Origin of the sequence: Pandoraea capi (assembly GCF_902459735.1) — a bacterium.
In the GTDB taxonomy this organism is placed as follows: domain Bacteria; phylum Pseudomonadota; class Gammaproteobacteria; order Burkholderiales; family Burkholderiaceae; genus Pandoraea; species Pandoraea capi.
This window is the reverse complement of record NZ_CABPRV010000006.1, coordinates 1-115,343: the sequence shown is the minus strand read 5'-3', so window position 1 is coordinate 115,343 and position 115,343 is coordinate 1. Positions and strand designations below refer to the sequence as shown.

At 63.1% G+C, this 115,343-nt stretch carries 91 protein-coding genes, 1 tRNA gene and 1 pseudogene (1 of these 93 running past the window's edge); 28 read left to right on the top strand and 65 right to left on the bottom strand.

What is annotated here, in order from left to right:
• The 5 genes from PCA20602_RS14305 to PCA20602_RS14285 all read right to left on the bottom strand — a co-directional run.
• Positions 1 to 4,027 carry the start of a non-ribosomal peptide synthase/polyketide synthase gene (locus tag PCA20602_RS14305; RefSeq protein ID WP_174981122.1) on the bottom strand. 24,326 nt of this gene lie to the left of the window's left edge, so only the first 4,027 of its 28,353 coding nucleotides appear in the window; it begins with the start codon at positions 4,025 to 4,027; its stop codon lies beyond the left edge, outside the window.
• Positions 4,028 to 4,149: 122 nt separating this feature from the next.
• Positions 4,150 to 5,274 carry a YqcI/YcgG family protein gene (locus tag PCA20602_RS14300; protein ID WP_150721797.1) on the bottom strand — a complete coding sequence of 375 codons (1,125 nt, stop codon included), beginning with the start codon at positions 5,272 to 5,274 and terminating at the stop codon, positions 4,150 to 4,152.
• Between the two features lie 212 nt (positions 5,275 to 5,486).
• Positions 5,487 to 6,938, bottom strand: a complete 1,452-nt coding sequence (locus PCA20602_RS14295; protein ID WP_150721796.1) for a cupin domain-containing protein — start codon at positions 6,936 to 6,938, stop codon at positions 5,487 to 5,489.
• A gap of 13 nt (positions 6,939 to 6,951) precedes the next feature.
• Positions 6,952 to 7,713, bottom strand: a complete 762-nt coding sequence (locus tag PCA20602_RS14290; RefSeq protein WP_150721795.1) for a thioesterase II family protein — start codon at positions 7,711 to 7,713, stop codon at positions 6,952 to 6,954.
• 51 nt (positions 7,714 to 7,764) lie between these two features.
• Positions 7,765 to 8,013, bottom strand: coding sequence for an MbtH family protein (locus PCA20602_RS14285; protein ID WP_150721794.1), 249 nt, complete (start codon positions 8,011 to 8,013; stop codon positions 7,765 to 7,767).
• A 380-nt stretch (positions 8,014 to 8,393) separates the two neighbouring features.
• Here PCA20602_RS14285 and PCA20602_RS14280 point away from each other — a divergent pair, with 380 nt between their 5' ends.
• The 3 genes from PCA20602_RS14280 to PCA20602_RS14270 are packed head-to-tail and all read left to right on the top strand — an operon-like array spanning position 8,394 to position 13,101.
• A complete protein-coding gene (locus PCA20602_RS14280; protein ID WP_150721793.1) occupies positions 8,394 to 9,587 on the top strand; it encodes an efflux RND transporter periplasmic adaptor subunit in 1,194 nt (397 codons plus the stop codon).
• Positions 9,581 to 11,647 carry a MacB family efflux pump subunit gene (locus tag PCA20602_RS14275; RefSeq protein ID WP_150721792.1) on the top strand — a complete coding sequence of 689 codons (2,067 nt, stop codon included), beginning with the start codon at positions 9,581 to 9,583 and terminating at the stop codon, positions 11,645 to 11,647. The genes PCA20602_RS14280 and PCA20602_RS14275 overlap by 7 nt, the downstream gene beginning before the upstream one ends.
• A gap of 5 nt (positions 11,648 to 11,652) precedes the next feature.
• Positions 11,653 to 13,101 (top strand): efflux transporter outer membrane subunit, encoded by a 1,449-nt coding sequence (locus tag PCA20602_RS14270; protein ID WP_246182162.1) that lies wholly within the window; start codon positions 11,653 to 11,655, stop codon positions 13,099 to 13,101.
• A gap of 122 nt (positions 13,102 to 13,223) precedes the next feature.
• On the opposite strand, the gene PCA20602_RS14265 is transcribed toward PCA20602_RS14270, so the two are convergent.
• The 12 genes from PCA20602_RS14265 to fdnG form a co-directional block, all read right to left on the bottom strand.
• The gene (locus PCA20602_RS14265; protein ID WP_150721791.1) at positions 13,224 to 13,460 is read right to left on the bottom strand and encodes a hypothetical protein; all 237 of its coding nucleotides are present in this window, start codon (positions 13,458 to 13,460) and stop codon (positions 13,224 to 13,226) included.
• Between the two features lie 533 nt (positions 13,461 to 13,993).
• Entirely contained in the window at positions 13,994 to 14,830 is an 837-nt protein-coding gene (locus tag PCA20602_RS14260; RefSeq protein ID WP_150721790.1) for a DUF4435 domain-containing protein, read from the bottom strand.
• Positions 14,823 to 16,076 carry an AAA family ATPase gene (locus PCA20602_RS14255; protein WP_150721789.1) on the bottom strand — a complete coding sequence of 418 codons (1,254 nt, stop codon included), beginning with the start codon at positions 16,074 to 16,076 and terminating at the stop codon, positions 14,823 to 14,825. Before PCA20602_RS14255 ends, PCA20602_RS14260 begins: the two co-directional genes overlap by 8 nt.
• Before the next feature lie 335 nt (positions 16,077 to 16,411).
• Positions 16,412 to 16,975, bottom strand: coding sequence for a Swt1 family HEPN domain-containing protein (locus PCA20602_RS14250; RefSeq protein ID WP_150721788.1), 564 nt, complete (start codon positions 16,973 to 16,975; stop codon positions 16,412 to 16,414).
• Entirely contained in the window at positions 16,972 to 17,613 is a 642-nt protein-coding gene (locus PCA20602_RS14245; RefSeq protein WP_150721787.1) for a DUF5343 domain-containing protein, read from the bottom strand. The genes PCA20602_RS14250 and PCA20602_RS14245 overlap by 4 nt, the downstream gene beginning before the upstream one ends.
• 268 nt (positions 17,614 to 17,881) lie before the next feature.
• A tRNA-Sec gene (locus PCA20602_RS14240) sits at positions 17,882 to 17,977 on the bottom strand.
• 97 nt (positions 17,978 to 18,074) lie between these two features.
• The gene (selB, locus tag PCA20602_RS14235) at positions 18,075 to 20,021 is read right to left on the bottom strand and encodes a selenocysteine-specific translation elongation factor (protein ID WP_150721786.1); all 1,947 of its coding nucleotides are present in this window, start codon (positions 20,019 to 20,021) and stop codon (positions 18,075 to 18,077) included.
• Positions 20,018 to 21,448 carry an L-seryl-tRNA(Sec) selenium transferase gene (gene selA / locus PCA20602_RS14230; protein ID WP_150721785.1) on the bottom strand — a complete coding sequence of 477 codons (1,431 nt, stop codon included), beginning with the start codon at positions 21,446 to 21,448 and terminating at the stop codon, positions 20,018 to 20,020. Before selA ends, selB begins: the two co-directional genes overlap by 4 nt.
• 28 nt (positions 21,449 to 21,476) lie before the next feature.
• Positions 21,477 to 22,499: a formate dehydrogenase accessory protein FdhE gene (gene fdhE, locus PCA20602_RS14225; RefSeq protein WP_281354661.1), complete on the bottom strand. Its 1,023-nt coding sequence runs from the start codon at positions 22,497 to 22,499 to the stop codon at positions 21,477 to 21,479.
• A gap of 55 nt (positions 22,500 to 22,554) precedes the next feature.
• On the bottom strand, positions 22,555 to 23,196 hold the full coding sequence (locus PCA20602_RS14220; RefSeq protein ID WP_150721783.1) for a formate dehydrogenase subunit gamma: 642 nt from the start codon (positions 23,194 to 23,196) through the stop codon (positions 22,555 to 22,557).
• A 2-nt stretch (positions 23,197 to 23,198) separates the two neighbouring features.
• Positions 23,199 to 24,143 carry a formate dehydrogenase subunit beta gene (fdxH, locus tag PCA20602_RS14215; protein WP_069344079.1) on the bottom strand — a complete coding sequence of 315 codons (945 nt, stop codon included), beginning with the start codon at positions 24,141 to 24,143 and terminating at the stop codon, positions 23,199 to 23,201.
• A gap of 9 nt (positions 24,144 to 24,152) precedes the next feature.
• Positions 24,153 to 27,221, bottom strand: a complete 3,069-nt coding sequence (gene fdnG, locus PCA20602_RS14210; protein WP_150721782.1) for a formate dehydrogenase-N subunit alpha — start codon at positions 27,219 to 27,221, stop codon at positions 24,153 to 24,155.
• 217 nt (positions 27,222 to 27,438) lie between these two features.
• Between fdnG and PCA20602_RS14205 the strand changes: the two genes are divergently transcribed.
• From PCA20602_RS14205 to PCA20602_RS14185, 5 genes are all read left to right on the top strand, one after another.
• On the top strand, positions 27,439 to 28,140 hold the full coding sequence (locus PCA20602_RS14205; RefSeq protein WP_343032097.1) for a paraquat-inducible protein A: 702 nt from the start codon (positions 27,439 to 27,441) through the stop codon (positions 28,138 to 28,140).
• Positions 28,137 to 28,781, top strand: a complete 645-nt coding sequence (locus PCA20602_RS14200; protein WP_150721781.1) for a paraquat-inducible protein A — start codon at positions 28,137 to 28,139, stop codon at positions 28,779 to 28,781. Before PCA20602_RS14205 ends, PCA20602_RS14200 begins: the two co-directional genes overlap by 4 nt.
• Entirely contained in the window at positions 28,774 to 30,456 is a 1,683-nt protein-coding gene (locus PCA20602_RS14195) for a PqiB family protein (protein ID WP_150721780.1), read from the top strand. The genes PCA20602_RS14200 and PCA20602_RS14195 overlap by 8 nt, the downstream gene beginning before the upstream one ends.
• Entirely contained in the window at positions 30,453 to 31,166 is a 714-nt protein-coding gene (locus PCA20602_RS14190) for a PqiC family protein (protein WP_150721779.1), read from the top strand. The genes PCA20602_RS14195 and PCA20602_RS14190 overlap by 4 nt, the downstream gene beginning before the upstream one ends.
• A 202-nt stretch (positions 31,167 to 31,368) precedes the next feature.
• Positions 31,369 to 32,637, top strand: coding sequence for an ABC transporter substrate-binding protein (locus PCA20602_RS14185; protein WP_150721778.1), 1,269 nt, complete (start codon positions 31,369 to 31,371; stop codon positions 32,635 to 32,637).
• Positions 32,638 to 32,721: 84 nt separating this feature from the next.
• Here the strand turns inward: PCA20602_RS14185 and mdtD are convergent, their stop codons facing one another.
• The 5 genes from mdtD to PCA20602_RS14160 all read right to left on the bottom strand — a co-directional run bounded on the left by mdtD (position 32,722) and on the right by PCA20602_RS14160 (position 39,299).
• Positions 32,722 to 34,167 carry a multidrug transporter subunit MdtD gene (mdtD, locus tag PCA20602_RS14180; RefSeq protein ID WP_150721777.1) on the bottom strand — a complete coding sequence of 482 codons (1,446 nt, stop codon included), beginning with the start codon at positions 34,165 to 34,167 and terminating at the stop codon, positions 32,722 to 32,724.
• A 197-nt stretch (positions 34,168 to 34,364) separates the two neighbouring features.
• The gene (locus tag PCA20602_RS14175; RefSeq protein WP_150721776.1) at positions 34,365 to 34,940 is read right to left on the bottom strand and encodes a hypothetical protein; all 576 of its coding nucleotides are present in this window, start codon (positions 34,938 to 34,940) and stop codon (positions 34,365 to 34,367) included.
• A gap of 94 nt (positions 34,941 to 35,034) precedes the next feature.
• Positions 35,035 to 36,915 (bottom strand): glycoside hydrolase family 15 protein, encoded by a 1,881-nt coding sequence (locus PCA20602_RS14170; RefSeq protein WP_150721775.1) that lies wholly within the window; start codon positions 36,913 to 36,915, stop codon positions 35,035 to 35,037.
• 343 nt (positions 36,916 to 37,258) lie between these two features.
• Positions 37,259 to 38,518, bottom strand: a complete 1,260-nt coding sequence (locus PCA20602_RS14165; RefSeq protein ID WP_150721774.1) for a CaiB/BaiF CoA transferase family protein — start codon at positions 38,516 to 38,518, stop codon at positions 37,259 to 37,261.
• A 1-nt stretch (position 38,519) separates the two neighbouring features.
• Positions 38,520 to 39,299, bottom strand: coding sequence for an enoyl-CoA hydratase/isomerase family protein (locus PCA20602_RS14160; protein ID WP_150721773.1), 780 nt, complete (start codon positions 39,297 to 39,299; stop codon positions 38,520 to 38,522).
• A gap of 210 nt (positions 39,300 to 39,509) precedes the next feature.
• Between PCA20602_RS14160 and PCA20602_RS14155 the strand changes: the two genes are divergently transcribed.
• On the top strand, positions 39,510 to 40,184 hold the full coding sequence (locus tag PCA20602_RS14155) for a GntR family transcriptional regulator (RefSeq protein WP_150721772.1): 675 nt from the start codon (positions 39,510 to 39,512) through the stop codon (positions 40,182 to 40,184).
• Between the two features lie 51 nt (positions 40,185 to 40,235).
• On the opposite strand, the gene PCA20602_RS14150 is transcribed toward PCA20602_RS14155, so the two are convergent.
• Positions 40,236 to 40,955: a GntR family transcriptional regulator gene (locus tag PCA20602_RS14150; RefSeq protein WP_150721771.1), complete on the bottom strand. Its 720-nt coding sequence runs from the start codon at positions 40,953 to 40,955 to the stop codon at positions 40,236 to 40,238.
• 323 nt (positions 40,956 to 41,278) lie between these two features.
• Here PCA20602_RS14150 and PCA20602_RS14145 point away from each other — a divergent pair, with 323 nt between their 5' ends.
• Positions 41,279 to 42,037 carry a 2-keto-4-pentenoate hydratase gene (locus PCA20602_RS14145; RefSeq protein ID WP_150721770.1) on the top strand — a complete coding sequence of 253 codons (759 nt, stop codon included), beginning with the start codon at positions 41,279 to 41,281 and terminating at the stop codon, positions 42,035 to 42,037.
• Positions 42,038 to 42,077: 40 nt separating this feature from the next.
• On the opposite strand, the gene PCA20602_RS14140 is transcribed toward PCA20602_RS14145, so the two are convergent.
• The 6 genes from PCA20602_RS14140 to PCA20602_RS14115 form a co-directional block, all read right to left on the bottom strand.
• Complete coding sequence (locus PCA20602_RS14140; protein ID WP_150721769.1) at positions 42,078 to 43,340, bottom strand: MFS transporter; 1,263 nt, start codon at positions 43,338 to 43,340, stop codon at positions 42,078 to 42,080.
• A 497-nt stretch (positions 43,341 to 43,837) separates the two neighbouring features.
• Positions 43,838 to 44,788: a LysR family transcriptional regulator gene (locus tag PCA20602_RS14135; RefSeq protein WP_069344064.1), complete on the bottom strand. Its 951-nt coding sequence runs from the start codon at positions 44,786 to 44,788 to the stop codon at positions 43,838 to 43,840.
• A gap of 85 nt (positions 44,789 to 44,873) precedes the next feature.
• Entirely contained in the window at positions 44,874 to 46,313 is a 1,440-nt protein-coding gene (locus tag PCA20602_RS14130; protein WP_150721768.1) for an NAD(P)(+) transhydrogenase (Re/Si-specific) subunit beta, read from the bottom strand.
• A 1-nt stretch (position 46,314) separates the two neighbouring features.
• The gene (locus PCA20602_RS14125) at positions 46,315 to 46,653 is read right to left on the bottom strand and encodes an NAD(P) transhydrogenase subunit alpha part 2 (RefSeq protein WP_150721767.1); all 339 of its coding nucleotides are present in this window, start codon (positions 46,651 to 46,653) and stop codon (positions 46,315 to 46,317) included.
• A gap of 15 nt (positions 46,654 to 46,668) precedes the next feature.
• Entirely contained in the window at positions 46,669 to 47,799 is a 1,131-nt protein-coding gene (locus tag PCA20602_RS14120; RefSeq protein ID WP_150721766.1) for a Re/Si-specific NAD(P)(+) transhydrogenase subunit alpha, read from the bottom strand.
• 42 nt (positions 47,800 to 47,841) lie between these two features.
• Entirely contained in the window at positions 47,842 to 48,216 is a 375-nt protein-coding gene (locus PCA20602_RS14115; protein WP_069343417.1) for an HAD family hydrolase, read from the bottom strand.
• Between the two features lie 316 nt (positions 48,217 to 48,532).
• Here PCA20602_RS14115 and PCA20602_RS14110 point away from each other — a divergent pair, with 316 nt between their 5' ends.
• Complete coding sequence (locus PCA20602_RS14110; RefSeq protein ID WP_150721765.1) at positions 48,533 to 49,489, top strand: LysR family transcriptional regulator; 957 nt, start codon at positions 48,533 to 48,535, stop codon at positions 49,487 to 49,489.
• 160 nt (positions 49,490 to 49,649) lie between these two features.
• Here PCA20602_RS14110 and PCA20602_RS14105 read toward each other — a convergent pair whose 3' ends face one another.
• From PCA20602_RS14105 to oxlT, 6 genes are all read right to left on the bottom strand, one after another.
• The gene (locus tag PCA20602_RS14105) at positions 49,650 to 50,423 is read right to left on the bottom strand and encodes a fumarylacetoacetate hydrolase family protein (RefSeq protein ID WP_150721764.1); all 774 of its coding nucleotides are present in this window, start codon (positions 50,421 to 50,423) and stop codon (positions 49,650 to 49,652) included.
• Positions 50,424 to 50,658: 235 nt separating this feature from the next.
• Positions 50,659 to 51,906, bottom strand: coding sequence for a formyl-CoA transferase (frc, locus tag PCA20602_RS14100; RefSeq protein ID WP_150721763.1), 1,248 nt, complete (start codon positions 51,904 to 51,906; stop codon positions 50,659 to 50,661).
• 589 nt (positions 51,907 to 52,495) lie between these two features.
• Positions 52,496 to 52,936, bottom strand: a complete 441-nt coding sequence (locus PCA20602_RS14095; protein ID WP_069343421.1) for a PAS domain-containing protein — start codon at positions 52,934 to 52,936, stop codon at positions 52,496 to 52,498.
• Positions 52,937 to 53,179: 243 nt separating this feature from the next.
• Positions 53,180 to 54,430, bottom strand: a complete 1,251-nt coding sequence (frc, locus tag PCA20602_RS14090; RefSeq protein WP_069343422.1) for a formyl-CoA transferase — start codon at positions 54,428 to 54,430, stop codon at positions 53,180 to 53,182.
• Positions 54,431 to 54,457: 27 nt separating this feature from the next.
• Positions 54,458 to 56,236, bottom strand: coding sequence for an oxalyl-CoA decarboxylase (gene oxc / locus PCA20602_RS14085; protein ID WP_240493619.1), 1,779 nt, complete (start codon positions 56,234 to 56,236; stop codon positions 54,458 to 54,460).
• Between the two features lie 223 nt (positions 56,237 to 56,459).
• On the bottom strand, positions 56,460 to 57,791 hold the full coding sequence (oxlT, locus tag PCA20602_RS14080; RefSeq protein ID WP_069343423.1) for an oxalate/formate MFS antiporter: 1,332 nt from the start codon (positions 57,789 to 57,791) through the stop codon (positions 56,460 to 56,462).
• 764 nt (positions 57,792 to 58,555) lie between these two features.
• Here oxlT and PCA20602_RS14075 point away from each other — a divergent pair.
• The 7 genes from PCA20602_RS14075 (at position 58,556) to PCA20602_RS14045 (ending at position 67,157) form a co-directional block, all read left to right on the top strand.
• On the top strand, positions 58,556 to 59,569 hold the full coding sequence (locus tag PCA20602_RS14075; protein ID WP_069343424.1) for a 2-dehydropantoate 2-reductase: 1,014 nt from the start codon (positions 58,556 to 58,558) through the stop codon (positions 59,567 to 59,569).
• Between the two features lie 712 nt (positions 59,570 to 60,281).
• Positions 60,282 to 60,500, top strand: coding sequence for a hypothetical protein (locus PCA20602_RS14070; protein WP_069343425.1), 219 nt, complete (start codon positions 60,282 to 60,284; stop codon positions 60,498 to 60,500).
• A gap of 29 nt (positions 60,501 to 60,529) precedes the next feature.
• Positions 60,530 to 61,243 carry a GntR family transcriptional regulator gene (locus PCA20602_RS14065; protein WP_150721762.1) on the top strand — a complete coding sequence of 238 codons (714 nt, stop codon included), beginning with the start codon at positions 60,530 to 60,532 and terminating at the stop codon, positions 61,241 to 61,243.
• Between the two features lie 492 nt (positions 61,244 to 61,735).
• The gene (locus PCA20602_RS14060; RefSeq protein WP_150721761.1) at positions 61,736 to 62,203 is read left to right on the top strand and encodes a formate dehydrogenase subunit gamma; all 468 of its coding nucleotides are present in this window, start codon (positions 61,736 to 61,738) and stop codon (positions 62,201 to 62,203) included.
• Positions 62,200 to 63,786, top strand: a complete 1,587-nt coding sequence (locus PCA20602_RS14055) for a formate dehydrogenase beta subunit (protein ID WP_150721760.1) — start codon at positions 62,200 to 62,202, stop codon at positions 63,784 to 63,786. Before PCA20602_RS14060 ends, PCA20602_RS14055 begins: the two co-directional genes overlap by 4 nt.
• Before the next feature lie 13 nt (positions 63,787 to 63,799).
• Entirely contained in the window at positions 63,800 to 66,658 is a 2,859-nt protein-coding gene (gene fdhF / locus PCA20602_RS14050; protein WP_150721759.1) for a formate dehydrogenase subunit alpha, read from the top strand.
• A 265-nt stretch (positions 66,659 to 66,923) separates the two neighbouring features.
• On the top strand, positions 66,924 to 67,157 hold the full coding sequence (locus tag PCA20602_RS14045) for a formate dehydrogenase subunit delta (protein WP_069343430.1): 234 nt from the start codon (positions 66,924 to 66,926) through the stop codon (positions 67,155 to 67,157).
• Between the two features lies 1 nt (position 67,158).
• On the opposite strand, the gene PCA20602_RS14040 is transcribed toward PCA20602_RS14045, so the two are convergent.
• The gene (locus tag PCA20602_RS14040) at positions 67,159 to 68,007 is read right to left on the bottom strand and encodes an EamA family transporter (RefSeq protein ID WP_150721758.1); all 849 of its coding nucleotides are present in this window, start codon (positions 68,005 to 68,007) and stop codon (positions 67,159 to 67,161) included.
• Positions 68,008 to 68,363: 356 nt separating this feature from the next.
• A complete protein-coding gene (locus PCA20602_RS14035; protein WP_150721757.1) occupies positions 68,364 to 68,813 on the bottom strand; it encodes a hypothetical protein in 450 nt (149 codons plus the stop codon).
• 338 nt (positions 68,814 to 69,151) lie between these two features.
• Between PCA20602_RS14035 and PCA20602_RS14030 the strand changes: the two genes are divergently transcribed.
• Complete coding sequence (locus tag PCA20602_RS14030; RefSeq protein ID WP_246182161.1) at positions 69,152 to 69,688, top strand: SLOG cluster 4 domain-containing protein; 537 nt, start codon at positions 69,152 to 69,154, stop codon at positions 69,686 to 69,688.
• On the opposite strand, the gene PCA20602_RS14025 is transcribed toward PCA20602_RS14030, so the two are convergent.
• The 5 genes from PCA20602_RS14025 to PCA20602_RS14005 form a co-directional block, all read right to left on the bottom strand.
• Complete coding sequence (locus PCA20602_RS14025; RefSeq protein ID WP_150721756.1) at positions 69,672 to 70,814, bottom strand: ShlB/FhaC/HecB family hemolysin secretion/activation protein; 1,143 nt, start codon at positions 70,812 to 70,814, stop codon at positions 69,672 to 69,674. The genes PCA20602_RS14030 and PCA20602_RS14025 overlap by 17 nt on opposite strands.
• 637 nt (positions 70,815 to 71,451) lie before the next feature.
• Positions 71,452 to 73,065 carry a bifunctional aspartate transaminase/aspartate 4-decarboxylase gene (locus PCA20602_RS14020; RefSeq protein WP_150721755.1) on the bottom strand — a complete coding sequence of 538 codons (1,614 nt, stop codon included), beginning with the start codon at positions 73,063 to 73,065 and terminating at the stop codon, positions 71,452 to 71,454.
• 113 nt (positions 73,066 to 73,178) lie between these two features.
• A complete protein-coding gene (gene aspT, locus PCA20602_RS14015) occupies positions 73,179 to 74,864 on the bottom strand; it encodes an aspartate-alanine antiporter (RefSeq protein ID WP_150721754.1) in 1,686 nt (561 codons plus the stop codon).
• Positions 74,865 to 74,971: 107 nt separating this feature from the next.
• Positions 74,972 to 76,660, bottom strand: coding sequence for an aspartate-alanine antiporter (gene aspT / locus PCA20602_RS14010; RefSeq protein WP_150721753.1), 1,689 nt, complete (start codon positions 76,658 to 76,660; stop codon positions 74,972 to 74,974).
• A gap of 660 nt (positions 76,661 to 77,320) precedes the next feature.
• On the bottom strand, positions 77,321 to 77,638 hold the full coding sequence (locus tag PCA20602_RS14005; protein WP_174981119.1) for a YXWGXW repeat-containing protein: 318 nt from the start codon (positions 77,636 to 77,638) through the stop codon (positions 77,321 to 77,323).
• A gap of 397 nt (positions 77,639 to 78,035) precedes the next feature.
• On the opposite strand from PCA20602_RS14005, the gene PCA20602_RS14000 reads away from it, so the two are divergent.
• The gene (locus PCA20602_RS14000) at positions 78,036 to 79,367 is read left to right on the top strand and encodes an MATE family efflux transporter (RefSeq protein ID WP_150721751.1); all 1,332 of its coding nucleotides are present in this window, start codon (positions 78,036 to 78,038) and stop codon (positions 79,365 to 79,367) included.
• A 40-nt stretch (positions 79,368 to 79,407) separates the two neighbouring features.
• Here the strand turns inward: PCA20602_RS14000 and hisN are convergent, their stop codons facing one another.
• Entirely contained in the window at positions 79,408 to 80,220 is an 813-nt protein-coding gene (gene hisN / locus PCA20602_RS13995) for a histidinol-phosphatase (protein WP_150721750.1), read from the bottom strand.
• 289 nt (positions 80,221 to 80,509) lie between these two features.
• Here hisN and rarD point away from each other — a divergent pair, with 289 nt between their 5' ends.
• The 3 genes from rarD (at position 80,510) to PCA20602_RS13980 (ending at position 82,414) form a co-directional block, all read left to right on the top strand.
• Complete coding sequence (gene rarD / locus PCA20602_RS13990; protein ID WP_150721749.1) at positions 80,510 to 81,421, top strand: EamA family transporter RarD; 912 nt, start codon at positions 80,510 to 80,512, stop codon at positions 81,419 to 81,421.
• Between the two features lie 10 nt (positions 81,422 to 81,431).
• Positions 81,432 to 81,686 carry a lipoprotein gene (locus tag PCA20602_RS13985; protein WP_150721748.1) on the top strand — a complete coding sequence of 85 codons (255 nt, stop codon included), beginning with the start codon at positions 81,432 to 81,434 and terminating at the stop codon, positions 81,684 to 81,686.
• Between the two features lie 266 nt (positions 81,687 to 81,952).
• Complete coding sequence (locus tag PCA20602_RS13980; protein WP_150721747.1) at positions 81,953 to 82,414, top strand: universal stress protein; 462 nt, start codon at positions 81,953 to 81,955, stop codon at positions 82,412 to 82,414.
• 156 nt (positions 82,415 to 82,570) lie between these two features.
• Here PCA20602_RS13980 and PCA20602_RS13975 read toward each other — a convergent pair whose 3' ends face one another.
• From PCA20602_RS13975 to PCA20602_RS13910, 14 genes and pseudogenes are all read right to left on the bottom strand, one after another.
• Positions 82,571 to 83,470, bottom strand: coding sequence for a carbohydrate ABC transporter permease (locus PCA20602_RS13975; protein WP_246182160.1), 900 nt, complete (start codon positions 83,468 to 83,470; stop codon positions 82,571 to 82,573).
• On the bottom strand, positions 83,467 to 84,342 hold the full coding sequence (locus PCA20602_RS13970; protein ID WP_150721746.1) for a carbohydrate ABC transporter permease: 876 nt from the start codon (positions 84,340 to 84,342) through the stop codon (positions 83,467 to 83,469). The genes PCA20602_RS13975 and PCA20602_RS13970 overlap by 4 nt, the downstream gene beginning before the upstream one ends.
• Before the next feature lie 121 nt (positions 84,343 to 84,463).
• Positions 84,464 to 85,777, bottom strand: coding sequence for an ABC transporter substrate-binding protein (locus tag PCA20602_RS13965; protein ID WP_150721745.1), 1,314 nt, complete (start codon positions 85,775 to 85,777; stop codon positions 84,464 to 84,466).
• On the bottom strand, positions 85,671 to 86,903 hold the full coding sequence (locus PCA20602_RS13960; RefSeq protein WP_150721744.1) for an ABC transporter ATP-binding protein: 1,233 nt from the start codon (positions 86,901 to 86,903) through the stop codon (positions 85,671 to 85,673). Before PCA20602_RS13960 ends, PCA20602_RS13965 begins: the two co-directional genes overlap by 107 nt.
• A 307-nt stretch (positions 86,904 to 87,210) precedes the next feature.
• On the bottom strand, positions 87,211 to 88,080 hold the full coding sequence (locus PCA20602_RS13955) for an alpha/beta hydrolase (RefSeq protein WP_150721743.1): 870 nt from the start codon (positions 88,078 to 88,080) through the stop codon (positions 87,211 to 87,213).
• A gap of 2 nt (positions 88,081 to 88,082) precedes the next feature.
• Positions 88,083 to 89,006: a DUF4118 domain-containing protein gene (locus PCA20602_RS13950; protein WP_150721742.1), complete on the bottom strand. Its 924-nt coding sequence runs from the start codon at positions 89,004 to 89,006 to the stop codon at positions 88,083 to 88,085.
• A 363-nt stretch (positions 89,007 to 89,369) separates the two neighbouring features.
• Positions 89,370 to 90,188, bottom strand: coding sequence for a M55 family metallopeptidase (locus tag PCA20602_RS13945; RefSeq protein WP_150721741.1), 819 nt, complete (start codon positions 90,186 to 90,188; stop codon positions 89,370 to 89,372).
• 97 nt (positions 90,189 to 90,285) lie between these two features.
• Complete coding sequence (locus PCA20602_RS13940) at positions 90,286 to 91,416, bottom strand: DmpA family aminopeptidase (RefSeq protein WP_150721740.1); 1,131 nt, start codon at positions 91,414 to 91,416, stop codon at positions 90,286 to 90,288.
• Positions 91,417 to 91,436: 20 nt separating this feature from the next.
• On the bottom strand, positions 91,437 to 92,351 hold the full coding sequence (gene gsiD, locus PCA20602_RS13935) for a glutathione ABC transporter permease GsiD (protein ID WP_083254064.1): 915 nt from the start codon (positions 92,349 to 92,351) through the stop codon (positions 91,437 to 91,439).
• Positions 92,352 to 92,361: 10 nt separating this feature from the next.
• Positions 92,362 to 93,282: a glutathione ABC transporter permease GsiC gene (gene gsiC / locus PCA20602_RS13930; protein WP_069343448.1), complete on the bottom strand. Its 921-nt coding sequence runs from the start codon at positions 93,280 to 93,282 to the stop codon at positions 92,362 to 92,364.
• Positions 93,283 to 93,423: 141 nt separating this feature from the next.
• A complete protein-coding gene (gene gsiB, locus PCA20602_RS13925; RefSeq protein WP_150721739.1) occupies positions 93,424 to 94,983 on the bottom strand; it encodes a glutathione ABC transporter substrate-binding protein GsiB in 1,560 nt (519 codons plus the stop codon).
• 183 nt (positions 94,984 to 95,166) lie between these two features.
• The gene (locus tag PCA20602_RS13920) at positions 95,167 to 97,053 is read right to left on the bottom strand and encodes a dipeptide ABC transporter ATP-binding protein (RefSeq protein ID WP_150721738.1); all 1,887 of its coding nucleotides are present in this window, start codon (positions 97,051 to 97,053) and stop codon (positions 95,167 to 95,169) included.
• Positions 97,054 to 97,153: 100 nt separating this feature from the next.
• Complete coding sequence (locus tag PCA20602_RS13915) at positions 97,154 to 98,110, bottom strand: isoaspartyl peptidase/L-asparaginase family protein (protein WP_069343451.1); 957 nt, start codon at positions 98,108 to 98,110, stop codon at positions 97,154 to 97,156.
• Positions 98,111 to 98,469: 359 nt separating this feature from the next.
• Positions 98,470 to 99,423 (bottom strand): annotated as a pseudogene (locus PCA20602_RS13910) (MurR/RpiR family transcriptional regulator); the annotation flags it as partial.
• A gap of 471 nt (positions 99,424 to 99,894) precedes the next feature.
• Here PCA20602_RS13910 and PCA20602_RS25645 point away from each other — a divergent pair.
• On the top strand, positions 99,895 to 100,368 hold the full coding sequence (locus PCA20602_RS25645; protein WP_174981117.1) for a hypothetical protein: 474 nt from the start codon (positions 99,895 to 99,897) through the stop codon (positions 100,366 to 100,368).
• On the opposite strand, the gene PCA20602_RS13900 is transcribed toward PCA20602_RS25645, so the two are convergent.
• The 3 genes from PCA20602_RS13900 to PCA20602_RS13890 form a co-directional block, all read right to left on the bottom strand.
• Positions 100,342 to 100,899 carry a YggT family protein gene (locus tag PCA20602_RS13900; protein WP_069343453.1) on the bottom strand — a complete coding sequence of 186 codons (558 nt, stop codon included), beginning with the start codon at positions 100,897 to 100,899 and terminating at the stop codon, positions 100,342 to 100,344. The two genes, PCA20602_RS25645 and PCA20602_RS13900, sit on opposite strands and share 27 nt — an antisense overlap.
• 91 nt (positions 100,900 to 100,990) lie before the next feature.
• Positions 100,991 to 102,244, bottom strand: coding sequence for an enoyl-CoA hydratase/isomerase family protein (locus PCA20602_RS13895; protein ID WP_246182159.1), 1,254 nt, complete (start codon positions 102,242 to 102,244; stop codon positions 100,991 to 100,993).
• Between the two features lie 55 nt (positions 102,245 to 102,299).
• A complete protein-coding gene (locus PCA20602_RS13890) occupies positions 102,300 to 103,433 on the bottom strand; it encodes an acyl-CoA dehydrogenase (protein WP_150721736.1) in 1,134 nt (377 codons plus the stop codon).
• A 516-nt stretch (positions 103,434 to 103,949) separates the two neighbouring features.
• Here PCA20602_RS13890 and PCA20602_RS13885 point away from each other — a divergent pair.
• The 3 genes from PCA20602_RS13885 (at position 103,950) to PCA20602_RS13875 (ending at position 107,627) form a co-directional block, all read left to right on the top strand.
• Entirely contained in the window at positions 103,950 to 105,611 is a 1,662-nt protein-coding gene (locus PCA20602_RS13885) for an acyl-CoA synthetase (RefSeq protein WP_150721735.1), read from the top strand.
• A 41-nt stretch (positions 105,612 to 105,652) separates the two neighbouring features.
• Complete coding sequence (locus PCA20602_RS13880; RefSeq protein ID WP_150721734.1) at positions 105,653 to 106,420, top strand: SDR family NAD(P)-dependent oxidoreductase; 768 nt, start codon at positions 105,653 to 105,655, stop codon at positions 106,418 to 106,420.
• Between the two features lie 196 nt (positions 106,421 to 106,616).
• On the top strand, positions 106,617 to 107,627 hold the full coding sequence (locus PCA20602_RS13875; RefSeq protein ID WP_150721733.1) for an AraC family transcriptional regulator: 1,011 nt from the start codon (positions 106,617 to 106,619) through the stop codon (positions 107,625 to 107,627).
• A 59-nt stretch (positions 107,628 to 107,686) separates the two neighbouring features.
• On the opposite strand, the gene PCA20602_RS13870 is transcribed toward PCA20602_RS13875, so the two are convergent.
• From PCA20602_RS13870 to PCA20602_RS13860, 3 genes are all read right to left on the bottom strand, one after another.
• Positions 107,687 to 109,051 carry an MFS transporter gene (locus PCA20602_RS13870; RefSeq protein WP_150721732.1) on the bottom strand — a complete coding sequence of 455 codons (1,365 nt, stop codon included), beginning with the start codon at positions 109,049 to 109,051 and terminating at the stop codon, positions 107,687 to 107,689.
• A gap of 106 nt (positions 109,052 to 109,157) precedes the next feature.
• Entirely contained in the window at positions 109,158 to 110,258 is a 1,101-nt protein-coding gene (locus PCA20602_RS13865) for a porin (RefSeq protein ID WP_174981114.1), read from the bottom strand.
• Positions 110,259 to 110,908: 650 nt separating this feature from the next.
• A complete protein-coding gene (locus tag PCA20602_RS13860) occupies positions 110,909 to 111,712 on the bottom strand; it encodes an IclR family transcriptional regulator (protein ID WP_150721730.1) in 804 nt (267 codons plus the stop codon).
• Positions 111,713 to 112,495: 783 nt separating this feature from the next.
• Here PCA20602_RS13860 and PCA20602_RS25640 point away from each other — a divergent pair.
• On the top strand, positions 112,496 to 112,891 hold the full coding sequence (locus tag PCA20602_RS25640) for a transposase (protein ID WP_069343458.1): 396 nt from the start codon (positions 112,496 to 112,498) through the stop codon (positions 112,889 to 112,891).
• Positions 112,892 to 113,120: 229 nt separating this feature from the next.
• On the opposite strand, the gene PCA20602_RS13850 is transcribed toward PCA20602_RS25640, so the two are convergent.
• Positions 113,121 to 114,227, bottom strand: coding sequence for an NAD(P)/FAD-dependent oxidoreductase (locus PCA20602_RS13850; protein WP_150721728.1), 1,107 nt, complete (start codon positions 114,225 to 114,227; stop codon positions 113,121 to 113,123).
• Between the two features lie 174 nt (positions 114,228 to 114,401).
• The gene (locus PCA20602_RS13845; RefSeq protein ID WP_150721895.1) at positions 114,402 to 115,337 is read right to left on the bottom strand and encodes an electron transfer flavoprotein subunit alpha/FixB family protein; all 936 of its coding nucleotides are present in this window, start codon (positions 115,335 to 115,337) and stop codon (positions 114,402 to 114,404) included.
• Positions 115,338 to 115,343: the final 6 nt, after the last annotated feature.

The window sequence follows — 115,343 nt, the reverse complement described above, 5'->3', positions numbered from 1 at the left end:
CGAACGCATAGGAGTGGAACAGCGTCCACACGTCCTGCGCGCCGAAACGGAAGTCGGCATCCGTGGCGTCGAGCAAACGCCCGACATTCGCATGCGTGACGAGCGCGCCCTTCGGCTTGCCGGTCGAACCGGAGGTGTAAATGATGTAGGCCAGATGCGATGGCAGCACCGGCACGTCCGGATTGCCCGGCGACGTCTCGTCCGAATCCCCGGCCGCGCTTGCGTGCTCATGATCGTGATGATCGAGCAGCAGCGTCTGCACGCCGTCAGGCACCGGAAGTTGCTCACGCAGACTTTCGCGCGTGAGCAGCAACGCCATGCCGCTATCGGACATCAGGAAACTCAGGCGATCCGCCGGATATTGCGGGTCGAGCGGGACATAGGCGCCGCCCGCCTTGAGTACGGCCAGAATCGCGACGACCATGTCCGGCGAACGCTCCAGCGCAACGCCCACGCGCGATTCGCGCCTCACGCCGCGCGCAATGAGCACGTGAGCCAGCCGGTTCGCACGCGCGTTCAGCTCACGGTACGTCATACCGACGTCCTCAAACGTCACGGCGATCGCGTCCGGTGTTTGCGCGGCGTGCGCTTCGATGCGCCGATGCAACGGCAAGCCCGGCGACACCGGTTGGCTCGCGCTCCACTGCATCAGCCGGTCCTGCTCGTTCCTGTCGATCAGCGCCACGTCCCGCACCGCCGTCGCGGCATGGTCGATGAACGCTTGCACCGCGTTACACAGGTGATCGGCCAGACGCGCGATGGTCGAGGCGTCGAACGTGTCGGCGTCGTAACGGAATCGGGGGGTGAGACGGCCATCGGCGAACGCCTGCACGTCCAGCGTGAGATCGAATTGCGCAGCACTCGCGTCGATGCCATGCAGCGTAGCGGCCATGTCCGGCCAGCGTGTGAGCGAACGCTCGTCTTGCTGAACATGGTTGTACATGACCTGGAACAGCGGCGTCTGGCCCATGCTGCGATGCGGCGCCAGGGCGTCGAGCAACACGTCGAACGGCAGGTCCTGATGCCGCTGCGCTTCAAGCGCCGTGTCGCGCACCTGCGCGAGCAGCGCCGCCAGCGTGCCGGCCGGTTGCACGTCGAGCTTCATCACCACGGTATTGACGAACAGCCCCATGAGCGGTGCGGTGCCCGCATGCTGGCGATTCGCCACGGGCATGCCGATACGCACGTCGTGGCTCGCGGTGTGACGGCGCAGCACGAGGCCCAACGCCGCCAGAATCAGCATGGACGGCGTCACGCCGTGCGTCGCCGCCGCGCCCGTCAGTGCCGCGTGAACCTGCGGCGGGAAGTCGAACGCGTGGGCGGCGGCGCGTCGCGGCGCATTCCCCGCACGCGTGCGGTCGCCAAGGATGGCCGGCGCAGGCTCGTCGCCCAGATGGGTGCACCAGTAGGCCAGTTCCTGCTGTCGTGATTCGTGCTCGCGTTGATCGCGCTGCCAGACGGCAAAATCGGTATATCTGAGCGCGGCAGGATCGTCGGTCGTCGGCGTCGGCTGGCCGTTCAGGCAAGCCAGATAGTCGTCTGCCAGCGCGTCGACGAAGCCCTGCATCGACCAGGCGTCGCAGACGATGTGATGCAATGCCACGACCAGATGCGCGCGACGATCCGGTGTCGTGAACAGCGCGGCGCGCATCAGGGGGCCATCGCGAAGATCGAACGGCGCATCGATCCACGCCTGCGCCGCTGCGTCGAGCAAGGCCACGTCATCGAGTCGCGTCTGCGTTATCGTGAAGCGCGACGCCGTGTCGATGCCCGCAACCCGCTGCACCGGTTCGCCCTGCGCATCGGTATCGAACGTGGTGCGCAAGGCGGCGTGACGGGCCACGCTGGCGCGCAACGCCCCTTCCAATGCCGACGCATCAGGCGATACGCCGAACGTCAGCCGGCCGCCCACGTGATACGCGGTATCCAAGGCGTCGAGATTCCACAGGAACCAGAGACGGCGCTGCGCGTGCGTGAGCGGTGCAACGGTGTCATACGCGGCATTGCGCGCAATCAGCGGAACGGCCCCGGCCGTTCCCTTCTGCGCGACCTCGCCCTGACGTTGCGTCACGAGCCGCGCAGCATCGCGCAGGGCGGCCTGTTCGAAGACGTCGCGAACGTCGAACGGCACATTGAACGCGGCCTGCACGCGCGCGGCCAGTTGCACCGCCTGAATCGAATTGCCGCCGAGACGGAAGAAGTGGGCGCTGCCCACATCGACGGCATCGGTAGCGTGGCCCAGAACATCCGCCCAGATCACCGCCAGACGTCCGGACACGGTGTCCGGCGACGCTTCACCTGCCACAGGTTTCGCTTCCACGCCCTCGTTATGCGACGCACCGTATGCCTCGTCGAACGTCCCGTCGGCGTACACCGCCCAGGCGTCGAGCGTGCGCTCGCGCCAGCCGCGCGCCGCTGCGGAACGTTGCAGCTTGCCGCTCGATGTCTTCGGCAGACCGCCCGGATTGAGCAGGACCACGACACCGAGCGCTTCGCCGAAGCGGGGGGCGATCACGGCGTCGAGTTCGTCGACGATCTGTGCTGGCGTCAGCAGCTTCTGCGTGCGGCGCGAGATTTCAGCGGCGAGACCGATGCTCTCGCGACCGTTGATTTCCACCGCGAATGCCGACACGCGGCCCGACCGAACGATGTCCAGTTCCGCTTCGACGACCTGTTCGACATCCTGCGGATACACGTTCTGGCCGCGCACGATGATCAGGTCCTTCACGCGACCGGTCACGTAGAGGTGATCGCCTCGCGTCATGCCCAGATCGCCGGTGCGCAGCCAGCGACGGCCTTCGCCCTCGACGAACGTCTCGGCGCTGGCCTCCGGATTGCGCCAGTACCCCGCCGTCACGCTCGGGCCGTTGAAGCGAATTTCGCCGATCTCGCCGTCGCCGAGCGTCTTGCCGCGGGTCGGGTCGACAATGCGCACCTCGTGTCCCTGCGGCACCTTGCCGCAACTCACGAGCCACTTGGTCTCACCGTCGGCACCGTCCACTGACAGCGACGACATCCCGCTTGAACGCGTCACCCCGGTCACGAGCAATGTCGCTTCGGCCAGACCGTAGCAGGGATAGACCGCGCCCGGCTGGAAGCCCCACGCGCCGAAGCGCTCGACGAACTCGCACAGCGTGTCGTGGCGCACCGGCTCCGAGCCGGAAAACGCGACACGCCAGCTCGACAGGTCGATGCCGTCCATCTGCGCATCGCGCACACGCTCAGTGAGCAAACGGTACGAAAAGTCAGGCCCCCCCGAGATCGTGCCCCCGTGCCGGGCAATCGCTTCGAGCCAACGGATCGGCTGCTCCAGGAAGTGATTCGGCGACATCAGCACGAGCGGGATACCCGTGTAGACCGGCTGGAGCATCGTGCCGATCATGCCCATATCGTGCGGCAGCGGCAGCCAGCTCACGAACACGTCCGACGGCGTGACGCCCAGACGCTCCTGAATCGCCACCTCATTGGCGATCAGGTTACCGTGCGTGACCATCACGCCCTTGGGGGCCGAAGTCGACCCCGACGTGTATTGCAGGAACGCGATGTCTTCCGACGTGAGATCGATGGCGATGCGCGAGGTGGACGCCGGGGCGCCCGAATCGTCGATGACGATCAGCTCCGCCGTCTCCCCGTATAGGTCCAGCAGCGAGCGAGCGATCTGCGCGTGCTCCGGGGTCACCAGCACCCAGCGGGCCTGCGCGTCCGCGAGCATCACGCGCAGGCGCTCCGCGTACGCGTCTCGCGTGCGCCCGGGCGCGAAGGCGGGCACGGCGAGCACGCCCGCGTAAAGGCAGCCGAAGAATGCAGTGAAATACGACAGGCCGCTGTCCATGAGCAGAATGGCGCGCTCGCCCTTGAGCGCGCCCCCACCGAGCCGGTGCGCGAGCGCGTTGGCACGCTGGTCGAGCTCGGCGTAGCCGTGCGACGTCTCGCCGCCAGCCTGCACGCAGATCAGTGCGGTGTCGTTCGGACGTTCGATTGCGAGCGATTGCAGTCGCTCAACCATGTGCTTGGGAGTCTGGGACATCGGAGTGCCTGAAGTTCGTTGCATTCTTTGCGATTCATTGCGTTCGTGGCATGCGTGTCATCCAAGGCGAACGGCGCGACCGAAGGGCCGCGCCTCGCTGGCATGCCGACAGGGGGCGCCGACTACTCGGGATGCTCGCCGTCGTTGCGCACGGGTGCCTGCGCATGCGGCCCGGAATGCGATTTATGGCTGCCCGGCATGTCGCTCGTTTCGCCGTCGCCCTGCTCGATCAGCCGTCCGTGCCCCGCATCGGCATGCATCTGACGCGCCAGATGCGCGTCATGACCGGTGTGACCCGCATGAGCGACGTGCGCGGGGGAAACGGATGGCGTCGGGTGCGGTTTGGGATGGACGGCAATCTTTCCGAGCATCGGCGCCGACGTGCCTGCGTCGGCCTGCACCGTCGGCGCTGTGGCGACTTCCGTGGCGCGACGCATGCGTTTGAGGAACGGGCATTGATCGGCTGCGGCAACGTTCTCGTCCTCAAGGAAGTACTGCTTCCATTCGAGGTTGCCCGGATCGCCGTAGAAGCCCAGGTCCGGGTGGGGGCCGACGGCGTCCCACTTGCGCAGTCTCTCGCGCACCTGCTCGCGCGCCTGACGCCCGATCACCTTGTTCGTGATGGTGTCGACGAACACCGCGCGCGGCTGGAACAGCAGCACCATGCCCGGCCCGAGGTTGCGACTGTGGCGCAACGAGAACGACGGGCAGGCGCAGACGACGAACATCTGAAGCCCGCCGTAGCCGAACTCCCAGTCCTCGTGCGAGGGCGGCACCTGATGATCCGCCTCCGGATCGGGGTCAACGTTGTGCAGATACTGCAACGTGTTCCAGAACAGGTCGTGATATTCGGCGTGCGTGAGCGGCGTGGCGTCCGGCTCGTAGAAGATCGCGATGTTGTTGCGTCGGAATTCCGGCTGCGACGCGAGACGCGCGAACGTGAGCATCGTGGCGGGCAGCGACGCATTGTCCTTGCCGTTGACGAAGGTGTAGAACATCTCGCCGCGCCGCTCGGCGATCGTGCCGAAGAAGCACGGATACTCCGGGTGCATGACCTGCGTGCGCAGCGTCTCGTACGAGGTCTCCAGCCAGTCAGGCAATTCGATATCCCCGACCTGATCGCCGAGAATGACGCGCGAGCGCCAGTCGCTGGCCGTGGTGCGCTTGGGCGCAGGGGAATTCCCGGAAGCATCGGGGGCAGAGGTAGAGCGTTGGGAACCCAGGGTATCGGGGGGATCGAGCTGCATGAGCTTCTCCGTCGAAACTGCGCGCGCCGGCCCGAGCCGGCTGTCATTGCGTCACGCATCGACCGTCGCCGGACAGCCGGCGGCGGGATGTGTGAACGTGCCTAGAATTTAGTAGTACTAACAGGCTATTCGAGTCGATAGCCTTGAGTCTCTGGTCGCCGGCGCTAGGTGGGCGCGCCGGCGTCGCCGCGCATGGGCATGAGGTGCACTCGTCAGGCGAGTGCAGCGGAGGACTGCGGCGCCGGCATGGTGCCCGCATGGAGTGCCGCGATCCATTCGTCGGGGATGATCGGCTGATGGTAGGTGCATTCGTGCGACACCACGGTCGAGCCATGCAGACGGCCATCCGGAATCAGCACGCTGTCGCCCTGCTTCATCTTGAGCTGCATCCCCAGGTTGCCCCAGAAGATCATGTCGCCCGACTCGATGACGACCAGACGGTGGTCGTTGTGCACGTGCGTGGTCGAACACATCTCGCGAGGCTCGACGAACGTCTCCCGGTCGATGCCCGGGCATTCGACTTCGATACGTCCCTCGACTTGCTTCGCAAACGCGACGTAACGCTCGATGGCCGACAGCCAGCGCAATTGCTCGCCGAGGTCCCAACGGCCCCGTGCGGCCATGAGTTCGGCAGCGCCGAGCCCCTGACTGACGCGATACAGGCCCTGCTGGGCGTACTTGTCGTCGATTTGCGCCGTCGCAGCCGAGGCACGGCGAAGCAGCTCCGCCACGGCGTCTTCCAGCGTCGGCTGCTGAATCGGCAACCCATGGAGCATGTGCGGGCAGGCGGCAGCGGCGGCCTGACAGAACGCCAGCATTTCGGCCTCGGCAACGAACGCCGCGCCCAGCAACGCAAAAGCCCGGTCCGGACGTGCGCCCAGCGCGTACAGCAGGTTGCACTTGGCAAGGCTCGTCGGCAGATAGAACTGCCAGTACGAATGCTCGCGGCGCGTCAGGTCGAGTGCCGCGGCGACGCGGGTAAGCAAGGCGTCCTGCGCGGCATCGACCATGACAGGACGGGCATCCGGTGAGACGGCGTCGAAATACCCGGAGGCCACCGCACGTGCAACGGCAGCACGACGCGACGGCGCGAGGCTCCAGCGCTGGATCATGATGAAGCGCAGGCCCTCGGGCAGATACTCGTTGCGCTGGAGCAGCGCGAACATCTCGCTCCACCACGCATGTTCGGTCTGCACGATGGCACGCAGGGCTTCGGTCAGCGACGCCGGCGTGGTGTCGGCCTTGCCCTCATTGCCGAGGAACGTGTAGGCATAGTTCTCGAGATACGGCCGGATGCGTGCACCGAGCACCTGATTGCGCTCGCTGTAGAACGCATCGGCGCTGGCGAAACCCTCGGCATCGCCGGGGCGCGGCATACGGGCGATACCGACCTCGTTGATGCACATGAGCAGACGCTGGGACGCGAGCATCGGCAAACGGCTGACCGTCTCGGCGCGCACCGCCTTTTTGAACTGGAGGAATTCGAGATCCTCGGGACGCAGCGGTCGGCGATAGAAGTCTTCGTCCAGCTCCAACTCCTCGACGACGGCACTACGAAACGCCATATGCGACGCGAATTCCCGAATCAGGGGCAACGTTTCGTCGCGCACTTCGAGATAGGGGGCGAAATCGAACAGCGGGGGGAGGCCTTGCACGATGTCCATCTCCGTATTGACGTCAGGCGAGCGCCCGGACAGGCGTTTCGCTCACACCGACAGCGTCGCGCAGATGCGCGATCACCTGCGCCAGCAGCGCATCTCGGTGGGTATTGATGAAGAAATGCCCCGCAGGCACGCGCGCCGAGGCAAATGGCCCCGTCGTCTCGCCTGCCCACGCGGGGTCGTTTGCGGGAACGATGCAACGCGCGTCGTCCTCACCGTTGATCGCCAGCAGCGGACACGCCAGCGGCGCGCGTGCCGGCGGATCGTAAGTGCCGCACAGGTGAAAGTCGGCACGCAGGGCGGGCATGACCAGCGCCATGAACTCGTCGTTCTCCAGCAGGCTGTCCGGCATGCCGCCAAGACGCCGGACTTCGGCCTTGAACGTCATGTCGTCGCACGTCAGCCAGTGTGTCTCACGCTCACGCAGGCTCGGCGCCAGACTCGCCGACGCACCGAACCAGCAAGGCGTCACGCCCAGCCGGGCCCGCAGCACATGCGCGAGTTCCAGACCCACCAGCGCCCCCATGCTGTGACCGAAGATGGCGAACGGTAACGGCGCCTGCCCCGGCACGACAAGGGACGTCAGTGCCTGTTTCGCCATGTCGTCGACGAATGCCGGCCAGCGATGGACCGGCGTATCGCCATGACGTACACCGCGACCGGCCGGATGCAGCGTCACCACACGAATCCAGTCGGGCAGCGAACGCTGCCAGTCGCGGAAAATCGCCGCGCTGCCTCCCGCATAGGGAAGACAGAACAGGAGGATCGGGGGGCGCATTGTGTCGGAAGGCGTCGGCGCGATAGGGTGCAGGCGAGGGTGCCGGCCCAATCAGTGCACCGACGCAGAGGCGTCGACAGCGGCCGACTGCCCGGCCTGCTCGCTCATCGCCTTTTGCAGGCTGAGCGGTCGCATGTCGGTCCAGTGCTCTTCGATGTACGCGAGACAAGCCGCCTTGTTGCCTTTCATGCCCACGGCGCGCCAGCCACCGGGGATTGCCTTGTAACTCGGCCAGATCGAATACTGCGCCTCGTGGTTCACGACAACTTCAAATTCCGCGTTTTCGTCATCCCAGCTCATTGAATAACTCCCTTGATGGTTCGTATTCCTTACAACTTATTTCTCCGTCGAACGCCCGATGTATGCGAGGGTCGTTACGAGGATTCTTAGCAAGTTAATGAGAATCATTCTTCATTAGTGAGGTGGAATCTACAAAAGACACATCGCCTCTGTCAACCGAATTTTGCTCATTTACTTCTAAATATTGGTCATCTTTGTAATATCTATATGACAGGCTTCTCGAATTTATCGGCTCGACGGATACGATAGGATTTCTCTGTAAATGAGAATCGTTCTATACTATGCGCCGCGTCAGTGACGGCTTTCGCCAACCACCCGTTCGTTCACCAAACGACGTGCCGAGACCTGATGAGGCTCGGCCGTGCACGCCATCGAAGCAGATGCCACTCAAACCGAAGCGAATTCGTAGCGCCCTGTTCCTCCTTGTCGTTGCACTTCTGGCATTCGTGCTGTGGTTCACGATATTTCGACACGTCGAGCATGTGGAAACCGCGACCGTCAACCGGGGCAACCTGGAGCTGAGCGTCACGGCGCTGGGCAATCTTCGTCCGCGAAACTACGTGGACGTTGGTGCACAGGCGTCCGGCGCGATTCGCCGTCTGCATGTTCAGGCGGGGGCCCGGGTCAATAAGGGCGATCTGCTCGTCGAGATCGATCCGGCGGTGCAACAAGCCAAAGTCGATGCGGACCGGGCCAGCCTCGCCAGCCTGCACGCCCAGTTGGCGCAGGCCCATGCCGAGCGTGTGCTGGCGGCCCAGCGCGCAGCCCGTCAGCAGCAGATGATGAGCGACGGCGCGACGCGACTCGAAGACGTGCAGACTGCGCAAGCCAATCTGGACGTGGCGGTGGCCAGGATCAACGACCTGCATGCCCAGATCAACGGGGCGACGTCAACGCTCAAGGGCGACGAAGCGCAGTTGGGCTACACGCGCATCTATGCGCCGATTACCGGCACCGTGGTCTCCCTCGACGCACGCGAAGGTCAGACCCTGAACGCCACCTATCAGACCCCGCTCATCATGCGCATCGCGGACTTGTCTCACATGACCGTGTGGACGCAAGTCTCCGAGGCCGACATCGGGCACGTGAAAGCGGGCATGCCCGTGTACTTCACCACCCTCGGCGGGCAGACCGACACCGGCCCGCGACGCTGGCACGGCACGGTGCGTCAGGTACTGCCCGCGCCGCCCACGCCACTGGACAAGAGCGGCGCCGATACTTCACAGCAGAGTCCGACAGGCAGCACGGGCAAAGTCGTGCTTTACACCGTGCTGGTCGACGTCGACAACGACGACGGCGTGCTCATGCCGGAGATGACCGCGCAGGTGTTCTTCATCATCGCCTCGGCGAAGAATGTGCTGCTCGCCCCGATGACGCCGCTCGTGCCCGTCAACGCGCAGGCGGGGGTCTTCACGGCCAACGTGCTGGTCGACGGCAAGCCCGTCGAGCGCAAGGTGCGCATCGGCCTGCGCGATCGTCTCGACGGCGAGGTTCTCGACGGCCTGAAACAGGGCGACGCGCTGATTACCTCGGTGAGCACCGTTCGCGCCGGGGCCGGGAGGTTCCAGTGGTAACCGACACCCATGCTGCGCCGACATCCGGCGAGCCGCCTGCGCCTGCCTCGCAGGCGATCCCGCTGATTGAACTGGTCGACATCTGCCGCAGCTATGGTGGCGAAGGCGGCACGCCGGCGACGCAGGTACTGCGCGGCGTCTCGATGCGCATCGATGCCGGGGAATTCGTCGCCATCGTCGGCGCTTCCGGCTCCGGCAAGTCGACGTTGATGAACCTGCTCGGCTGTCTGGACCGCCCCACCTCCGGGCAATACCGGTTCGCCGGTCAGGACATTGCGTCGTTCCGTGCCGATGAACTCGCGTGGCTGCGCCGTGAAGCGTTCGGCTTCGTGTTCCAGAACTATCACCTGATCCGTACCCTCGACGCACTGCACAACGTCGAGGTGCCCGCCGTCTACGCGGGCATGTCGCGCGCGGACCGGCACCACCGGGCGACGGAACTGCTCACCCGGCTGGGACTGGATGGACGGATTCACCACCGTCCGCACCAGCTCTCGGGCGGTCAGCAGCAACGGGTGTCCATCGCCCGGGCGCTGATGAACGGCGGGCGCATCATTCTTGCCGACGAACCGACCGGCGCGCTCGACACGCGAAGCGGCGCCGAAGTCATGGCGTTGCTGCGCGAGCTTGCCGACGCGGGTCACACCGTCATTCTGATTACCCACGACCGTGGGGTCGCCGCACAGGCGCGCCGCGTCATCGAAATTCGCGACGGGCTGATCGTTTCGGATAGCGGCGAGGCGCAGCACGACGGTAGCGCGGGCGATCTGCCACCGTCCCCCGACACCTCAGCGCCGCCGGACAGCGCCGGTTGGACGCTGAACGCGCAAAACTTCGCGACCACAATGGCGCACGGGCTCTCGCGCTCGGCGTCTCCGTGGGCAGACATCTACGAGGCAGTGCAGGCAGCGTGGCAGGTCCTGCTCGTGAATCGCTTCCGAACGCTGCTCACGCTACTGGGCATCATCATCGGGGTCGCGTCGGTCATCGTGATGCTCGCCATCGGGACCGGCACACAACGCACTGTCATGGCCAAGATTGCGAGTTTCGGCACCAACCGGATGTATGTGACGCCGGGCGGCGATACCGAGCGCGGCCCCGGCGGCACGCTATCGGAAGCGGACGCCGCGCTCGTCGCGCAGGTGCCCAACGTCGATATCGCGATGCCCTTCTTCGCGGGCAAGACCATCGTGCGCGCTGCCAATGTGGATGTCGGCACGCGCCTGTGGGCCGTCACCGAACAAGCCCCCCACGTGCTGAACTGGAACGTGTCGCGGGGCACCTTCTTCACGCCGCAGGACGTGCGCTCGCTGGCGACGGTCGCGGTCCTCGGCAAGCGCATCAGCACCAAGCTGTTCGGACCCGTCGACCCGCTGGGACAATACGTGCTGGTGAACAATGTGCCGTTCCAGGTCATCGGCGTGCTGGCGGAAAAGGGGGCGACGTCCGGTCAGTCGAATGACGACGACGTGGTGCTCGTGCCGTCCAGCACCGGTAGCCGACGGGTTTTCGGCACCGCCAACCTGTCGTGGATTTCCGTGCTCGTGCACGACCTCGACAAGGTCGACGAGACGGCGGCAGACATCACGCGCGTGCTCACCGAAGCCCATCATGTGAAGGACTTCCAGGTCTACAATCAGGCGGCTTCGCTCAAGGCGCAGAGCGAAGCCCAGCAAACACTGACGCTCACGCTCGGACTGATTGCGGCCATTTCGCTCATCGTCGGCGGGATCGGCGTGATGAACATCATGCTCATGACCGTGCGCGAACGCACGCGCGAGATCGGCATCCGCATGGCGACGGGCGCGCGGCAGACCGACATCCTGCGACAGTTCCTGACGGAGTCCGTCATGGTCTCGACCGTCGGCGGTGTGCTGGGCCTCGTTTCCGGTCTGGCCGTCGGACTGGTGCTCATTTTCTGGGGCGTCGATCTGGTGTTCTCCGTGCGGGCCATGCTCGCCGCGTTCGGATGCGCCCTCGCGACCGGCCTCGTGTTCGGCTACATGCCAGCACGTCAGGCGGCTCGCCTCGATCCCATCGTTGCTCTCGCGAGCGACTGACCGCCATGCGCTGCAAGCCCACCTCCCTCCCCGTACTGCGCAAGGCGATGGCCTCGCTGCCGCTGCGTTCCCTGACGCTCGTTTGTGCTGCGGTCGTCGTCAGCGGGTGCGCACTGCACGAGCCGCCCGCGTCCCGCGACGTCGCCACGCCGAGCGCGTTCCAAAGCGGCGCAGGCGCGTCTACGCCCTTGCCCGATCACGCCGTCGATCAGGCGTGGTGGCAGGCTTTCGGCAGCGCATCGCTTGATCGGGTGATCGCCATGACGGCGCGCGACAGTCTGGATGTCGCGGCGGCTTACGCCCGGGTGCGGCAAGCGCAGGCGCTCGCGCGCATTGCGGGCGCATCGCTGCTGCCGTCGCTCGACGGCAACGCCTCGGCATCACGGCAGGGCCGCATCGGCGGGAATGCCGACGTGTCGGGCACTGCGCTGACGTTAGGCGTATCGGCCACTTACGAGCTGGATTTCTGGGGAGCGAATCGCGCCGCACGCGACAGTGCGCTGGCGCAATTACGCGCGAGCGCGTTTGACCGCGATACGGTGCGGCTCACGGCGACGGCGGGCGCGGCCAATCTCTGGCTGGCGCTGGCCGCAGCCCGCGAGCGTGCGTCCATCGCCACACAGCAGCGCGATATTGCGGCGGAGGTCCTGCGTCTGGTTCGTGCTCAGGCACGCGCGGGTCAGGCAAGTCCGCTGGATCTGGCGCAACAGGAGGGACTGTACGATGCGCAACTGCGCAACCTCGCGGCGCGCCGTCAGGACGCGACGGACAGTGAAAATACCCTGGCGGTGCTGACGGGACACCATCTGGGCGACGTGCCGCTGGACACGCCGATGCTCGACGCGCTCACCGCACCGGCGGCCGTCGCGTCGTTGCCCAGCGACCTGCTCACGCGTCGCCCCGACATCGCGCGCGCCGAAGCGGTGCTCGCCGCCAGCGATGCCGACGTGCTCGAAGCCCGCGCACGCATGCTGCCATCGATCTCGCTCACGGGCGGCGTGGGGTTTTCGGGTGGGCGTCTGAATACGGTGCTGGAGAATCCGATCTACAGTGTCGCGGCGAGCCTGAGCGCCCCCATCTTTCATGGCGGTGCGCTCGCGGGCGCGCGCGATCTGCGCGTCGCGCAACGCGAAGCGGCACTTGCGGATTACCGGAAGACGATCGTTGCCGCGTTCGGCGACGTGGAAGCCTCGCTCAACGCCATTGACGGCATCGAGCGTCAGCAGGACGCACAGCAACGCGAACTGACGCAAGCGCGCACGGCATTCACCCTCGCCCAATCGCGTTACCGCGCCGGAGCGGATACCTTGCTGACGCTGCTCGACACGCAGCGCACGCTGTTCACCGCGCTGGATCTGCAAGTGCAGTTACGGCTCGCGCGGCTGCAAGCGTCGGTGGCGCTTTACAAGGCACTCGGCGGTGGATGGCAAATGCCGGGCAGCCAGAGTTCCTGAGACGCCCGGCCTGGTCCACTTCGTCCCGCCGTGTCCGCCACAGGTCACGATCGCCACCGGCTGATGACGCCACGCATGGCAAGGGACACCGTACGCGTCACTTCCGAGCGCCCGACATCGCGTCAGTGCCAACCGCGATGCCAGCCATAGCGCGGATGCCACCATCCCCAGCCATAGTGCGCGTGATAGCGCCACGAATAACCGGGACCCGGCACGACGCCGACGGGTGCGACGTAGACGACACCGGCAGGCGCGACCGTCGCGGGCTCCACCGGGGCGACCGGCGCGACCACGCAGCCGGACAGCGAAGCGCCCAACAGCAGCGACGCGGCTAATGTGTAAAAGGTTTGAGATTTCATGGTGAATCGTCCGGGCATTTGAGGGCAGATGCGTGGCATCTACCGTCGTAAACGCATGCGCAGCGACGCATGTTGACGTTGCGCCGTCGCGAATGTGTAAGCGCGTATTACCCGGTATTACGTCGCCGAGCCGCGAGCGACAATGTGTGGCCAACGGCGTGACGATTGCGGAACACCGCCACGGAAAAGACCGACTGGCGGTTCAGATGTCTCCCCCGATTTGAGTAGCGCGGCGATTTAGAGTCCAATCACGTAGTCAGGAGATTGGACATGAAAAAGACGATTCACTGAAAAACAATTCATCGGCCTCTCGCAGGAAGCCAATGATCTGCCCTTCGGTGCATCGCTTTTTCATTGCCGCTCCTCTCTGGAACGGACCCTACACCGCCACCGTACTATGCGCGGGGAGCAGGTCACCGGCGATCGTACCTTCTGATCCCCTTCCCTCCAAACGCCGCGGGAAGCGCCGTTAAGACGCTTCGACCGTAGATTCATTATTGAAGTCCGCTTCTGCTTACCACGGTTGGTTCGACCTACGACACCGCCGACCTCGCGGCAGTCTCATAGTATTCGAAGTGAGGGTGTCCCTTTTTGAAGGTTGCCTCGAACTGCTGCAAGGCACTTACATATAGCGCATTGTACGAGATCTTCCCTGCAAGCCCCGCCTGCTTTATCTGCGCGCTGACAAACTGAAGTATCGCGGATGTAAGAAAATGACCTCTTAGCCAGTCAGATCGTTGACGGACATTAGCGGCCAGTTTATTCTCCGCAGCACTCAGCATCGCAATAGAGATAGTTTGGGCGCAAAATTTCAAATGCTTCTGAACCTGCGTCACATTGAGCTCATGCGGATTGGCTTTATCCGAAAACTTTGAAATACTATCGCCGACCACAGAAACGCCGCAATCGTGCAAATCATTGGCAAAATCATACACAATCATATCATTCAAAATCGAATAGAAACGATCAAGCCATTCATTGGCAATTTTACCAATAGATTTATTTTTCCCTTTAGTCCAAAGACGTGCTATTTGAGCAACCGCCAACGAATTATATAGCGTATTTTCTATAGAATACCCATAAGTATATAAAATTCGTGGATCTTGGATGTTTCTACCACTGATCAAACCATAGTCGGCATCACGTGCAGCAAGAACATCTAGGTCGTCCTCGATGATCCGAGAAATTCTCTTATCTAACTCCTCCGAACCTCCAAGCGATTCCGCAACAACTTTAACTCCAGTACACGCCTCAAAAATAGCAGCCCAAAATAATTCGTCGTCATCCCCCTCAACATACAATATCTTATCGCACCGATAAAATGCGCTTAACGCATTGAACGCATCGCGTGAATATTCAAGTTCATGCATGAAGGATATCCTCCATAGCAATGATAAATTTCTTGAATTTTCCGGCAATTTCCGGCGAATGCGTTGCAACAATCACTTGGGCATTAGGATTTAGCTTGATGATTGCCGAAATTACTTGCCGCTGCCACGAGATATGAAGAGATAGCTCAGGTTCATCGGCTAGGAAGATATACGGCTGTTGTCTTTGCAGCAGCGCTTCGATAAACAGAATGAGAAGCTGCTTCTCGCCCGATGAGAGTTTCGGAAGGGGAATGGGACCGGACCCGGATGCTGTGAGCTCGGCGCCTTGGAAGCTGAAGGTTTTATCGGGGATGAATGTTTTTAGTATCTCAAGGAACTGAGTGACCTGAGAATAAACTGCCTTCGTCTGTTTTTCTGCTTCCAGGGACAATTCAATGACATGTCCAGTGCGAACGCGGGCATCGAGCGGCGCGAAATCAATATTATTCACGCCATCCTTAATGTCCTTGATAGTTTTCCCAACGGCAGAAATGTGTTTTTGAATTCTCCCGGTAATGTCGTTCCCACTTAACCCCAAATGTCTGTATGCCGCAATGAGATTTTGCCGCTCCACGTCCTCAGTGAAATTGATATTGTACGTGTTTCCATCCTTGCGTTCCTGGTTATACAGCAACGAAATCAACACATCTTTCTGAAGATCGGACGATATCTTCTGAGCCGAGATAGAAAGCTCAAATTGATACTGAGTAAGCCTTTGGCGCAGCTCTTGTAGCCTCGAGTCAACAGGAGATAACACAGAGGCTGATTGACGGCCAGCCTCACGCCTATCAGCATCGGGATCGAGTCGATATCGATAGACGGAGAGCGATGCAAGTCGAACCAAACCCGATAGTATCTCGCGAATTTTAGCTGACTCTTCGAGCGAGCGCCTTCTAAAACTAAGCGGATATGAACGAATTTCGTCCATATTTACAATTGGAAGATTAAACTTTTGATTCGAAATATAGTAGTCAACGACTGGAAATGGAGTAGTTTCCGATTCGTATTTTACAGCCCTAATGGTCTTGGTTTTCCCCCCATCATTTAATTTTATTTTTACTTCAGAGAATTCATTTTGATAAAGACCATCTGGATCAACACTTAAAACAGCATCCAAAATATTCATGAACGTTGTTTTGCCCGTCCCATTTTTCCCAATGATAATGTTGACATTATCATTAAAATCAGACTCAACCCTGAATTTACCCCAAAATCCGCTTATATCGATTGTAGATATTTTGAACATATTTTTTTAGTCTCTCTTGAACGCGGTGAGTTTATCATGATCAGTCCGTGCCTCGTATTCCGCACAGCCATTTGGTCGAGAAACTCTTGCTTGGGAGATCGTTTAGTCGATGGCGACCATGTACGCCCCTCTACTCGCTCATGGATGCGATTTGAACTAGGGGGCGGGGGGGGGGGGGGGGGAAAGAATGACGTTTTTTGATCATCAGACACCTCTTCATGGCGAGCATTTTCGCCTAAATTAGTGTCCGGATCGATTAGATCCACTATAGTTACTTGCGACCGTGCGGTTGTTGTCGATCGTAGCAAGCCCGACTGAGTGATTACTGCTCGGAATCAAGGCGCGATTCGACGAAACCAATCCCTCATTACCTGGCGCACTCGCGCAACCTCCTCCTCAGGTATCGACGACATATGACAGATGGCATTTCGAAGGTGTCCGGCCATCCGCGCCTCTTGGATCAGCGCCTTATCGCGAACCAATTCTTCAAAATCGCTTTTCCAACAGCTCTCTATCACTCGGAGAACCTGCGGATATGTCATTAGCGAAAACTTGTCTCGAGACCCAAGAGCCATCCAACTCTTCGCCTCCTCCGTCTCCTCCAACTTTTCGATTTCCTCCTGAACGTCTCTGGGCACTTTAGGCCACCAATCAACCTGACCATCGCCGGACAACACTTCTAAGGCGAAGTCACGCAAGTAGTTCTCGAAGACAAAAAAAAGCTTATACACTTCTGCCGCATCGATGGCTTGGCGTACTGTTTCTGGCATGGTGACGGCCAAATCATGCGAACCAGAAACACGCAACGGATCCGGAGGGACAAGCCCGGGCAACTTTTTCATTTCCCGGGATGCCGTTTGTCCGAGCATAAGGAAAAGTGCGAGGCGCTGATCGTTCACGATTCAAATGACTTTCGAAGAGCATTGAAGATGTTGAGATACGTCTCTTCAAGTGCATTTGCGGGCAGGTGAATTTGGATGTTGTAATGGAACTCAGGTCTAAGCTTGGAACCTATGCTAACTCGTTCCGCAGTGCCGCCGGTGGATTCGCTGCTTCCGTCCTTTGACTCCTTCGCAAACGGCACACTGGATGAATCAAGCGGGGCGCCAGCATTTCCGCTAAAGTCGGCGAGCTTAATTAGGGAGGAATATGTACCTTGAATCTTCGACGTAATCCCGGTATCTGAGCCCGCCACTTGAGAGATGAGCCCCTTCAGTTCCGAATTTGACAACTCGTGGGCCGCTTCGTTTGCGGCATATAGCGGCTCATAGGCTCGACGAATAGCCGCAGCAATAGCTTTCGGAGCTCGACTGGAATTTTTCAACTGATCGTAATCTGGGGTCGGTCGGCCGGCGCTATCAAGAAAACCGAGCGTCTTTAACATGGTAATGAGTTGCCGATCAGTTGCACTTTTAAGCCCAATCGTCTCAGCAAGATATCTTGTCGTAAAAGACTCAGGCTTTTTCGCAGCCAAAATTCTTTGAAAAAGCTCAGCAACGTTCTTATAGCTGGCCAGATACGGAAGTTCAGCAGCCATTCTTTTCCCCGTTAGTTATCAATCAGGAATAACGTCCAGAAGCAAAGTATAGCTCAACCATTTTGGAATCCAATGCGACAAAACAAAGAATTGCGCTAACTCGAAGCTTGAACGTAGCCCAGAGGCGCTACCTTTCAGCTTGTTCATGAATCCTTGAGTAAAAGTGCAAGCTTTTACCTAACTAGCGCAGATCTGTCGGTTCTCCCATCGTTTGGCAAACCGATGGGTGAACCGACAGCATCAACCGAAAACCGCTGAAAGTCTGAGATGGCGGAAGGCAGCCGGAGTCGAACCGACCTGGGAGCGTCTGACGCCCCCAACCGGGTTTGAAGCCCGGCCGCATCACCGGATACGGATGCCTTCCTTAAGAGGGTGCAATGAGAGTGCTGTGTGATGACAACGCCCGCGCACCGCGCGAAGCCCTGCCGTAATGCCTTGATGCCGTAATGCTGTAATTTGAACTACGCACCGCCCCACGTCACGCCGGGACGCTGCACATGCCAGTCACCAACGCGGCGAGTATATCCCGCACGATCGAAGAACTCCAGAATCTGAATCGCGCGCTTGCGCCCCAGACCCGTCGCATCCCGAAACGCGCCCGCCTCCACCCGGCCACCAGCACCGGAAACGATGTCCGCCAACGCCTGCACGCACGCGTCGTCGTAAAACAGATCCTTGACGATCTGATGCACCCGCCCCTGCCGCGCCAGCTTGCGCAGCACCGCACGCACACGATCCTCGGGCACGTTCAACTCACGCCCCATATCGCGCACCCACGGCGGATCGAAGCGCCCCTGCGCCACCTTCGGCAACAATGCCTCGGCCAGTGCATTCTCCTCGTCCGTCATCTCGACGCGATGCGTCGGCAGATGCCACCACGCGCCCGTACGCGCCACCGTGCCGTCGCTCAGCAACGAATGCACGATCACCCGCCAACGCCCGGCATCCAGCGCGGGCCACGCCATGCGGCCCAGACGCCCCGCGTCCAGCCCCGGATCATCCGGCACTCGCGCGTGATAGTCGCCCAGCGACGTCACCACGCGCGCGCGCATCGCCTCCCACGCCTGCGGCGCGAAGGCCAGTGACTCACCTTCCGCACCGGGCAGCACGACGGCATGCTGCGGCCACGTCCATTGGCCCGTCGCGGGATCGGCATTTCGTCGGCCAGCGCCCTCCGCCGACAACCCCGTGAGCGCCACCACCTGTGAGCTCGTCAGACCGAACGGCGATTGCGCCAGCAGCGCATCGAGCCCGTTGCCGTCGAGATAGTCGGCCACGGCGTCGAGCCACGCCAGCCGCGCCGCCGAGCGACGCTTGCGCTCAGGCGCCGCCGGATCGAGCACGCGCCCGCCCCCGACAGTCGCCGTCGCCTGCGGATTACGCACGATGAAGCGGTCGCCCGGCATCGTGCAAACAGGGGTATCGAAAACCAGTTGCACACGCATCGACTGCCCCGGTGCAAGCGTGTCGCCGCCCAGCAGCACCGTGCGCGCCTGCACGTGTGTCGTGCCCAGATGCACGTGCAACGGAAACCATTGCGTGAGCGGTGCGCTGCCGTCCAGCCAGTGCAGCTCGACGTCCACATGCGTCGACGGCGCCGACAGCCCCGGCGCGACGATCCAGTCACCCCGGCCGAGCTGGTCCCGTTCGATGCCCGCCAGATTCAACGCGCAGCGCTCGCCGGCCCTACCGGCATCCACCGCCCGATTCTGCGCATGAATGCTGCGCACCCGCACAGGCAATCCCTGCGGCATCACCGTAAGCGTATCGCCCACACGCACGGTGCCCGCAAACGCCGTGCCGGTGACGACCGTGCCATGCCCGGCCAGCGTGAATACCCGATCGACGGCCAGACGGAACAGCGCGTCGTCACGACGCGCGGCATTGCCGGACGCCAACAACGCTTGCGCCGCACGCGTCAGATACTCGCGCAACGCGCTCACACCGGCGTCACCGGGCGTCGTCGCCGACACCGGTATCACGTCGGCCTGCGCGAGCGGTGTGTCCGCGAGCCACTGCGAAATTTCCTGCGTCACCGCCGCGAGACGCGCGGCATCCACGCGATCCGCCTTCGACAACGCGACAACGCCATGCTTCACACCCAGCATCGTCAGGATGGCGAGATGCTCACGCGTCTGCGGCATGATGCCGTCGTCTGCCGCGATCACCAGCAGCGCGAAGTCGATGCCGACCGCACCGGCCGCCATCGTGTGAATCAGCTTCTCGTGCCCGGGCACATCAATGAAACCCAGCACCTCGCCGTCGGGCAACGGCGTGTAGGCATAGCCCAGTTCGATGGAAATACCGCGCGCCTTTTCTTCCTTGAGACGATCGGTATCGACGCCCGTCAGCGCACGCACCAGACTCGTCTTGCCGTGGTCGATGTGACCCGCGGTGCCGACGATCATGCGCGAAGCTCCGCGAACTGCAACGCCAGACGCGGCTCGTCATCCGCTTCAAGACAGCGCAGGTCGAGCCAGAGGGTCTGATCGGCAATGCGTCCGATGACAGGATACGGCAGCTCGCGCAACGCCGTTTCGAGTCTGGCGAGCGCGCGACCGCCCCCTCGCCTGACACCGCCGGCCGGTGCAATCGCCAGCCCGTAGCTTGGCAGTTGCTCGACCGGCAACGCGCCGCTGCCGATCTGGCTGACCATCGGGGCGGCCATTACGGTATATGCATCACCAAGCGACTTCGCCAGCACCGGCACCAGCCGCTCGGCCTGCGCCGCCATTTCTGCGCGCGTGCGCGTGAGCAGACGCAGCGTCGTCAACCGCTCGGTGAGATGGTCCGGATCGCGATACAGACGCAACACCGGCTCCAATGCCGCCAGCGTCAGTTTGCCCACGCGAAGCGCGCGTTTGAGCGGATGCTTCTTGATCTTCGCGATGAGATCCTTGCGCCCGACGATCATGCCCGCCTGCGGTCCGCCGAGCAGTTTATCGCCCGAGAACGTGACGAGGTCGGCGCCTGCCGCGATCGTCTCTTGCACGGTCGTCTCGTGCGGCAATCCCCAGCGCTCCATCGGCGTGAGCGTACCGCTGCCCAGATCCACCGCCACAGGCACACCGTGCGGTTTCGCGATCTCGACGACTTCCGAGACGTCGACACTCTTGGTGAAGCCCGTCACTTCGTAATTACTGCAATGCACCTTCATCAGCAGCGCCGTCTTGTCGCCGATGGCATTGCGATAGTCGGCCGGGTGCGTGCGGTTGGTCGTGCCGATCTCGACGAGCGTCGCGCCCGCATGCGTCATGATGTCCGGAATGCGAAACGCGCCGCCGATCTCGACCAGCTCGCCGCGCGAGACCACGACTTCGCGACGCTTGGCGAGCGTTGCCAGCATCAGCAGCACGGCCGCCGCATTGTTGTTGACGACGGTCGCCGCCTCGCCACCGGTCAGCTCACACAGCAATGGGGCGATGAGATCGTCGCGGTCGCCACGTCCGCCCGTCGCCAGATCGAATTCAAGGTTAGCGGGCGCGGTGAGCGCCTGGATGACCGATTCGATGGCCACTTCGGGCAACAACGCACGCCCGAGGTTCGTGTGCAGCACGGTGCCGGTGAGATTGAAGACGGGACGCAGCGTCGGCCGGTTGCGCGCGCTCAGCTCGCCGACGATGCGGGCACCGAACGCCGCCGGCGTCAGCAGGTCATGCGTGAGCGTGCCGGCCAGCGCCGACGCCCGGCACGCGTCCAGATCGCGACGCAACGCGCCCGTGACCTGTGTGCGACCGAAGTCGACCAGCGCCGCCTGAAGCTCGGGCATGCCGAGCAACCGGTCGAGCGACGGCAAATCAGCCGCGCCCGCCCGCATGTCATCCTGTTTGACCATCGGCATTCCCGTCATCCCTGTCATCCTCTCAGGCCTCTTCGGCGTTTTGCCAGAGCAACGGATTCCCGTTGGCGCGTGCATACCCGGCTTCGCCCATCAGCACATCGAGCGCGAGACTGGCGAGGTCGTCGGCGACCGGCTCCACGAACGGGTCCTTGTCCTGATAGAAAATCTTGCGATAGCTGTGACAGTCGTCGCATGACTCGGCACGGATGGGCGCCGATGCGACGCGCTTGGCCGCCTCGTCGAGCTTGGGGCGTCCGTCCTCCCCCTTGAGCAGGCCGCCGTCCGCTGCCGCGATCTCGGCGCCGGAGGCCGCCGCATCGCCCGACGTGTCGACCACGTGATACGCGACATGCTCGCTCGCTTCGCAATGCGTGCACTTCACGCGAACCATATGCCATTCGGTCGAACACAGACCGCAGCAGAGATAGCGGTAGCCCTCGTGCGCGCCGCCGATACGCACGACGCTTGCCACCGGCAGCGTGCCGCACATGGGACAGACATTAGGGACGTCGAGCATCGGTACGTCACCCGCCTCGAACGTGCTGGCCACGCCCGTCCAGAGCACTTGCAGCGCCGCCATCAGAAACGGCGCACTCGCGGCGTCGACACCCTTGCCGTGGCCGGCGAGCAGCGCCTGCGCGCCCGCTTCGAGCGCCGCCGGATCGGCCGCACGCACGCGGTCGATAACGCCCCTGACCGCCGCCGGCAGATCGGCTTGCGCGGCAACGGCGTCGAGCAGCGGGGTCAGCAACGGTTGCCAGCGGCCAATGTCGTAGCCGCCGGTCGCAGGCACGAGCGGCATGCAGTGCTGCTGCGCCTGTTCAATCGATTCGGGGGACGGACGCTCAGGCTGAAAGTTGTCGAGCACGCGCTGCTGCGCATCGACGAGTGCGGCCATCAGTCGCAGGTAGTCGCCGAGCGGATGCCCGTCGGCCAGCTGACGCAAACGCGCCGCGCGCGCCGAAAAGACTTCGGAACGTTGCGGCATGCGCAGGCGGGGAATGGAGGTGCGATCGAGAGATTCGATCTGCCCGGGTTCGAGAATGCGTTGCAAGGTGGCCGGCCTCGTAAGAGCGTCCGGCCACCAGCAAAGGCCGGACTTATTTGTTGAGCTGCTTGTACCAGGCGCGATGGTGCTTCCACGCCCAGCCGCGGGTGACGGTACCGCGCGTCATGGCGCGCACGGAACCCTTGATCCAGATCGCCGCGTAGATGTGCGTAATGATGCCGCAAATCAACACGAATGCACACACCGCGTGCACGTCGGACGCCAGACGAATCACCCAGATCGGGAAGTAGAACGCGAAGTACGCGCGCCAGATCACGATCCCCGAGAGCAACAACCCGATCATGCACAACACCATCACGTAGAAAAGCAGCTTCTGTCCGGCGTTGTAACGCCCGACTTCCGGCAGATTCTCTTCACGATTGTTGAGCACGTCGCCGATCTTCTTCATCCACTCGGTGTCGCGCTGCTCGAACTTGTTATAGCGGGCGAGCCGCATGGCGAGCCAGACGAAAGCGACGAACATTACGAGACCGACGAACGGATGCAGCACCCGCGTCCACGGCCCGCCACCGAACAGATTGGTAAGCCAGAACATCGACGGATGGAACAGCGCCAGCCCGGAGAGCGCGAGCAGGATGAACGTGCCCGCGACAATCCAGTGGTTGATGCGCTCCGCAGCGTTGTAGCGCTCGATCAGATCGTCTTTCTTGTGTTCGCTGTGTTCTTGCGACATGGTCAGACCTCCTCGTGCGTGACAACGCCCTTCGAGCCGTCGGGCCCCTTGCGAGACGCATCGTACCGGCGGGCTTCCTCTTCATCTTCCTCGGTCGTTTCGTTCGGACCGGTCTTGATGTAGTGGAAGAAGCCGGCGATCGCCGTGAGCGCCATGGCGGCGACCCCCAGCGGTTTGGCGATGCCCTTCCAGAACGTCACCATCGGACTGATGCGCGGATTGTCCGGCAGGCCGTGATACAGCGACGGCTTGTCGGCATGATGCAGCACATACATCACGTGCGTGCCGCCCACGCCCGCCGGATCGTACAGCCCTGCGTTGTCGAAGCCCCGCGACTTCAGGTCTTCGATACGCTCGGCCGCCTGATCCTTCATGGCGTCCTTGGTGCCGAACATGATCGCGCCGGTCGGGCACGTCTTCACGCAGGCCGGCTCCAGCCCCACGGACACGCGATCGGAACACAGCGTGCACTTATATGCCTTGTGATCCTTCTGCGAGATACGCGGGATGTTGAACGGGCACCCGGTAATGCAGTACCCGCAGCCGATACACGCTTCCTCGTGGAAGTCGACGATGCCGTTCGCGTACTGCACGATGGCGCCCGGCGACGGACAGGCCTTCAGGCAGCCCGGATCCTCGCAATGCATGCAGCCATCCTTGCGGATGAGCCACTCGAGGTCGCCCTTCGGATTTTCGTACTCGGTGAAACGCATGAGCGTCCACGAGTCCGCCGTCAGGTCGGCCGGGTTGTCGTACACGCCGACGTTGGTACCGACTTCGTCGCGCAGATCGTTCCACTCCATGCAGGCGGTCTGACACGCCTTGCAGCCGATGCACTTCGAAACGTCGATGAGTTTGGCGACGTCGCCCGTGTGCGCTTCACGCACCGAGGGCGACGGCAAGGTCGTTGCCGAGCGCCGTTTGATATCCAGTGATTGCAATGCCATGGCGCCCCCTTATGCCTTCTCGACCTTCACCAGGAACGACTTGAACTCAGGTGTCTGCGAATTACCGTCGCCTACGATCGGCGTCAGCGTGTTCGCGAGGAACCCGGGTTTGGTCAATCCCTTGAAGCCCCAGTGAATCGGAATGCCCACGTGGTGAATCGTCTTGCCGTCCACCTTGAGCGCCCGCAGACGCTTGGTGACGACCGCCTTGGCCTTGATATAGCCGCGGTTGGACGACACCTTGACCGTGTCACCCGCCACGATCCCGATCTCCTTGGCCAGCGCCTCGCCAATTTCGACGAACTGCTCCGGCTGGATGATCGAGTTCAGCAGCGCATGCTTGGTCCAGTAGTGGAAATGCTCGGTCAGACGATAGGTCGTCGCCACATACGGGAACTTGTCCGCCTTGCCCATCGTGGCCAGATCGTCCGGGAACACGCGGGCGCCCGGGTTGCTCGTGGCCTTCGGTTGCTTCGGATGCAGCGGGTTGTAGCCCAGCGGCGTCTCGAACGGCTCGTAGTGCTCGGGGAACGGCCCTTCGGCCATACCCGCCTTGGCGAAGAAGCGCGCCACGCCTTCCGGGTTCATGATGAACGGACTCATGCCACCGGCCGGGTCTTCGTCCACCTTGAAGTCCGGCACGTCGGCACCGGTCCAGGCCTTGCCGTTCCACCACACCAGCTTGTGCTTCGGATTGAACGGCTTGCCCGCGAGGTCGGCAGACGCACGGTTGTACAGAATGCGACGGTTCGCCGGCCACGCCCACGCCCAGTTCAACGTCTGACCGATACCGGTCGGATCGCTGTTGTCGCGACGTGCCATCTGGTTACCCGCCTGCGTCCACGAACCCGCGAAGATCCAGCAGCCCGACGACGTACTGCCGTCGTCCTTCAGCTCCGCAAAGCCAGCCAGTTGCTCACCGGCCTTGCGCGTGACCTTGGTCGGATCCTTCGGATCGACGATGTCCTTGAGCGCGCGGCCGTTGTACTCCTTGGCAAGCTCCTCGGGCGACGGGCTCTCCGGCTGGGCGTATGGCCATGCCAGATTCACGATCGGATCGGGATACTTGCCGCCCTGCGTCTTGTACATCTCGCGAATGCGCAGGAACAGGCCCGACATGATCTCGATGTCGGTGCGCGCCTCGCCCGGCGGCTCGGCACCCTTCCAGTGCCATTGCAGCCAGCGGCCGGAGTTGACCAGCGCGCCGTCTTCCTCGGCGAAACAGGTCGTCGGCAGGCGGAACACTTCCGTCTGGATCTTGCTGGAGTCGACGTTGTTGTGCTCGCCGAAGTTCTTCCAGAACTCCGACGTCTCGGTCGCCAGCGGGTCCATGATCACGAGGAACTTGAGCTTGGCAAGCGCCTGATCCCACTTGAACTTGGCCGGGGCCGCCGCGAGCGGGTTGAAGCCCTGCGCGATGTAACCGGTCATCTTGCCCTGGTTCATCAGCTCAAGCACTTGCAGCAGGTCGTACGGCTTGTCGAGCTTGGGCAGATAGTCGTAGCCCCAGTTGTTCTCGGCGGTCGCCGCATCGCCCCACCACGCCTTCATCAGGCTGACGTAGAACTTCGGATAGTTCTGCCAGTAGCTCAACTGATTCGGACGCAACGGCTTTTGCGTGCGCGCCGTCAGATACTGCTCGACGGTCTGCTCGGCCTGCTTGGGCAAGGACATGTAGCCCGGCAGCAGATCGGTCATCAGGCCCAGATCGGTCAGGCCCTGAATGTTCGAGTGACCGCGCAGCGCGTTCATGCCGCCGCCCGCCACACCGATGTTGCCCAGCAGAAGCTGCACCATGGCGCCGGTACGGATCATCTGCGAGCCGATCGAGTGCTGCGTCCAGCCCAGCGCGTACATGATGGTCATGGTGCGCGTGGGGGTGGAACACTCGGCGATCTGCTTGTAGATGTACTCGACCTTGTCGGCCGGTGTACCGCACACCCGTTCGACCATGTCGACGGTGTAGCGCGAGTAATGCTGCTTCATCAACTGGAACACCGTACGCGGATGTTGCAGCGTCGGGTCGGTGATGACGTAACCGTCCGCGCCCTTCTGGTAGTCCCAGGAGCTCCTGTCGTACGTACGCTTCTCGGCGTTATAACCCGAGTAGATGCCGTCTTCGAACGCGAACTCGTCTTTCACCAGGAAGGTGAAGTCGGTGTAGTTCTTGACGTATTCGTGCTGGATCTTGTCGTTCGTGAGCAGGTAGTTGATCAACCCGCCGAGGAAGACGATATCCGTGCCGGTACGGATCGGGGCGTAATAATCCGCGACCGATGCCGAACGGTTGAAGCGCGGGTCGACGACGATCAGGCGCGCCTTGTTGTGCGCCTTCGCCTCGGTCACCCATTTGAAACCGCACGGGTGTGCCTCGGCCGCGTTGCCGCCCATGATGAGTACCAGATCCGCGTTCTTGATGTCGACCCAATGGTTCGTCATCGCTCCACGGCCAAACGTCGGGGCAAGACCTGCCACCGTCGGGCCGTGTCAGACACGTGCCTGGTTATCGAATCCCAGCATCCCGGTACTGCGGATGACTTTGTGCGTGATGTACCCGACTTCGTTGCTCGATGCCGACGCGGCCAGCATGCCGGTCGTCACCCAACGGTTGACCGTCATGCCGTCGTCCGTCTTTTCGACGAAGTTGGCATCGCGGTCGGCCTTCATCAGCTTGGCGATGCGATCGAGCGCGTCGTCCCACGAAATCCGTTCCCACTTGTCGGAACCCGGCTTGCGGTATTCCGGATAGGTGAGGCGGTTCGGGCTGTGGATGAAGTCGATGAGGCTGGCGCCCTTCGGGCACAACGTGCCGCGATTGACCGGGTGATCGGGGTCGCCTTCGATGTGGAAAACGCTCTTCTTCGCGTTTTTCGCACCGTCGCCGTAGCTGTACATGAGCAGCCCGCAGGCCACGGAACAGTACGGACAGGTATTACGGGTCTCGGTCGCTCGCGCCAGCTTGAACTGACGGACTTCCGCCAGCGCCGCGTCGGGCGCGAACCCGAGCATTGCCAGGCTGGACCCGGCCAGCGTTGCGCCACTCACTTTGAGGAACTGGCGCCTGGACATATTAAGCATGGGGGAATTCTCCTCAAATTTTGAGAAACTTTGCGGGAGTGTGTTGAGTATAGAGCAAAGAAGTAATGATTTCCGTGACTTAGCACAAACCATGCCGTATGTTGCGTTGAGCTTTAGTTGCGGGGGATTACATGGGAACTTCCTTGACATTTTGGTATTCTGAGCGTCACTTTGGTCACGGTCCCCGGTAATGGATACATTGCCCCCAGAAGATGACGTGACGAGCCTGATCGCCTGTCCGAACTGCGACACCCTGCACCGTCGCACGGACCTGCCGCCGCACGAGACTGCTCGCTGCGTTCGTTGTCACTCAGTGCTTTACCGCTCTCCCGACCTGCGCCTGTCGCGTGTGCTCGCGCTCACCCTGACGTGTCTGATCGTGTTCGCCATCGCGAACGCGTTTCCTATCGTCGAGATCGAGGTACAGGGCATCTACACCGAGACGACGCTCGTGGGCGCCGCCTGGGCACTGTATCGGGAAGGCATGTGGCTCGTCGCGCTGCTCGTGTTCGCCACGACCGTGCTGTTCCCCCTGTCGCAACTGCTCGCGCTGATTCATCTGATTACGCCGCTCTCGCTGGGTCGACGCCCGTATGGCGTGTTCCACGTGATGCGCGCCATCGAGTTCTGCCGCCCGTGGGGCATGATCGAGGTCTTCATGCTCGGCGTACTGGTTTCGCTGGTCAAACTCTCGGCCATGGCCAGCGTGCTGCCCGGCATTGCCCTCTGGGCGTTCGGCGCGCTGACCATGCTGCTCGCGCTGATGCTCTCCTACGACCTGCGCAATCTCTGGATCGTGATCGACCGCACGCCCGACCCGGCCGTGGAAGCGTTGAAGGCGGCGAAGGCTGCCGATCCATCCACGACGAATGCCGCAAATGCCACGAAAGCGATGCCGTCGCGCCCGGTGACACGATGAAATATCTCTCCGCCAAAGCGGCAGGACTCGTTGCGTGCCATGTTTGCGGGCGCCTTTCGCGCGAGGTCAAGACACTGGAGAAGGCGCGTTGCCCGCGCTGCAACGCGGTGCTGCACCAGCGCAAGGTCGACAGCCTCACCCGCACCTGGGCCTTGCTGATTGCGGCGGCGATCCTGTACATTCCCGCCAACGTGCTGCCCATGATGCAGACCCGTTCGCTGCTCGGAAACTCCAGCGACACCATCATGAGCGGCGTGATCTATTTCTGGACCAGTGGCGAGTACGATCTGGCCATCGTGGTCTTCACCGCGAGCATTCTCGTCCCGATGCTCAAGCTCTTTGCGCTGTCGCTGCTGTGCTTTACCGCGCAGCGCGGCGTGCGCTGGAAACCGCGCCAACGCACAAAGCTGTATCACATGGTCGAGTTCATTGGCCGCTGGTCGATGCTCGATGTCTTCGTCGTGGCGCTGATGGTGGCGCTCGTGAACATTCAGTCGCTGGCCGTGATTCAGGCCGGCCCCGGCATCGTAGCCTTCGGCTCCGTGGTCGTGCTCACCATGCTGGCCTCCATGCAGTTCGACCCTCGCCTGATCTGGGATCAGATCCGCGACGACGACACCGAACAGGACGATCATGACTGATCCGAAAGACCCGAAAGACACCCAAGATCCGCAACCGTCGAAAGGCGCGCCGCCCGGCGGCACCGGCACCCTGCCCACACCGGCCATCGAGCCGCGCAAGCGCTGGGCGCCGTCGCTCGTCTGGCTGATCCCGCTGGTCGCCGCGGTGATCGGACTCTCGCTCGTGGCAAAGGTGCTCATCGAGCGCGGCCCCAGCGTGACCATCGACTTCAAGACGGCGGAAGGCCTCGAAGCGGGCAAGACCAAGGTCAAGTACAAGGAAGTCGACATCGGCACGGTCAAGAGCATCGAGCTGTCCGACGACCTCTCGCACGTGCGCGTGACGGTCGACCTCACCAAGAACGCCAAGAACTTCGCAGTCAAGGATTCGCGCTGGTGGGTCGTGCGCCCGCGCGTGGCCGGCGGCAGCGTCTCGGGTTTGTCGACGCTGCTCTCCGGCGCCTACATCGGCGCGGACGCCGGCAAGTCGAAGGAAAGCGTCAGTCATTTCACCGGACTGGAAGTGCCGCCCGTCGTCTCCAGCGGGCAGCCGGGCAAGCCGTTCGTGCTGCATGCCGCCGACATCGGCTCGCTCGACATCGGCTCCCCCATTTACTACCGGCGTATTCAGGTCGGTCAGGTCGAGGCGTATTCGCTCGATCCCGACGGCAAGGGTGTCACGCTGCGTGTCTTCGTTCAGGCGCCTTACGACCAGTATGTCGGCACCAACACGCGCTTCTGGCATGCCAGCGGCATCGATCTGCGACTCGATTCGAGCGGCTTCCAGGTCAATACGCAATCGCTGGCGTCGGTGGTCATCGGCGGCATCGCCTTCCAGGCGCCGAGCGACTCGGGCGCGGGCGTAATCGCCAAGCCGGGACAGGAATTCCGTCTGGCGCCGGACGAAGCGACCGCCATGAAGGCGCCCGACACGCATCCGGTACGCGTGGTGTTCCGCTTCCAGCAGTCGCTGCGCGGGCTGGTTGTCGGCGCGCCCGTGGACTTCCGGGGTATCACGCTGGGTGAAGTCACGTCGATCGGCGTGGAATTCGATCAGGCCACCAAGCAGATCAATATGCCGGTGACGGTGGACATCTACCCGGATCGCCTGCGCCGTCGCGATCCGAAAAACAGTGTGCCGCCCACGGAGCTGAACAGTCACAAGATTCTCGACGCCCTCGTGCAGCGCGGCCTGCGCGGCCAGTTGCGCACCGGCAACCTGCTGACCGGTCAGTTGTACGTGGCGCTCGACTTCTTCCCGAGCGCGAAGCCTGCCAAGGCCGAGATGATCGACAACACGCTGCAAATGCCGACCGTGCCGAATACGCTCGACCAGTTGCAGCTTCAGATCGCCGACATTGCCAGCAAGCTCGACAAGATTCCGTTCGACAGCATCGGACAGAATCTCGATTCCTCGCTGCGCAAGCTCGACAAGACGCTGGAGAGTGCGCAAGGCCTGTTCCGTCAGTTGGACAGCGAAATCGCGCCCGAGGCGAAGGCCACGCTGGGCGAAGCGAAGAAGAGCTTCGGCGCCGCCGAGCGAACCCTGTCCGAAGATGCCCCGGTGCAGCAGGACGTGCGTCAGGCCATGCAGGAACTGACAAAGACACTGCGCTCGCTTAACACCCTAGCCGATTACTTGCAGCAACACCCTGAAGCACTGCTGCGCGGCAAACCGAAGGATCCGCAACCATGACGAGGCCGCCCGAGATGACCCGTAGCCAGCCCCCGCGTTCGACGTCAGCGGCGCGCGCCACCCCGCTGGCGGCACTCGCCGCCGCAGCCACCCTCGCGCTGGTGTTGGCCGGCTGCGCGTCGCCGCAGTCCACGTTCTACACGCTCACCGACGCGACCGGCACGACCGGCACGACCGGGGCCGCGAACGCCGGCGCGACGACCGGCGCAATCGCACCGGCCGCACCGGCCGCGCCATATGCCTTGGAGGTCTCGCCGGTCGCGGTGCCCGAGCAGGTCGACCGGCCGCAGATCGTTGTCACACGCGGTGGCGGACGCGTCGATATCCTCGAAGAATCCCGCTGGTCCGCCCCGCTCAAGACGGAGCTGACGTCCACGATCTCTCGCGACCTCACCCAGCGCCTGGGGGCAATGGACGTCTACGGACTCCCGCGTGCCGACGGATTGACGGTGTACCGGGTGTCGACGTCGGTACAGCGCTTCGAATCCGTGCCCGGTGAGCAAGCCGCCCTCACCGCCGTATGGAGTGTTCGCAAGGTGCCGGGCGACATGGTGCTGACGTGCCGCTTTGCGGGCACCGAACTCGCCTCAGGAGGCATCGCCGGGGTCGTGAGCGCACAGCGCAAGCTCGTCGACCGGCTGGCGGACGGCATCGGCAACGCCATCGCCACCAGCGCACAAGGCACGGCAACACCCCGCTGCCCGAATTGACCGGGTAGCAAATCCGGCGCCCGGATCACAGCAAAGCAAATCGGAAAGGTCGGGAAATCCCCATGCGTGCCGAGCGTATTACGGATTGCGCAATCGATTACGTGATGTTTAAGATGTTCGAGACTTGCCGCACGGGTCATCCATCAGAGATGCCGGCGGCAGGTCGCCATAGCGCGAATCACTCGAACATTGGAGACACGTCATGCCCAGCCTTGCCGGCCATTTGCGCCGTACGATTGCCGTCGCTGCTTCACTTGCCCTGACTTCCCTCGCATCCCTGTCGTCGCTTGCCCTGAGCGCCGCCGCGGCGCACGCCGCCGCCATCTCGGACGGCGTCGTCAAGATCGGCGTGCTCACCGACCTGTCGGGCGTGTCGAGCGACAACGCGGGCAAAGGCAGCGTGCTGGCCGCCACCATGGCCATCGACGACTTCTCGCGAGACCACAAGGTGCTCGGCGCCCCCATCGAACTGATCTCGGCCGACTCGCAGGGCAAGACCGATACCGGCGCAACCATCGCCCGCGAGTGGTACGACCGGGGCAAGGTCGACATGATTACCGACCTCACGTTCTCGAACGTTGCGCTCGCGGTCGACCGCATCGCCGACGAAAAGAAGAAGATCGCCCTCGTCACCGGCGCCGGATCGTCGGCCATCAGTAACGAACAATGCACGGCGCACAGCGTGCAATGGATGTACGACACCTACGCGCTGGCGAACTCGACCTCGCAGGCGCTGCTGCGTCGCGGGCTCAAATCGTGGTACTTCATCACCGCCGATTACGCGTTCGGTCAGGCGCTGGAAAAGGATGCGAGCGAGATCCTCACGCGTCAGGGCGGCAAGGTCGTCGGCTCGGTGAAGCATCCGGTCAACTCGCCCGACCTGTCGTCGTACCTGCTGCGGGCGCAGACGTCCGGCGCACAGGTCATCGCGCTGGCCAACTCCGGCACCGATACCCTCAACACCGTCAAGCAGGCATCGCAGTTCAACATCATCCAGAGCGGCAAGCAGGTGTTCACGCCGCTGCTCTCCCTGATCACCGAGGTCCACGGCATGGGCCTGAAGAATGCGCAGGGCATGATTCTGACGAACGGCTTCTACTGGGATCAGGACGACCGTTCACGCGCCTTCGCACAACGCTTCTACGCGCAGCACAAGAAGATGCCGACGATGATGCAGGCCGCCGTCTACTCGGCCGTGCTCAACTATCTGAAGGCGATTCAGGCCGCAGGCACCGACGAAGCCGACGCCGTGATGACCAAGCTCAAGTCGATGAAGATCGACGACCCGGTGATCCGCAACGGTCAGATTCGCGCCGACGGCAAGCTTGTGCACGACATGCTGCTGGTGCAGGTGAAGACACCGGCGGAGTCGAAGTCGGAATGGGATCTGTACAAGATTCTGGAGACGATTCCTGCCGACAAGGCGTTCGCCCCGCTCGCGGAATCGAAGTGTGCGCTGGTGAAGAAGTAAGCAGTGAAGCAATGAGGCAACGTTCAGGTCAGACGTGGTGTCCGATCTGACGTTTGCCTCAGAGGCTTACTTCAGCGGTTTGCCTCAGCGCTTGAGATCGGTGGCAGACGCCGCAGGCGTTGCGCCACCGTCACGGCTCGCCCCTGCCGCAGGATCTTCCACGCGACGGAACACCAGCGCCGACGCGAGCGTGATCAGGCCGACGCAGACGAACGTCATGCGAAAACCAGCGACCGTACCGCCAACGCCGATCTCTCCCGCCTGACCGGCCAGATGGCCGAACAGCGCCAGCAACTGGCCGCCGATGGTCACCCCCAGCCCGAGAGCGAGCATCTGCGCCATCGAGAACAGGCCGTTGCCGGCACTCGCGCGACGCGTGCCCAGATCCTTGAGCGTGACGCTGTTCATCGCCGCGAACTGCATCGAGTTCGCACCGCCGAAGACTGCCAGTTGCAGCAGGCCCAGCCAGATCGGCCAGCCCGGCCCGAACAGTGCGAAGCTGGCAATCGATCCGCCGACGACGGCCGTATTGACCATCAGAAAGCGCGTGTAGCCGAAGCGCACCACGAGCGGCGTGACCATGCGTTTGACGACGATGCCCGCCAGCGCGACCGGCAACATCATCAGGCCCGAGGCCAACGGGCTGTAACCCATGGCGACCTGAAGCAGCAACGGCAGCAGAAACGGCACGGCGCTGCTGCCGATACGGGCGACGAGGTTACCCAGGAGGCCGAGACTGAAGCTGCGCGTCTCGAACAGTTCTAGCGGGAACAACGGTGCCGCCCGACGACGGGCGTAGGGCCAGTAGCCCACGGTCGTCGCCACGCAGAGCAGTGCGAGCAACACCGACGGCCACCATCCCGTATCGGAGAACGGGTGATCGAGCGCCAGCGTGAACGAGACCATCGCGACCGACAGCAAGGTGAAGCCGATCCAGTCGAAACCGGTGTCGATGACCTCGTCCTGTTTGGGACGCGGGAGGTAATGTCTCACCGCAAGGCTACCGATAAGACCGATCGGCACGTTGATGAGAAAGATCCAGTGCCATGACGCCACCTGCACGAGCCAGCCGCCAAGCACTGGGCCGATCATCGGGCCGACCTGCCCGGCAATCGACACGAAGGCCAGCGCCGCCAGATACTCGCCGGCGGGAAACGTGCGCAGCACGGCCAGACGCCCGATCGGCAGGAGCATCGACCCGCCTGCCCCTTGCAGCACCCGCGCGATCACGAGCTGCGGCAGCGTGTGCGCCATCGCGCAGGCGATCGAGCCGAGCACGAACAGCAGGATCGCGACGAAGTAGACGCGTCGCGTGCCGAAACGATCGGCGAGCCAGCCGGACGCGGGCGTCAGCATGGCCATCGTGAGCGAGTAAGAAACGACCACCGGCTGCATGCGCAGCGGGTTCTCGCCAAGGCTGGCAGCCATCGCCGGGAGTGCCGTATTGACGATGGTCGTATCGAGCGCCTGCATGAAAAAGCCCGCCGCAACGATCCATAGCAGGGCGGTGAGCGTCTTGTCTTGCTTCATGCGGCGGGGGACGGCGCGCGGCGGCGAGCCACGAGTCAGAGAAGAATTAAGCGAAGGCAGAATTTTAGCGCGCTTTCACCCCGCGCCGCACCGACTCATCGATGCACGTTTCGCAGCAATCGATGCCTCTCGTGCATCAGTGAGATGCCGTCCGGTGGGCGCTGGACGGGGGTCAGGCCCGTCGGACCATCAAGCCATCAGGCCGTCGTGTCGACGTGATTGCCGGTCGGGCTCATCAGCGCCAGGATCTGCGCCTGAATCGACATGGCCTGCGACGACAGCGCGTTGACCTGCTGGAGTTTCTCTTCAGGCGGCAGACGGTCGTTGTTGCGCACCGCGTCGAGCTGCGCCATGACCTTGGCGAGCATCTCCTTGAGCTTCTTGATGGTCTGCGAGGCGATGTCATTGCCCGCAGCGCCCGCGTCCGGCGCGGCCTGCGCCTTGCCCTGATCCTTTGCGCTCTGATTCACCGAACGCAGGTCCACGAGCGTCTTGTCGCCCAGTTGGCTGACGCCATCGCTCGCGGGCGCTTCGGAAATGCCATTCGGATTCGACGTGTTGGTCGTACCCGTGGCATTCGCGCTTCCGGCGGCCCCTGAAGCCGGCGTCGCGCTCGTTTGGCTGGCCGTATGGGTTGAATTGGCGGTCCCGGCCGGTTTCGTCCCGGCCTGCGCGGCCTGCGCCTTGTCGGCCTGCTGTTGCTGGATATGCGACTGCCAGATGTCGAGCATGCTGGACGTCGCGCTGCTCTTGGTCGGAATGATGATGGTCATGGAGGGGGGGACTCCGAGAAAATTAAGGCGTAAGGATATGAAAGTATTTACGGCATCCTTACCGCTTTCTTTAAAGCCCCCCCTTCCCGGAGCATCACGCCCGAATGGCGCGATACCCCACGTGCTCCAGATGCTCGAACCTCCCTTCGTCTTCGGTGTCGGGGCGGACGGCCGCGTCGTCGGCACGGTCATCGTCGGCGAGCGCCTCGAGACGAATCGCCGCATGAACGAGCGCGATGTGCGAGAACGCCTGCGGGAAGTTGCCGACCTGTCGCTCGTGCGTCGTGTCGTATTCCTCGGCCAGCAACCCCACGTCATTGCGCAACGACAACAACCGTTCGAAGAGCGCGCGCGCATCCGCGTGACGGCCGATCATCACCAGACAATCGACCATCCAGAAGCTGCACGCGAGGAACGCGCCCTCACCGGCCGGCAAGCCGTCGTCGACACGACTCGTGCGATAACGCTGCACCAGTCCGTCCTTCATCAGCTCGCGCTCGACGGCTTCGACGGTACCTATCACGCGCGGGTCGTCCGGCGGCAGAAAACCCACCAGCGGGATCATCAGCACACTCGCGTCCATCTCCGACGAACCGTAGGCCTGCATGAAGGCGTTGCGCGACTTGTCGAAGCCGTTCGCACAGACGTCGGCGTGAATCTCCTTGCACAGTTGCCGCCAGTGCGCCACCGGCCCCGGCAAGTCGAACCGCTCGGCCGACTTGATCGCGCGGTCGAACGCCACCCATGCCATCACCTTCGAGTAGGTGAAGTGCTGACGCCCGCCGCGCACCTCCCAGATCCCCTCGTCAGGCTCTCGCCACACGGTCTCGAGATGCGCCACGAGTTTCGTTTGCACTTCCCACGTGGCATCGTCCGGCGGCAGCCCGCCAAGGCGCGACTGATGCATGGCGTCCATCACCTCACCGTAGACGTCCAGTTGCAACTGCCCGACCGCGCCGTTACCCACGCGCACGGGCTTCGATCCTTCGTAACCGGGCAGCCAGTCGACCTCCCATTCCGGCAGACGCCGTTCGCCCGACAGCCCGTACATGATCTGCACCTGAGATGGCGCGCCCGCGACTGCACGCACCAGCCAGCGACTCCAGTCGCTGGCCTCGGTGTAGTAGCCGCCGAGCATCAGCGCCTGCAAGGTCAGCGTGGCATCCCTCAACCAGCAATAGCGATAGTCCCAGTTACGCTCGCCGCCCAACTGCTCGGGCAGCGACGTCGTGGGCGCCGCCACCACGCCGCCCGTCGGCACGAACGTGAGCGCCTTGAGCACGATAAGCGAGCGACGAATCGCGCTGGACCAGCGCCCGTCGAGCTGACAGCGATTGGCCCACGCGCGCCAGTAGCGCTCGGTATCGGTGAGCGCCGCGAGCGGGTCGATCTCGCGCGGATCGGCGTGGTGCGACGACACCCGCGAGAGCACGAACGGCACGGTCTCACCCGCCTTCACGTCGAAGCGCGCGCGCAGACTTCCCGGCACATCCTGAATCTCGACGGGGGTGCGCATCACGACCTTGTCCGGTCCGGCGATGAGCCGCATGCCGGGGCCCGTGGGATCGTCGCTGTCGAGTGGACGCGACCACGGCACCGACGCCCCGTAATCGAAGCGCAGAATCAACTCCATCGACATCGATACGGTACCGTGCACGCCCTTCACCAGACGAACGAGATCGGCCGCGCCATCGCGCAGCGGCATGAAGTCAATCACCGCGACGCAGCCTTCGACCGTTTCGAAGCGTGTCTCGAGAATCAGGGTGTCGTCGTGATAGCGACGGGTGCAGGTCGCACGCGAGTCGTCCGGGGCGATCTTCCAGCGGCCATGCTCCGGGCCGCCGAGCAAGGCGGCGAAACACGCCGGGGAATCGAAGTACGGCCAGCAGAGCCAGTCGATGGAACCGTCGCGCGCCACCAGCGCAGCGCTTCGGCAATCGCCGATCATTGCGTAATCTTCAATGCGTGCCGGCATGCTCACCTCGCGTTCGTGGGAGAAACGATATCCCGCGATGCACGCTTGGGCGATCGCGGAACTGCAAGCGCAGGAAGCCCCATGGTACGCGCGTCGTGCTCGCGCGACCATCGTGGGGGCGTGGAAGCCAGCGGTATGCGAGGGGTTGTGCCAAGGGTTCTGCCAAGGGTCATGCCTTCCCTCCTTACAACGTTGCCGTCGGGTCAGATGAATCGGTGGCCGACCACGCCATTGCCGCGGCCAGCTCAAAAAAACCGACCGACCACCGAAAGAGAAGTTCTGACGAATTTAGCTTCGAAGCGTCAACTCGCGGCGAATCCGCATGAGAGGCGCCGCGCATACATCATGCGTTCACCTCGGCCACGTCCGCCAGCACATGCACCGCCCCCTGTGCGACGAGATCGTGCACGTGCCCGGCATCGAAGCCGTATTCGGCCAGCACTTCGTAAGTGTGTTCGCCGAGCCGGGGCGCGGGACCGCCGGTGCATTTGGGGGTCTGCGAGAAACGAATCGGCAGGCCGATGCTACGCGTCGGGCCATCCAGCGGATGGACGGTTTCGACGACCATCTCGCGCGCCACGATCTGCGGGTGCGACACGGCTTCCGAAATCGGCAGCACCGGCCCGACCGGCATGCCGACGGCATCGAGCCGCTCGACCCAGCGCGCCGTGGTGTCGCGCATCAGATAAGCGGTGAGACGCTCGACAAGCGCCTCGCGATTCGCCGTGCGCCCGGCGTTGGTGGCGAAGCGGGGATCGCCGGCGATTTCGGGCGCGTCGAGCACCTGAAGCAGACGCTCGTAGTTCGCCTGATTCGCCGCGCCGATGTTGATCCAGCCGTCCTGCGTACGAAAGGCCTGGTACGGCGTGCTCGTCGGATTCGCGGAACCGAACTTCGGCGGATTTTCGCCGCTCGCGAAGAAATTGGCCGCGGCCCAGTACATCTGCTGAAAACCCGCTTCGAGCAGCGACGTGTCCACGATCTGCCCATCCCCCGTGCGCAACCGGTGCGCGTACGCCGCCGAGATGCCGAGCGCCGCCAGAATACCCGCGTTGATGTCCGCAATCGGCGAGCCCGCCTTGATGGGCGCCTGCCCCGGCTCGCCGGTCACGCTCATCAGGCCGGAGAGCCCCTGTGCAATCAGGTCGAAGCCGCCCTTGTCCGCGTACGGTCCCGTGCGTCCATAGCCGGAGATCGAGCAATAGATCAGGCCCGGGTTCGCCTCGCGCAGCGTTTCGTAGCCAAGGCCCAGCTTCTCCATGGTGCCTTTGCGGTAGTTCTCGGTGACGACGTCCGCACTCGCGAGCATTTTGCGCAGCACGGCGCAGCCGCCTTCGGTCTTGAGGTTGAGCGCGATGCCTCGCTTGTTACGGTTGAGCATCATGAACGACGCCGATTCGCCGTGCGAGAGAATCGGCGCGAACCGACGCGCATCGTCCCCGTCCATCTTCTCGACCTTGATGACGTCGGCGCCCATGTCCGCGAGCATCATGCCGCACACCGGCCCGGACATGATGTGCGACAGTTCGATCACTTTCACGCCCTGCAACGGGCCGGCCTTCTTCGTTTGCGCCACCTTCGTTCCTCCATTGGTCCCGGTCATGTCAGCGCCCCTCGAAAACCGGCATCGTCTTCGCGAGGAAGGCGCGGTAGCCGGCCTGAAAATCGGCCGTGCCAAAGCATGCGAATCCTTCGTCGATCTGTGCCGGCGTGAGCGGCTTGCCACTGACCAGTTCTCGTACGAAACGCTTGTGCCAGCGAGCCACGAGCGGTGCACCGGCGGCAATGCGCTCCGCACTCGCCAGGGCTTCGCGCGTCACGTCGGTGTCGGAGACCACACGCGTGACGAGGCCGATGCGCAGCGCTTCCTGCGCATCGAAAATCCGCCCTTCGAGCAGAATCTCGAGCGCCTTCGTCGGACCGAGCAGGCGCACGAGCCCGGACAACTCCGCGTGCGCCATCACGAGTCCCAGCTTGTTAATCGGTGCGCCGAAACGGCTCGACTCGCCACAGATCCGGATGTCGCAGGACGCCGCGATCTCCATGCCGCCGCCAACGCAAATGCCATGAATCATCGCGACGAGCGGCACCGGACAGTTCGCCAGCGCGTCGAGCGTGCGGTGCATGAGCGCACCGTAGGCCCGCGCCTTTTCGACATTGGCACGATCCGTCTCGAACTCAGCGATGTCGTTACCGGGCGCGAACGACTTCTCGCCCGCGCCGCGCAGCACGATGCAGCGCACATCCGGCGACTCGGACAACGTCAGGATGGTGTCCCCCAAGGCCTGCCACATCGGCTTGGTCAATGCGTTGAGCTTCTCGGGACGGTTGAGCGTGACCAGCGCGACTGCGCCAAGTCGCTCGGTCAGAACGGTCGATGCCACATTGCCTCCTTCAATCGCCGGCACGCACCCAATGTCGTCCGGTTTCGATTTTTTGGTATACCAATTTTCGTAAACGATAAATTTATCGATACGTCATTGGCAAGCAGCAATGCAAAAAATAAGGGTTAACATGGAAAACCAGGACATGGCGGATTGACGGACGATGACATCAACCTCAAAATTGGCATTCCATTTTTGCAATCCTCACGCATGACCACCTCTGCATCGCTGAATGCCGCAGCCTACGAAGCCCTGAAAGCGCGCATCGTGCGCGGCGACCTGCGTCCCGGCGCACCACTGTCCGAGCGCGCGCTTTGCGACGAACTGGCGGTATCGCGCACGCCGCTGCGCGAGGCGCTCAAGCGTCTGGCGAACGAGGGGCTGGTGGAGATTTCCGAGACACGCCGCGCGCGCGTAGCGCGGGTAAGCGTGGATGAGGTCGTGAATCTGCTTGCCGTGATGGCCGTGCTGGAAGGACTCTCGGGCGAGCAGGCGTGCGAGAAGGCGTCCGATGCGGATCTGAACGAGTTAGCGCGCTTGCAGGACGAGATGGAAGCCGCTTACGCACGCACCGATCATGCCGCCTACTTCGCGCTGAACCAGCAAATTCACCTGAGCATTCTGCGCATGGCGGATAACGGGCCGCTAGCAGAATACTTCCACAATCTCAACGCCCGGCTGCGCCACGTGCGCGAGCGTCTGACACCCACGCCTGAGCGCTGGCGTCAGGCCGTCGATGAGCATGCGGAGATGCTCGCGCTGATGCGTCGGCGCGATGGCAAACGTCTACGTACGCTGATGGAAGCTCACTTGCGCAGCAAGACCGACGCTTACGTTGCGGCGATGCTCAACGAAGGGCTCGTCAGCATGAGCCGCGCGGCCTGATTGCGCGCGGCCTTGTCCGGCATATCCGGCAGACTTGAAGCTTGCCGCCGCTCAGGCGGCAACGCGCACGTTCGCAAGCACCGCCGCGCACTTCGCCATGAGGTGAGCGCGCAGCAACCGGCCGAGCGCCACACCGTCTCGGCGATGCAGTGCGCGCAACATCTCGACGTGCTCGTCGATCGCACGTTCCCATTTGCCCGCGTGCAGATTGGAGCGAAAGCGCAATGCCTGAAGCCGGTGATTGACCGCCTGATACATCTGCGTGAGCGCGGGGTTGCGCGCCGCCGCATTGATGCGGTCGTGGATCCGTTGATTGCAGTCGAAGTAGCCGGGCAAATCGCCGTTTGCGTAGCAGGCGTCCATCGCGCTATGGAGTTCCTGAATCTCATCGAATTCGACCTGGGTGATGCGCTCGCAAGCCAGCTCGCCCGCCAGCGCCTCGAGACCGCTCAGCAATTCGAACGCATCGGCGATATCGCTCGCGGACAGCGTCACGACACGCGCGCCGCGATTGGGCAGCAGATCGATGAGACGCTCCACCGCCAGCATCTTCAACGCCTCGCGCAGCGGCGTGCGCGACACGCCCAGTTGTTCGCACAGTGCGCGCTCGTTCAGATGCGAGCCCGGCGGCAGCACGCCTTCGGTAATCATCTTGCGCAGACGGTCCATCACGGCGAGATGCAACGCCTGACGGCTAATCGGCTGGCTGGCCGCAACGTCGGGCGGATGGATGGTGTGATCGCGTACGGCGTTCAAAGTCACGGAGTGCATAGGCTTGCCCTGGTCATTCGTTTCGGAAGGAAAGACAACGACGGTACGCACAGCACTTTCGCAAGCGGCAACGATCACAGTCAGAGGTATGCCGCACACGAAATCACGCAATATTTCTCGGAATATTACTAATTATTACGAAATATTACGAGGATCGATTCTCGCAGATCGACACTGTTTTGACTACGTTATGTGGTGTTTTCACCGAGAAAGCGACAGGTTTGCGTCGCACCGCAACATCGCCTGAATTTTGTATACGATGTGTGGCGACATGCGACCGGCGACTGACCGGCGCATCGCCCTTCCCCTAGGAGATTCGCAAGATGTTCGAGACCCAACCCGCCGTCGAATCGCTGGCCCGCCTGCTGGCCGACACCCGTCGCGGCGACACGCCCATCGACTCGCCCGCCGCGGCGCTGCGGCCGGCCGACGCCAACGCCGCTTACGCCGTGCAATTGCGCACGCTGGATCTGCTCGGCGACACGATCGCCGCCTGGAAGGTCGGTGCGAAGACGCCGACGGACCTGCCGAACTGCGCACCGATCCCGGCGTCCGTGGTGAGCGACGCCGGTGGCGCGCTCGCGCTCGACGACTTCTTCCGTCCGGGACTCGAACTGGAGATTGCGTTCCGTCTGGCGCGCGATATCAAACCAGGCCGATACGACGAACGCGAGGCGATGATGTTCGTGGACGATATGCTCACCACCATCGAAATCACGGACAGCCGCTTTGCCGAGAAAGGTCTCGACAGCCGGTTCGCACTGGCCGATCTTCAGAACAACGGCGCGCTCGTGATCGGTAGCGGCCGCGGTTACGACGCCGGTTTCGACTACCTCAAGCCGAAGGCGGTCTTCACGCTCGACGGCCGTGACATCACCCCGGCAAAAGTCTTCAATACCGGCGGCGATCCGCGCGCCCTGCTCACCTGGCTCGTCAATCACAACGGCAAGCGCGGCATCACCATGCGCGCGGGCGCGATCATCACGTGCGGCTCGTACGTCGGCATGATCCCTGCCGCCGGCAAGGGTGAGTTGCGCGGCACCATCGAGGGCATCGGCGAAGTGGGCGTCACGCTGAAGTAAGCGCGCTCAAGTCTTTCCGGCGCGCCCGAAGCCCAGTCGCTTACTTGCTCAGCAACTCGGGCTTTGCGGCGCGTCCGTCTACCCCCGCCAGCATCTTCGGCGCCAGCAGCGCAATCGGCACGATGCACAACAGCCCGGCGCCCAGCGCCACCGGCAAGCTGATGCCGTGGGCGATCGCGCCGATCAGCACCGGTCCGATCAGCAAACCAAGATAAGCCAGACGCGCCATCACCGCGATGGCTTCGGCGCTCGCCATGCCCGCGCTACGCGCCACTTCCCCCGAGGCGGCGAACATCACCGGCATGACGTTCGACAAGCCCAGCCCCGCCAGCGCGAAGCCCGCAACCGCTGCGGCCGGTTCACGCCAGAACAGCGCGAGCAGCACCCCGCCGACACACAGCAGACTGCTCACGCGCAGCAACCGCGCCCCGCCCATGCGGGCACGCACGGGGTCGCCGCTGAAACGTCCGGCAGCCATGCCGACAGAGAACGCCGCATATCCGGCGCCGATCCACGCGCCCTGCGCCGAGACCACTTCGCGCATGTAGACCGCCGTCCAGTCGTACATGGCGCCTTCCACTACCAGCCCGAGGAACGCCAGCACGCCAAAGCCCGTAAGTTTGCGATGCAGTTGACGGCGCGACGCCTCGCTCAGTGCCGGCGGCGGCGTGTGCTTCACGCGAAACGCTTCACCATCGCTCCCGACCAGCGCTTCACCGGGCAACATGTCAGGCTGCATGAAGCGCGAGCCGACCACGATCACCACGGCGCAGCCGAGCGCCGCGAGGCCGAGGTGCCACTGCGGCGATCCGTGATGCGCGAGCCAGGCACCACCGACCAGCGCCCCCGCCATCCCGCCGAGACTGAAGCAGCCGTGCAACGACGCCATGATCGGTTTGCGGTAACGCGCTTCGAGCGTGGCGGCCTGCGCATTCACGGCCACGTCGTAGGTCGCGTTCGCCGCGCCGTAGAGTGCCAGCCATCCCACCAGCGCCCAATAATTCGGCATCGACAAAATGAAGGCGCTCGTGAGCGCGAGCGCGATCCCCGAATGCAGACTGGCGCGCTGACTGCCGGCGCGTCCGACCCAGCGGGCCATGCGCGACATCGTGACGATAGCGCCGCCGGCCACGGCAAACATCGCCACCGACAGGCTCGCATCGTTCAGGTCGAACATCGCCTTGACGGTGGGCACATGCACGCCCCACGTCGCGTAAAGAAATCCGCTGCAAAACAGCAATGCCATCGTTGCCGCGCGCGCAGGCCAAAAGCCCGTGCGCGGCTGCGCAATATCAGAAGTCATGGAAATTGGAGAAATGCAGACGTGACGCGGCAGAGACTTCTGCGTTGTCGTTTGATGAGGATGTGCGAGTCGCCAGCGTTGCGGAACTCGCAATCGATGTTGAGAATTTTAGCGCACTCTACGTGACAGTACAGTGCTCGTTTCGCAACATCGCGGCCGACGGACGTCGGTTACGCGTCAATGTGACGATGAAAAAAGCGGGATCGAGGCATGCATGACGACGCAGCGAACCGTGATGGGGCACGGTGCGCGAGTCTCATGGGCGCAATTCATCGGCGCAACTTATCCACCGTTTTTGTTCACAAAGCTGTGGACAACGAACGGAGCATGCTACCCAAGCGCTTGATCGGATTGAGGTTTTCGAGGGATACGATCAGACGGCGACACTCGCAGGCAAATCGCCTTCGAGTGTCGTCGGCTTATCCACAGATTTTGTGTTCAAGTCTGTGGACAAGTCCTTGATGAGGATAGGCAAGTCGTTGATTCGAATCGGGGATTCAGTTGACCACGCCCGCCGCAGCAGCTTGCGCCTGTTCGATGGCCAGCGCGAATCCCTTGTTACGCTCGCGCACCACACGATGAATCAGCTCCCACACGGTATGGGCGACAGGCGAAAGCGAGCGGTTCTTGCGACGTACCAGCACGATGTTGCGCTCGAAGGCGGGCAGCAACGGACGCACCGCCAGCGTGGAATTCTCCGGCAGCGGCAACGCCAGCGGCGGCAGCACGCTCACGCCCAGTCCCTCCTGCACCATGCGGAAGATGGTGCTCACGTGTCCCAGCTCCTGCGTGATGGTGCCCTGCACCTTCTGCGTCGTGAGCGCGCGATCGATCAGCGGACGGCTGCCCGAGCTCTGGTTGAGCAGCACGAGGTTTTCGCCCGAAAGCTCCGACCAATGCACGGCCGCCTGTGAGGCGAGCGGATGATCGGTACGGCACACGAGACAGAACGGCTCGCTCATCAGATGCTCGGTCGTCAGATCGTCGGCACCTTGCGGCGCCACCACGATACCGAAGTCGACGTCGCCCGCCCGCACGCTATCGAGCACCGCGCGTTGCATCTGGTCGACGAGCGCGAGTGCGATATCGGGATAGGTGGCCTGCGACGCCAGCAGCACGCGCGGCATCAGCGTCGCGGAGATGGTCGGCGCGGCACCGATGCGAACGCGTCCCGTCGTGCGCGCTTCGGCGCCGTGCGTCTGAAGCAGCGCAATTTCGAGCTCGTCGAGCACGCGATCGAGGTTGCTCGCGAGCGTGACGCCGGCATCCGTGAGCGCCACTTCGCGCGTCGTGCGATCCACCAGACGCAGGCCCAGTTGCCCTTCCAGTTCGTTGATGCAGCGGCTGATGGCCGGTTGTGTCAGGCCGATCTCGGCGCCCGCGCGGCTGAAGTTCTTGCTGCGCGCCACGACCATGAAGACCTTGAGTTGTCTCAGCGATACGTTCATGTTCCCTGCCAGTAAGTAGACCTACGAGCCATCGAAATGGCGAAGGCGCGCCGCACGCGGCGGCGCGCCCCGTACACGTCTTCGATCAGGCCGCCGCCTTGACCATTTCCTCGACGACCTTCTTCGCGTCGCCGAAGACCATCATGGTCTTGTCGAGGTAGAAGAGATCGTTGTCCAGCCCGGCGTAGCCCGCCGCCATCGAACGCTTGTTGACGATGATCGTCTTGGCCTTGTATGCCTCGAGAATCGGCATGCCGGCAATCGGCGATTGCGGATCGTTCTTCGCTGCCGGGTTCACCACGTCGTTTGCGCCGAGCACCAGCACCACGTCCGTCTGACCGAATTCGCCGTTGATCTCGTCCATTTCCAGAACCTGGTCGTACGGCACTTCGGCTTCGGCGAGCAACACGTTCATGTGACCCGGCATACGACCCGCCACCGGGTGAATCGCGTAGCGCACGTTCACGCCCTTCTCGACCAGCTTGTCGGTCAGTTCCTTGAGTGCGTGCTGTGCACGGGCCACAGCCAGACCGTAACCCGGCACGATCACCAGCGATTCGGCGTTGCTCATGAGGAACGCGGCGTCGTCAGGCGAGCCCGACTTGACCGGACGTTGCTGCTGCTCGCCACCCGCAGCGCCCGCACCGGCCTGTGCACCGAAGCCCCCCAGAATCACGTTGAAGAACGAGCGGTTCATTGCCTTGCACATGATGTACGACAGGATCGCGCCCGACGAACCCACGAGCGAACCGGCAATGATCAGCATCGGGTTGTTCAGCGAAAAACCGATACCGGCCGCAGCCCAGCCCGAGTAAGAGTTCAGCATCGAGACCACGACCGGCATGTCGGCGCCGCCGATCGGAATGATGATGAGCACGCCGAGCACGAAGGCGATGGCCGTCATGATGACGAACGGGGTCCAGCTCAGCGTAGTGAAGAACGCAATGCCGAAGCCGATCATCGCAATCGCCAGTGCCAGGTTCACCATGTGCTGGCCCTTGAACACGACCGGCGCACCCTGGAACAGACGGAACTTGTACTTGCCCGAGAGCTTGCCGAAGGCGATGACCGAACCCGAGAACGTGATCGCGCCGACGAACGTACCGATGAAAAGTTCGATGCGGTTACCCGGCGGCAAAGCTTCCCCTGCGGCGACGATGCCGAACGCAGCCGGCTCGGCCACAGCAGCGACCGCGATGCAGACAGCAGCCAGACCGATCAGCGAGTGCATGGCAGCCACGAGTTCCGGCATCTTCGTCATCTCGACCTTGCGAGCGACGTAGGCGCCGATACCGCCACCGACGACGAGACCCGCCAGAATCAGACCGAGGCCCGCATAGTTACCGCCCGACAGCTTGCGCAGTTCAAAGATCAGCGCCACGGTCGTGAGCGCGGCAATCGTCATGCCGATCATGCCGAACGCGTTACCGCGTCGCGCCATCTTAGGATTCGACAAGCCCTTGAGCGCCTGAATGAAACAGATCGACGCGACCAGATACAACAGCGTCACAAGATTCATGCTCATGTCAGTGCGCTCCCTTTGCTGCTTCGTCATTGGCGGCCTTGGCAGGCGCCTTATCCTTCTTCTTGAACATCTCCAGCATGCGCTGCGTGACGAGGAAGCCCCCGAACACGTTCACCGCCGCAAGTGCCACGGCCACGACACCCATCGTCTTGCCGAGGTTGCCTTCGGTGAGGCCGGCGGCGAGCATTGCGCCCACGATCACGATGGCCGAGATCGCGTTGGTCACCGCCATGAGCGGCGTGTGCAGTGCCGGTGTGACGTTCCACACCACGTGATAGCCGACGTACACCGCCAGCACGAAGATGATCAGGTTGATCACCGTGTGATTGATCAATTCCATGTTTGCGCTTCCCCTTTATGCCGCACGCAGCACCTGACCGTCGCGGCACATGAGGCACGCGGCGACGATGTCGTCGTTGGTATCGATGACGAACTTGCCTTCCTTGTCGATGACGAGCTTCAGGAAGTCCAGCACGTTACGGGCATAAAGCGCGGAGGCATCCGCCGCGACCATACCGGCGAGGTTGGTGTAACCGGCGATGGTCACGCCGTGGACCTTGACCACTTCGTCAGCCACCGACAGCGGGCAGTTGCCGCCGCCGTTGGCGCCACGTCCGGCCGCAAGGTCGATGATCACCGAGCCGGGCTTCATCGCCTTGACGGTGTCTTCGGCGATCAGCGTCGGCGCAGCACGCCCCGGGATCAGCGCGGTGGAAATGACGATGTCAGCCTGCGTAAGGCGCGTGTGGACCAACTGCGCCTGACGCGCAAGCCACGCCGCGGGCATCGGACGTGCATAGCCGCCCACGCCCTTGGCGATCTCACGTTCCTCGTCGGTCTCGAACGGCACGTCGATGAACTTCGCGCCGAGCGATTCGATCTGCTCGCGCACGGCCGGACGCACGTCCGAGGCTTCAATGACCGCCCCCAGACGCTTGGCCGTCGCGATGGCTTGCAAGCCCGCAACGCCAGCGCCCAGCACAACGAGACGCGCCGCCTTCACGGTACCGGCAGCCGTCATGAGCATCGGCATGAAGCGCTGATAAAGGTTCGCAGCGAGCATCACGGCCTTGTAACCGGCAATGTTGGCCTGCGAGGAGAGCACGTCCATGCTCTGCGCACGCGTGGTGCGCGGCGCGGCTTCAAGTGCGAAGCCGATGATGCCAGCGGCCGCCATGCGTGCGTTGTTCTCGGCATCGAACGGATTGAGCATCCCCACGACCACGGCGCCACGGCGCATCTGGCCGATCTCCGTGACCGACGGGGCACGCACCTTCAGCACCATCTCCGCACCGAACGCTTCGGCAGCCGTGCCGCTCGACGCGCCCGCCGCGACATACGCCGCATCGGGTACGCTCGCCGCCTCTCCGGCGCCATGCTCCACGGTGACGCGATGCCCTGCGCCCACCAGCTTCTTCACCGTTTCCGGTGTGGCCGCGACGCGGGATTCGCCGCCGGCCGTCTCCTTTGGAATGCCAATATGCATAGTTATTGTCTCGGGGTCTGAGCCCCTGTCGTGTTGTGAAACTCAGGCCGCAACGGCTCTCGGCGCCAGCATCGAACGACCTTCATTGGCCGCTTCGAAGCAACGCACCTTGGTGCAGTGAATCAGGTCGCAAAGGAATTCCGGTTCGTAGGCGCGCAGCAGGTGCGGCTGATGGCCATCGAGGTAAGCCCCGATCAACACCAGCTCGGCCATGCGCAACGCCTGCGCCGAAGCGCCTTCGAGATACGCCAGCGGCAAATCCTGGTTACCAGTGGTGTGCAGCAAACGGGTGTAGGTGTGGTTATCCCAATACCAGTCCAGACCCAGTTCGACGAATGCGTTGTTGAACGCATGCAGATGAGCGTTGGCAACCGGTGCCAGGGCGGCGGGTTTGATGTGCGTTTCGATGACCGACATGATGGCGTCTCCCAAAGAGTGATCGTCCAAACCCGCGTGGCGCCTGACGTAAGCGCGTTGCCTTTGCTGGTTCTCGCCGGGCAATTTGCCTGGCGTTTCACCGGCCGTTACGCGCTGCTTCTACATTTTTCGCTTTGTCGTCACACCACTTTCATGCGGGCTGCCATTGCAGATTACGCAGCCCGACATATAAAAGACAGTTAAAGTTAATTATGCAAACCATCAACGATTACTTATACTTCGCGAAGACGGTGGTGCGAACACACGACACGTCGTAGCGCATCGCTCACCTCCTTCCCAAACGAACCTCCGCCGCATGAAACACGCCACGCTCCGCCAGTTGAAAGTCTTCGAAGCCGTGGCGCGCCATCTGAGCTTCTCGCGCGCCGCCGAAGAACTTCACCTCACGCAACCGGCCGTCTCGACCCAGGTCAAGCAACTTGAGACACACGCCGGACTTCCGCTCTTCGAGCAACTGGGCAAGAAGATCTTCCTGACGCCGGCAGGCAACGAAATGCTGCATTACAGCCGCGCGATCATTGCGCTGTTCCGTGAGACCGAAGAGGCGATGGATCACCTCAAGGGCATTACGGGCGGCAAGCTCAACGTGGCCGTCATCAGCGCAGGCGACTACTTTTTCCCTCGCCTGCTCGCCGCATTCACCGTGCGCCATCCTGGCGTCACCCTCAATCTCACGGTGCATAACCGCGAGGAACTGCTGCATCAGCTCACCGAAAACCTGACCGATCTGGCGGTGATGGTGCGTCCGCCCCACGAAATCGATACGATCAACGAAGCCTTCGCGCCGCACCCGTACATCATCGTGGCGCCGCCCGGCCATGCATTGGCCGGTCAGAAACAGATTCCGTTTTCACGGCTGGCGCAAGAACCGTTCATCAGCCGCGAGCGCGGGTCCGACACCTGGAATTCCCTGCAAGACGCCTTCGGTCATCGCACCCAGCAACTGAAGATCGCGATGGAGATCGCCAGCACCGAAACCATCAAGCAGGCGGTGATTGCAGGCATGGGCGTCAGCTTCCTGTCCGCACACACCGTCGGCATGGAGTTGCAGACGGGTCAGTTGACGGTGCTCGACGTGCAGGGCTTTCCGGCGTGGCAAAGCTGGTACGTCGTGCATCGCCGCAGCAAACGGCTGCCGCCGGTCGCGCTCGCCTTCCGTCAGTTCCTGCTCTCCGAAGGCGCCGCGTTGATCGACTGCATGATGGCCTACAAAAGCCCCGTGCCGCCGCCCGCAGGCAGCGACACGAAATAGGTCCCATCATTTGTCATGCCCGGGCAGATCGTTCCGGTCTGCCGAATGAAAAAGGGCGATCGACTCAGGCCATTGCCACCCCGGCCGACCACCGTGAAATCGGTTGCTCGCGATGCAGATCGCGCCCTGCGATCTGCCATCTGCGGTATGTATGCCGGACTCAGCCGCCCATGCGGTTGGCCAGCGTGCCCAGTCCGTCGATGCTCACTTCCACCAGCGCGCCTTCTTTCATCGAGCCCACGCCGATCGACGTGCCGACCGCGATCACGTCGCCGGGCAACAGCGTCATGTCCTGCGACAAACGCGCGACGAGTTGCCACGGATTAAAGATCATGTCGGCGAGCGGATAGCGCTGACGCTCGGTGCCGTCGAGCGTCGTGACGAGTTCCGCCTCGCGCCAGTCGAAGTCCTCGGCGATGACCGGGCCGAGGCAGCCGAACGTGTCGAAGCCTTTCGCGCGCGTCCACTGCGCGAAGTTGCCGTCCTGCTCGATGATTTCAGCGGCCGTGACGTCGTTGACCAGCGTGTAACCGAGGATGTAGTCGCGTGCCGCTTCCTCGCTCACGTGGCTCGCGCGCTTGCCGATCACGATGCCCAGTTCGCCCTCGAAGACGATCTTCCCGGCATACGAGGCCGGACGGCGAATCACGCCCTCGGGACCGTTGAGCGTGGTGGCGGGCTTGATGAGAAACAGCGGATGCGACGGCGCGGCCTTGCCGAGCTTCGCGCCGAGCGCGTGAAAGTTGTTCCAGAGCGCCACGATTTTCGAGGGCTCGCAGGGACACAGCAGATCGACCGCGTCGCGCGCAATCGTTGCGCCCGTGGCGACGGGTTGATCGTAAAGATCGCCGCGATGTTCGAGAATGTGATCGCCCTGCAACAGGCCAAAGCCGATGCGGCCATGTGCGGTCTTGAAACGGGTCCAGAGCTTCATGCGTTTGCCATTCCTGTAGCGGTGAGGCGGCACGGCAGCGGCTGCCAGGCGCGCGCCTCACACGATGTCTTGAAGTCATTCACATCTGCCTCTTGCAGACACTTGCGACACTTTCGATTCGGGGCGGCCACTTGTCCTTTGCCGCGCCTGCTTGCGTGCTTAACGTTGCGTGCTTAACGTTGCATGCTTAAGGGCGTGAGGTCGAGAGGTCGAGAGGTCGAATCCCCCGCGTGCGTCAGACCGCGCCGACTTCGCGCAGCGCCGAGATCTGCTGCGCGCTGTAGCCGAACTCCGAGAGCACGTCGTCGGTGTGCTCGCCGAGCAGCGGCGAACGCTCCACATTCGTGGGGCTGTCCGAGAGCTTGATCGGGTTACCGACGGTCAGGTACTTGCCGCGCTTCGGGTGATCGACTTCGACGATGGTGCCGGTCTCGCGCAGCGACATGTCTTCGGCGATTTCCTTCATCGAGAGGATCGGACCGCACGGAATGTCGTACTCGTTGAGAATGCCCATGACTTCGAACTTGGTCTTCGTCACGGTCCACTGTTCGACGGTGTCGAAGATCTCGCGCAGACGCGGCAAACGCGCGCGCGGCGTGGCGTAATCCGGATGCTCGACCCACTCGGGCTTGCCGATCACCTTGCAGATCGAACCCCACACCGGGGCCTGCGTAATGAAGTAGATGTAAGCGTTCGGGTCCGTCTCCCAGCCCTTGCACTTCAGGATCCAGCCCGGCTGGCCGCCACCCGAGGCGTTACCGGCGCGCGGCACCGCATCGCCGAATTCGCCGTTCGGGTACTGCGGATACTCTTCCATCACGCGTGCACGCTCCAGACGCTGCTGGTCGCGCAACTTCACGCGGCACAGGTTCAGCACGCCGTCCTGCATGGCGGCGAGCACGCGCTGGCCCTGACCGGTCATCGTGCGCTGATACAGCGCCGTGACGATGCCCAGCGCCAGATGCAGACCCGTGCCGGAATCGCCGATCTGCGCGCCCGTCACCATGGGCGGGCCGTCGTCGAAACCGGTCGTGGAGGCGGCGCCACCAACGCACTGCGCCACGTTCTCGTACACCTTGCAGTCCTGATACGGACCGGGACCGAAGCCCTTGACCGAGGCGACGATCATGCGCGGGTTGAGCGAGTGAATGTGTTCCCAGGTGAAGCCCATGCGATCGAGGGCGCCCGGTGCGAAGTTCTCCACGAGCACGTCGCAGTCGCGAATCATGCGCTCGAGCACTGCCTTGCCTTCCGGATGCTTCGTATCAAGCGTGATCGAACGCTTGTTGCTGTTGAGCATCGTGAAGTAAAGGCTGTCCGCGTCGGGAATGTCGCGCAGCTGATCGCGCGTAACGTCGCCGTGACCCGCGCGTTCGATCTTGATCACGTCCGCGCCGAACCAGGCCAGCAACTGCGTACACGTTGGCCCGGACTGCACATGCGTGAAGTCGAGAATGCGCACACCTTCGAGTGCCTTTCCCATGGTTTGTCTCCTCCTGATGCGACGGCGTTTATGTAATGGGTATGCGAGGTGCGCCTCGAAAAACACGTGAGCGCCATGCCTTTCGATTGCAGCAATATCGCGAGCCTCGCCGGGTCTGACGCAGGTCGTCGCCTCTTCGGGCGCCATCATCTGCGTCGATCGAATGTTGTGATATACGGTATTTCATACACGATATTTTATCAACGGCTTTTTGTTGCCGATGCGTTTTGCTGTGTCGCGGCATTTCTGGATCGAAATCGCCGAGAAGCCTATGAATAAAGGGACTCTGCATTGCAACAAGTCTGGAATTACCCCATCGAGCTAGGGGTTTACAGGCATGTGTCACCGCGATGAAAGTCAGGCGATCGATCAGAGAGAGTTATCAATACTCTTTAAATATATTGAATACAAAATACTTATTAGTCGCGCGGCTCGCCGGTTCCTTCGCTTAAAAAGCAAAAAAGCACCGGTGCGCATCTACGCATCGGTGCTTCTTTTCCATCCGCGGCGAACGCGCTACGTCGGCTAACGCCGTCTCATACGCTTCACCAGGCTCACGACTTGCGCGGGCTCGTCATCGTCACGAGGGTCAACTCGCCGTCGCGGCCAGCTTCGCTTCGAGTTCGGTCACGCGCTTGCGCAGCTGACGGTCCTCCTGAAAACGCGCCGTCTCGTCGCGAATCACGGCGACGATGCCGGTCACCTCTCCCGCCGCGCCATGCAGCAAGGCCACGGTGAACGCAATCGACATGGCACGGCCATCCTTGTGCGCGGCCGGCACCTTGAGCAGATCGCTACCGTACTTCGTCTGCCCCGTTTCCATCGTCTTGGCATAGCCCTCGTTGTGACGCGCGCGCAGCCGGTCGGGAATGATGATATCGAGCGGCTGCCCGACAGCCTCCGCCGCCGAGAAGCCGAACATCTTCTCCGCGCCCGAATTCCACAGCGTGATGATGTTCGTGGGGTCGGCGACGACAATGGCGTCGCCTACGACCTGCACCAGTTGATTGACGTCGACGGATGCGCTCATGGTGTCTCCAATAATCTTATGGGGGAAATGCGATGGTCACGATTGGCATCGATGCCAAACATGCCAATAAATTACATCAATTAGAGGACAGCACGGTCCCGAAAATAAAAATGGGTGCAGGCTCCGCACGGAACCGCACCCATGGGCACCTCACCTGCGGCCGCGTACACCGTTACCGCCCGAAGGCGGCAACGGTGAGTGCGGCATGACAGCGTTTGCCTGACGGCTAACGACTGAGCGAACTCAGACCGAACGTGCTGCGTGCAGATTCGCGATCTGGTCCTTGCTGTAACCCAGCTCGGACAGGATCTCGTCGGTGTGCTCGCCCAGCAGCGGCGAACCCGTGATTTCCGGCTTCAGACCCGAGAACTTGATCGGGCTGCCGACGGTCAGGTACGAACCACGTTCCTTGTGCGGCACTTCCACGATCGTGCCCGAAGCGCGCAGCGACGGATCGTTGGCGATTTCCTTCATGGACAGCACCGGTGCGCACGGAATGTCGAACTTGCGCAGGATGTCGACCGCTTCGTACTTCGTCTTGTCGGCCAGCCAGGCTTCGATGGTCGCAAAGATGTCGAAGATGTGCGGTTGACGGGCTTGTGCCGTGGCGTAGTTCGGATCGCTGATCCACTCCGGCTTGCCCAGTGCGCGGCAAATCGGCTCCCAGGCGTGACCCTGGATCGTGAAGTAGATGTAAGCGTTCGGGTCCGTTTCCCAGCCCTTGCACTTGAGCACCCAACCCGGCTGACCGCCACCGCCGGCGTTACCGCCACGCGGCACGACATCGCTGAACTCGCCATGCGGGTACTGCGGATACTCTTCGAGGTAGCCGACACGGTCCAGACGCTGCTGGTCGCGCAGCTTCACGCGGCACAGGTTGATGACCGAATCCTGCATCGAGACGGCCACCTTCTGACCACGGCCCGTCTGACCACGGCCGATGAGTGCCGTCAGAATACCGATGGCCAGGTGCATGCCGGTGTTGCTGTCGCCGAGCGCTGCGGCCGACACCGTGGGGGGGCCGTCCCAGAAACCCGTCGTCGAAGCAGCACCGCCTGCGCACTGCGCCACGTTTTCGTAGACCTTCAGGTCATCGTAGTGGTGGCCGTCCGAGAAGCCCTTGACCGATGCCACGATGAGCTTCGGGTTCAGTTCGTTCAGACGCTCCCACGTGAAGCCCATGCGGTCCAGCGCGCCCGGGGCGAAGTTCTCGACCAGAACGTCCGATTCCTTCACGAGCTTCTCGAGCACTTCCTTGCCTTCCGGCGTCTTCGTGTCCAGCGTCAGCGAGCGCTTGTTGCTGTTGAGCATCGTGAAGTACAAGGCATCGGCGTCGGGGATGTCGCGCAACTGGTTACGCGTCACGTCGCCCGAACCCGGGCGTTCCACCTTGATCACGTCAGCGCCGAACCATGCCAGCAGCTGGGTACAGGCCGGGCCAGCCTGCACGTGCGTGAAGTCGATGATCTTGATTCCTTCGAGGGGTTTGCTCATGTCATGTCTCCTTGATTGACTCAGCACTTACTTTTTCATCGCCGCGCTTTGCGGGTTCAGATTCGTCAGACGACCGCTTTCGGTACCGGCAGATTCGTCGATCACAGCGTTGATCAGGCTCGGCTTGCCCGCAGCGATGGATTCCTCCAGCGCCTTGATAAGCTCGGCCGGCGTGGTCACGTTGTAGCCAATGCCGCCGAAGGCTTCGATCATCTTGTCGTAGCGCGCACCCTTGACGAACACCGTCGGGGCCACGTCCTTGCCGCCCGTCGGGTTGACGTCGGTGCCGCGATACACGCCGTTGTTATTGAAGATGATGGTGGTGACCGGCAGGTCGTAACGGCAGATGGTTTCGAGTTCCATGCCGCTGAAGCCGAAGGCGCTGTCACCTTCGATGGCCACGACCGGCAGACCGCTGGTCACGGCCGCGCCGATGGCGAAGCCCATGCCGATGCCCATCACGCCCCAGGTACCCGAGTCGAAGCGCTTGCGCGGCTGGTACTGGTCGATGATCGCGCGGGCATAGTCGAGCGTGTTCGCGCCTTCGTTGACCAGGTTGATGTCCGGGTGCTTCTTCAGCACGTCACGGATCGCGCCGAGCGCGCTGTGGAAGTTCATCGGCGACGGATTCTGGGCAAGCGTTGCCGCCATCTTCGCCAGGTTCTTGTTCTTGCGTTCTGCAATCGCGCCGGTCCATTCGGTCGACGGCTTGCCGAAGTTAGCATCCACGCCGGCGAGCAGTGCCTTGACGCACGAACCGATGTCACCGATCACAGGTGCCGCGATCGCCACGTTGCTGTCGATTTCCGTCGGCGAGATGTCGATCTGCACGAACTTCTTCGGCGCCGAACCCCAGGTCTTGCCCTTGCCGTGTGCGAGCAGCCAGTTCAGACGCGCGCCGATCAGCACGACGACGTCGGCTTCTTGCAGCACGAACGAGCGCGCGGCCGATGCCGATTGCTCATGCGTGTCGGGCAGCAGGCCCTTGGCCATCGACATCGGCAGGTACGGAATGCCGGTCTTCTCGATCAGGGCGCGAATGTCTTCGTCGGCCTGAGCATACGAAGCGCCCTTGCCCAGCAGAATCAGCGGACGCTTGGCGCCCTTGATGACGTCGAGCGCGCGCTGGACGGCGTCTTGCGCCGGGATCTGACGCGGTGCGGCGTCGATCACGCGGATCAGCGAATCCTTGGCCTTCTGGGCGTCGATGGTCTGCGAGAGCAGCTTGGCCGGCAGATCCAGATAGACGCCGCCCGGACGACCGGACACGGCAGCACGGATCGCACGGGCCAGGCCGACGCCGATGTCTTCGGCATGCAGCACGCGGTAAGCGGCCTTGCAATACGGCTTGGCCGCATTGAGCTGATCCATTTCTTCGTAGTCGCCCTGCTGCAGGTCGACGATCTCACGCTCGCTCGAACCGCTGATGAGAATCATCGGGAAGCAGTTGGTCGTCGCGTTGGCGAGTGCCGTCAGGCCGTTCAGGAAGCCCGGTGCGGACACCGTCAGGCAGATGCCCGGCTTTTGCGTCATGTAGCCGGCGATAGCGGCGGCGTGACCTGCGTGCTGTTCATGGCGGAAGCCGATGAAGCGCAGGCCTTCGGCTTGCGCGAGGCGAGCCAGATCGGTGATGGGAATCCCCACCAGACCGAAGATGGTGTCGATGTCGTTCGCTTTCAGGGCATCGATGACCAGATGGAAGCCATCGGTCGTTGCTGCCTCGGACACGATGTTCGCGTGTCGGCTGTTGTCTTCGAGCGTGTCGTTTTCCGCCTTGCCGACTGGCACGGTCATCGCAATGGACATAATTCTCTCCTCCAATTTTTCCGGTTTCAGTGTTGCGTCGTCTTGTCTGACGATTAGTGGGTATTCCTGTACTGCTTCTCTACTTGTCCTTCCGGTCGTGCAATCGGGCCTTCAGTCATTCAGGGCCCGGATTGCACGCCGGTGAGACATGTTCCTAATCAAGCCAGCCAGTCTGCTTCCTGCTTAGTACTGCTTAACGTCAAGCTGACGTATCGAGTTCGCCTTACGTGGTGCTGCGGCTCAGGTCCGCGGCACGAGCGGTCGGCTCGTTCGACTCCGCCTTGTAGTCGCTGGCGTAACGCTGTGCCAGACGGGCACGCATCGGCTTGAGGACAAACAAGGCAAGGAAGGCCGCGAAGGCGTTCATGGCGCAAGCGATCATGAACACGGCCTGCCAGCTACCGGTCGACGTGGTGATGATGCTCGAGAAAGGCACCAGCAACGCGGCCGTCCCCTTCGCGGTGTACAGCATCCCCGCGTTGGTAGCGGCGTACTTCGAACCATACGTATCGGCACAGGTCGCCGGGAACAAGCTGTAGATCTCACCCCAGGCGAAGAACACCAGGCCGGTCAGGATCACGAACGCCACCGGGTGCTGGCCGAACTTTGCCAGTGCGTAAATCCCCGCGGCTTCCATCGCAAAGGCGATGAACATCGTGTTTTCCCGTCCGATCTTGTCCGAGATCCAGCCGAACACCGGACGCGTCACCCCGTTGAGCACACGGTCGATGGCCAGTGCGAAGGTGAGTGCGGGCAGCGTGAGGCCGAGAATCGAGACCGGCGCCTGATCCAGACCGTAGTCCTTGGCGATCGGGCCGAGCTGAGCCGTGGCCATCAGACCGCCTGCGGCCATCAGCACGAACATCAGATACATCATCCAGAACACGGGGGAGCGCATGACTTCCGTCGGCTTGGCGTTGTAGCGCATTGCGCCCGGCGCCAGCTTCTTGAGCGCTTCGATCGATGCCGGCGGGTTGGCAAGCGCCAGACCCAGCAACAGCACGATGATCCCCTGGCCCAGACCGAAGGTCAGGAACGTGTTCTCGTAGCCGCTCGACTTGATCATGTTGGCGATCGGTACCACGGTCAGCGCCGAACCCGCGCCGAAACCGGCAGCGGTCAGGCCCGCGGCAAGACCGCGGCGATCCGGGAACCACTTCAGTGCGTTACCCACGCAGGTGCCATACACCGCACCAGCGCCGACACCGCCCACGGCCGCTGCGAAATACAGCATCGGCAGCGAAGACGCATAGGCGTTGAGCACCCATGCAATACCGCACAACAGACCGCCACCGACGACCACCGGGCGCGGGCCGAACTTGTCGACCAGATACCCTTCGATCGGCACCAGCCAGGTTTCCGTCACGACGAAAATCGTGAACGCCACCTGAATGGCCGTACGGCCCCAACCATACTTCTCATCGATCGGGTTGACGAACAGCGTCCACCCGTACTGCAAGTTGGCGATCATCGCCATGCAAATCACGCCGAACACGAGCTGAACCCAAGGGCTCGCGAACACGGATTGTTTGCCGTGTTGATTTGTCGTCTCCACTTTGTACCTCCTCCATCGGTTTTCAGTTGTTTGGCAGCTTCACAACAACAACACCTTCCGGATGGGGTCTATGCCCCCTGGGTATGCTTTACGAGGTCTTGGCCTCGTCGACTTGTCTCTAATGCTTACGGGTCCATTGCATTTCCCGTAAATATACCGAACGAAATATACGATATATCAGATATAAGTCAACACTAATTTATTGCTGTCCTCGTTTTCCTCCTCGCGTGCCGAAGTCGTTTTCGTCCATTGCAGCGACAACAACTCCGGCACGCGAGGCACTGTTCTAAGTGGCGGCTAGATACAGTAACGCAACTGTAGGACGGAGCGGCGCAACAACGCAATGCGAAAACACTAAGGAGTTAACCTGATCCGGGAACCTTACCCAACAAGGCGTTCAAGCCTTTTATATCGGGCTCCTTGGGATTTTTTAAAACGAGCACAAGGCGATATTCCTGTTATTTTTTCTCACAAGAAGTGCACTCCTCTCTCGCACCGCATCCGCTGTAACACACCGTAATAATTCGTTTGCCGGCCTGTGCCGGGCATTTCATAAATGCAATTGATCACCGCAACGCTCACACATGCGAAACACCGTTTTTCGGGCGTCTGCGGGGAAACCATGAGACCCAATACCCCAACAAGGCTTGGCGCTATTCTCCTTGTGATATACGATATACAACATTTGGTATTAGAAGAATAAAGAGAACACAAGCGGCCAGTACCAGGCCCAGGTTTCGATTCACTTTGGAGGGAGAGACTTCATGAAGATCTGCATCTATGGCGCTGGCGCCATCGGCGGCTATCTCGGCGTGCAACTCGCGCGCGCCGGAGCCGATGTCAGTCTGGTGGCGCGCGGACCGCATCTGGCGGCCATGCGCGAGAACGGACTCAAGCTGCTTATCGATGGCGAAGAGCGTGTCGCTCATCTGCGCTGCACGGACGATGCCCGCGAGCTCGGGCATCAGGATTACGTGATCATCGCGCTCAAGGCACACTCGGTCCCGTCGGTCCTCGACGCAATGCAGCCGCTGATCGGTCCGAATACGGCCGTGGTCACGGCCGTGAACGGCATTCCCTACTGGTACTTCTATAAGCACGGTGGCGCGCTCGAGGGCACGACGCTCGAAAGCATCGATCCGGGCGGCCGTCAGTGGCGCGAACTCGGCCCCGAGCGTGCGATCGGCTGCGTGGTCTATCCGGCCACGGAAGTCGTTGCACCGGGGGTGATCCAGCACGTCTACGGCAACAAGTTCCCGCTCGGCGAAGCCAGCGGCGAGCGCAGCGAGCGCGTGGAAAAACTCTCGCAAATGATGATTGCCGGCGGGCTCGATGCACCGATTCGCGAAAACATCCGCGACGAGATCTGGCTCAAGCTGTGGGGCAACCTCTGCTTCAACCCGATCTCCGCGCTCACGCACGGCACGCTCGACATCATCGCCAGCGATCCGGGCACCCGCGCCGTGGCGCGCGCCATGATGCTCGAAGCCAAAACCATCGGCGACAAGTTCGGCGTGCACTTCCGGGTGGATGTCGAGCGCCGCATCAATGGCGCAGGCGCCGTCGGTGCGCACAAGACGTCGATGCTTCAGGATCTCGAGCGCGATCGCGCGATGGAAATCGATCCACTGGTGTCCGTCGTGCAGGAGATGGGCCGGCTGGCCAATGTGCCCACGCCGACGCTCGACGTCGTGCTGGCCCTCATCAAGCAGCGCGAATTCATGACGAAACCCGATGCGGTCGCAGCGGCGCAGGAGCGTCTGGCCAAGGCGGCTTAAGGGGCATAAGCGGCATAAAGCGACATAAAACGGCAGTGCCCGTCGTGAGCGGTATCTCGGCATTTTGGTCATCGCCAACATCACCCGTGATATCGCGCCAACGCAGGCAAGCCTGCTTTTCCCGGCGTCGGTCGACGCCGGCGTTGTTTCCAGGAGACACCGGACGCGCAACGCAAATCATCGCGCCTCACCGGATGACTCACTGACTATTTATATAGAGGGCGACGTGACGGGACCGGAAAATCCCACACGAACCGCACCCTGCAATCGCTCACACGCGCCGCCACCGGACCTCCGGTCGCGGCCGATTTTTTGCCGGAAACACGGCCTTTGTCCGGGACATGCAGGCATTACCGGATGTGGTTTCGCGGCAACGCAATAACGTGCATTTGCCCCACCCCGAAAGCGTGATCCGAACCATCGAAAACTGCGTGCGCCCCTGGCGTCCCGAAATCCACATCATTGCAAGCCAGACGGGCTTCCGAGGAGGTTCATCGCCATAACCGACCTGATCCGACCCGCCCAGCACTATCGGAAAAAGAGACAAATCCGAGCCGTGTAAGCGCAGCGTGACGTGAAGAACGTCCCGAAAAACGATGAATTTTGATATTCGGTATGTGGTATATCTTGAGACTTGTTGCGGCGCGACATACAATGCAAAGCAAGTTCTCCCCCACATTACTACTCGTCAACTTTTATCTGGAGTCTCACCATGTTAGTCGCTGCCCTTACTCTGCTTGCCCTGGCTTCCGCCCTCGCCGCCGGTGTCGCGATGGTTCATCTGTTCGTCGCTCTGCCCGCCAAGATGCTCGAAAAGGCCGAAACGAATGGCCGTTTCGCTTACCTGGCGGAAACCACGCAGGCAAACGAATCGGGTAAACTCGTCACGAAGCCGGCCACCATCGTGGGGCAGCAAGCATTGCGCCTCTGAAGGGGCCGTAATACCTAGGAGACTATTGCATGTCCCTGATCACCCCAACTCCGGTGCGCGTGACGCCACTCGCACTGGAGCCGATCGACACCACTACGAGTTTTCGTAATCAGGCGTATGCGCTGCTGAAAAAAGCCATCGCCGACGCGGACATCTATAACCAGAAGGAAGAAATTCGCCTGGATGAGCGCCAGCTCATCCAGGTGCTTGGCGTTTCACGCACCCCGATTCGCGAAGCCATGACCTTGCTGGAACAAGAAGGTTTTCTCCGCACGGTGCCACGCCGGGGCATCTTTATCATCCGCAAGACCAGGCGCGAAATCGTGGAGATGATTCAGATGTGGGCCGCCCTCGAAGGGATGTCCGCGCGTCTGGCCACGCTGAATGCGAGCGACGAAGAGATCGCCAAGCTGCGTCATCTGTTCGACGAGTTCGTCAATGCGCCGCCGACCGATCACATCGAAGAGTATTCGGACGCGAACATCGACTTCCACCAGGCACTGATCAATCTCGGCGGCTCGCAAGCGATCGCCAACACGATCAAGAACCTGTTCATTCACGTGCGCGCCATCCGCAAGGTGACGATCGCTCAGAACGACCGGGCAGCGCGCTCGATCGTCGATCACCTGAAGATCATCACCGCGCTCGAAAAGCGCGATACGGAACTCGCCGAGAAGCTCGCGCGGGACCACACCCTCGGGCTGGCCGCCTTCGTCGAAGAACACTGCGACTTCCTCGAATAAGCGACTGACCGCTCTGAGCGCTCAACCGGCACACCTGCGCGCCGCGTAAAAAAGCCAGCGACACCTCACGGTCGCTGGCTTTTTTCTTTGGCTCGCCCCACGCGTTCGCACGCCTCTGCGGCGTGACGTTTGCACCGTCGCCATCCCCTGTCGCGCATCGCCTTTCCCCGCGTATTTCTCCCTCCCGGAACTCCGGGTAAACGATCCTGCAAATCCGCTTGCCGAGCTATTGCACGTATACCGTATATGATATATCGTGTTTCACATACTGACCGAAGGTTGACGAAGTAAGCAACGGGCGAGAGGCCGAGCCCGTGCGACATATGGTGGGGGCTATGTGTCGCACGTTCATGCGGCGTCGCGCTGATCGCTAGACCCGAGCAGCGTCGCCGCATGCGACCAATGGGTCTCTCGCCCCGGGGCAGGAAAAGAACATATAACCACCCTCAGGTGCGCGGTTCCCCTCAGTGCACCAAACAGGAGACATCAGCCATGCGCGAGGCTTTTTCCATCGCGACGGTGCAAGCGATTCTGGACGCTCATGCAGCTCAGGAAGGCCCCCTTCTGCCGATCTTCCATGACGTTCAGGAAGCTTTCGGCTACGTTCCCCCGGATGCCGTGTCCGTCATCGCCAACGCCCTCAACCTGTCTCGCGCCGAAGTGCATGGCGTGATCACGTTCTATCACCACTTCCGCACCAGCCCGCCGCCGCGACACGTCGTTCAGATCTGTCGCGCCGAGGCGTGTCAGAGCATGGGCGCCGATGCACTCGTGGCTCACGCCGAGCGCGTGCTGGGTTGCGCGATGCACAGCCACAGCGGCGATGTCGCACTCGAACCCGTGTTTTGCCTCGGGCAGTGCGCCACCTCCCCCGCCATCACCATCGACGACAAGCTGCACGCGCGCGTCACCCCCGAGAAATTCGACCGTCTGGTCGCCCGCGCCAAGGATGCCGTATGAGCCAGTCCCCGAACGCCAGCAAGGTGCGCCTCTATCTGCCGCGTGACTCCGCCGCCCTCGCGCTGGGCGCCGACGAAGTCGCCGAAGCCATCACGGCACAAGCCGCCGAGCGCGGCATCGACATCGAGCTGGTGCGCAACGGCACGCGCGGCATGCTCTGGCTCGAACCGCTGCTCGAAGTCGTCACGCCCGCCGGTCGTGTCGCTTACGGTCCGGTCGAGGTCGATGATGTCGCCAGCCTGTTCGACGCCAACGTCACCGCTGGCGGCGATCATCCGCTCGCCCTTGGCCTGACCGAAGAGATTCCGTACTTCAAGAAGCAGGAACGTCTGACGTTCGCCCGCGTGGGCATCACCGATCCCGTCTCGGTCGACGACTACGTCGCGCACGACGGCTATCGCGGTCTGCGCAACGCGCTCGCACTGGACGGCGCGGCCATCGTCACGCAAGTCACCGACTCCGGCCTGCGCGGTCGCGGCGGTGCAGCGTTCCCGACCGGCATCAAATGGAAGACGGTGCTGAACACGCCGGCCGCGCAGAAGTACATCGTCTGCAACGCCGACGAAGGCGATTCGGGCACCTTCGCCGACCGCATGTTGATGGAAGGCGATCCGCTCGTACTCGTGGAAGGCATGACGATTGCCGGTGTCGCCGTGGGTGCGACGCGCGGCTATATCTACGTGCGCAGCGAGTATCCGCACTCGATCGACGTGCTGAACGAAGCGATCGTCAACGCCAACAAGGCCGGCTATCTCGGCGAGGACATTCTCGGCTCGGGCAAGACCTTCCACCTCGAAGTGCGCAAGGCCGCTGGCGCGTACGTCTGCGGCGAAGAAACGGCGCTGCTCGAGAGTCTCGAAGGCAAGCGCGGTGTGGTGCGCGCCAAGCCGCCGCTGCCCGCGATCGAAGGCCTCTTCGGCTTGCCGACGGTCATCAACAACGTGATCTCGCTGGCGTCGGTGCCGATCATCATGGATCGCGGCGCCGACTTTTATAAGAACTTCGGCATGGGCCGCTCGCGCGGCACGCTGCCCATCCAGCTCGCAGGCAACATCAAATACGGCGGCCTCATCGAGAAGGCTTTCGGCGTAACGCTGCGCGAAATCCTGTACGACTACGGCGGCGGCGCCATCACCGGACGCCCGCTGCGCGCGGTGCAGGTCGGCGGCCCGCTCGGCTCCTATCTGCCCGAATCGCAGTGGGACACGCCGCTCGACTACGAAGCGTTCGCTGCGCACTGGGCCGTGCTCGGTCACGGCGGCATCGTGGCGCACGACGACACCGTCGATCTCGCCAAACTCGCCCGCTACGCGATGGAGTTCTGCACCATCGAATCGTGCGGCAAGTGCACGCCGTGCCGCATCGGCTCGACGCGCGGCGTCGAAGTGATGGACAAGATCATCGACGGTCGCGACCGTCCCAAGCAGATCAAGCTGCTGCGCGACCTGTGCGACACGATGCTCAACGGCTCGCTGTGCGCCATGGGCGGCATGACGCCCTACCCCGTGCTGTCTGCGCTGAACCATTTCCCAGAAGACTTCGGCGCGGCCGAATCGTCGAACCTGCCGACCAAGGCCGCCTAGGAGACCCCCGATCATGATGGATCCGATGTTTGAAAAGGATTACGGCACCCCGCGCCGCGAATCGACCAAGGAAGTCACGCTGGAGATCGACGGCGAACAGATCACCGTGCCTGCCGGCACGTCGATCATGCGCGCAGCGTCCGAAGGCGGCGTGAACGTCCCCAAGCTGTGCGCGACCGACTCGCTGGAGCCGTTCGGCTCGTGCCGTCTGTGTCTGGTTGAAATCGAAGGCCGTCGCGGCTTCCCCGCGTCGTGCACCACGCCGGTCGAACCCGGCATGAAGGTGCGCACGCAATCGCCGAAGCTCCAGGAACTGCGCAAGGGCGTGATGGAGCTCTACATCTCCGACCACCCGCTCGACTGCCTCACGTGCGCCGCCAACGGCGACTGCGAATTGCAGGACATGGCCGGCGTCACGGGCCTGCGCGAAGTGCGCTACGGCTTCGACGGCGCGAACCACTTCGACAGCCAGAAGGACGAGTCGAACCCCTACTTCACCTACGACGCCTCGAAGTGCATCGTCTGTAACCGCTGCGTGCGCGCCTGCGAGGAAACCCAGGGCACGTTCGCGCTGACGATCTCGGGTCGTGGCTTCGAAGCGCGCGTCTCACCGGGTCAGGACCAGCCGTTCATGGATTCGGAATGCGTATCGTGCGGCGCCTGCGTGGCCGCCTGCCCGACCGCGACGTTGCAGGAAAAGTCGGTGATCCATCTCGGTCAGGCCGAGCACGCCAAGATCACCACCTGCGCCTATTGCGGCGTGGGCTGCTCGTTCAAGGCGGAGATGAAGGGCAACGAAGTCGTGCGCATGGTGCCGCACAAGGACGGTCAGGCCAACGAAGGCCATGCCTGCGTGAAGGGCCGCTTCGCCTGGGGCTACGCCACGCACAAGGACCGCATTCTCACGCCCAAGATCCGCAAGAAGATCACCGATCCGTGGCAGGAAGTGTCGTGGGACGAAGCGCTCGATTACGCAGCATCGGAATTCAAGCGCATTCAGGCCAAGTACGGACGTGACTCCATCGGCGGCCTCGTGTCGTCGCGTTGCACGAACGAAGAAGACTACCTCGTGCAGAAGCTGGTGCGCGCCGCGTTCGGCAACAACAACGTCGACACCTGCGCCCGCGTCTGCCACTCGCCGACCGGCTACGGTCTGAAGGCCACGCTTGGCGAATCGGCCGGTACGCAGACGTTCAAGTCGGTCGAGCATTCCGACGTGATTCTCGTGATGGGTGCGAACCCGACCGATGGTCACCCGGTGTTCGGCTCGCGCATGAAGAAGCGTCTGCGCGAAGGCGCAAAGCTGATCGTGATCGACCCGCGCCGTATCGATCTGGTCAAGAGCCCGCACATCCAGGCCGAGTATCACCTGCAACTGCGCCCGGGCACGAACGTCGCCATGGTCAACGCGCTGGCGCACGTGATCGTCACCGAAGGCCTGATGGCCGACGACTTCATCGCCGAGCGTTGCGAAGACCGTGCCTTCCAGCAATGGCGCGACTTCATCTCGCGCGCCGAGAACTCGCCGGAAGCCACGCAAGCCCAGACCGGCGTGCCGGCGCATCTCGTGCGCGGTGCCGCACGTCTGTACGCCACCGGCGGTAACGCAGCGATTTACTACGGCCTGGGTGTCACGGAACACGCACAAGGCTCGACGACGGTGATCGGCATCGCCAACCTGTCGATGGTCACCGGCAACATCGGTCGTGAAGGCGTAGGCGTGAACCCGCTGCGCGGTCAGAACAACGTGCAGGGCTCGTGCGACATGGGCGCCTTCCCGCACGAACTGCCGGGCTACCGTCACGTGTCGGATTCGAGCGCACGTGCGCTGTTCGAAGCCGAATGGGGCGTCGAATTGCAAGCCGAACCGGGCCTGCGCATTCCGAACATGTTCGACGCCGCACTCGCAGGCACCTTCATGGGCCTGTACTGCCAGGGCGAAGACATCGTGCAGTCGGACCCGAACACGCAACACGTCACGCATGCGCTTGAGCAGATGGAGTGCATCGTCGTGCAGGACATCTTCCTGAACGAAACTGCGAAGTATGCCCACGTGCTGCTGCCGGGTTCGTCGTTCCTGGAGAAGGACGGCACGTTCACCAACGCCGAGCGCCGTATCTCGCGCGTGCGTCAGGTCATGCCGCCGCGCGCCGGTTACGCCGACTGGGAAGTCACGATCCAGCTCGCGAAGCGTCTGGGCTACGAGATGAACTACTCCCACCCGTCGGAAATCATGGACGAGATCGCACGTCTCACGCCGACGTTCACGGGCGTAAGCTACGAAAAGCTCGATCGCGTAGGCAGCGTGCAATGGCCGTGTAACGATGACGCGCCGGACGGCACGCCCGTCATGCATATCGACGAGTTCGTGCGCGGCAAGGGCAAGTTCCTCATCACACAGTACGTGCCGACGGACGAGAAGGTCACGCGCCGCTTCCCGCTCATCCTCACGACCGGGCGGATCCTGTCGCAGTACAACGTCGGTGCGCAAACGCGTCGTACGGACAACAACCACTGGCACAGCGAAGACCGTCTCGAACTCCATCCGCACGACGCCGAAGAACGCGGGATCAAGGACGGCGACTGGGTCGGCATCCAGAGCCGTGCGGGCGAGACGGTGTTGCGCGCGATCGTGAGCGACCGTATGCAGCCGGGCGTGGTGTACACGACGTTCCACTTCCCGGAATCGGGGGCGAACGTCATCACCACGGACAACTCGGACTGGGCGACGAACTGCCCCGAGTACAAGGTGACGGCCGTTCAGGTGTCGCCGGTGGCACAGCCTTCGGAATGGCAGCGTCAGTACTCGGACTTCAATCGCCAGCAGGAAGCCTTCCTCGGTCACGCGCAGACGGAAGCCAGCCCGAACTGAGGACGCGACGAACGTCGCAACTTACGCAGTCATGTAGTAATGCAACAAGGCGCGCGGTTTCGTCGAACGACGATGCCGCGCGCGGCAAGGAACAATCCGCGTCCGGCGCCGGGAGGGCTGCACAGTGCCGGCGAGCCTCACCGTCGAATGCCAACGGACGGTGCGGCGGACGCGAGATTGGCCATACCCGCAGGGACTCACGCAAGCGCACGCCAACGCACGCCAACACTTCGCAGCAGAACGATCACAGGGGACGAGACAGCACATGGACACCGACAATCTGGTCAAGATGGCCAATCAGATCGGGGATTTTTTCGAGACGATGCCCGATCGCAGCGAAGCGCTCGAGAACATCGCGGGCCACCTGCGCCGCTTCTGGGCGCCACGTATGCGCATGACGATTCTCGAACACCTCGAAGCGACCGACGGCCACGGCATGCGTGAGATCGTCGTGGCGGCGATCACCGCACATCGCGCCGAACTGTGGCCGCGTGCCTGAGTCAGGCGCCGAGCTTGATGAGTACCGCACCGCCGACCACGAGGCTGCAAGCCACGAGCCGGCGGGCGTTGAGTTTTTCCCGCAGGAACAGCCAGCCCAGCAGCACCGCGAAGATGGCGCTCGACTCGCGCAGCGCCGACACCACACCCATCGGCAGGTATTGCAGCGCGAAGACCACCATGCCGTAAGCGCACGGCGCGACGATCCCCGCGCCCAGCGCCTCGGCCACCCTGCGCGGCGGCGCGAGGAACATGCCGCGCCAGCCTCCGCGTAACGTCCACACCGCCCCCACTAGCGGCACCCCCGCGCATAGATACGCCCACGCGATATAGGCGAACCCGTTGCCGTTCGACAGGCGCACACCGAAGCCATCGATGATCGTGTAGGCCGCGATGAATACGCCGGTCAGCAAGGCGGCCGGCACGCTATCGCCGGAGAAGCGCCGCCCGCGCAAGGCAAGCGAGAGAATGCCCGTACAGATGCAGACAATGCCCGCGACGGCCATCCAGCGAGGCATCTCTCCGGCCAACAGCAGCGCCGCTCCCGAAATGAGCAACGGGGAGATGCCGCGCGCGATGGGATAGATCTGCCCGAACTCACCGACGCGATACGCACGAATGAGCGCCGCCGTGTATGCCACCTGCGCGCACGCGGACAGCGCGATGAGCGGCCAGACCTGCATCGGCGGTGCGGGCAGCAAGGCGATGCCGATGAGCGCGGCGATCAACTGCGGCACCGCCATCATGCCGACTTGCCAGACACGATCGGGACTTGCGTGGAGGAAAGCGTTCCAGGTGGCGTGCATCAGTGCTGAGAGCAGCACCAGTAGCACGATGGGTGTGGTGGTCATGTCGATCCGGACGCAGCGGGATGTCGGAAAACGACTGACAACGCCGGCGTCCGACCAAGGGCAAAGGCGTCATTGTCGCAGCGCTCGCGCGTTTGCCATAGAGCCAGCCGTCTCGATTGCCGTCGGGCCAGACACCGGAAAGTTGTCCACACCCTTTGTGGATAACCCCTTGGATAACCTGACACCGCCTTCTCAAACGCCCCATGAACAGGGGCTGTCAAGAGCCTTGCTCAAAAAACGATCAGACACGGAACAAATATTCGGCTTGACGGTCTGCCCCCTCCCTGCTCAATGGCCTGATCCCTCGTTTGCCGACAGATCGGGCTCCTTCTTACTTTCCGTGAGGCAAGGCGCGCTCAGGCGTCATCTTTTGCATCGTCCGTCGCAGCAGGCGACTGCGGCACCGCGCGCAGTGCTGCGACCACCTTGCCCTGACCAAACCCGGCCTCCGGCGCCTTCTGCAACGCCAGCAGGTATCGCTCACCGAACTCCTTGTCCGTGTGGCGGAACAGCTTCGCCGCTTCGTCGGCAAGCGCGATGCCGGCGTCGTGCTGCGGCGGCTCCTGTTCCTGCCACTCGTCGAGTGCGACGATCAGTCGCGAGAGCGGATCGAGCCAGCGGAACCATGGGTCTTCGGTGAACAGTTGCACGAAGCGGCCGGTCGGTACGGGACCGAAAACTGCTTCGTATTGCTGACGGTCATAGTCGATCAGCACCTTGTGCTGGGCAAGCAGCGCCGTGCGCAGCGCCTTCATGGCGGCAATCTGGGCGGCACTGGCCGGTGTGGTTTCGGTTGGTTCGGTCATCTATCGCCCCGGGAACGTCAGAAAGGTTAGGAAACGGAATTGGAAAGCGTCTTACACGCACTTTAGGACTTAGCCCATAGCCAACAAGCGTCTGGATCACGATACTACACGGGTCTTGCAAACACCTCGCGAGACCAGGCTTTCACTTCCCCGTGGGAGGCCTGCTTCCTCACCCGCCAACCCGGCGGGTTTTTTTTGCCCGCGTGCTTTGTAGCGGTATCGCGCTACTGCACCTCCCACGTCGATCCCGCATTCGGTCCGTCCCCATCCCCCGGTCATGCTCGGTTATCATCGGCAACGCTCAGCGCCTGTCCACCCTGCCCGTCTCTCTCGTCGACATGACTCCTTCCCTGCATCCCAAGACCATCGGTGTCATGGGTTCCGGCAAACAGCCGTGGCCCGAACTTGCGGTGCCGCTCGGGCGTGCGCTCGCGCTCGCCGGCTACCATCTGCTCACCGGCGGCGGACAGGGGGTGATGACCAGCGTGAGCGAGGCATTCTGCGCCGTGCCGCAGCGCGCGGGGCGCAGCATCGGCGTCGTGCCGACACAGGCGGACGACAACGGCATCTTCCGCGCCCTGCCCGGCTATCCGAATGCTTTCGTCGAAGTCACGATCGTCAGTCCGCTCCCGCGTCATCTGCCCGATGCGCCGCCGGGAACGTTCTCGCGCAATCACATCAACGTAATGTCGAGCGACGTCATCGTCGCTCTGCCCGGCAATCACGGCACGCGCAACGAGATCGAGCTCGCCGTGCATTACGGCAAGCCCGTGATTCTGTTCGGGGAGGACGAGCATTTCGCGGACATGCCGGCAACGCTCAGGAGAACGGTATCGCTCGATACCGTGATGGACTTCGTCAGAACGGCACGGTGAGCTTCGCGTCGATCGACTGGAAGCGGTAGGACCACCCGGGCGGACCGCCTGACGACGGCATCCAGGGCGCGTTCAGGCGCTGCATGACCGACAGGTCGAGCTTCGACGTCCCGAGATAATGGGTGTGGCTCAGCCCGACTTCCGCATAGCTGTCATAGGTGTGCAGCGCGTTCGGATCTTCCGTACGGCTGCGGTTGTAGCGCAGCTCCACGCCCGTCGTGCCGTTGGACGTCACATCGAACGCCCGGCGCACTCGCCATTGCAACGTCTGCGTCTGTGTCGTGCCGGTCGCGATCTGATCCGTCGCGGCGTTGGTCGTGCCCGTCACGCCGACGGTCCAGTCCGCATCGAGCGGCATCGAGTAGTTCGCCGTCAGGTCGCGATTGGTCGCGTCGCGGCGCGCATTCTGAAGATCCTGACTGACCGTCGTATTGAACTTGCCGTACATGCCGAGCGGGTTATTCATGAGCAGGTTCGCCGTGCCCTGCATCTTGCCCGTGGTCGTCATGCCGCTGTTGTTCATGCCGAGGTTGAACTGGTAGGGACGCTCGTTGAGCACCTGAAAGCCAACCGCCCCTTCGCCCGGCGTGCGGCTGCGCGTGGCGATGAGCGGCAACTGGTCGTCGCGCACCACCAGCCCGCGACGCATCAGCATGCGGATGTTGCGGTTCGCGAAACTCTCGTGACGCGGCATCCCACGCAGGCATGAAGCGCGCGCAAGAAACGCGTTGGGCGGCGCGACGTCAGGGGCCGGCGGGGGTGTCTCGGGCGCCGCAGCAGCGGCAGAGGCTGCGGCGTCGATGTCGACCGCAGAGATCGCCGTGCCATCCGCACTCAGTTCCGGAGCGACGGCAAAGTCGGCGGCAGGAAGCGGTGGCGAGGGTGGCGGGGGCGGCTGAACCTCGGCCGAGGCCGCACTGGCGACTTCGTCCCCGCTGGAGGCACTGGCGGCCGTTTGTGACGGATCGGCCTCTGCGCCGGAAGCGGTGGACGGCACTGCCGCTGCCGTGGCAGCAGCCGCTGCACGTTGTGCGGCCTCGCGGTCGAGCGTCGCCGCGACCGCGCCGGGGTCGTCACCGGCGAACAAGGCAATGGGGTCGGTCGCCGCGCCAGGGTCCTGGGTCACAGGCTGCGCCGTGGCTGCCGGCGGCGGAGGCGGAGGCGGCGGTACGAAATACTGAGGTGCCAGCCCGCGGTCCCACAATCCGTAGGACACAGCGTTCTGCTCAGTGAAACATGGCGGATCAGGATCCGAGAACAAAGATTGTGCGTGCGCACCCACCGAAACCGATAACCCGGTACTCAGGCACGCGGCCAGCAGGAGGCGACTCCGCACGACCGGCTTTTCCGACATTCGACACCCGAAAATCCCACCCCACGCTGATGCCGTCCGCCGGCGGCGCGCGCCGCATTCGACATGAGGGGGTGCTGTAGCGACAAGGGGCTATTTTACGTCGATCGGATGACGCTCTGCCAGTCACGAAACACGCAAAAAGATCGGGGAACTCTTTCACCCGGTTGCCACTCATATCGCGTGACTTCCCCTGTAGTGATTTTTGCCCGCCTCGTGCGGGCATTTTATTTTGTGATTTCACATCACAAAAAAAGCCCGGGAAGGTGGTTCCCGGGCAATGGTCGATCGCCATGGAGGGGCGATCGAGGGGGGGCCAGCCGATGCCGCCGTCCCTCGTCGGAGGACGAAGGACAACGCCATCATGATCGTCCGGCAATGCCCGGGCATCCGGGCATCGCGCTATCGGGCGTTACTTCTTCTTGCCGCCCTTGCTGCCGCCGGCGAGGAAGCGTTCGTTGTATTCGTCCATGAGCTTGCGCACCGTCGCGCCGATCTGGATGTAGTCGGGCTCGTTGAGGTTCGCGAGCGAGACACGACCCGACGGATGCAGCGTGCCGAAGCCGCGCCCCGGCAGCAGCACTACGCCGCTTTCCTTCGCCAGACGGAACAGCACCTCCGACGGATCGATGTTCTTCATGAACCAGTCCACGAACGCCTTGCCGTAGATCTTCGTACCCAACACCTCCAGATCGAGGATGTTGTAGTAGTCGACGGTGTTCGGCCCGACCTCGTCCGCAATGCCTGCGGCGCGATACATGGCTGTCTTGCGGCGACGGATGATGCGCTTGACCGCATGCTTGTAGGCGTCCGGCTCGTCCATCAGGCAGAACAGCGAGAACAGCGCCAGTTGCACCTGCTGAGGCGTGGACAGACCCGCCGTGTGGTTGAGCGCCACGGCGCGGCTATCGGCGACCAGACGGTCGATGAACTTGAGCTTTTCCGGCTCCGTCGTGATCGACGAGTACCGCGCATTGAGCCCGTCGCGCTGCGCCTTGGGCAACTTGGCGATCTTGTCGTCGAACACGTTCTTCTCGTGCGTGGCGATCGCACCGAGGCGCCAGCCGGTCGCCCCGAAGTACTTCGAGTACGAATAGACGAGGATCGTGTTGTACGGCGCAATCGCGAACAGCGAGCGGAAGTCGTCGGCAAACGTGCCGTACACGTCATCGGTGAGGATGATCAGGTCCGGGCGCTTCTTGACGATGGCGGCGAGGTGATCGAGCGACGCGTCGTCGAGCTTGACGGACGGCGGGTTGCTCGGGTTCACGAGGAAGAACGCCTTGATCTTCGGGTCGAGCAGCTTGTCGAGTTCCTTCTTCGAATACTGCCAGCCCAGTTCCGGATCGGCGTTCAGATTCACTTCGTGAAGCTGATAGTCCGCCAGTTCCGGAATCTCGATGTACGGCGTGAAGATCGGCATGCCCAGCGCGATGGAGTCGCCGGCTTGCAGCAGATGGTTCGTCTTGAGCGTGTTGAAGAGATACGTCATGGCTGCCGTGCCGCCTTCGACCGCGAACAGGTCGAAGTTGCCCACGAACGGATGACGTCCGACCATTTCGCGTTTCAGATACTTCGCGGAGATCTTTTCCGTGTTGCGCAGCATACGGTCCGGCACCGGATAGTTACAACCGAGAATGCCGTGCACCATCTCCGTGAGGAAGTCTTCGACGACGAGCCCCATCTGGTCGCGCACGTACGAGATCGACTTCTCCAGGAACTTCACGCCCGGGGCGTCTTTGTTATCACGGGCGAAATCCTGCCAGCGGGCTTCGATGCCCTTGCCCGGCGGGATACCACCGACGCCTTCCGGCATGTACGTGAACTGACGATCGGCTTCCGACAGCGAGAACAGTCCCAGTTGGAAGAAGCCATGACGCGGTTCGAGCGCAAGGAAGTTCGGGTTGCCGCGACCGGCATTGAGCATCGAGCGCTGCGCGCCATTGTCCTGAGCGAGTTCGATCAGCGTGTCCTTGAATTCGAACGGGCTGAGTTTGGCGAGTGCGTCGAGTTCCTTCGATTTCATAGCGATTTCTCCATGAACAACCACTTACAACCAATTTCGATTCCGTGCTGCGGGGGGACGCATGACAGCCACGGGCAATCGGGACGAAAACTTCAGATACGTTTCCTGACGCGTCACGTCAGCGACACCACCAGCGGCCCCAGCAGCGTGAGCAGCACGTTGGCGATGGCGTAGGTGATGGCGAACGGCACCGTCGGGACGTTGCTCTCGGCCTTGTCCAGAATCTCGCCGAACGCCGGGTTGGCGCTGCGCGAGCCGGACAGCGCACCGGCCAGAATCGCCACGTTGTCGTAGCGCAGCACATAGCGCCCGAACAGGTACGTGAGCAGCAGCGGCACGATGGTGACGATCACCCCGGCCACGAAGATCGAGAGACCGCTTTGCTGCAACGTCTGCCAGGCCTGGGCGCCGGCGGACAGACCCACGCAGGTCACGAACGTCGCCAGCCCCAACTCCTTGAGCAAAGAACTTGCTGCGAGCGGCATCGCCCCGAAGGTCGGATGTTTGCCGCGCAGCCAGCCGAACACCAGCCCCGCGAGCAGCGCACCGCCGCCGCTGCCCAACGTAAGCGGAATACCACCGACCTTGACCACGATATAGCCGATCAGCAAACCGAAGACGATGCCGATGCCCATGTACACGTAGTCGGTTTTGACCGAATACGCGACCGGGTAGCCCGCTTCCTTGGCCGCGCGCTGCACGTCGCTGTCCGCGCCGTACAACGTGACGACGTCGCCGTGATACACGACCGTGTCGTCGAGAATCGGCACCGGCTGCCCCATTCGCATGATCTTGGCGATGTACACCCCGTGTTTGACGTCACGCTCGACACCGGCCTTCAATTCGCCGAGTGTCTTGCCATTACCGCCCTTGCGCGCGAAGACGACTTCCTGCATACGCAACGGGATATCCAGATCGGCTGACGGACGCTGCTCGTCGCCGAGCAGGCGCCACGCCTCGGTCGCTGTCTCGCGACGGCCGATGAGCATGACGTCGTCGCCCGTTTCGAGCACGAGATCGTCGGTCGCAATGATGATCTTGCCGTTGCGACGCAACCGCTCGATAGTCACGCCATCGGTCAGTTGCTTCTCGATCTCGATCACGCGCTTACCGGCGCCGGTCGTCACCCGATACACGCGACCCACGAGCGCCGGCAGCGAGTCGACCTGATCGGCCGAGAGCACGGCGTGGCCACCGGCCATGGCGAGTTCGGCCTTTTTGGCATCTTCCTTGAGGGTGCGGCCCATGAGCTTCGGCACGAGCGACGCGCACACGATGATGGCGCCCAGGCTACCGAAGATGTATGTCACCGCGTAGCCGATGGCGACTTCCGATTGCAGACGCTTGACCTCGTCGGCCGGCAATCCGAGACGCGCGATCGCATCGCCCGCCGTACCGATGATGGCCGACTGCGTGAGCCCGCCACCAGCCACACCGGCGGCCAGCCCCTTGTCGAAGCCGAAGATCTTGGCGCAGATCAGCACGGTCACCAGACCGGACGCCGCGAGGAACACGGCCATGCCGATCTCACGCAGAGTCTTGCGCGAGAGCGAGCTGAAGAATTGCGGGCCGCTTTCGTAGCCCACGGCATAGATGAACAGCGCGAACATGATGCTCTTCACGCCGGCGTCGACCGAGATGCCGATCTGTGAGACGACCACGGCCACCAGCAGCGAACCACCCACGCCGCCTAGCTGGAACGAGCCGAACTTGATCGCCCCGATTGCGTACCCGAGGGCGAGCGACAGAAAAATCGCGACCTCCGGGACATGGTTGAGAATCGTATGCACCAGTTCCACGGCAGAACCTCCGTCAAAAGAGAATTGCGGCGACCGGCGGGGGAGCCGGCACGCGACGACTCAAACGCAACGTGATACGACAGCGCGATGGGCCTCTTCAGGCGTCTTCAGCGCGAAAACTGATGGGCGACGAATACGACGGCCGGCCCCATCAATGGCAACAGCACGTTCGACAGGGCGTACGTCACCGTATACCCCACGACCGGCAATGCGCTGTTGGCCGTTTGCACCACTGCGCTGATGGCCGGCGTGCTCGCCTGCTGGCCCGCGATCGCACCGATCAGAATCGGGCCATCGATGCGCAGCAACTTGTGCCCTACCCACAGCGACACCAGCGCCGGAATGAGCGAAACACAGATCCCGACGACCGGCAGCGCCATGCCGTGTTCACGCAGCAGCACGGCCGCCTGCGGCCCTGCCGACAGCCCGACACACACCACGAACACCGCCAGCCCGAGATCCTTGAGCAGTTCGTAAGCCGCCGGGGGAAACGTGCCCCATGTCGGGCGGCGTGAGAGCAGCCAGCCGCTCGCCAACCCCGAGACCAGCGCGCCACCGCCCGAGCCCAGCGTCATGGGCGCGCCGCCGACGTGCACGGAGATATGTCCGATGCACAGGCCGACGATCAATGCGAGACCGACGAAAACGAGGCTCGTCTTGTTACCGTGCGGCACGGGCTGGCCCATGACCGCACCGGCACGCTCGACGTCTTCCGCCAGGCCTTGCAACGTCACCATGTCGCCGCGTTGCAGCGGAATCTTGTTGAGCGAGGGCAACTGCATGCCCATGCGTTTGACGGATTTGACGAACACGCCGTGACGCAACTCGACCGGCGCTTCGCGTCGCAGATCGGCGACGGTGCGCCCCTCGGCTTCCTTGTTCGTCATGACGTACTCGCGCTCCACGAGCACGATGTCGTTCGTTTCGGTGCCCGCAACCTCCGGGCCGACGAGCGCGTGGGCGTCGAGCATGGCGTCGCGCCGGCCCACGAGCAGGAGTTCGTCGCCGGTCATCAACGCGAGGTCCTGCGCGACCGGCACCTGCGCCGTTGCCCGCCGCACCCGCTCCACGGCGACGCGTGCGTCGAGCGAGGCTTCGAGCGACGCGACCGTCAATCCCGGGTGCGCAACGCGATAGCTGCGCCCGACCAGATCGGGCGCTGCGGGCGTGCCGAGCGATTCGCCGTTCTCGTCGTCCATCTCCTTGGACAGACGCGCGCTTTCCGCCTTGAGATCGATGCCCAGCAGACGCGGGGCCAGCAGATTCGTGAACAGCACGATGGTGATCAGACCGAACACGTACGTGAGCGTGTAAGCGGTCACCACGTTGGCCTGTAGTGCCTTGAACGCTGCCGGATCGAGCCCCAGACGGCTCAGTGCCTCGATGGCCGTGCCGACCATCGCCGACTCGGTCGCAGCGCCTGCGGCAAGGCCGCCCGCCGTGCCCGGATCGAGACTGAGGAGATTCACGGCCAGCATGACGATGCCGAACACGAAGACCACTTCGACGATGGACAGCACGCCAAAGCGCAAGCCGCGCAGGTTCAGGTTTTCAACGAACTGCGGCCCGGCGGAAAAGCCCATCGCGAAGATAAACAGGGCGAATGCGAAATCCTTGAGAGAGCCTTCCACCATGCAACCCGTTTGCCCGACGAGCAACGCGACGAGCAATGCGCCGCACACGCCGCCCAACTGAATCGGACCAAACTTGATTCGCCCGAGCAACTGACCCAGGACGACGCAGACGAACACGGTGATCAACGGCACGGCATCGAACAGCGGAACTGAACACTGCATACAGGCTCCTGCCACAGGTCACACTACCGTGATGGGCTGACCGCTCTGCGGCGGTCGACGTCCGGCACACCAGACTTCAGGAAACGGCTTGGCTACGCGGTGTCTGTCACGCACACCGAAGGACAGCAGACCGGGATCCGGTCATACGTTTTGCACCCGGGCGTGAACCGCCGGACGTTGGTGTTGGGGGGCGCACACGGCGCACTGAATCACTTGTGCAAATGACGCGTTCGTCGCGCATCGCGGCAACACAAGTAATTAAAATTACGCTATCTGCGACTGTTCCGCATTTCGTGGTGACGCGGTGTGGGCATAGTGTTGTTCAACGTTCCTGACGTGTCAACAGGTTTCGCGTAAGGTCTCAGGCTTGCGCGCGTCAAGTCCTTATTTACACCAAGTATATTGGAATGCTTATTAATTTAATGCGAGCCGTCGGCTACACAGGCGGGAGGACCATGACCATCGATGTGCAACACGTTTGTCGTTGTTGTCATCGACAATAATTACAACAGGGATAGATGAAAATATTTCAAACGGCGCATCGACAGGCTGCGGCGCAGTGTCACAGGCTTGCCGTATTGACGTATGAAATAGAGGACGGGCGGCAGGGACTCATGGAGATGCGAGCGTCGCCGGGCCGACGACGTCGGCCTGCCCGCATCACTTTGGCGAACGGATCTCGTGGATCGTGCCGGGGCCCCAGCCTGTCGGGTCCCATTTCCCGTCGCGCAACGTCCATTGATGCTCGCCCGTCTCTTCCCAGTGCGGCGCGGTGTAGCGCATGCCGGGACGTTTCGCTTCCATGTGGCCGTCGACCCAGTCGTAGCGACCGTCCTTCCACTGCCAGTAGCCCGGCACCCAGAACTCCCCCTTGGGGGCAGCGTGCGGATCCTCGAAGCGCGGCGGCGGCGGGCCGCGTTGCAGCGTCACCTCGGCGAGCACGGGCAGACTGGCGAGACACAGGACGGCAGCGAACATGTGACGTCGATGCGCACGAAGAAAAGTTGTCACGGACGAAACCGCAAATAACGATGAGAACGACATACGTGGACGGTGGGTGAAAGCACGGAAGTGAGTCATTGTAACGGTGGACGATGGCAGACTGCCGGGAACGCCTGCGCTTTCACCTCACGGCGGCGTGACATTCCTCCTGCCCCATCCTCTGTTCCAGATAAGCATCGAACTGCTAATCAATCGAATGAGGGCCTGCCAAGTATATAGCGCGCCGAAATCGGACGCGTCTTCATCGCGCGTCCTGCCCGCCGGCTACCGACTCAGGCCGTAGATTCAGGCCTTATAATCGGCACACTCATAACCTGCCGCCCTGCGCGGCATCCGACGGCGCCGCCGTGAACGGCTGCCGCACAGCGCACTCATGAACCCTGCCCCTGCGGCCGCCGGTCACCGGCAATTGCTTCGTCTGGCGGTGCCGATCGTGCTCGCCAACCTCACCCAACCGCTGCTCTCGGCCGTCGACACGGCGGTGGCCGGCCATCTGCCGGGCCCCGCATATCTCGGCGGCGTCGCACTCGGCGGGCTGTTGCTGAACCTCATCTTCTGGGGTTTCTCCTTCCTGCGCATGGGCACCACCGGACTGGCCGCACAGGCGTTCGGCGCGCGCGACGCAGCACGTCTGCGCGACACGCTGGCCCGTGCGCTGGCGCTGGCCTTCGTCATTGGCGCCGTGCTGCTCATGCTGCGCGTACCGCTGGTGTCGCTCGGCGTATCGTGGCTCGGCGGCAGCGATCAGGTGCAATCGCTCGGGCGCGAGTACGCGGGCATCCGCATTCTCGCCGCGCCGTTCGCGCTCGGCAATTACGTCGTGCTCGGCTATCTGCTCGCGTGTCAGCGGGTCAGGCAAGGTCTCGCGGTGCAGGTGTTCATAAACGTCGTGAACATCGTTGCCGTGCTCGCGTTCGTGCGCGGTTTCGACTGGGGCGTGGCGGGCATTGCATGGGCAACGGCGTTGGCCGATGCGCTGGGCTTCGTGCTCGGGGCGTGGCTGCTGTGGCTCGCGCGTACGCCCGGGCTGGCGCCGCTGCGATGGGCCACGCTGGTGGAGCGCAGCGCGCTGTGGCGCCTGCTGCGTCTGAATCTCGACATCTTCCTGCGCACGCTGTTTCTGCAACTCGCCTTCGCGTGGTTTGCCCGGGTGGGCGCACGGCTTGGCGACACGACGCTCGCAGCCAACGCCCTGCTGCTGAATTTTCAGACGTTCATGGCCTACGGTCTCGACGGCTTTGCCCACGCGGCCGAGGCGCTCGTCGGCGCGTATGTCGGCGCACGCCAGCGGCAGGCACTGTTGCACGCCATACGGTTGTCGCTGGGATGGGCGCTCGCCTGTGCGGTCGCGTTCGCGCTGGTCTATGCCGTCGCCGGCGGTGCGATCATCGATACCCTGACCGATCAGCCCGCACTGCGCGAGACCGCACGCGAATTCCTGCCATGGGCCGTGCTGTCGCCCATCGTCGCCGTCTGGTGCTTCCAACTGGATGGCGTATTCATCGGCGCCACGCGCACGCGCGAGTTGCTGACGTCGTCGCTGATCGGCTTGCTGGTGTTTGGCGCCGTGATGCCGCTCACGCTCGACGCGTGGGGCAATCACGGGCTGTGGGTCGCGCTCATGGCGTTTCTCGCCACGCGCGGCGTTGTGCTCGGCGTGCTGTTGCCGCGAATCTGGCGAGGCTTACCCCGCCAGACGGCCTGACGACGTCAGGCATCGGGTCGGCCGACCCGCCTGCACTCCGTCACGCTGCGCGAATGCAGGCGAGCGCCGCCGCGTGGAGTTCTGCGTTGGCGGCCGCCAGCACCTGCCCCTGCGAAGTGAGCGTCAGCGGCTTGCCGTCCCAGTCGGTAATGACACCGCCCGCCGCTTCGATCACGGGCGCGACCGCCAGATAGTCGTAAGTCTGCAAGCCGGCTTCCATCACCAGTTCGATGTGCCCGCTCGCCAGCAACCCATAAGCGTAGCAATCGCCACCGAAACGACGACGGCTCACGGCCTTCGTCAGACGGTCGAAGCGGGCGTATTCCGCCGCGTCGAAGATGTCGGGCGACGTGGCGTAGACGGTCGCATCCGCGAGCGACGTGACCGGACTGGTCGTGCAGCGCTGCGTGCCAAAGCGGGCTTCGCGCACGCCGGCGGCGACGTCGTTCACGCCGATCCAGCGCTCGCCCGTCGCCGGAATGTCGATCAGGCCGACGATCGGCTGGCCGTTGTGCAACAGCGCGAGCAAGGTGCCCCACAACGGATGGCCGGTGATGAAGCTGCGTGTGCCATCGATCGGGTCGATCGACCAGACGAATTCGGCATCCACGCCCCGCTTGCCGAATTCCTCGCCCCAGATCCCGTGAGACGGATAGCGCTCGGCGATCTTCTCGCGCAACGCGGTCTCCACTTCACGGTCTGCGATCGTCACGGGGCTTTCGTCGGCCTTATCGTCGACGGCGAGACGTCGGCGGAACCAGCCCAGCGACAGCGGACGCACGGCGTCGGCCAGCGAAGCGGCGAAAGCCGCGTACTCCGAGGCAGCAGCAGTGACGGCGGGGGAAGACGACATGCACGAATCTCCGGCAAGAGGGCCGCATGCAGCGGCAAATAAAGGAAAGCGAGGAAAACACTCGATCAGTCGCGATGATACGCGTTCCCCAGTGACGCGGCGACGACAGCCGAGGCCCATGCGCGAGCGGCGACTGGCGACCAGGAAGACCTCGCCAGCGCGCGCGAACGCCCTAAAGTGGTGCAAATGCGCTATGCTCGCGGCCTGATCGGAGCCGTGCTCCGCCCCTATTTCGTCTCGCAGGCCCCGACCGTCCCATCGGTCCCCTCGTCTCTCTCATAGGACTCTCATGCTTTCCGGTCGCGGCGTGATGCTTTCCGTCTCGGCGTCGGTCATGTTTTCCGTCATGCCCGCGCTGGTGGCGCAGTTGGCGCCCCTCTCGGGGCTGGACGTCTTCGCCTGGCGTATCCTGCTCACCTTGCCCGGCACGCTGGTGATCGTCACGGCGCTGCGGCGCTGGGATGTACTCAGCCGTACCCTTTCCCACGTGCTGCATCGGCCGGCGCTGCTCGGCTCGGTGCTGCTCTGCGCGGCAATGCTTGCCATCCAGCTATGGCTCTTCGTCTGGGCGCCGCTACAGCAGCGCATGCTCGACGTATCGCTCGGCTACTTCCTCCTGCCGCTCACGATGGTGCTGGCGGGCCGCACCTTCTATAAGGAACGTCTGAGTCCGCTGCAAACGGCCGCAGTGGTCTTCGCGGCGTTCGGCGTGGCCCATGAACTATGGGTCACGCGCGCGCTCTCCTGGGTGACGGCCGTGATCATGTTCGGCTATCCCCCCTACTTCCTGCTGCGCCGCCGACTGCACCTCGACTCCCTGAGCGGTTTCATCATGGAGATGCTGGCGATGGCCCCGGTCGCCGTGTTCCTGATCTGGAGCACATGGACACAGAACGCCACGGTGCTCGCCGAGCCGCGCTTCTGGTTCTGGCTGCCGACGCTGGGCCTGCTCAGCGCCGGCGCGCTGGCGAGCACCTTCGCGGCTGCGCGCCTGCTGCCGATCGGCCTGTACGGCATTCTCGGCTACGTTGAACCGGTGCTGCTGTTTGCCGTCTCGATCGTCCTGCTCGGCGAGCCGTTCACCGCTCAGGGATTGGGGACTTACGTGCCGATCTGGATCGGCGTGGCGCTCATCGTGTTCGACAGCGTTCGCACGCTACGCCGTCAGCGAGCCGCGCGTTATACTCGTGAAAGCCTGTAAGACGACCACTATGAAAAATCTCGCCAAGATCGCCATTCTGCTTTCCTCGGGGCTTCTCACTGTTACGCTGTCCGCCTGCGGCTCGTCTGCTCCGCTGTTCACTCCGGACGGACGCCCCACCCAGCAAATCCAGTGCTCCGCGACCAATGCCGGAGACTGCGAGCAGCGCGCCCGCACCCAGTGCGCCCAGAAGGGCTACGACGTCCTCACGCGCGACGTGAACGGCAGCGTCGCCAATCTGGTGATCGCCTGCCGCCCGAACTGAGCCGGCCCTCACGACACGTTTTCATGACCGGCGCCGCCCCCCGCGTGCAAGTCCCGGCCGTTGGCATTACGATGCGTTATTGCGTGCGGTCAATTCCCGTGCATTGCGCGGGATGACTTCCTAAGCACGCAGTGCGAGAATGAAAATCGCCCCCGACGAATTGCCACAGGCCGGGCGCCGGGTCGTATTGACGCATTGCCAGTCCGGCGGAAGTCCGTGGCAAAACGCGAGCTTTCACGCATTTTCAGCCCCAAGAGGACACCATCATGTACGAACGCATTCTGGTTTCGATCGACGGCAGCACTCCCTCGAACCGAGCCATCGACGAAGCGGTCAAGCTCGTTGCACTCAGCCAGGGCAAGATTCGCCTGGTATCAGTAGTCCCATCGCTCGCCAACGCCTACGCCGCCGGCGCCTACAGCGGCTTCGTGCCGCTGGAAAGTCAGGAGTCGTTCGAGAAGGAAACGGACGAAATTCTCGCCAACGCGCAGGCCGATCTGAAGAAGCGCGGCGTCGATGCCGAGACGAAGATGATCACGCTCGAAGCCGGCACCGACGAAATCGCCGACGCCGTGCTGCGTGAAGCCCAGGAGTGGAACGCCGACGTGATCGTGCTCGGCACCCATGGCCGCCGTGGCATCAACCGCCTGCTGCTCGGCAGCGTGGCCGAAACGCTGCTGCGCATCACCACGGTGCCGGTGCTGCTCGTGAAAGCGGCCGACAAATAACTCTGGACGCTACGCACCTCAGCGTCTTCGCGAGCGGCGGCCCAGACAGTCCAGGCTGGACGAAAAGGCCGCTACGTCCGCCGACGATGACCCGTGAAACGGCACGCTCCCCAGCGTGCCGTTTTGCTTTGGGGCATCCGGCTGGGCAACGTCCGATCAGCGAATGCCAGCCCGCATGAACGACTGCACGAACTGACGCTGGAACAGCAGGAAGGCGACGAACAACGGCGCGGCCGTCATGAGCGTGGCCGCCGTAATGAGCGACCAGTCGATGCCCTGATCGGTCGCCGCGAACACTTGCAGGCCGACCGTGAGCGGGCGCGTCTGCACCGAGTTCGTCACGATCAGCGGCCAAAGGAAGTTGTTCCAGTGATGGCTGATCGACACCAGCGCATACGCCACATACACCGGGCGCGCGAGCGGCACATACACGCGCCACAGCACCTGCCACGCATTGGCGCCTTCGACGCGCGCCGCATCGTCCAGCTCGCGCGGCACAGTCTTGAACGCCTGACGCAACAGGAAGATGCCGAACGCCGACGCGAAATACGGCAATGCGATGCCGAGAATCGTGTCGCGCAGCCCCATCCATGCAATCGTGCGGTAGTTCTCGACGATCAGCACATCGGACATGACCATCAGTTGCAGCAGCACGATCATGAACGCCACTTCGCTGCCACGGAACGTGAAGCGGGCGAACGCGTAGGCCGCGAGCGTGGCAAGCACAAGCTGCGCGGCGAGAATCACCGTCACCAGAATGAACGTGTTGACGAGATAACGCCCGAACGGCGCCGCCTGCCACGCATTGACGAAGTTCTCCAGCGTGAGCGGCGCACTCAGCGAGAAGCGTGTGGCGTACGCCGACGGATGGAACGCGCTCCACACCGCATACAGCAGCGGCAGCAACCACAGCAGACCGAGCAGCCAGGCGCCGGTGACGTCGAGCAGATTCGCGTGACCCGTCGCGCTGAAGGCGGGGAGCGAGGATCGCGCGCCACGCGCCTCGTCGGGCGCCGTCGCCTGCGCAGCGGAGGTCGTATTGGCGGAGGTCGTCATTGATAGTGCGTGCGTGAGTCGAGCAGACGGAATTTCACGAAGGCGACAATAGCGAGCAGCGTGAGCAGCACCACCGTCAGCGCCGCCGCGTACGACGTGTCCCAGAAGCTGAACGCCACCTGATAGACGTAATAGAGCAGCAGTTGGGTCGCGTTATCGGGTCCGCCGCGCGTCATGACCACCACGTGATCGACCAGACGGAACGCGTTGATTACCGCATTGATCACCACGAACACGGTCGTGGGCATGAGCAGCGGCCATTGCACGCGCCGGAAGAACTGCCAGCGCGACGCGCCTTCGAGGGCCGCCGCCTCGGCGAGCGTCGGTGATATCTGCTGCAACGCCGCCAGATAGAAGATCATGAAGAACCCGGCTTCCTTCCAGATCGTCACGATCATCAGCGCAGGCAACGCAGTGCCCGGCTGACCGAGCCAGTTGTGGTCGCCCCAGCCGAGCGCCTGCGTGATCTGCGCCACAAGGCCGTACTGCGGCGTATAGAAAAAGAGCCAGATGTTCGCCACCGCGATCATCGGCAGAATGGCGGGCGTGAAGTACGCGAGGCGCAGCAGCGCGCGCCCCGGCACCTGACGATGCACCCACAGCGCCATCACGATCGACAGCACGATGGCGGCGGGCACGGTAATCAATGCGAACAGCACGTTGTTGCGCAACGCCTGCCAGAACACCGGATCGTCGAGCAGCAACTGATAGTTTTCGGCGCCGACGAACACCGACGGCGCGCCTGCGCGAGCCGTCGAAAAGACGCTGTGCCACAACGTGGCGACGGCCGGATAGTGGGTGAAGGCGACGAGCAGCAGCAACGCCGGTAACAGCAGCAGCCAGGGCACCCAGGAGGCGGAGGGACGGTTCATCGGCGGTCCATCGATTCTGCACCGGTCGCCGCACGCTGACTGCCGTACGACGACCGGTTGCTACGAGACTAAGGTGTTGCGGTAAGACTTGTCAGCGAGGCTCAGGGAGACTCAGGGAGATTCAGCGCGCATACGGACGCAGAATGCGATCGGCTTCGCGTTGCGCGTCGTCGAGCGCCTGCTTCGGCGACTTGGTGCCCGTCACCGCGGCCTGAATGGCGTCGTTGAGCGACTTCGTCACACGCTGGTTGTCGTGCGTCGAGAACTCCGCCACGCTCACGCTCAGTTGGTCACGCGCCACGGCTGCCGCCGGCACCTTCTGCACGTACTGCTTCATCGCCGGGGTGTCCCACGCGGCCGGCGTCACGGCGACGTAACCCGTGTCGATGCCGAACTGTGCGGCACGCTCAGGCGTGGTGGCCCACTTGATGAACGTCATCGCGGCCTGCTTTTCTTCCGGCGTCGACTTCTTGAAGACGTAGAAGTTGCCGCCGCCCGTCGGGCTGCCGCCACGCACCTTGGCCGGCATCTTGCCCACGCCGAACGGGAACGTGGCGTTGGTGCGAATGTTGGTCAGGTTGCCCGTCGTCGTGTAGACGATGGCGGCCTTCTTCTCGAGGAAGTCCTTCGGCGTAGTGCCCCACTCGATCGAGCCCGTCGGCATGACCTTGTACTTCGTCGTCAGATCGACCCAGTATTGCAGCGACTGCACGGCCTGCGGCGCGTTGAGGAACGTCTTCGTACCGGCCGGGTTCATCAGCTCGATACCGGCCGGCGTAGTGAACGCCTGGAACAGCCAGTAGGCGAAGCCGACGGACGGCACCTTGATGCCCCACTGCGTGACGTTGCCCGACGCATCGCGCCTGGTGAGCTTCTGTGCGTAGCTCACGAGCTCGTCCCAGTTCGCCGGTGCGTGATCCGGGTCGAGACCGGCTTCGCGGAAGGCGTCCTTGTTCCAGTACATCACGATGGTCGAACGCTGGAACGGCACGCCCCACGTGTGGCCGTTGATGCGCGAGTTGAGCATCAGCGCGGGGTAGAAGCCGTCGAGCCATTGCTTGTCGGCCGGCGTGTTCGCAATGCTGTCGATCGGCACCACGGCGTCTTCGTCGATGAGCGTGAAGACGTCGGCCGCAGCCAGCACGGCCAGTTGCGGCGGGGTGCCGGCCTTCGCGGCCGTCAGCGCCTTGACCACGGAATCCTGATACGACCCCGCGTACACCGGCTTGATCTTGATGCTCGGATGATCCTTCTCGAAGTCCGCCACCAGATCGTTAATGATCTTCGTGACCGGACCGCCAATGGCGACCGGATAGTAAAACTGAAGCTCAACCCGCTTCTGTTGCGCGAAGACCGGGCTGCTCAGGCCGCCCAATGACACTGCGGCGGCCGTTGCCAGCCCCGCCGCAAACGTTTTCAGAATCGTGCGTCGCATTTCCCTGGATTCCCCGTGTAAGCGTGGTGGTGATGTGTTCTGCGGGCGCCGTGGCCGTTGTCGTATCCGCCATGCGCATGCCCGACGTCGCATCGAACAGATGCTGATCGGCGGCGTCCCATTGGAGCCCGATGGCGTCGCCCGGCAGGACTGGCCGGTGACCCGGCACGCGCGTGGCGATCTCGCCCGCGTCGCCCAGCGTGCAGGCGACGAGCGTGTCGGCCCCCAGATATTCGACGGCGCTCACCTTGGCGAGCACGGCGCCCACGGACGTGGGCGCCACCGCACGCACGTGCTCCGGGCGCAGGCCGAGCCATGCGCTGTCGAGCTGACCGGCCGGGGCCAACGCCGGGCCGGTCTGACCGGCGGGTACGAGCGCGTCGGTGTGACGCACGAGACGCAGCAACTGCATCGGCGGCGTGCCGATGAAGCTCGCGGCAAAGCGCGTCGACGGTGTGGCGTAAAGCGTGTGAGGTGCGCCGCGCTGCTCGATGCGACCGTTGCGCAGCAGCACGACCTGATCGGCCATGCTCATCGCCTCGGTCTGATCGTGCGTCACGTAGATGAGCGTCATGCCGAGTTGCTGTTGCAGCGCGCGAATTTCGCGGCGCATCTCCTGACGCAGTTGCGCATCGAGATTCGACAGCGGTTCGTCCATCAGGCACACGGACGTCTCGGCGATCACCGCGCGGCCCAGCGCCACACGCTGCTGCTGTCCGCCGGAGAGTTGCGACGGCTTGCGATCCAGATACGGCTCCAGCCCGAGCAGCGACGCCACGCGCGCCAGACGCTGCGGATAATCGCGCGTCGGCTCACGACGCACGCGCAGGCCGAACAGCAGGTTTTCGCGTACGGAAAGATGTGGGAACAACGCGTAGGACTGGAACACCATCGACAGCTTGCGACGCGCCGGCGGCAAGGCCGTCACGTCGTCGTCGCCCAACAGAATGCGTCCACTTGTCGGCGTGTCGAGACCCGCGATCATGCGCAGCAACGTCGACTTGCCGCACCCCGACGGGCCGAGCAGCACCACGAGCGAGCCTGCGTCGGCGGTGAAACTCACGTCCTGAAGCGCGTGCGTGTCTCCCCACTGCTTGCTGACGGATTCGATGACGAGCGATGACATGACCTGGTGTGCACTGCGCCGTGCCGAGCGTGATCGGATCGACGTCTGGATCGGAAAACCCAGACCTTAACCGGCCATCGATGGCAGTTTGATGACATCGTGTGCATCAATACCGGCGCGGCTCACAAGACCGTCAGATATCAGGCCGACGTCAGGCGACCGGATACCGACATCGTTCGCGGAGGATGAGAATTTAGGGATACGAACGACGCGCTTTCGCGATCACACGACCACGAAAAAACGTCATGGGAAGACGGGGGCGGGACTGGCGCCAGATCGCCCGCCCTCGCCCCTGGAGATGCACCGTTCAGGCAGCGACCTGACGACGCCTGGCGCGCAGCAGCGCCTTGGAGATGATGCGCGTTTCGGACGTGGCGCCGCCGGTGCGACGCGCGACGGCGTCGCGGAAGAAGCGGCGCGTCTCGTCGGCAACGGTCTCACGCTCGTTATCCATCGTGAGGATGTGATAGCTCTCGCCGAGCAGGCACTTCTGCTTCACGTCGGACGACACGCCCTGGTAGACGATACGCGCGTTGTGCGGGCTGGCCGTATCGTCGTCCACCGCATGCACGATCAGACAGTCTGCCGTGACGCGATCGAGCCGGTTGCGCACGTGAGAGGCGAGCCGGCGCGCGTTGTACAAGTGCGCGATGGGCAGCGACGCCGAACCGATCTCGGAGGCGTCGTGCAGCGACATCGACTTCTGCACCCGGGCCCGCAACGCTTCGTTCTTCAGCCCGAACGGCGCCTTCTCGTAATAGCGATAGCGATGGCCGAACGGCAGGTGGTACAGCAAATCGAGCAGCGGATACGCCAACGGAATGGTCCAGCCGTCGTACACCAGCGTGACGGCCAGCACCGAGATGGCCGCGACATCGGGCTCCTCTTCGGCCACCGCGAGCGCGAGCGTCGCGCCCATGCTCAGGCCGCACAGCGATACGGTCTGGTGGGTATCGCGCAGTTCGCGGTATTTCACGCGCGCCGCGGCGATCCACTCGCGCCAGTGGGTGCACGGCGCGCCGAGGCCGTAACCCTCGATGTGCGGCACCGACACGGTGTAGCCGTCGCGATGCAGCGCCTTGGCGACCGGACGCATTTCGAGCGGCGTGCTCGAGAGCCCCGGCAGCAGCAGCACGGCATGCTCGCCGCCTTTGTAGAAGATGTCTTGTTGAAACATGATCAAACCCCGCCACAGACGCCAGGCGTCTGCATAACTTCAAGCTTGTCGGCTGCGTTGGCCGTGGAAGACGTAGTAGAGGCACTGGCCGGTACGACCGCATGCAACGGCGTGACCGTATTCACCGGGCGCACCGTCGGCCCTGCATGCAGACGCAGGATCACATACGTGCCGACATGAGCGCGGAAGTGCTGCAACTCGCAGTGAATCATGTCGAAGTCGCCATCGTGCATGCGCACCCGCAGGTTGTAGGCGCCCGGCGGCGGCAGCTCGCCTTCCACCGAGAACAACCCCGCCAGACGTTGCGCGTCTTCCGGGTGCAATAACGCGCGCAGTCCGTCGCGCTGGACGACATCCGGCGACACGCCCGTCTCGCGACGAAAATGCTCGTCGATGAATTGGTAGTGCGTGGCCGGGTTGGCCAGATAGAAGATCGAGTCGAGGTGTTTCGTCAGATAGGTCATGAGCGCATTGCCCAACTGCACCGAATCCGACAGCACCATGCGCTCGTTCTCGGCGCGCAGCAGCATTTCGTAACGCGTCTGGGCGACTTCCGCGAGAAGCTCGGCGCGGTACTGCGCGCGACGCAGGCGCTCGATGAGGGCCACCGCCAACGGCGTGATGAGCATGAAGCCCGCGACGATCAGCACGTCCCGACGATCGAGCTCCGCGATGTCGCGAAACGGCGGCACGAAGAAGAAGTCGAAAATCGGGATGCTCACGATCATCGCCATGATGGCGGGTCCCAGCCCCCAGGTGAATTCGACGATGATGGCCGCGCAGACGAAAAAGACGCCCGGCATCGAGTGATCGAGCACCGGATGCAGGAGGCTGCGAACAAGAAACGCAGCAAGTACCACCATGAGTGCGCCGACGTAGCGTTTCGCGCCGGGCTCCGCCCAACGTCGGGCGTTTCTGATATCCATGATTCACCGCCGACTTCGCTGCCGACGCTCAATAAACCGTTACGGCACCCATAGTGCGGTGCTGCTGTTACAAAATATTACGGATTATCGCACGTCCGACCTTGACGACTTGAGGATGTGAACCCTGAGAAAGTCGCGCCGCAACAACATGGAAAACGCAGATCCAGCACTGGCGCGCCTCAGCGGGCAGCGCCGGATCGGTTGACAGGGAAATACCGGTGACAAAACTCGACAAAACCCTGCAAACCAACAGGTTACGGCGCCCTTTTGAGGGGGGCGTCACACGTTTGCAGGATCAAAAATCCGTCTTACGGCCGATTTCAGTCCACCCTTCGAGCGATGGCGGACGGCCGCGAGTCCGGCTTACCGCAGCATGAATGACATGGCGGACAGGCAGTTGAGCACTCGAACGGCCGCCTCCACGCTGGGCGCGACGTATTGCAGGGTGACACCGTCCACGCGTTCGAGCGTCGGCCACTGGCAGAACAGGTCTGCAAGCGCCGTGCTCTGCGCTTGCAGACGCACTTCGACCGGGGTCTCGACCTTGTAGGCATGCCATTTGCGCGAGTCTTCGAGCGACGCCTTCGCCGCCTCCCGGATCAGCTCGCACGATTGCGACGGGCTGAGCGTCATGCCGCTGCCCTGCCCCCACGCCGCTTTCGTCTGCACGAAATGCGCAGAGGGGAAGATCAACTGCGTTTCTTCGCAGAAGACGTCGTCGCCGCTGGCCATGACCATCGGCACGCCCCGCTCACCGGCGAGCGCGCCATACAGCATGGCCTCGCTCGCCTCCACGCCACCCAGCCACACGCGGGCAAAGGCGAAGCTGTTGATCGTGTGCGCCAGGATGCCCGCACTCTGGGCTTTGCCGTGATAGCCGATCATGAAAAGCGCGTCGCACCCGGCTTCCACCCCGGCGACCATGCCGAGATAGCGCGGTTTGCCCAGCACCAGACGCGCGCGCGGATCGAGTTCGTCCGGCAGCAGGTTACGAAAGCCGCCGTGCGAGTCGTTGACCATCACTTCGGTCGCCCCGCCCGCGAAGGCGCCCTCGACGGCGGCGTTGGCTTCGCGCGTCATCCAGCGGCGCGCGCGTTCATACTCGCCGTTACCAGCGCGCGTCTGTTCGGCGTGGAAGACGCCCGCGACGCCTTCGATATCGGTGGAGATCAGAATTCGCATAGTGTCGTGTCGATAGAGTCGTAAGGGGCTACGGGAGCGTCGCCATGCCGGCGTTTTGACGGGACAGACCGTGGCCGCGCCCGATGACAGCCCTCGATTAAAGCGCCGCCCAGTCGGGCAGCACGTCGGCGAGCGCGCGCCGCACATGACCGTCGCGCCCGAGCACGGACTCGGCTGCGAACAGCGCGTGCAGAATGGCCTGCTCGGTGGCGTCGGCCGTCGCCTGAAAAATGGGGTCGAGCAATGCGTCGGGGACCAGCGCCGCAGGCGCCACCCGCCCCATCGCGTCGTGACTTACCGTATAGCCGGTCGTGAATGCGAGCGCAACGTCGCCGCTGCCATGACCATAGACGGAACCGGTGCGCGCCAGTCCGGCGCCAGTACGCGTGGCGACGCGACGCAGCTGCCGCGCGTCGAGCGGCGCGTCGGTGGCCACCAGCATGATGATCGAACCGCGCTCGGGCGCCGCGCTTTGCTCAGGCTGCGCGAGGCGCTCGTCGAGCACCGGCCCGACGTGACGCCCGGCAATCGTCAGTTGTGACGGGCGGCCAAAGTTGGAGAGCACCAGCACGCCGACCGTGAACGTGGCCCCGGCCGTTTCCACGACCCGCGACGCGGAGCCGATGCCCCCCTTCAGTCCGAAACTGGACATGCCGCGTCCGGCGCCGACCGCGCCCTGCGCAAAATCGGACGATGCGCTCGCCAGCGCCTGCGCGTAATCCGCTTCAGTAACGGCGAACGTCTGCATGTCGTTCAGATAGCCGTCGTTGCACTCGAACACCGTGGGGTTCAGCGAGGGCGCGCCCCGCCCGATGCCCGGATTCGCTGCAATGGCTGCGCGTAGCTGGCCAAGTACGACATGGCTGACGGAGAAGGTATTGGTGAGCGCCAGCGGCGCTTCGACGACGCCCAGTTCGTCGATCTGCATCAGACCCACGCTCTTGCCGAAGCCGTTGATGACCGCAGCGCCCGCAGGGATCTTGGTACGAAACGGATCCCATTGCGTGCTCGGCGCCGACGCCCCGGGGGCCGCGCCGCCGGGATCCATCGTCGTGGCGGGCGTCGGACAGACGACAGTGACGCCCGTTTGGACCGGCCCGTCGGCGAGCGTCACGTGTCCGACGAAAACACCCGGCACGTCCGAGATGGCATCGCGCGGCCCGGCGGGCAGCAGCCCGACGTGGGGGGCGCCGAACGAGGCTTCGCGAAAGTCTGACGGGGGGATCATTTCGCGCTCCTGCGGGGTCATCAATGCCGGTCGAGCTTCGGATCGAGCGCGTCGCGCAGGCCGTCGCCGAGCAGGTTGAAAGCGAGCACGGTCAGGAAAATGGCCAGGCTCGGGAAGATGGCGATGTGCGGCGCGTTGACCATGTCGGCGCGCGCTTCGTTGAGCATCGCGCCCCACTCCGGCGTAGGCGGTTGCGCGCCCAGCCCCAGGAACGACAGACTCGCCGCCGTGATGATCGACGTACCGATACGCATCGAGAAGTACACGACGATGGACGACACCGTGCCCGGCAGAATGTGCCGCATGATGATCGTCCAGTCCGACGCCCCGATGGAGCGCGCCGCCTCGATATACGTCAGATGCTTGAGCACCAGCGTGTTGCCGCGCACGAGCCGCGCGAATGCCGGAATCGAGAAGATGGCCACGGCCACGATCACGTTGATCATGCCGTTACCCAGCACGGCCACCACACCGATGGCGAGCAGAATGCCCGGGAAGGCGAACAGCACGTCGGAGATACGCATGACGATGCGGTCCCACCAGCCTTCGTAGTATCCCGCCAGCAGGCCCAGCACCGTGCCGATCACCGCGCCGAGGGCCACGGAGCCGAAGCCGGCGGCCAGCGAGATGCGCGTGCCCGCGAGCACACGGCTGAAGATGTCGCGTCCGAGCGAATCCACGCCGAACCAGTGCTTCGCGGACGGCCCGGCGTTCAGGGCGTCGTAGTCGAAGAAGTTCTCCGGATCGAACGGCACGAGGTGCGGCGCGAGGATCGCAATGACGACCAGCACCAGCACGAAGGCGCCTGCAACCATCGCGATGTGCTGCTTCTTGAATTTGCGCCAGAATTCGCGCCACGGCGTGCGCACGCGATTGCCGCCGGCGGCCGCCGCAGTGGCCGTCGTCGGTTGGGTTGTCGGTTGGCTTGCGCTCATGATGCGTGCCTCACTTGTAGCGAATGGTCGGGTTGATGACGGCGTACAGCACGTCGACCACGAGGTTGATCAGAATGAACTCAAGCGAGAACAACAGCACCAGCGCCTGAATCACCGGATAGTCGCGCATCTCGACCGAGTCGATCAGCAGGCGTCCGAGTCCGGGCCAGTTGAATACCACCTCGACGACGATCGAGCCGCCGAGCAGGAAGCCGAACTGCAACCCCATCATCGTGACGACGGGGATCATGGCGTTGCGCAGTGCATGCTTGAACACCACGCGCATTTCGTTGAGCCCCTTGGCGCGGGCCGTGCGCACGAAGTCTTCGTGCAGCACTTCGACGAACGCCGAGCGTGTGAAGCGGGCCATCACGGCGGCCACCGCCGCGCCCAGCGTGATCGAGGGCAGGATGTAGCTCTTCCACGAATCGGCGCCGATAGTCGGCAGCCAGCCGAGCTGCACCGAGAAAATCTGCATCAGCAACATGCCCAGCGCGAACGCAGGGAACGAGATGCCCGAGACCGCGAAGGTCATGCCGAGCCGGTCGGGCCAGCGGTTGCGCCAGACGGCAGACGCCACGCCGAGCCCCATGCCGATCACCACCGACCAGATCATGCTCACCAGCGTGAGCCACAGCGTCGGCATGAAGCGGCTGGAGATTTCCTCCGAGACCGGTTGCTTGCTACGCATCGACAGACCGAAGTCGCCGCGCACCGCGTGCGTGATGAAGGTCGTGAACTGGGTCAGCAGCGGCTTGTCGAGGCCGAGATCCTGGCGCACCAGCGCCACGGTCGCCTCGTCTGCCTGCGGACCGGCCGCCAGACGCGCCGGATCGCCCGGCAACATGTGCACGAAGCCGAACACCAGCACTGCCACGATCAGCAGCGTGGGGATCAGGCCGAGCAGGCGTTTGAGAAAGTAATTGAGCATCGCAGTCTTGCCGAACGTCTTGCCTAAACCATGTCTTGCGGTAGACCGCGCCGTCGGCCGGAGCCGGCGGCGCGGGGAACATCACACTCGCAGGCCATCGCCGTCCCCCGACCATTGACGGGGGCGCGATGGGTCCGGCGATTACTTCATCGAGATATCGGTGAAGTTGAACGAGCCGTCAGGCATCGTGTACACGCCCGACAGGTTCTTGTTACGTGCGTACAGCAGCTTTTCCGTCACGAGGAACGCCCACGGCGCATCGTTCCAGATCTTCTGTTGGGCGTCCGTGTACAGCTTGGTCTTCTCTGCACGGTCGGTCGTCAGCAGCGCCTTGTTGAAGTCGGCGTCAACGGCCTCGTTCTTGTAATAGGCGGTGTTGAAGAGCTTCGGCGGGAACGACTCCGAGCTCAGCAGCGGACGCAGTGCCCAGTCGGCTTCGCCCGTCGACGACGACCAGCCCACGTAGTACATGCGCACCGGCGCCTTGTCGGGATCCGGGGCCGATTCGACCAGCTCGACACGCTGACCGGCTTCGAGCGCGCGCACTTGCGCCTTGATGCCGACCTGCGCCAGTTGCTGCTGCACGAACTGGATCACCTTCTGCGCGGTGGTGTACGTGTAGGCCGACCACAGCGTGGTCTCGAAACCGTTCGGGTAACCGGCCTCCTTGAGCAGTTCCTTCGCCTTGGCCGGGTTATACGGCCACGGGCCGGTCTTGACCGCGAAGTCCACACCCTTCGGCACCACACCGTCGGCCGGGGTGGCGTAGCCCGCGAAGGCCACCTTCACCAGCGCTTCCTTGTTGATGGCGTAGTTGATGGCCTGACGCACACGCACGTCGTCGAACGGCTTCTGCTTCGTGTTGAAACTCACGTAGCGCTGAATGATCGACGGACCGGCGATCACGTCGACCTTGCCGCTGGCCTTCAGGCCGTCGGCCTGCTCATACGGCACCGGGAAGGCAAAACCCGCTTCGCCCGTCTGCATGACGGCCGCACGCGTGTTGTTGTCCACCACCGGCTTGAAGGTGATCGTGTCGACCTTCGGATAGCCCTTCTTCCAGTAGCCGTCGAACTTCTTCACCTTCACGTAATCGGTGCGGTTCCATTCGACGAACTCGAACGGGCCCGTGCCGACCGGGTGCGAGGCGATGTCCTTGCCGTACTTCTTCAGCGCTTCCGGCGAGATGATCACGGCCGACGGGTGCGCCAGCGTGTTGATGAACGGCGAGAACGCCTCCTTGAGCGTGAATTTCACCGTGTGCGCATCGACCGCTTCCGTCTTGGCGATTTCCTTGTACAGGTTGTAGCGCTTGAGCTTGTTGTCCGGGTTCGTCACGCGGTCGAAGTTCGCTTTCACGGCGGCGGCGTCGAAGGCCGTGCCGTCCTGGAACTTCACGCCCGACTTGAGCTTGATCGTGTAGACGAGGCCGTCCGGCGAGACCGTGTAGCTGTCAGCCAGCACGTTCACGAGCTTCATGTCCTTGTCGAAACCGAACATGCCTTCGTAGAACGACTTCGCGACCGCTTGCGACAGCGTGTCGTTGGCGTCGTACGGATCCATCGTCGTGAAGGTCGACTGCACGGCCATCACGACATCCTTGGCGGCGAACGCCGGAGCTGCGCCGAACACGGCGGACGCCACAGCGACGGACGCGAGCGCGGTTTTCCAGCGAGCGCCCAACAAAACGTTTTTCGACATCTGTCTTTCTCCTTCTGGTCTGACGGGGTCGCCGCGGGCCAGTCCTTCGACTGCGCCACTTGGCGGGCATTATGGCTACAACGAGACGTGCAACTTGGGTACTACCTGAAACTGCCGGGGACGCGAGTCCCCGGGTAATGCGAAATCCGGTGCCGGACGTGGCATCGACAGATCAATCGATCCTCAATAAGCGCCGGCCACGCGATGACGCGCCACGAAGTGCCCTGCGCCGACTTCCACGAGCGGCTGCACCTGCGGTTCGTCGCCGATCGCGCGGATCGGGCTCGGAATCTCTTCCGTCAACAACTCCCGCTTGGCATGACGACGCGCCGGATCGGCAATCGGCACCGCCGACATCAGCTTCTTCGTATAGGGATGCTGCGGGTTTTCGAAGATCGCGCGACGCGGGCCGACCTCAACGATCTGCCCGAGGAACATCACCGCCACACGGTGGCTGATACGCTCCACGACCGCCATGTCGTGCGAGATGAACAGGAACGCGATGCCGAACTCCTTTTGCAGATCGAGCATCAGGTTGATGATCTGCGCCTGCACGGAGACGTCGAGCGCCGAGACGGATTCGTCGGCGATCACGACCTTCGGCTTGAGCGCCAGTGCGCGGGCGATGGCGATGCGTTGACGCTGCCCGCCCGAGAACTCGTGCGGGTAGCGCTGCGCGTAGTCGGCCGGCAGGCCCACGCGTTCGAGCAGTTCGGCCACGCGCTTCTCGGCTTCCGCGCCACTCGCCACGCCGTGCACCAGCAGCGGCTCCATGATCGAGAAGCCCACAGTCAGACGCGGGTCGAGCGAGGCAAACGGGTCCTGGAAGATGAACTGGATATCGCGGCGCAGCGTCTGCAAGGCGCGACCGGCGAGATCGTGAATCGGCTTGCCGCCGAACTCGATGGAGCCACCCTGACTGGCGACCAGACGCAGCAGCGCACGACCGGTCGTCGACTTGCCGCAACCGGATTCGCCCACGAGGCCCAGCGTCTCACCGGGATAGAGATCGAAACTCACCCGCTCGACGGCGTGCACGCGCTGCTTCACACGGCCGAAGAAACCGGACGGCACGTCGAAGCGCGCGACGAGATCCTTCACTCGCAGGATCGGACCAGCCTCGGTCTTGACCGTCGGTTGCGGGGTTTCGGCGACGGGCTTGGCATCTGCCGGGGCGTCGTAACGCAACAGCGGGAAGCGCGCCGGCAGGTCGGTACCCTGCATCGAACCGAGACGGGGCACCGCCGAGAGCAGCGCCTGCGTGTAGCGTTCGCGCGGGGCAGCGAAAATTTCCGCCGAGCGGCCCTCTTCCACCTTGTCGCCGCGATGCATCACGAGCACGCGGTCGGCGACCTCGGCGACCACGCCCATGTCGTGCGTGATGAACACGACGCCCATGTGCATCTCGTCTTGTAACGCGCGAATCAATTGCAGGATCTGCGCCTGAATCGTCACGTCGAGCGCGGTAGTCGGCTCGTCGGCAATCAACAGACCCGGCTTGCAGGACAGCGCCATGGCGATCATCACGCGCTGACGCATGCCGCCCGAAAGCTGGTGCGGGAAACGCCCGAGTACGCGCTTCGCTTCGGGAATCCGCACGAGTTCGAGCATGCGCAGCGCCTCGGCGCGCGCTGCAGCGACATCCTTGCCCTGATGCAGACGGATGGACTCGGCAATCTGCTCGCCCACCGGGAAGACCGGGTTGAGCGAGGTCATCGGCTCCTGGAAGATCATCGCCATGTCCGCGCCACGAATGCTGCGCATGGTGCGGCCGCTGGCGCGCGTGAGGTCGACGAGCTTGCCGTTGCGGCGACGCATGACCATCGAGCCCTCGGTGATGCGCCCGCCGCCGTTCTCGACGAGACGCATGGCCGCGAGCGAGGTCACCGATTTGCCCGAGCCCGATTCGCCCACGATGGCGAGCGTCTCGCCACGGTCGACATGGAAGGACAGATCGCGCACGGCCGTGACCACGCGCTCGGACGTCGCGAACTGCACGGTAATGCCGCTCACGTCGAGCACGCGCTCGTCGGGCAACGAAATCGTAGGGGTTGTCTTACGCTCAGCCACGCCTGTCCTCGCTAATCTTCACTTGCTGAATCTGGTACTGGTGCACGGTGCCGGGTATGGCCTCGCGCCGTCTTGCCCGAGCATCCCGGGACGTTCGGTCTTACTCGTGAATGGCCGTCACCGGCGTTTCACCCACACGGGCCACGCCGCGATACATCCCTTCGGTATTGAACGGCAGCGCCACGTTGCCTTGCGCATCCACCGCGATCAGACCACCACGGCCATTCACTCGCGGCAGACGATCCTGAATGACACGCTCGGCGGCGTCTTTCAACGAAAGACCCGCGTAGGCCATCAATGCACCGACTTCGTAGCAGGCGACCGCACGAATGAAGGCTTCGCCCGTGCCCGTCGCGGAGACGGCGGCGGTCGCGTCGTTGGCATAGCAGCCCGCGCCGATGAGCGGCGAATCGCCCACGCGGCCGACGGCCTTGTTCGTCATCCCGCCCGTCGACGTGGCCGCAGCAATGTGGCCATGCATATCGCAAGCCACCGCGCCGACCGTGCCGAACTTCGTGTCCGGGTCGATGGGCTCTTTCTTGAGCGGCATGTCGTGATCGAGCGAGACGGCCGCGCTGGCGAGCGCACGCTGCAACTGGGCATAGCGCGCTTCGGTGAAGAAGTACTCGGGCTCGACCAGCTCGGCGCCGTTCGCCGCAGCGAACGCTTCCGCACCTTCGCCCACGAGCAGTACGTGGGGGCTGTGTTCGAGCACCGAACGCGCGGCCAGAATCGGGTTGCGCACGCGATGGACGCAAGCGATGGCACCCGCGTCGAGCGTAGTGCCGTTCATGATCGCGGCGTCGAGTTCGTGCGTGCCTTCGTGCGTGAACACGGCGCCACGACCGGCATTAAAGCGCGGGCAATCTTCGAGATGACGCACGGCTTCGGTCACGGCGTCGAGCGCGGAGCCGCCGGCGGCGAGCACGGCCTGTCCGGCGCGCAGCACGTCGGCCAATGCCTCGTGATACGCCTTGAGTTCTTCGGGCGACGTGTCGCGGCTGATCGTTCCGGCGCCGCCGTGAATGGCGATGACGGCACGTTGGGCATGACTCATGAGGCTTTGTCCTTTCTTTCGTTGCCGCCCGTCACCGCGCCGGACGAAGCGCCGGTGCTAACACTGGTGGCGGCGGTGGCCGAGGTGGCGGAACGACCGGCGTTGCGGGGTGCCGCCGGCGCGTTCGAATGATTCGGTAGATGCATGGGGCTCGCGGGGTTTGCGTGAGCCGAACCCGGCGTTCCCAGCGTGCTGGCGGTCGCCCCGACGATGGCGTCGGTCAGCGCGGTATCCAGCGGCTCGGGATGCGTTTTGTTGGCCGTTTTGGCCAGCGCCTGAGTCAGCGTCGCGCCCAGCGCGCCGGGCAGCGGGGTCGCGACGGCGGCGGTCTTGGTCGCGGCAGCGCTCGCGGTGTGCTGTGATGCTGCGGCACGCCGCATCACCGGTGTTGCGGCGCCTGCCGGTGCATTGGCGGGCGCATTCGGCAGTGTCAACGACGCAGAGTCGAGCCACGGCAGCAGGAAGTCGGTCAGTTCGGTCGCGCGATCTACGGCGTGTTTGGCGCGTTGCGCAACGGCATCGCAAATCGCATCGATCATGGCCAGCACACTCGCTTCGGAGTTGCTCGACAGGCGCGGTTTGCTCCGCACGAAGATCACGATATCGCCCAACGGCGCCAATGGCGACGTGGGGCTGTCGGTGAGCACCATCACGGATACGCCGCGACCGCGCAGGCGGCGGCACAGCGTCACGGTGTCGGACACGTAACGCGGGAAACCGAGGGCGATCACCAGATCCCCCTCGCGCAGCTTGAACAACTGACGTGCGGCATGCGTCGACCCGCCCGCCCCGACGACCGACTGCACGTTTTCGCAATACGGATCGAGGCCGTGGTGAAGCAGGCCCGCGAGGTAGCCACTCGCGCCGAGGCCGAGCACGTAGATGCGATGCGCCTGCAAGATCGACTCGACGGCACGCTCGCAGGTGCCGGCATCGAGCGCCCGACGTGTCCAGTCCAGATTCTCGATGGCCTGCGTCAGCGACGCCGCCATCACATCGGCACTAGCGCTTGCCTGCGCCTTGCTCGTGCGCAGGCTTTCGATCGGCGCGAGCGTCGCTTCGTAACCGCGCACCATCGCCGCGCGGCATTGCGGATAGCCATCGAAGCCCAGCGCGCGGGCAAACCGATTGACGGTCGCCAGCGAGACGCCGACCGCGTCGGCAAATTCGTCGATACGCATGGTGGCCGCGCGAAACGTGTTGTCGAGCACGAACGCCGCCATGCGCTGTTGCGCAGGCGTCAGTTCGGGCATGGCTCGCACGATGCGCTCGGTGAGCGGCAAGTCGGCGGGCAACGAGTCGGCGTCAGTCATGGATCGCAGTCATCCTTCGGAGTGAAGGAAAGTATATTTTCATCAGCACCCCGTCAAAAGAAAAAAAATAGTTCAAATGCTGCTGAGCGGTCTGCCATCGACATCGCATTTCCCTTACACACCCCGCAAACCCCGTCAAAACAAGGGGGTTCGGTCCCCGTCGTACGCAAAAAACGGGCATACTAGGGGAAACCCGAATGCACGAACTTGCCGGAGGCTTTGCGATCCGATGCTGAAGTACGGTGACATTGCCCCGGTGTTTTTTGTCCGGTCGGCGAAGTCATTGGATGTCATTGATCAGACAGGCAGCAGATTCACTGGACAGCCACGCGAGAGTGGCGGGACCGCCTGGGGAGGCTAGGTCGGAGGCGAGTCGTAACGTGCAGTAAATATGGCGTAGTCAGGGGCTTACATCTGCCCCTTACCCTGACGACGTCGACGTGAAAGCTATTCGCCTCAAGGAGCCTGACCATGCTGAGTCCGCATGAAATCGCCACGCTGTTGCTGGCGGCCGCCTCGCTTGGCCCCATCGATGCCGATGCCCTCGAACCGCCCGATCTCGCCGCACTGGAGCAAGCGCGTCTGGTGCATGTGGCGGTGGACGAGGGGCACACCAAAGTGAGCGTGACCGAAGACGGTCACCGAGTATTGCGTCGTCTGGGACTGGAACGTTCGGGCGGCGAGCGCGCGCAAGCGCCGCACCTGACGATCGCGCCAGCGCAACGCCCGCGGCTTGAGACCGTGCGAATGGAAGGTGGGCGTTCGGCGGCCGATGTGGCAGCGTCCGCCACTGGAAGTCGAACTGTCACTACGATGCAAATCGGCCGCGACGTGTCGCGGCCGATCGATATGCCGCAGGCAGCATCGCTGCCTGCGGATGCTTCGGGGATTCGCTCCCCGGAAACAACGTCAGCGCAATCAGAGCATCGCGAAGAAGAGGCTTAAGCGCGCGAGCACGATCAGCAGAATCTGCATCAGCAGGAACAGCCCCAACGGCGACAGGTCGAAGCCGCCCACCATCGGGATGACGCGGCGAATGGGGCGCAGCAGCGGATCGAGCAGGTGCTGAAGAATCGGCATTGCGGTGGCACGCGGATTCACCCACGACAGCACCGCCATGAGCAGCGTCAGCCACATCACCAGATTGGCGCCCCACTTGGCCACCAGCACCAGCGCCACCAGCAAGCCACGCGGGAACACCGTGACCGGCGACACCCCGACCACCGCAGTGATCAGCACCAGATAGAGAATGGCGGCCAGCCATGCGCCGATCACGCACGCCCAGTCGATGCCGCCCACGCCCGGCACAACGCGCCGCAACGGCAACACGATCCAGTTGGTGAACTGAAACACCCCTTGGGAGAGCGGATTTCGCGGGGGCAGCCGGGTCGCCTGCATCCACACACGCAATAACAACAAAGCGCCGAATAGCGAGAAAACAAGATCTAGCAGCAGGCGGGCGATTTCGACGAGCATCTGGACTCCAACGGATTGTGCGGTGCCCCGCAAGATCGGCATTGTCGCATGCGTTTGCCCGAGTTCAATCCCTGCGTGTCGTCTTGTTGGCTTATCTCCCGAGGTCCTCCAACGGATGCGCGCCTTGCGGCCATGGACTCACGAAGAAGGCATCGACCTGCGCCGCCGGCACGTCGGCGAGCGCGGCGTAGCGCCACCGGGGTTGCTTGTCCTTGTCGATCAGCAGTGCGCGAACGCCCTCGACGAAATCACCCGATGCGAACGCGTGATACCCCAACACCAACTCCATGCGAAAGGCATCGGCGAGGTCCAGACGTCGACCTGTCTGCAATTGCCGGTCAGTGACGCACAGACTGAGCGGCGAACGCTGCTTCAAGAACGCGAGTGTCTCGGCAGACCATGCATTGTCGGTATCACTTCCCAGTGATGCCACGATGCCCGGCACGTCCAATGCGCTGAAGTGTCTGTCCAGCGTGGCTCTGACACGGGAGAGCGGCGCGGCGTCGGTCCATGTGCGGCCCAGCGGCACGAGGGCGGCACGAAGCGATGCCAGCAGGTCGGCGGTGTTTTGCGTGTTGCCGCCGGCGATTCGCGTACCAGTATGAGGCATCGAGCGATCCACGCTGTCCGGCATGTCGTCCGGCCATTCGAAACGGTGCAACATCTCGCGCAACTGGGCCGGGGCATCGCCTTCGAGCCAGACGTCCGCAAGCCCGCAGTACAACGCGTCGGCGGCCGTGATCGTCACCCCGGACAGTCCAAGATACCGGGCGAGCGTGGGGGCCAGATGGCCAAGGAACCAACTGGCACCCACGTCAGGGAACAGGCCGATCCCGGTCTCAGGCATCGCCAACCGTGTCCGGTCAGTCACGATCCGCATCGCTGCGCCCTGTGCGATGCCCATGCCGCCGCCCATGACAATGCCGTCGAGCAGCGCGATATACGGCTTCGGATATCGGTGGATCAGGTAATCGAGCCGGTATTCGTCGATGAAGAACGCCTGATGGTGATTCGCGTTGCTTATCCGGCTTTCGTACAGAGCGCGCACATCGCCACCGGCGCAAAACGCCTTCTCCCCTGCCCCTTCGACCAGCACCGCACGCACGGCAGGATCGTCGGCCCACGCATTGAGTTGCTGCCACATCGCGCGCACCATGCCATGCGTAATGGCATTAAGCGCCTTGGGACGATTGAGCGTGATCACCCCGAATCCGTTGATCACGTCGAACAGGACTTCCCCTCCGGCGTCCTGGGCATCGCGTGCGTCGCGTGGGCTATGCCTGTCGTGCACGTCGTGCCTGTCGTGCGTTTCGCGTATATCGATACCGCTCTTTTGCAAGCTCACCCTTTCTCCTCCTGATCGCAACGATCGGCAGTCGTCAAACCGTGCGCCCGCGCCGTCAGTCCAGCGCGCGGGCAATGACTTGCCGCTGAATCTCGCTGGTGCCTTCGTAGATTTGCGTGATGCGCGCGTCGCGATAGTGACGCTCGACCGGGTAGTCTTCGAGGTAGCCATAGCCGCCATGGATCTGGATCGCGTGGGTACAGACCCACTCGGCCAGTTCGGAGGCAAAGAGCTTTGCCTGCGACGCTTCGGACAGGCACGGCAGCCCCTGTGTGCGAAGCGCTGCGGCGTGAAGGATCAGGAAGCGTGCCGCATTGATGCGCGTCGTCATGTCGGCCAGCATGTTCGCAATGCTCTGATGCTCCCGAATCGGTTTGCCGAACTGCTGACGCTCATTCGCATATTGCAGGGCGGCCTCGAACGCGGCCCGCGCCACACCGAGCGCGAGTGCCGCGATCCCGATGCGTCCACCCTCGAGATTGGACAGCGCAATCTTCAGCCCCTGCCCCGGCTCACCGAGCATGGCCTCGTCGCCGACCTCGCAATCGACAAGCGTGATCGGACAGGTGTCCGACGCGCGGATGCCGAGCTTGTGTTCGGGATGGCCGACTTCGAAACCCGGCGTGTCCGTCGGTACGATGAATGCTGAAATACCGCGCTTGCCCGCCGCAGGGTCCGTGACGGCGAAAACGATGGCCACGGCGGCACGCTTGCCGTTCGTCACGAACTGCTTGCTACCGTTGAGCACCCACTTGTCGCCGCGACGCTCCGCACGCGTTCGCAGGTTGTTGGCTTCCGACCCGGCCTGCGGCTCGGTCAGACAGAATGCGCCGATCTTCTTGCCGGCCGCCAGATCGGGCAACCAGCGCTCACGCTGTGCGTCCGTACCGAATTTCAGAATCGGCGCACACCCGACCGAGTTATGAACGGACATCATTGTCGCCGTCGAGGCACAGCCCGCCGCAATCTCCTCCATCGCGAGCGCGTACGCCGTGTAGTCGGTGTAGGACCCGCCGTATTGCTCAGGCACCATCATGCCGAGCAGGCCGAGGTCCCCCATCTGCGCGACCATCGCGTCGGGCAGCGCGCACTCGCGATCCCATTGCGCAGCGTTCGGCGCCAACTGCTCGGAGGAAAACGCACGCGCCATGTCGCGGATCATGCGTTGGTCTTCGGTATAGAAATCCATATCTGTCTCCTGCGTCGTTATCTCGTCGACCCCAATCTCGTCGAACCCGATCGGACACGGTAGGAATGCTCCGGCGAGCGTCGCCGACATCTGTGCCTGTCGATGCATCCAGTGTAGGGATCGCAGCGCGTTGGCACCATAGCCAAAAACGGCAAATTGGATGAGCGGAATTGCCATCGGAATCGTCTGTATTCGGATCAGGACAAACCCTTGCTGGTGCGGGCTGCGCCGCTCACCCGACATCCAACAACGTGCCCGAACACTCTGCTGCACCGCGAAATACCCTGTCTGCGGAGTGGATAAATCCCTCACGAACTCTGAACCGTTTGGACATTGCCTGCCGCCGCCCCCCCGCATTAGGATGATTTTCGCCCTTGCCCATGAGCGCCGCGTCCGAGGTTCCTTATAGACGGCGCCAGGGAGCGGCCGACATCGCGCGCCGAGTGCCCAATGCCTTTCAAGGTCTTTGCATCTTAGGCGCGCCGTCGGCCGGCATCCGACTACAGGAGACAACCCATGACTGCGGATTACGCCCAAGCCTACGAGACGTTCGACCTCGACGCCACGGTACGTGCCACGCTCGACGGCAACCTCGACGCGATGAATGCCTGCATCGAGTGCTGCGACCGTCATGCGCTTCCCGGGCGCATCGCCCTCTTCTGGGAGGGAAAAGACGGCACGAGCCAGACCTGGACATTCAAGCACTTGCAGGCGCTTTCCGCCCGTTTTGCCAACTTCCTGCGCGAACAGGGCGTGCAACCGGGCGACCGCGTGAGCGGCCTGCTGCCACGCACCCCGGAGTTGCTGATCACGATTCTCGGCACGTGGCGGGCAGGCGCGGTTTATCAGCCGCTCTTCACCGCGTTCGGCCCGAAGGCCATCGAGCATCGTCTGCAAAGTGCCCAGAGCAAGTTCGTGATAACCGACGCCACGAACCGCAGCAAGCTCGACGAAGTGGAGCACTGCCCGCCGGTCGTGACCGTCAGCGGGCCGCGCGGTGAAGGCGTACGCCGCAGCGACTTCAGCTTCTGGCATGAGGTCGAACAGCACGGTGCCGAGTTCGCGCCGGTCATGCGCCGTGCCGACGACCCGTTCCTGATGATGTTCACGTCGGGCACGACGGGCGCGGCCAAGCCGGTCGCGGTACCGCTGCGCGCCATCATGGCGTTCGTGGGCTACATGCGCGATGCGGTCGATCTGCGGCCGACCGATACGTTCTGGAACATCGCCGACCCGGGCTGGGCTTACGGCTTGTATTACGCGGTCACCGGGCCGCTCGCGATGGGCATTCCCACCACGTTCTACGACGGCCCGTTCAACGTCGAAAGCACCTATCGCGTCATCAAGAAGCTCGGGATCACCAATCTGGCCGGATCGCCCACCGCGTTCCGTCTGCTGATCGCCGGTGGCGACAAGGCTGCCGCCCCCGTCAAAGGACAGTTGCGCGCCGTTTCCAGCGCAGGTGAGCCGCTCAACCCGGAAGTCATTCGCTGGTTTGCCGAGCACCTCGACGTGACCATCCATGACCATTACGGTCAGACGGAACTCGGCATGGTCGTATGCAATCACCATGCGCTCGGCCATCCGATCCAGGCCGGTGCGGCGGGTTTTGCGTCGCCGGGTCATCGCGTCGTGGTGCTCGACGACGACGGTCGCGAGTGCGCCGTCGGCGAGCCCGGCGTGCTTGCGCTCGATCGTACCCAGTCGCCGCTCATGTGGTTCGGCGGCTACTGGGAACGCGAGACGCCTGCATTCGTGGGGAATTACTACCTTTCCGGCGACACGGTCGAGCGCAACGCCGACGGCAGCATCAGCTTCGTCGGCCGCAATGACGACGTGATCACGTCGTCGGGCTACCGCATCGGACCGTTTGACGTCGAGAGTGCCTTGATCGAGCATCCGGCCGTGATCGAAACCGCCGTGATCGGCAAGCCGGACCCGGAGCGTACGGAAATCGTCAAGGCGTTCGTCGTGTTGCACGCACAGTTCGCGGCATCGGACGCCCTCGCTCGCCAATTGCAGGAGCACGTTCGTCATCGACTTTCCACGCACGCGTATCCACGCGAAATCGAATTCGTGACCGAATTACCCAAGACACCGAGCGGCAAGCTTCAGCGCTTCATCCTGCGTAATCAGGAAATCGCCAAAGCGGCGCCCGCACCGGCGATCGCCGCCTGAGCACGCCCTCACTTTTATCGCCTTTTCAGGACACGCCACTCATGCAAATCAAGGATCGCGTCTTTCTCGTCACCGGCGCGTCGTCGGGTCTCGGTGCCGCCACGGCACGCATGCTCGTCGACGCCGGCGCCCGGGTCGTGCTCGGCGACATCAACGCCGAAGCCGGGGCCGCGCAGGCCGATGCCCTGGGGGATGCCACGCGCTTCGTCGCTACCGACATCACACGCGAAGACGACGTACAGCGTCTCGTCGACACGGCCGGGAGCGCCTTCGGCGGACTCAATGGCGTCGTCAATTGCGCAGGGCTTGTCATTGGGGAACGGATTCTCGGCAAGCAGGGGCCGCATCGCCTCGAGAGCTTCGCACGCATCGTCAACGTCAATCTGATCGGCACATTCAACGTGCTGCGCATTGCGGCATCGGCGATGGCAGAAGGCACAGCCGACGCCGAAGGCGAGCGCGGCGTGATCGTGAACACGGCGTCAGTCGCCGCGTTCGACGGGCAGATCGGGCAGGCGGCCTACGCCGCGTCGAAAGGCGGCGTTGCGGCACTGACGCTGCCTGCCGCGCGCGAGCTGGCACGTGTGGGCGTGCGCGTCGTGACCATTGCCCCGGGCATCTTCGAGACCCCGATGATGGCCGGCATGACGCCGGAAGTTCAGGCCGCGCTGGGGGCGTCGGTGCCGTTCCCGCCGCGTCTCGGACGCCCGTCCGAATATGCGGCGCTGGTGCGTCATATCGTCGAGAACACCATGATCAACGGCGAAGTCATTCGCCTCGACGGCGCGCTACGCATGGCGCCAAAGTAAAACTTTGCCGGTATCGACCGGCAACGAAACCTTCACTGCGAACGACGTCGCCACACCGCGCAGAGCGACGTCATCCGCGAGTTCGGAATACGCCGATCCGCTTTTCGGACGGCACCGGAAGCGCCATCAGGGCCCGCACTGCTAGAATTCCTGCGTCCCCCTGCTACGGCTTTACACCGGTTCCGATTCGCGACGCATGGAAAAAGGCAGCATTTCGATACATTTCGTGATTAACGCATTGGCGCACGTCGAACGACTCGGCGGCGATCCGACGGCATTACTGCGGGCCGCCGACATTGCGCCTTCGCTGTTGACGCACCCGCAAGGCCGCGTGTCGGCCGATCGATATGCGCATCTGTGGCGGCTCATCAGCCTCGCGCTGGACGACGAGTTCTTCGGTCAGGATTCGCGTCGCATGAAAGTGGGCAGCTTTGCGATGCTCTGCCACAGCGTCGTCGCGTGCCGCACGCTGGAGCAGGCATTGCAGCGCGCCTCGCGTTTCTTCGGCCTGCTGCTCGACGATCTGGTGATGCATCTGGTGCGCGATGGCGCCCTCGCGCGGCTGGAAGTCCATGAGCGCGCAGACCCACAAGCCCCGCGCATCTTCGGTCATGAAACGCTACTGATCCTGTTCTATGCGCTCACTTGCTGGCTGATCGCGCGACGCGTCACGCTGAGCACGGCGTACTTCGCGTTCGAGGAACCGGTGTATAGCGACGAGTACCGCACGATGTATTCGGCACGGCTGGTCTTCAATGCCGATCGCACCGCCATCGAATTCGACGCGGCGTGTCTTGATTTGCCTGTCGTGCAGAACGAAGTCAGCGTGAAAGACTTCCTGCGCGCCGCGCCCGGCAACATCATCCTCAAGTACAAGAACACAAAGGGGATGGTGGCACGCGTGCGTCGACGTCTGAAGACCATGCCGACGGATAGCTGGCCGGCGTTCGAAACGCTGGCGGGTGAATTCAACACCACGCCGTCGACGTTGCGTCGGCGGCTTGAAGATGAGGGCCAATCGTATCAGTCGATCAAGGACCAGTTGCGACGCGATCTCGCCATTCACGCGCTATGCCACACGTCGAAGCCGATGCTGGAAATCGCCCTGTCGTTGGGATTTGCGGACCCCAGCGCCTTCTTCCGTGCATTCAGGAAATGGACGGGAGCACGGCCCGGCGATTACCGGCGTCAGGCCGCGGAAGCCTGACACCGGTCTCGCGGCAATCGTTGCGCGGCGGTCCTTCGACTGCGACCCGCCGCTGCAACTCAGGCCGTCCGCGCTTTGGCACCGACGGCGCTGCGCTCGTCATCGTCGTCATCGAGTTCGATACGTTTGACTTCGCCGAGCAGTAACAGATAGCACAGCACGCCGGCAATCGCGAAGAGGCTGATGAGGCCGAGCGCCCAACCGAACGAGCCCGTCGCTTTCACGATGAAGCCGATCGCGATGGGCGTGATGATGCCCGAGAGATTGCCGGCGAAGTTCACCGCGCCCCCTGTGATCCCGACCATTCCTTTGGGCGCGATGTCCGCGACGAGCGACCACGACGCCGACGCCACGCCTTGTGCGAAGAAGGCGAACGACATGATGGCGATGACGAGCCAGTTGGCATCGGTGAGCACGGTAAGCGACATCGTCGGCACGAGCAGCAGGCCGGTGACGATCGGCGTCTTGCGCGCCGTGCCGACCGCGACACCTCGGCGCAGTAGCCAGTCCGAGAGCAAACCGCCGCAGACAACCCCGATGGAGGCGGCCACGAACGGCACCGACGTCATGCCACCCGCCTTGAGCACCGTCATGTGACGCTCGGTGATCAGGTAGGTCGGGAACCACGTCAGGAAAAAGTAAAGCGACGACAGCGAGGCGAACTTACCCACACAGATCGCGATGATCTGACGATTGCGGAACAGCGCCAGCAGCTTGCGCCACGGAAACTTTTGTGACGTCGCCAGTGCTTGCGGCTTCGCTTCCACGAGCGCTCCGCCGCTGCGAATATGGTCAAGCTCGGCAGCGTTCACCCACCGGCATTTATCGGGATCGCGATACCCCGCGAACCACACGCCGGCCCAGACGATGCCAAGCAAGCCCGTCGCATAGAAAATCTCGCGCCAGCCCCAGGTATGGGCAATCCAGAACAGTACCGGTGTGAGCGCGGCCATACCGATGTACTGACCGACGAGATAGACGCTGGTCGCGACACCTCGCTCACGCTGCGCGAACCAGATCGAGACGACCCGGTTATTCACCGGAAACGTCGGCGCTTCGGCCACGCCCACGCCGAGTCGCATACCGAAGAGCGTGGCAAAGCGTGAAGTGAAGCCCTGCATGAAGGTAAGCACCGACCAACTGAGAATGGCCACGCCATAGATGGCACGCGTGCCGAAGCGGTCGATCACCCAGCCGCCGGGGATGTTCGCGATCACATACGTCCACGCGTATGCAGAAAAAATGAAGCCCAGCTCGACAGGGCCGAGACCGAACTCCTGCTTGAGCATCGGCGCCGCGACCGAGAGATTGGCGCGGTCCACATAATTAATGACCGTACCGACGAAGACCAGAAAAAGCATCCAGTAGCGCACCCGCGACGGGCGCTGCGGGGACGAAGACGACGGGGGCAGAGGAACTGACATATTGCATCTCGTAATGTGCGGTGGCGCCTCGGGGTCACCACCGGAAACCGGCCATCACCGACATCGACGGGGCCATCTGTGACATTGGCGCCCGTGGGTTGGCGACTTAAAAGCTGTGATACATCCCAACGCGCAGCAACATCTGGTCGTGATTGCTCGACGCACCGATCGGATACGACGCGGCATGGTTGTTACCCGTTGCGGCGATATAGGTCACTTGTGCCTGCAATTGCGTACGTTTCGAGAACGAATACAGGTCCCCCGCTTCGATCTGGTTGTAGTGCGTGTGATTGAACGACGAATACGAATAGCCGAGCGTGAGCGCGTTCGCCTCCGTCACGCGGTACTCCGTGCCGACGTCGTAGTTGAACATGTTGCCCGAGCCGCCGGGTGCGCGGACTTCGCTGCGGGTGTAGAGCGCGTGCACGTTCCAGCGCGACGAGAGACGATACGAAGCGCCGATACCGGTGTTGTTCACGGCATCCGACTGGAAAAGCTTCGTTGCGGAAAGGGCTGACTGACCGAACAACGACGAAATGCCGAGACGCGAAGAAAAATCGAACGTCCGCTTGTTGATGCCTACGTAAGTGGCGGCGACCGACAGCGGTCCGTTGTCGTACCTCAGGTAGCCACCGACCGTGCGGCCCTGCGCGTTCCCGCCCGCGAAGCCGTACATCAGGCCACCGGTCAGACCATGAAAACTCGTGCTGTTCCACTTCACGGCATTATCGATCTGCGACGAATTCGCCAGATTGTCGAGGTTGCCCGGGTGATAGGCATACAGATTGTGTTGCCAGAAGCCGTTCGAATAGCGAATCGAGACATCCTGCATGAAGTCTGTCTGGTGACCGATCGACACCGTGCCGAATCGATCGCTCGCCAGCCCGACCCAGGCCTGACGATTCCACTCCACGCCGCTATTGATCAGCGCGCCGGAGCTGGTATTGAAACCTTGTTCCAGTTGAAAGACGGCGGCGAGGCCGCCACCGAGGTCCTCGCGCCCCTTAAGACCAAAGCGGTCAGGCTGCCCGATGCCCGCGTCCATCTTGAACAGGCGGCCACCGCCCTGATTGCTCACATAAGTGAGGCCGTCGTCGACCGTCCCGTAAATCTGCAACGAATTGCCTGCGGCATGTGCTGCGCCAGCGCATGCGAGACCTGCCAGACCGACCGTAAGGCCAGTGGCGCGTTTACTGCGTCTCTTCACCATCCACTCCTGTTATGCGCGCTGATGCTTCGGGGCTATGTTGCCCCCTTTTGCCGGCACGGTCGGTGTCCAACATGACGTCCCGGCCGAAGCATCATTATTGTCTTACATATGAAACAATGATTAATAGGTAAGACAATTATGGCGACGCGATTTCAGTGAGACAAGCAGAAAATAAGTAAATGCTTATTGATGTTGCGCAGATGCTAATGACAAAGGTGTCGCGCGTCTGCGAAAAAAATTGAGGGCGCGTTCGATCCCCGAGGTCGACGGCATTCGTTAACAGACGAGTGGCATGGCGACACACCGGAACCGAGTGACGAAGCAAGCGACAGCCGATTCATGGAGAAGCGGCCGGGCATATGAGTGGCGGCGATAGCCGGCCCCCTGACGCAGCGACTTAAAGGTAGTGGAGCGGAGTCAGGGGGCCGGGTATCGGCGCTGCCCGGAAGTAAAGAGAGAACAGCGGGCGGCGCACACCGATGGTTCAACTGGGGGAAACACGAGTGGCGGCGATAGCCGGCCCCTGACGTAGCGACTTAAAGGTAGTGGAGCGGAGTCAGGGGCCGGGTATCGGCGCTGCCCGGAGGCAAAGAAAGGACAGCGAGGGTATAAGACCGCAGGGTTAAAAATCAGCAGACCACAAAAGCTCAGCCCAAAACCCCAACCCGCTCAGCCCGATAGTTGAGCTTATGGGAAAGCTCATCGGCAGCAGATACCACTTTCTCGACGATCCCGTTCTCGAGCAGATCGGCTTCCACGCGCGCTTGCGGAATCGTCACGCTGATGACGGCGGCGATCTGGCCACGATGATTGCGCACCGGGGCGGCAATCGTCGAAATGTTTTGTTCGAAGAAGGCCTGGCTCATGCTGTAGCCACGGGCGATGTCCTCTTGCACCACGCGGTGCAGCGCGTCCACCGTCGTCGGCGTATGTGCAGTGAACGCTTCGAGCTTACGTTCCGGATAAAGCTGTTTGAGCGAAGGCAGCGAATAGTCGCCGAGCAGGATATGACCCACGGCAGTCGCATGAGCGGGCAGACGCGTACCCACACGCACCGTGCCGAACACCAGCTCGCGGCTAGCCGCCTTGGCGACGAAAACCGCATCGCGCTGATCGAGAATCAGAATATGGCTCGAAAAACCCGTCGCATCGCGCAGCTTCTCGATCACCGGCGTGCCGAGATCCGTGAGTTCGAGCGAGTTCAGATATTCGAAACCGAGGCGCAGCACCGCCACACCGAGCCGATAGTGACGATCATCGCCCGCCTTCTCGATGAAGCCTTCCGCCTCAAGCGTTTGCAGCAAGCGAAAAACCGTCGAGCGCGGAATGTCCAGACGCCGCGCCAGGTCCGCCCCGGCCAGCACCGGCTCGCGCGCCGAGAACGTCATGAGAATGCGCAGGCCGCGCTCAAGGCCCGGAACCGAGTATTTGTTATCGCTGTCGTTGCTCATGCCGTTTGCGCACAATGGCGCCGACCGGTGTGCGGCGGGTCCGCGCAGCCGATAGACGATATTCATGGAAGGCGCACATTATAGGCTACGGTCCCGCTACCCGACCATGACGGAAGACCATGACTCGACCGGGCCACTTCACCGAAAAAACTTTCTCACCACGCGAGAGCCGGTTGCGCCGATGTCAATGTTCGGTTGCGACAGGTTGCGCCCATTCTCGCGACACAGTGCCCTATCGGAGCGCAGGCTGGCACTCATCTTGGGCAGGCGGCCTGACAATTCGCGCCGTTCCGACGCCCTTCGCCTTCGGCGCCCCCCATGCACCGCAATGGGGGTAATTCCGAAGCGCGTCGACCCCCGCTTTTTGTCATCATTGCGCCTGCAAGCTTGACAAGCTGGCGCATGTGGAGCGAGACACCCTGGCCGGGGCCGAGAACAATAAACGATCCGGACTGGCCAAAAGGCACGTATTCCTTTTCTCCTGACGCTTTTGCGATTGCCTATCCCAATAGCCACTCAGGAGCTGCGCCCACCTGCCAAGTGGGCGTTTTTTTGCTGGTCAAACGCTCCCTTCGCAGTGTGGTTCGACCCGCCCGCGGTGTTCTTCACGAGAGAACCCGATGCCCTGGCATGCTTGTTGCTTGTATTTCCAGCATCGGGGATCGACGCCGCCTTGGCCGAGTTTTGACGATAAGTCCGCACCAGATTGCACCGGTACGGACCAGATCGCGAAGCCCGGACTCGCCCCCTGCGGCGCCTCCGTTTGTTTTGGGTCGAGGTGTTATGTTTAATGAACTGAGCGACGTTGAATGGCACGCCCTGCGTGATCTGATTTGCGACCGACCGGTCCGTACGGAACGACGCGGACGCCCTCAAGTCGAGCAGCGCACGCTGACCAATGCTGTCTTGTGGGTGCTGTTCACTGGCGAGAGCTGGTCCAAGCTGCCCATGCAGTACCCCTCCGTGCCGACCTGCCGTCGCAAACTGAACGAATGGCGCGAATCGGGCATGCTCGATACGATCCTGAAACGCCTGCAACAATCGGGCCGCGATATCAGCGCCTGTGCAGGTCAAATCAGCAAGCCGGCCCGCAGCACGCCGTGCGGCGATACCGATCGCCTGCGTGGTGTGTTCTGGACGAATCCGGCTTCGTGGAAGCCGCCGGTTGCCATGCGCTGATAGCAGGTGTGCTGACCCGCACACCGGCTCACGCAAGTCTACCGATGCATGGATTCCGGTCGACAGGAAGGCTGCGCAATGCTCGCAGCACCGTCGTCAAGGAATCACGGGGTTAGCCAGATAAGCAGTCAAAGCAGTCTGCAAGTCGTCGACAGACGATATCTAGGCGAGATGTGGCCGGGCGGTCCATCTCGCGAATTGTGCCTCGCGACATGCCCGATGTGTCGCGTCAGGCAAGTGCTGCGCGTACCGCTTCGGCAATGGCCAACGATGCCGTAAGACCCGGCGACTCGATGCCGAACAGGTTTACGAGTCCCGCCACGCCATGCACGGCAGGCCCGTCGATACGAAAATCCGCTGCCGGCTCGCCCGGTCCGCTGATCTTCGGACGAATCCCCGCATAGCCCGGTTGCAATGCGCCGTCCGCCAACGTCGGCCAATAGCGGCGCACCGCCTCGTAAAAGCCATCGCCATCCGACGGATTCACCGTGTAGTCGATATCGTCGACCCATTCGACGTTCGGCCCGAAACGCGCCTGCCCACCCAGATCCAGCGTCAGATGCACGCCCAGCCCGCCCGGCTCCGGCACGGGATAGATCAGATGCGTGAACGGCGCCCGCTGCGCACAGGTGAAGTAACTGCCCTTGGCGTAATAGCGCTGTGGAATGTGTTCGGACGGCAGCCCCTCGAATCGCCGCGCAATGTCCACCGCGTGGAGCCCTGCGCTGTTGATGACGGTTGCCGCAAGCAACGTCGACGTGACGCCATCGGTTTCAACGTCCAGTTCGATGCCGTCCAGGCCGCCCACGCGGGCACAGGTGACACGAGCGTCGAAGGCCAGCATTGTGCCGGCGTTCTCGGCGTCACCCTGCAACGCCAGCATGAAACCGTGACTGTCGACAATGCCCGTTGACGGTGAGAGCAATGCACCAAATGCGTGCAATTCAGGTTCGAGTTGCGCCACTTCCCCGGCGCTGAGCCAGCGAAGATCGTCGACGCCGCTCGCGCGTGCGTTGGCGGCAATGACCTCCAGTTCGCCGACCTGATGATCGGTCGTCGCCACGATCAGCTTGCCGCATCGCCGATGCTCCACGCCGTGCGACGCACAGAACTCGTACAGCCGGTGCTTGCCCTCGACGCACAGCGTCGCCTTGCGCGAGCCAGGCGGATAGTAGATGCCGCCGTGAATGACTTCGCTGTTGCGCGAACTCGTGCCGGTGCCGATGGCGCGCCCGGACTCCAGGACGACGACCTCGCGTCCGGCCTGGGCCATCGCACGCGCGACGGCCAATCCCACCACGCCCGCGCCGATCACGACGCAATCGACTTTGTCCATCGCTGTTCCCTGTTTGCCGTTCGAGAATGCCCGATTCGTATGTGGACGAGAAGGGTGCGAATCGACCGCCAGTCGATGACAGACTGGCGGAGGTTCTGCGACTGATGCCAGCCGAAAGACCGGACAACGGGATCGACACCCGTTGCCCGGACTTCCAGGCGGACGTCTGGACGCTTACAGCGCGCCCGTGAGTTCCGGCACGACGGTGAACAGATCACCCACCAGACCGTAATCGGCCACCGAGAAGATCGGTGCTTCCGGATCCTTGTTGATCGCCACGATCACCTTCGAATCCTTCATCCCGGCCAGGTGCTGGATTGCGCCCGAGATGCCCACCGCCACGTACAACTGCGGCGCCACGATCTTGCCCGTCTGACCCACCTGATAGTCGTTGGGCACGTAGCCCGCGTCCACCGCGGCGCGCGAAGCGCCCAGCGCGGCACCCAGCTTGTCCGCCAGCGGCTCCAGCACCTTCGTGTAGTTCTCACCGCTGCCCAGCCCGCGACCGCCCGAGACGATGATCTTCGCCGAGGTCAGTTCCGGACGGTCCAGCTTCGTCACTTCACGGCCCACGAACTGCGACAGACCCGCGTCCGGCGTGGCCGCAACAGCTTCCACCGCTGCGCTGCCGCCCGTGGCCGCCGCCGGGTCGAAGCCCGTCGAGCGCACCGTGATCACCTTCACCTTGTCCGCGCTTTGCACCGTCGCAATCGCGTTACCCGCGTAGATCGGGCGCTCGAACGTGTCGGCGCCGTCGACCTTCGTGATGTCCGAGATCTGCGCCACGTCCAGCAGCGCGGCCACGCGCGGGGCGATGTTCTTGCCGTATGCCGTCGCGTTGGCCAGGATGTGCGTGTAGCCGCCTGCGAGCGACACCACCTCGTCAGCGATGTTCTCGGCCAGACCGTCGCCGAAATACGGCGCATCCGCCAGCAGCACCTTCTTCACGCCCGCGATCTGCGCAGCCGCGTCGGCCGCCGCCTTCGCGTTGTTGCCCGCGACCAGCACGTGCACGTCGTCGCCGCATTGCAGCGCCGCCGCTACCGTGTTCAGCGTGGCCGATTTGATTGATTGATTGTCGTGTTCTGCCACAACCAAAACTTTCGCCAGATTGCT

Excerpts from the sequence above, each read along its gene's own strand:
- aspT (WP_150721753.1), bottom strand. The coding sequence starts at position 76,660 with ATGCAGTGTTCAGTTCCGCTGTTCGATGCCGTGCCGTTGATCACCGTG.
- PCA20602_RS13875 (WP_150721733.1), top strand. The coding sequence starts at position 106,617 with ATGGAAAAAGGCAGCATTTCGATACATTTCGTGATTAACGCATTGGCG.
- PCA20602_RS14045 (WP_069343430.1), top strand. The coding sequence starts at position 66,924 with ATGGACACCGACAATCTGGTCAAGATGGCCAATCAGATCGGGGATTTT.
- frc (WP_069343422.1), bottom strand. The coding sequence starts at position 54,430 with ATGAGCAAACCCCTCGAAGGAATCAAGATCATCGACTTCACGCACGTG.
- PCA20602_RS13980 (WP_150721747.1), top strand. The coding sequence starts at position 81,953 with ATGTACGAACGCATTCTGGTTTCGATCGACGGCAGCACTCCCTCGAAC.
- PCA20602_RS13870 (WP_150721732.1), bottom strand. The coding sequence starts at position 109,051 with ATGTCAGTTCCTCTGCCCCCGTCGTCTTCGTCCCCGCAGCGCCCGTCG.
- selB (WP_150721786.1), bottom strand. The coding sequence starts at position 20,021 with ATGATCGTCGGCACCGCGGGTCACATCGACCACGGCAAGACGAGTCTG.
- frc (WP_150721763.1), bottom strand. The coding sequence starts at position 51,906 with ATGGGAAAGGCACTCGAAGGTGTGCGCATTCTCGACTTCACGCATGTG.
- PCA20602_RS14105 (WP_150721764.1), bottom strand. The coding sequence starts at position 50,423 with ATGAAGCTCTGGACCCGTTTCAAGACCGCACATGGCCGCATCGGCTTT.
- PCA20602_RS14020 (WP_150721755.1), bottom strand. The coding sequence starts at position 73,065 with ATGAAATCGAAGGAACTCGACGCACTCGCCAAACTCAGCCCGTTCGAA.
- PCA20602_RS14035 (WP_150721757.1), bottom strand. The coding sequence starts at position 68,813 with ATGACCGAACCAACCGAAACCACACCGGCCAGTGCCGCCCAGATTGCC.
- PCA20602_RS13890 (WP_150721736.1), bottom strand. The coding sequence starts at position 103,433 with ATGGATTTCTATACCGAAGACCAACGCATGATCCGCGACATGGCGCGT.
- PCA20602_RS13950 (WP_150721742.1), bottom strand. The coding sequence starts at position 89,006 with ATGGATATCAGAAACGCCCGACGTTGGGCGGAGCCCGGCGCGAAACGC.
- PCA20602_RS13850 (WP_150721728.1), bottom strand. The coding sequence starts at position 114,227 with ATGGACAAAGTCGATTGCGTCGTGATCGGCGCGGGCGTGGTGGGATTG.
- PCA20602_RS14270 (WP_246182162.1), top strand. The coding sequence starts at position 11,653 with ATGCGCTGCAAGCCCACCTCCCTCCCCGTACTGCGCAAGGCGATGGCC.
- PCA20602_RS14125 (WP_150721767.1), bottom strand. The coding sequence starts at position 46,653 with ATGGAATTGATCAATCACACGGTGATCAACCTGATCATCTTCGTGCTG.
- PCA20602_RS14095 (WP_069343421.1), bottom strand. The coding sequence starts at position 52,936 with ATGAGCGCATCCGTCGACGTCAATCAACTGGTGCAGGTCGTAGGCGAC.
- gsiD (WP_083254064.1), bottom strand. The coding sequence starts at position 92,351 with ATGAGCGCAAGCCAACCGACAACCCAACCGACGACGGCCACTGCGGCG.
- rarD (WP_150721749.1), top strand. The coding sequence starts at position 80,510 with ATGCTTTCCGGTCGCGGCGTGATGCTTTCCGTCTCGGCGTCGGTCATG.
- PCA20602_RS14290 (WP_150721795.1), bottom strand. The coding sequence starts at position 7,713 with ATGCGCCCCCCGATCCTCCTGTTCTGTCTTCCCTATGCGGGAGGCAGC.
- PCA20602_RS14115 (WP_069343417.1), bottom strand. The coding sequence starts at position 48,216 with ATGTCGGTCATCGAAACGCACATCAAACCCGCCGCCCTGGCACCGGTT.
- PCA20602_RS14155 (WP_150721772.1), top strand. The coding sequence starts at position 39,510 with ATGACCACCTCTGCATCGCTGAATGCCGCAGCCTACGAAGCCCTGAAA.
- PCA20602_RS25640 (WP_069343458.1), top strand. The coding sequence starts at position 112,496 with ATGTTTAATGAACTGAGCGACGTTGAATGGCACGCCCTGCGTGATCTG.
- fdhF (WP_150721759.1), top strand. The coding sequence starts at position 63,800 with ATGATGGATCCGATGTTTGAAAAGGATTACGGCACCCCGCGCCGCGAA.
- PCA20602_RS14255 (WP_150721789.1), bottom strand. The coding sequence starts at position 16,076 with ATGTTCAAAATATCTACAATCGATATAAGCGGATTTTGGGGTAAATTC.
- PCA20602_RS14140 (WP_150721769.1), bottom strand. The coding sequence starts at position 43,340 with ATGACTTCTGATATTGCGCAGCCGCGCACGGGCTTTTGGCCTGCGCGC.
- PCA20602_RS14070 (WP_069343425.1), top strand. The coding sequence starts at position 60,282 with ATGTTAGTCGCTGCCCTTACTCTGCTTGCCCTGGCTTCCGCCCTCGCC.
- selA (WP_150721785.1), bottom strand. The coding sequence starts at position 21,448 with ATGGTCAAACAGGATGACATGCGGGCGGGCGCGGCTGATTTGCCGTCG.
- PCA20602_RS14185 (WP_150721778.1), top strand. The coding sequence starts at position 31,369 with ATGCCCAGCCTTGCCGGCCATTTGCGCCGTACGATTGCCGTCGCTGCT.
- PCA20602_RS13985 (WP_150721748.1), top strand. The coding sequence starts at position 81,432 with ATGAAAAATCTCGCCAAGATCGCCATTCTGCTTTCCTCGGGGCTTCTC.
- PCA20602_RS14030 (WP_246182161.1), top strand. The coding sequence starts at position 69,152 with ATGACTCCTTCCCTGCATCCCAAGACCATCGGTGTCATGGGTTCCGGC.
- PCA20602_RS14005 (WP_174981119.1), bottom strand. The coding sequence starts at position 77,638 with ATGTTCGCTGCCGTCCTGTGTCTCGCCAGTCTGCCCGTGCTCGCCGAG.
- PCA20602_RS14000 (WP_150721751.1), top strand. The coding sequence starts at position 78,036 with ATGAACCCTGCCCCTGCGGCCGCCGGTCACCGGCAATTGCTTCGTCTG.
- gsiB (WP_150721739.1), bottom strand. The coding sequence starts at position 94,983 with ATGTCGAAAAACGTTTTGTTGGGCGCTCGCTGGAAAACCGCGCTCGCG.
- PCA20602_RS14295 (WP_150721796.1), bottom strand. The coding sequence starts at position 6,938 with ATGGACATCGTGCAAGGCCTCCCCCCGCTGTTCGATTTCGCCCCCTAT.
- PCA20602_RS13955 (WP_150721743.1), bottom strand. The coding sequence starts at position 88,080 with ATGTTTCAACAAGACATCTTCTACAAAGGCGGCGAGCATGCCGTGCTG.
- fdxH (WP_069344079.1), bottom strand. The coding sequence starts at position 24,143 with ATGGCATTGCAATCACTGGATATCAAACGGCGCTCGGCAACGACCTTG.
- hisN (WP_150721750.1), bottom strand. The coding sequence starts at position 80,220 with ATGTCGTCTTCCCCCGCCGTCACTGCTGCTGCCTCGGAGTACGCGGCT.
- PCA20602_RS14075 (WP_069343424.1), top strand. The coding sequence starts at position 58,556 with ATGAAGATCTGCATCTATGGCGCTGGCGCCATCGGCGGCTATCTCGGC.
- PCA20602_RS14135 (WP_069344064.1), bottom strand. The coding sequence starts at position 44,788 with ATGAACGTATCGCTGAGACAACTCAAGGTCTTCATGGTCGTGGCGCGC.
- PCA20602_RS14055 (WP_150721760.1), top strand. The coding sequence starts at position 62,200 with ATGAGCCAGTCCCCGAACGCCAGCAAGGTGCGCCTCTATCTGCCGCGT.
- gsiC (WP_069343448.1), bottom strand. The coding sequence starts at position 93,282 with ATGCTCAATTACTTTCTCAAACGCCTGCTCGGCCTGATCCCCACGCTG.
- PCA20602_RS13860 (WP_150721730.1), bottom strand. The coding sequence starts at position 111,712 with ATGAGCAACGACAGCGATAACAAATACTCGGTTCCGGGCCTTGAGCGC.
- PCA20602_RS14200 (WP_150721781.1), top strand. The coding sequence starts at position 28,137 with ATGAAATATCTCTCCGCCAAAGCGGCAGGACTCGTTGCGTGCCATGTT.
- PCA20602_RS13965 (WP_150721745.1), bottom strand. The coding sequence starts at position 85,777 with ATGCGACGCACGATTCTGAAAACGTTTGCGGCGGGGCTGGCAACGGCC.
- PCA20602_RS14190 (WP_150721779.1), top strand. The coding sequence starts at position 30,453 with ATGACGAGGCCGCCCGAGATGACCCGTAGCCAGCCCCCGCGTTCGACG.
- PCA20602_RS14285 (WP_150721794.1), bottom strand. The coding sequence starts at position 8,013 with ATGAGCTGGGATGACGAAAACGCGGAATTTGAAGTTGTCGTGAACCAC.
- PCA20602_RS13945 (WP_150721741.1), bottom strand. The coding sequence starts at position 90,188 with ATGCGAATTCTGATCTCCACCGATATCGAAGGCGTCGCGGGCGTCTTC.
- PCA20602_RS13970 (WP_150721746.1), bottom strand. The coding sequence starts at position 84,342 with ATGAACCGTCCCTCCGCCTCCTGGGTGCCCTGGCTGCTGCTGTTACCG.
- PCA20602_RS13975 (WP_246182160.1), bottom strand. The coding sequence starts at position 83,470 with ATGACGACCTCCGCCAATACGACCTCCGCTGCGCAGGCGACGGCGCCC.
- PCA20602_RS14130 (WP_150721768.1), bottom strand. The coding sequence starts at position 46,313 with ATGAGCATGAATCTTGTGACGCTGTTGTATCTGGTCGCGTCGATCTGT.
- PCA20602_RS13960 (WP_150721744.1), bottom strand. The coding sequence starts at position 86,903 with ATGTCATCGCTCGTCATCGAATCCGTCAGCAAGCAGTGGGGAGACACG.
- PCA20602_RS25645 (WP_174981117.1), top strand. The coding sequence starts at position 99,895 with ATGCTGAGTCCGCATGAAATCGCCACGCTGTTGCTGGCGGCCGCCTCG.
- PCA20602_RS14280 (WP_150721793.1), top strand. The coding sequence starts at position 8,394 with ATGCCACTCAAACCGAAGCGAATTCGTAGCGCCCTGTTCCTCCTTGTC.
- PCA20602_RS13880 (WP_150721734.1), top strand. The coding sequence starts at position 105,653 with ATGCAAATCAAGGATCGCGTCTTTCTCGTCACCGGCGCGTCGTCGGGT.
- PCA20602_RS14120 (WP_150721766.1), bottom strand. The coding sequence starts at position 47,799 with ATGCATATTGGCATTCCAAAGGAGACGGCCGGCGGCGAATCCCGCGTC.
- oxc (WP_240493619.1), bottom strand. The coding sequence starts at position 56,236 with ATGTCCATTGCGATGACCGTGCCAGTCGGCAAGGCGGAAAACGACACG.
- PCA20602_RS14195 (WP_150721780.1), top strand. The coding sequence starts at position 28,774 with ATGACTGATCCGAAAGACCCGAAAGACACCCAAGATCCGCAACCGTCG.
- PCA20602_RS14145 (WP_150721770.1), top strand. The coding sequence starts at position 41,279 with ATGTTCGAGACCCAACCCGCCGTCGAATCGCTGGCCCGCCTGCTGGCC.
- PCA20602_RS13885 (WP_150721735.1), top strand. The coding sequence starts at position 103,950 with ATGACTGCGGATTACGCCCAAGCCTACGAGACGTTCGACCTCGACGCC.
- PCA20602_RS14150 (WP_150721771.1), bottom strand. The coding sequence starts at position 40,955 with ATGCACTCCGTGACTTTGAACGCCGTACGCGATCACACCATCCATCCG.
- PCA20602_RS14260 (WP_150721790.1), bottom strand. The coding sequence starts at position 14,830 with ATGCATGAACTTGAATATTCACGCGATGCGTTCAATGCGTTAAGCGCA.
- PCA20602_RS14170 (WP_150721775.1), bottom strand. The coding sequence starts at position 36,915 with ATGCCGGCACGCATTGAAGATTACGCAATGATCGGCGATTGCCGAAGC.
- PCA20602_RS14110 (WP_150721765.1), top strand. The coding sequence starts at position 48,533 with ATGAAACACGCCACGCTCCGCCAGTTGAAAGTCTTCGAAGCCGTGGCG.
- PCA20602_RS14060 (WP_150721761.1), top strand. The coding sequence starts at position 61,736 with ATGCGCGAGGCTTTTTCCATCGCGACGGTGCAAGCGATTCTGGACGCT.
- PCA20602_RS14040 (WP_150721758.1), bottom strand. The coding sequence starts at position 68,007 with ATGACCACCACACCCATCGTGCTACTGGTGCTGCTCTCAGCACTGATG.
- PCA20602_RS13915 (WP_069343451.1), bottom strand. The coding sequence starts at position 98,110 with ATGAGTCATGCCCAACGTGCCGTCATCGCCATTCACGGCGGCGCCGGA.
- PCA20602_RS14300 (WP_150721797.1), bottom strand. The coding sequence starts at position 5,274 with ATGCAGCTCGATCCCCCCGATACCCTGGGTTCCCAACGCTCTACCTCT.
- PCA20602_RS14265 (WP_150721791.1), bottom strand. The coding sequence starts at position 13,460 with ATGAAATCTCAAACCTTTTACACATTAGCCGCGTCGCTGCTGTTGGGC.
- PCA20602_RS14065 (WP_150721762.1), top strand. The coding sequence starts at position 60,530 with ATGTCCCTGATCACCCCAACTCCGGTGCGCGTGACGCCACTCGCACTG.
- PCA20602_RS13900 (WP_069343453.1), bottom strand. The coding sequence starts at position 100,899 with ATGCTCGTCGAAATCGCCCGCCTGCTGCTAGATCTTGTTTTCTCGCTA.
- PCA20602_RS14175 (WP_150721776.1), bottom strand. The coding sequence starts at position 34,940 with ATGACCATCATCATTCCGACCAAGAGCAGCGCGACGTCCAGCATGCTC.
- PCA20602_RS14165 (WP_150721774.1), bottom strand. The coding sequence starts at position 38,518 with ATGACCGGGACCAATGGAGGAACGAAGGTGGCGCAAACGAAGAAGGCC.
- PCA20602_RS14245 (WP_150721787.1), bottom strand. The coding sequence starts at position 17,613 with ATGGCTGCTGAACTTCCGTATCTGGCCAGCTATAAGAACGTTGCTGAG.
- PCA20602_RS13940 (WP_150721740.1), bottom strand. The coding sequence starts at position 91,416 with ATGATCCCCCCGTCAGACTTTCGCGAAGCCTCGTTCGGCGCCCCCCAC.
- PCA20602_RS14220 (WP_150721783.1), bottom strand. The coding sequence starts at position 23,196 with ATGTCGCAAGAACACAGCGAACACAAGAAAGACGATCTGATCGAGCGC.
- mdtD (WP_150721777.1), bottom strand. The coding sequence starts at position 34,167 with ATGAAGCAAGACAAGACGCTCACCGCCCTGCTATGGATCGTTGCGGCG.